The 115,343-nt window shown below is 49.8% G+C and carries 92 protein-coding genes and 1 riboswitch (2 of these 93 running past the window's edge); of the genes, 40 read left to right on the forward strand and 52 right to left on the reverse strand.

The genetic code is table 11. From position 1 onward, the window contains the following. The 3 genes from L9G74_RS07740 to L9G74_RS07750 all read left to right on the forward strand — a co-directional run. Nucleotides 1–1,272: the 3' portion of a glycoside hydrolase family 2 protein gene (locus tag L9G74_RS07740; protein ID WP_238895726.1), read on the forward strand. The gene continues 1,635 nt to the left of window position 1, outside the view; the window shows 1,272 of its 2,907 coding nt (coding positions 1,636–2,907); its start codon lies off the left edge, out of view; its stop codon occupies nt 1,270–1,272. A 371-nt stretch (nt 1,273–1,643) separates the two neighbouring features. Then, a complete protein-coding gene (locus tag L9G74_RS07745) occupies nt 1,644–3,692 on the forward strand; it encodes a TonB-dependent receptor (protein ID WP_238895727.1) in 2,049 nt (682 codons plus the stop codon). A gap of 1,333 nt (nt 3,693–5,025) precedes the next feature. Further along, nucleotides 5,026–7,776 carry a TonB-dependent receptor gene (locus tag L9G74_RS07750; RefSeq protein WP_238895728.1) on the forward strand — a complete coding sequence of 917 codons (2,751 nt, stop codon included), beginning with the start codon at nt 5,026–5,028 and terminating at the stop codon, nt 7,774–7,776. A 624-nt stretch (nt 7,777–8,400) separates the two neighbouring features. On the opposite strand, the gene L9G74_RS07755 is transcribed toward L9G74_RS07750, so the two are convergent. The 8 genes from L9G74_RS07755 to L9G74_RS07790 form a co-directional block, all read right to left on the reverse strand. Further along, a complete protein-coding gene (locus tag L9G74_RS07755) occupies nt 8,401–8,682 on the reverse strand; it encodes a hypothetical protein (RefSeq protein ID WP_238895729.1) in 282 nt (93 codons plus the stop codon). 228 nt (nt 8,683–8,910) lie between these two features. Next, on the reverse strand, nt 8,911–9,120 hold the full coding sequence (locus L9G74_RS07760) for a cold-shock protein (protein WP_238895730.1): 210 nt from the start codon (nt 9,118–9,120) through the stop codon (nt 8,911–8,913). A gap of 275 nt (nt 9,121–9,395) precedes the next feature. Continuing rightward, a complete protein-coding gene (lacZ, locus tag L9G74_RS07765; protein ID WP_238895731.1) occupies nt 9,396–12,539 on the reverse strand; it encodes a beta-galactosidase, LacZ type in 3,144 nt (1,047 codons plus the stop codon). 72 nt (nt 12,540–12,611) lie between these two features. Further along, nucleotides 12,612–14,057 carry a glucuronate isomerase gene (gene uxaC / locus L9G74_RS07770; RefSeq protein WP_238895732.1) on the reverse strand — a complete coding sequence of 482 codons (1,446 nt, stop codon included), beginning with the start codon at nt 14,055–14,057 and terminating at the stop codon, nt 12,612–12,614. Between the two features lie 182 nt (nt 14,058–14,239). Beyond that, nucleotides 14,240–14,872 carry a bifunctional 4-hydroxy-2-oxoglutarate aldolase/2-dehydro-3-deoxy-phosphogluconate aldolase gene (eda, locus tag L9G74_RS07775; RefSeq protein WP_238895733.1) on the reverse strand — a complete coding sequence of 211 codons (633 nt, stop codon included), beginning with the start codon at nt 14,870–14,872 and terminating at the stop codon, nt 14,240–14,242. Between the two features lie 89 nt (nt 14,873–14,961). Next, entirely contained in the window at nt 14,962–15,909 is a 948-nt protein-coding gene (locus L9G74_RS07780; protein WP_238895734.1) for a sugar kinase, read from the reverse strand. Continuing rightward, a complete protein-coding gene (locus tag L9G74_RS07785; RefSeq protein WP_238895735.1) occupies nt 15,906–17,396 on the reverse strand; it encodes a UxaA family hydrolase in 1,491 nt (496 codons plus the stop codon). Before L9G74_RS07785 ends, L9G74_RS07780 begins: the two co-directional genes overlap by 4 nt. A gap of 13 nt (nt 17,397–17,409) precedes the next feature. Further along, a complete protein-coding gene (locus L9G74_RS07790; RefSeq protein ID WP_238895736.1) occupies nt 17,410–18,864 on the reverse strand; it encodes a tagaturonate reductase in 1,455 nt (484 codons plus the stop codon). 564 nt (nt 18,865–19,428) lie between these two features. On the opposite strand from L9G74_RS07790, the gene L9G74_RS07795 reads away from it, so the two are divergent. After that, nucleotides 19,429–20,688 carry an MFS transporter gene (locus L9G74_RS07795; protein WP_238895737.1) on the forward strand — a complete coding sequence of 420 codons (1,260 nt, stop codon included), beginning with the start codon at nt 19,429–19,431 and terminating at the stop codon, nt 20,686–20,688. Nucleotides 20,689–20,943: 255 nt separating this feature from the next. After that, nucleotides 20,944–21,996, forward strand: a complete 1,053-nt coding sequence (locus tag L9G74_RS07800) for a LacI family DNA-binding transcriptional regulator (RefSeq protein ID WP_238895738.1) — start codon at nt 20,944–20,946, stop codon at nt 21,994–21,996. Here L9G74_RS07800 and L9G74_RS07805 read toward each other — a convergent pair. Continuing rightward, entirely contained in the window at nt 21,993–23,063 is a 1,071-nt protein-coding gene (locus tag L9G74_RS07805; RefSeq protein ID WP_238895739.1) for a GGDEF domain-containing protein, read from the reverse strand. The two genes, L9G74_RS07800 and L9G74_RS07805, sit on opposite strands and share 4 nt — an antisense overlap. Nucleotides 23,064–23,332: 269 nt before the next feature. Between L9G74_RS07805 and L9G74_RS07810 the strand changes: the two genes are divergently transcribed. Next, nucleotides 23,333–23,974, forward strand: coding sequence for a VOC family protein (locus L9G74_RS07810; RefSeq protein WP_238895740.1), 642 nt, complete (start codon nt 23,333–23,335; stop codon nt 23,972–23,974). A gap of 454 nt (nt 23,975–24,428) precedes the next feature. On the opposite strand, the gene L9G74_RS07815 is transcribed toward L9G74_RS07810, so the two are convergent. Genes L9G74_RS07815 through L9G74_RS07825 form a run of 3 tightly spaced genes read right to left on the reverse strand, consistent with a single transcriptional unit; the run spans nt 24,429 to nt 28,988 of the window. After that, nucleotides 24,429–25,826 carry an efflux transporter outer membrane subunit gene (locus tag L9G74_RS07815; RefSeq protein ID WP_238895741.1) on the reverse strand — a complete coding sequence of 466 codons (1,398 nt, stop codon included), beginning with the start codon at nt 25,824–25,826 and terminating at the stop codon, nt 24,429–24,431. A gap of 3 nt (nt 25,827–25,829) precedes the next feature. Beyond that, nucleotides 25,830–27,773 carry a MacB family efflux pump subunit gene (locus tag L9G74_RS07820; RefSeq protein WP_238895742.1) on the reverse strand — a complete coding sequence of 648 codons (1,944 nt, stop codon included), beginning with the start codon at nt 27,771–27,773 and terminating at the stop codon, nt 25,830–25,832. 3 nt (nt 27,774–27,776) lie between these two features. Beyond that, the gene (locus L9G74_RS07825; RefSeq protein WP_238895743.1) at nt 27,777–28,988 is read right to left on the reverse strand and encodes an efflux RND transporter periplasmic adaptor subunit; all 1,212 of its coding nucleotides are present in this window, start codon (nt 28,986–28,988) and stop codon (nt 27,777–27,779) included. Between the two features lie 478 nt (nt 28,989–29,466). Between L9G74_RS07825 and L9G74_RS07830 the strand changes: the two genes are divergently transcribed. Together L9G74_RS07830 and L9G74_RS07835 are read left to right on the forward strand one after the other, a co-directional pair. After that, entirely contained in the window at nt 29,467–31,368 is a 1,902-nt protein-coding gene (locus L9G74_RS07830; RefSeq protein ID WP_238895744.1) for a methyl-accepting chemotaxis protein, read from the forward strand. Nucleotides 31,369–31,564: 196 nt separating this feature from the next. After that, nucleotides 31,565–31,987, forward strand: a complete 423-nt coding sequence (locus L9G74_RS07835; protein WP_238895745.1) for a DUF6491 family protein — start codon at nt 31,565–31,567, stop codon at nt 31,985–31,987. Nucleotides 31,988–32,048: 61 nt separating this feature from the next. On the opposite strand, the gene L9G74_RS07840 is transcribed toward L9G74_RS07835, so the two are convergent. Next, nucleotides 32,049–32,804: an SDR family NAD(P)-dependent oxidoreductase gene (locus L9G74_RS07840; protein ID WP_238895746.1), complete on the reverse strand. Its 756-nt coding sequence runs from the start codon at nt 32,802–32,804 to the stop codon at nt 32,049–32,051. Nucleotides 32,805–32,979: 175 nt separating this feature from the next. On the opposite strand from L9G74_RS07840, the gene L9G74_RS07845 reads away from it, so the two are divergent. From L9G74_RS07845 to L9G74_RS07855, 3 genes are all read left to right on the forward strand, one after another. Continuing rightward, nucleotides 32,980–33,876, forward strand: coding sequence for a LysR family transcriptional regulator (locus tag L9G74_RS07845; RefSeq protein ID WP_238895747.1), 897 nt, complete (start codon nt 32,980–32,982; stop codon nt 33,874–33,876). A gap of 106 nt (nt 33,877–33,982) precedes the next feature. After that, nucleotides 33,983–34,333, forward strand: coding sequence for a DMT family protein (locus tag L9G74_RS07850; protein ID WP_238895748.1), 351 nt, complete (start codon nt 33,983–33,985; stop codon nt 34,331–34,333). A 222-nt stretch (nt 34,334–34,555) separates the two neighbouring features. Beyond that, a complete protein-coding gene (locus L9G74_RS07855; RefSeq protein WP_238895749.1) occupies nt 34,556–37,024 on the forward strand; it encodes a PepSY domain-containing protein in 2,469 nt (822 codons plus the stop codon). A 155-nt stretch (nt 37,025–37,179) separates the two neighbouring features. On the opposite strand, the gene L9G74_RS07860 is transcribed toward L9G74_RS07855, so the two are convergent. Further along, entirely contained in the window at nt 37,180–38,181 is a 1,002-nt protein-coding gene (locus L9G74_RS07860; protein ID WP_238895750.1) for an alpha/beta hydrolase, read from the reverse strand. 201 nt (nt 38,182–38,382) lie between these two features. On the opposite strand from L9G74_RS07860, the gene glyA reads away from it, so the two are divergent. The 9 genes from glyA (at nt 38,383) to L9G74_RS07905 (ending at nt 45,778) form a co-directional block, all read left to right on the forward strand. Further along, nucleotides 38,383–39,636 carry a serine hydroxymethyltransferase gene (glyA, locus tag L9G74_RS07865; protein ID WP_238895751.1) on the forward strand — a complete coding sequence of 418 codons (1,254 nt, stop codon included), beginning with the start codon at nt 38,383–38,385 and terminating at the stop codon, nt 39,634–39,636. A gap of 110 nt (nt 39,637–39,746) precedes the next feature. Beyond that, nucleotides 39,747–40,199, forward strand: a complete 453-nt coding sequence (gene nrdR, locus L9G74_RS07870) for a transcriptional regulator NrdR (protein WP_238895752.1) — start codon at nt 39,747–39,749, stop codon at nt 40,197–40,199. 1 nt (nt 40,200) lies between these two features. After that, nucleotides 40,201–41,325 (forward strand): bifunctional diaminohydroxyphosphoribosylaminopyrimidine deaminase/5-amino-6-(5-phosphoribosylamino)uracil reductase RibD, encoded by a 1,125-nt coding sequence (ribD, locus tag L9G74_RS07875; RefSeq protein ID WP_238895753.1) that lies wholly within the window; start codon nt 40,201–40,203, stop codon nt 41,323–41,325. Between the two features lie 3 nt (nt 41,326–41,328). Next, complete coding sequence (locus L9G74_RS07880) at nt 41,329–41,982, forward strand: riboflavin synthase (RefSeq protein ID WP_238895754.1); 654 nt, start codon at nt 41,329–41,331, stop codon at nt 41,980–41,982. A 95-nt stretch (nt 41,983–42,077) separates the two neighbouring features. Then, nucleotides 42,078–43,184, forward strand: coding sequence for a bifunctional 3,4-dihydroxy-2-butanone-4-phosphate synthase/GTP cyclohydrolase II (gene ribBA, locus L9G74_RS07885; protein ID WP_238895755.1), 1,107 nt, complete (start codon nt 42,078–42,080; stop codon nt 43,182–43,184). A gap of 120 nt (nt 43,185–43,304) precedes the next feature. After that, on the forward strand, nt 43,305–43,781 hold the full coding sequence (gene ribH, locus L9G74_RS07890; protein ID WP_238895756.1) for a 6,7-dimethyl-8-ribityllumazine synthase: 477 nt from the start codon (nt 43,305–43,307) through the stop codon (nt 43,779–43,781). 12 nt (nt 43,782–43,793) lie between these two features. Next, nucleotides 43,794–44,201 carry a transcription antitermination factor NusB gene (gene nusB, locus L9G74_RS07895; protein ID WP_238895757.1) on the forward strand — a complete coding sequence of 136 codons (408 nt, stop codon included), beginning with the start codon at nt 43,794–43,796 and terminating at the stop codon, nt 44,199–44,201. A 122-nt stretch (nt 44,202–44,323) separates the two neighbouring features. Next, nucleotides 44,324–45,280: a thiamine-phosphate kinase gene (gene thiL / locus L9G74_RS07900; protein WP_238895758.1), complete on the forward strand. Its 957-nt coding sequence runs from the start codon at nt 44,324–44,326 to the stop codon at nt 45,278–45,280. After that, the gene (locus tag L9G74_RS07905; protein ID WP_238895759.1) at nt 45,281–45,778 is read left to right on the forward strand and encodes a phosphatidylglycerophosphatase A family protein; all 498 of its coding nucleotides are present in this window, start codon (nt 45,281–45,283) and stop codon (nt 45,776–45,778) included. Nucleotides 45,779–45,849: 71 nt separating this feature from the next. On the opposite strand, the gene L9G74_RS07910 is transcribed toward L9G74_RS07905, so the two are convergent. The 6 genes from L9G74_RS07910 to nadK all read right to left on the reverse strand — a co-directional run bounded on the left by L9G74_RS07910 (nt 45,850) and on the right by nadK (nt 54,904). Then, nucleotides 45,850–46,419 (reverse strand): LutC/YkgG family protein, encoded by a 570-nt coding sequence (locus tag L9G74_RS07910; RefSeq protein WP_238895760.1) that lies wholly within the window; start codon nt 46,417–46,419, stop codon nt 45,850–45,852. A gap of 1 nt (nt 46,420) precedes the next feature. Next, the gene (locus L9G74_RS07915; RefSeq protein ID WP_238895761.1) at nt 46,421–47,797 is read right to left on the reverse strand and encodes a lactate utilization protein B; all 1,377 of its coding nucleotides are present in this window, start codon (nt 47,795–47,797) and stop codon (nt 46,421–46,423) included. A 10-nt stretch (nt 47,798–47,807) separates the two neighbouring features. After that, nucleotides 47,808–48,551: a (Fe-S)-binding protein gene (locus L9G74_RS07920; protein ID WP_238895762.1), complete on the reverse strand. Its 744-nt coding sequence runs from the start codon at nt 48,549–48,551 to the stop codon at nt 47,808–47,810. Nucleotides 48,552–48,838: 287 nt separating this feature from the next. Then, nucleotides 48,839–51,643, reverse strand: a complete 2,805-nt coding sequence (locus tag L9G74_RS07925; protein WP_238895763.1) for an FAD-binding and (Fe-S)-binding domain-containing protein — start codon at nt 51,641–51,643, stop codon at nt 48,839–48,841. A gap of 82 nt (nt 51,644–51,725) precedes the next feature. After that, nucleotides 51,726–53,369 (reverse strand): L-lactate permease, encoded by a 1,644-nt coding sequence (locus L9G74_RS07930; protein ID WP_238895764.1) that lies wholly within the window; start codon nt 53,367–53,369, stop codon nt 51,726–51,728. 656 nt (nt 53,370–54,025) lie between these two features. After that, nucleotides 54,026–54,904, reverse strand: a complete 879-nt coding sequence (gene nadK, locus L9G74_RS07935) for an NAD(+) kinase (RefSeq protein ID WP_238895765.1) — start codon at nt 54,902–54,904, stop codon at nt 54,026–54,028. Nucleotides 54,905–54,996: 92 nt separating this feature from the next. Between nadK and grpE the strand changes: the two genes are divergently transcribed. Then, nucleotides 54,997–55,638 carry a nucleotide exchange factor GrpE gene (gene grpE, locus L9G74_RS07940; RefSeq protein WP_238895766.1) on the forward strand — a complete coding sequence of 214 codons (642 nt, stop codon included), beginning with the start codon at nt 54,997–54,999 and terminating at the stop codon, nt 55,636–55,638. A 127-nt stretch (nt 55,639–55,765) separates the two neighbouring features. Here the strand turns inward: grpE and L9G74_RS07945 are convergent, their stop codons facing one another. The 7 genes from L9G74_RS07945 to L9G74_RS07975 form a co-directional block, all read right to left on the reverse strand. Continuing rightward, complete coding sequence (locus L9G74_RS07945) at nt 55,766–57,478, reverse strand: proline--tRNA ligase (RefSeq protein ID WP_238895767.1); 1,713 nt, start codon at nt 57,476–57,478, stop codon at nt 55,766–55,768. Nucleotides 57,479–57,606: 128 nt separating this feature from the next. Then, nucleotides 57,607–58,272, reverse strand: a complete 666-nt coding sequence (locus L9G74_RS07950) for an acyltransferase (RefSeq protein ID WP_238895768.1) — start codon at nt 58,270–58,272, stop codon at nt 57,607–57,609. Further along, nucleotides 58,272–59,024, reverse strand: a complete 753-nt coding sequence (gene tsaA / locus L9G74_RS07955; protein ID WP_238895769.1) for a tRNA (N6-threonylcarbamoyladenosine(37)-N6)-methyltransferase TrmO — start codon at nt 59,022–59,024, stop codon at nt 58,272–58,274. Before tsaA ends, L9G74_RS07950 begins: the two co-directional genes overlap by 1 nt. Nucleotides 59,025–59,039: 15 nt before the next feature. Beyond that, entirely contained in the window at nt 59,040–59,417 is a 378-nt protein-coding gene (gene rcsF / locus L9G74_RS07960; protein WP_238895770.1) for an Rcs stress response system protein RcsF, read from the reverse strand. Nucleotides 59,418–59,495: 78 nt separating this feature from the next. Further along, the gene (locus tag L9G74_RS07965) at nt 59,496–60,770 is read right to left on the reverse strand and encodes an amidohydrolase family protein (protein WP_238895771.1); all 1,275 of its coding nucleotides are present in this window, start codon (nt 60,768–60,770) and stop codon (nt 59,496–59,498) included. Next, nucleotides 60,767–63,805, reverse strand: a complete 3,039-nt coding sequence (locus L9G74_RS07970) for an amidohydrolase family protein (protein ID WP_238895772.1) — start codon at nt 63,803–63,805, stop codon at nt 60,767–60,769. Before L9G74_RS07970 ends, L9G74_RS07965 begins: the two co-directional genes overlap by 4 nt. A 158-nt stretch (nt 63,806–63,963) precedes the next feature. Next, a complete protein-coding gene (locus tag L9G74_RS07975) occupies nt 63,964–64,362 on the reverse strand; it encodes an H-NS histone family protein (protein ID WP_238895773.1) in 399 nt (132 codons plus the stop codon). Nucleotides 64,363–64,654: 292 nt separating this feature from the next. Between L9G74_RS07975 and L9G74_RS07980 the strand changes: the two genes are divergently transcribed. The 3 genes from L9G74_RS07980 to L9G74_RS07990 all read left to right on the forward strand — a co-directional run bounded on the left by L9G74_RS07980 (nt 64,655) and on the right by L9G74_RS07990 (nt 68,249). Beyond that, entirely contained in the window at nt 64,655–65,404 is a 750-nt protein-coding gene (locus L9G74_RS07980; RefSeq protein WP_238895957.1) for an electron transfer flavoprotein subunit beta/FixA family protein, read from the forward strand. 1 nt (nt 65,405) lies between these two features. After that, complete coding sequence (locus tag L9G74_RS07985; RefSeq protein ID WP_238895774.1) at nt 65,406–66,329, forward strand: electron transfer flavoprotein subunit alpha/FixB family protein; 924 nt, start codon at nt 65,406–65,408, stop codon at nt 66,327–66,329. 78 nt (nt 66,330–66,407) lie between these two features. After that, nucleotides 66,408–66,591: riboswitch (Lysine riboswitch) on the forward strand. 74 nt (nt 66,592–66,665) lie between these two features. After that, entirely contained in the window at nt 66,666–68,249 is a 1,584-nt protein-coding gene (locus tag L9G74_RS07990) for a Na+/H+ antiporter NhaC family protein (protein WP_238895775.1), read from the forward strand. 99 nt (nt 68,250–68,348) lie between these two features. Here the strand turns inward: L9G74_RS07990 and L9G74_RS07995 are convergent, their stop codons facing one another. Then, nucleotides 68,349–70,523 carry a M3 family metallopeptidase gene (locus tag L9G74_RS07995; protein ID WP_238895776.1) on the reverse strand — a complete coding sequence of 725 codons (2,175 nt, stop codon included), beginning with the start codon at nt 70,521–70,523 and terminating at the stop codon, nt 68,349–68,351. A gap of 235 nt (nt 70,524–70,758) precedes the next feature. Here L9G74_RS07995 and L9G74_RS08000 point away from each other — a divergent pair, with 235 nt between their 5' ends. After that, the gene (locus tag L9G74_RS08000; RefSeq protein WP_238895777.1) at nt 70,759–71,337 is read left to right on the forward strand and encodes a thymidine kinase; all 579 of its coding nucleotides are present in this window, start codon (nt 70,759–70,761) and stop codon (nt 71,335–71,337) included. Between the two features lie 70 nt (nt 71,338–71,407). Here the strand turns inward: L9G74_RS08000 and L9G74_RS08005 are convergent, their stop codons facing one another. Together L9G74_RS08005 and L9G74_RS08010 are read right to left on the reverse strand one after the other, a co-directional pair. Further along, entirely contained in the window at nt 71,408–72,547 is a 1,140-nt protein-coding gene (locus tag L9G74_RS08005) for an FUSC family protein (RefSeq protein WP_275297313.1), read from the reverse strand. A 210-nt stretch (nt 72,548–72,757) separates the two neighbouring features. After that, nucleotides 72,758–74,152 carry a M20/M25/M40 family metallo-hydrolase gene (locus tag L9G74_RS08010; RefSeq protein ID WP_275297314.1) on the reverse strand — a complete coding sequence of 465 codons (1,395 nt, stop codon included), beginning with the start codon at nt 74,150–74,152 and terminating at the stop codon, nt 72,758–72,760. Between the two features lie 133 nt (nt 74,153–74,285). Here L9G74_RS08010 and L9G74_RS08015 point away from each other — a divergent pair, with 133 nt between their 5' ends. Then, nucleotides 74,286–74,582 carry an ArsR/SmtB family transcription factor gene (locus L9G74_RS08015; protein ID WP_037444692.1) on the forward strand — a complete coding sequence of 99 codons (297 nt, stop codon included), beginning with the start codon at nt 74,286–74,288 and terminating at the stop codon, nt 74,580–74,582. Between the two features lie 63 nt (nt 74,583–74,645). Here L9G74_RS08015 and rpsT read toward each other — a convergent pair whose 3' ends face one another. Beyond that, a complete protein-coding gene (gene rpsT / locus L9G74_RS08020; RefSeq protein ID WP_238895779.1) occupies nt 74,646–74,912 on the reverse strand; it encodes a 30S ribosomal protein S20 in 267 nt (88 codons plus the stop codon). A 255-nt stretch (nt 74,913–75,167) separates the two neighbouring features. Here rpsT and murJ point away from each other — a divergent pair, with 255 nt between their 5' ends. The 6 genes from murJ to ispH are packed head-to-tail and all read left to right on the forward strand — an operon-like array spanning nt 75,168 to nt 82,473. After that, nucleotides 75,168–76,733 (forward strand): murein biosynthesis integral membrane protein MurJ, encoded by a 1,566-nt coding sequence (gene murJ, locus L9G74_RS08025; protein ID WP_238895780.1) that lies wholly within the window; start codon nt 75,168–75,170, stop codon nt 76,731–76,733. Between the two features lie 58 nt (nt 76,734–76,791). Continuing rightward, complete coding sequence (gene ribF, locus L9G74_RS08030) at nt 76,792–77,727, forward strand: bifunctional riboflavin kinase/FAD synthetase (protein WP_238895781.1); 936 nt, start codon at nt 76,792–76,794, stop codon at nt 77,725–77,727. A gap of 30 nt (nt 77,728–77,757) precedes the next feature. Next, entirely contained in the window at nt 77,758–80,577 is a 2,820-nt protein-coding gene (gene ileS, locus L9G74_RS08035; RefSeq protein WP_238895782.1) for an isoleucine--tRNA ligase, read from the forward strand. Nucleotides 80,578–80,587: 10 nt separating this feature from the next. Next, nucleotides 80,588–81,094, forward strand: a complete 507-nt coding sequence (lspA, locus tag L9G74_RS08040; RefSeq protein WP_238895783.1) for a signal peptidase II — start codon at nt 80,588–80,590, stop codon at nt 81,092–81,094. Further along, a complete protein-coding gene (gene fkpB, locus L9G74_RS08045; protein WP_238895784.1) occupies nt 81,087–81,512 on the forward strand; it encodes an FKBP-type peptidyl-prolyl cis-trans isomerase in 426 nt (141 codons plus the stop codon). The genes lspA and fkpB overlap by 8 nt, the downstream gene beginning before the upstream one ends. 31 nt (nt 81,513–81,543) lie before the next feature. Beyond that, a complete protein-coding gene (ispH, locus tag L9G74_RS08050; RefSeq protein WP_238895959.1) occupies nt 81,544–82,473 on the forward strand; it encodes a 4-hydroxy-3-methylbut-2-enyl diphosphate reductase in 930 nt (309 codons plus the stop codon). A 70-nt stretch (nt 82,474–82,543) separates the two neighbouring features. Here ispH and L9G74_RS08055 read toward each other — a convergent pair whose 3' ends face one another. The 5 genes from L9G74_RS08055 to L9G74_RS08075 all read right to left on the reverse strand — a co-directional run bounded on the left by L9G74_RS08055 (nt 82,544) and on the right by L9G74_RS08075 (nt 89,507). Next, the gene (locus L9G74_RS08055) at nt 82,544–82,729 is read right to left on the reverse strand and encodes a DUF3545 family protein (RefSeq protein WP_238895785.1); all 186 of its coding nucleotides are present in this window, start codon (nt 82,727–82,729) and stop codon (nt 82,544–82,546) included. A 187-nt stretch (nt 82,730–82,916) separates the two neighbouring features. Further along, nucleotides 82,917–84,554 (reverse strand): glucose-6-phosphate isomerase, encoded by a 1,638-nt coding sequence (pgi, locus tag L9G74_RS08060; RefSeq protein ID WP_238895786.1) that lies wholly within the window; start codon nt 84,552–84,554, stop codon nt 82,917–82,919. Between the two features lie 20 nt (nt 84,555–84,574). Continuing rightward, nucleotides 84,575–85,528, reverse strand: coding sequence for a transaldolase (gene tal, locus L9G74_RS08065; protein WP_238895787.1), 954 nt, complete (start codon nt 85,526–85,528; stop codon nt 84,575–84,577). A gap of 251 nt (nt 85,529–85,779) precedes the next feature. Further along, the gene (locus L9G74_RS08070) at nt 85,780–86,904 is read right to left on the reverse strand and encodes an OmpA family protein (RefSeq protein WP_326521508.1); all 1,125 of its coding nucleotides are present in this window, start codon (nt 86,902–86,904) and stop codon (nt 85,780–85,782) included. A 236-nt stretch (nt 86,905–87,140) separates the two neighbouring features. After that, the gene (locus L9G74_RS08075) at nt 87,141–89,507 is read right to left on the reverse strand and encodes a phosphoketolase family protein (RefSeq protein WP_238895788.1); all 2,367 of its coding nucleotides are present in this window, start codon (nt 89,505–89,507) and stop codon (nt 87,141–87,143) included. Nucleotides 89,508–89,891: 384 nt separating this feature from the next. On the opposite strand from L9G74_RS08075, the gene L9G74_RS08080 reads away from it, so the two are divergent. Together L9G74_RS08080 and yaaA are read left to right on the forward strand one after the other, a co-directional pair. After that, complete coding sequence (locus L9G74_RS08080) at nt 89,892–91,340, forward strand: alanine/glycine:cation symporter family protein (RefSeq protein WP_238895789.1); 1,449 nt, start codon at nt 89,892–89,894, stop codon at nt 91,338–91,340. A gap of 104 nt (nt 91,341–91,444) precedes the next feature. Continuing rightward, the gene (gene yaaA, locus L9G74_RS08085; protein WP_238895790.1) at nt 91,445–92,221 is read left to right on the forward strand and encodes a peroxide stress protein YaaA; all 777 of its coding nucleotides are present in this window, start codon (nt 91,445–91,447) and stop codon (nt 92,219–92,221) included. 62 nt (nt 92,222–92,283) lie between these two features. Here yaaA and L9G74_RS08090 read toward each other — a convergent pair whose 3' ends face one another. Next, nucleotides 92,284–92,670 carry a hypothetical protein gene (locus L9G74_RS08090; protein ID WP_238895791.1) on the reverse strand — a complete coding sequence of 129 codons (387 nt, stop codon included), beginning with the start codon at nt 92,668–92,670 and terminating at the stop codon, nt 92,284–92,286. A gap of 380 nt (nt 92,671–93,050) precedes the next feature. Between L9G74_RS08090 and L9G74_RS08095 the strand changes: the two genes are divergently transcribed. Then, nucleotides 93,051–93,764 (forward strand): DUF554 domain-containing protein, encoded by a 714-nt coding sequence (locus tag L9G74_RS08095; protein ID WP_238895792.1) that lies wholly within the window; start codon nt 93,051–93,053, stop codon nt 93,762–93,764. Here L9G74_RS08095 and L9G74_RS08100 read toward each other — a convergent pair. From L9G74_RS08100 to L9G74_RS08145, 10 genes are all read right to left on the reverse strand, one after another. Next, nucleotides 93,761–94,321 (reverse strand): GNAT family N-acetyltransferase, encoded by a 561-nt coding sequence (locus L9G74_RS08100; RefSeq protein WP_238895793.1) that lies wholly within the window; start codon nt 94,319–94,321, stop codon nt 93,761–93,763. The genes L9G74_RS08095 and L9G74_RS08100 overlap by 4 nt on opposite strands. 122 nt (nt 94,322–94,443) lie before the next feature. Next, entirely contained in the window at nt 94,444–94,704 is a 261-nt protein-coding gene (locus tag L9G74_RS08105) for a hypothetical protein (RefSeq protein ID WP_238895794.1), read from the reverse strand. 190 nt (nt 94,705–94,894) lie between these two features. Beyond that, nucleotides 94,895–95,551 carry a CoA transferase subunit B gene (locus L9G74_RS08110; RefSeq protein WP_238895795.1) on the reverse strand — a complete coding sequence of 219 codons (657 nt, stop codon included), beginning with the start codon at nt 95,549–95,551 and terminating at the stop codon, nt 94,895–94,897. A gap of 12 nt (nt 95,552–95,563) precedes the next feature. Continuing rightward, nucleotides 95,564–96,262, reverse strand: coding sequence for a CoA transferase subunit A (locus L9G74_RS08115; protein ID WP_238895796.1), 699 nt, complete (start codon nt 96,260–96,262; stop codon nt 95,564–95,566). Further along, nucleotides 96,259–97,173 carry a hydroxymethylglutaryl-CoA lyase gene (locus L9G74_RS08120; RefSeq protein ID WP_275297315.1) on the reverse strand — a complete coding sequence of 305 codons (915 nt, stop codon included), beginning with the start codon at nt 97,171–97,173 and terminating at the stop codon, nt 96,259–96,261. Before L9G74_RS08120 ends, L9G74_RS08115 begins: the two co-directional genes overlap by 4 nt. Next, nucleotides 97,173–99,176: an acetyl/propionyl/methylcrotonyl-CoA carboxylase subunit alpha gene (locus tag L9G74_RS08125; RefSeq protein ID WP_238895797.1), complete on the reverse strand. Its 2,004-nt coding sequence runs from the start codon at nt 99,174–99,176 to the stop codon at nt 97,173–97,175. The genes L9G74_RS08120 and L9G74_RS08125 overlap by 1 nt, the downstream gene beginning before the upstream one ends. Next, nucleotides 99,169–99,969 carry an enoyl-CoA hydratase-related protein gene (locus tag L9G74_RS08130; RefSeq protein ID WP_238895798.1) on the reverse strand — a complete coding sequence of 267 codons (801 nt, stop codon included), beginning with the start codon at nt 99,967–99,969 and terminating at the stop codon, nt 99,169–99,171. The genes L9G74_RS08125 and L9G74_RS08130 overlap by 8 nt, the downstream gene beginning before the upstream one ends. Nucleotides 99,970–99,977: 8 nt before the next feature. Then, on the reverse strand, nt 99,978–101,579 hold the full coding sequence (locus L9G74_RS08135) for a carboxyl transferase domain-containing protein (protein WP_238895799.1): 1,602 nt from the start codon (nt 101,577–101,579) through the stop codon (nt 99,978–99,980). A gap of 22 nt (nt 101,580–101,601) precedes the next feature. Continuing rightward, on the reverse strand, nt 101,602–102,771 hold the full coding sequence (locus L9G74_RS08140) for an isovaleryl-CoA dehydrogenase (protein ID WP_238895800.1): 1,170 nt from the start codon (nt 102,769–102,771) through the stop codon (nt 101,602–101,604). 55 nt (nt 102,772–102,826) lie between these two features. Then, on the reverse strand, nt 102,827–103,231 hold the full coding sequence (locus L9G74_RS08145; RefSeq protein ID WP_238895801.1) for a MerR family transcriptional regulator: 405 nt from the start codon (nt 103,229–103,231) through the stop codon (nt 102,827–102,829). Nucleotides 103,232–103,491: 260 nt separating this feature from the next. On the opposite strand from L9G74_RS08145, the gene L9G74_RS08150 reads away from it, so the two are divergent. Both L9G74_RS08150 and gnd read left to right on the forward strand, forming a co-directional pair. Continuing rightward, a complete protein-coding gene (locus L9G74_RS08150) occupies nt 103,492–105,408 on the forward strand; it encodes a propionyl-CoA synthetase (RefSeq protein ID WP_238895802.1) in 1,917 nt (638 codons plus the stop codon). Nucleotides 105,409–105,607: 199 nt separating this feature from the next. Next, nucleotides 105,608–107,137: an NADP-dependent phosphogluconate dehydrogenase gene (gene gnd / locus L9G74_RS08155; protein WP_238895803.1), complete on the forward strand. Its 1,530-nt coding sequence runs from the start codon at nt 105,608–105,610 to the stop codon at nt 107,135–107,137. Between the two features lie 60 nt (nt 107,138–107,197). Here the strand turns inward: gnd and L9G74_RS08160 are convergent, their stop codons facing one another. Beyond that, the gene (locus L9G74_RS08160) at nt 107,198–108,073 is read right to left on the reverse strand and encodes a 1,4-dihydroxy-2-naphthoate polyprenyltransferase (protein WP_238895804.1); all 876 of its coding nucleotides are present in this window, start codon (nt 108,071–108,073) and stop codon (nt 107,198–107,200) included. Between the two features lie 398 nt (nt 108,074–108,471). Between L9G74_RS08160 and L9G74_RS08165 the strand changes: the two genes are divergently transcribed. The 3 genes from L9G74_RS08165 to L9G74_RS08175 all read left to right on the forward strand — a co-directional run bounded on the left by L9G74_RS08165 (nt 108,472) and on the right by L9G74_RS08175 (nt 110,827). Beyond that, the gene (locus L9G74_RS08165) at nt 108,472–109,353 is read left to right on the forward strand and encodes an SDR family NAD(P)-dependent oxidoreductase (protein ID WP_238895805.1); all 882 of its coding nucleotides are present in this window, start codon (nt 108,472–108,474) and stop codon (nt 109,351–109,353) included. Nucleotides 109,354–109,538: 185 nt separating this feature from the next. Next, a complete protein-coding gene (gene tesB / locus L9G74_RS08170; protein WP_238895806.1) occupies nt 109,539–110,423 on the forward strand; it encodes an acyl-CoA thioesterase II in 885 nt (294 codons plus the stop codon). Then, nucleotides 110,423–110,827: a YbaY family lipoprotein gene (locus tag L9G74_RS08175; protein ID WP_238895807.1), complete on the forward strand. Its 405-nt coding sequence runs from the start codon at nt 110,423–110,425 to the stop codon at nt 110,825–110,827. Before tesB ends, L9G74_RS08175 begins: the two co-directional genes overlap by 1 nt. 233 nt (nt 110,828–111,060) lie before the next feature. Here the strand turns inward: L9G74_RS08175 and L9G74_RS08180 are convergent, their stop codons facing one another. From L9G74_RS08180 to L9G74_RS08195, 4 genes are all read right to left on the reverse strand, one after another. Beyond that, nucleotides 111,061–113,070, reverse strand: a complete 2,010-nt coding sequence (locus L9G74_RS08180) for a methyl-accepting chemotaxis protein (protein ID WP_238895808.1) — start codon at nt 113,068–113,070, stop codon at nt 111,061–111,063. 250 nt (nt 113,071–113,320) lie between these two features. Then, the gene (locus L9G74_RS08185; protein WP_238895962.1) at nt 113,321–113,887 is read right to left on the reverse strand and encodes a chalcone isomerase family protein; all 567 of its coding nucleotides are present in this window, start codon (nt 113,885–113,887) and stop codon (nt 113,321–113,323) included. A gap of 19 nt (nt 113,888–113,906) precedes the next feature. Continuing rightward, nucleotides 113,907–114,386 carry a DUF2947 domain-containing protein gene (locus tag L9G74_RS08190; RefSeq protein ID WP_238895809.1) on the reverse strand — a complete coding sequence of 160 codons (480 nt, stop codon included), beginning with the start codon at nt 114,384–114,386 and terminating at the stop codon, nt 113,907–113,909. Between the two features lie 102 nt (nt 114,387–114,488). Further along, nucleotides 114,489–115,343, reverse strand: the 3' end of a protein-coding gene (locus tag L9G74_RS08195; RefSeq protein ID WP_238895810.1) for a motility associated factor glycosyltransferase family protein. It continues 1,584 nt past the right edge of the window; only the last 855 of its 2,439 coding nucleotides appear in the window; its start codon lies beyond the right edge, outside the window; the stop codon is at nt 114,489–114,491.

The following is a 115,343-nucleotide window of genomic DNA, read 5'->3' on the forward strand; positions in this document are numbered from 1 at the left end:
GAGTTGGAAGGCAGTTACTTCACCATTAAAGATATTTGGGCGCCAATTAAGGTGGTCAATATCGCTAATGGCAAAACACTTTCACCTCAGTTTAACGGCGAGCTGACCATTAAAAACCTGTATGACTTTATCGACTTAAGCGGCGCTACCTTGCAGTGGCGTTTATATTCAGCGGTCACGCCATTTGCGGATGAGCCTAAGTTGGTCGCAAGCAATAACATGGCTTTGCCCGCGATTAAGCCACAGCAACAAGGCAAAGTGCAGTTGGTCTTGCCTGACAATTGGCAACAGCAAGGCCGCCTTGAGGTCACGTTTATAGATGCCAAGCAGGCTCCTATCTGGACCGACAGTTGGCCAATTCAATCCACTAAAGCGCTAGCGGAGCAAACTGCCAAAGATTTTGTTAAGCAAGCACCCTCGTCGGTTGCACCGCAGATCACTTTGCATACCAGTAAACAGCTACAAGTGACGGTGGTGGATAAGATCATCAATTTTGATGCCACCACTGGCTTGTTGCAGTCCTATCAAAAGCAGGGCCAAGTGGCATTAACCGATGGGCCGATATTGCTGCGTTCAGACGATAGCGCCTTTGATAGCCGCAAAGGCGTGTGGCCGCTGCATGATGGTACTCGGATTGATGATGCTGCCGCCGTTAAGGCCCCAACGGAGTTGCAAACAGCGACTCAACACGGTGACTTAGTGATTACCGTGATCAATCCACCAGCGGGGATCAGCAAACTGATTTGGACAGTACATGCGGCGGGTTATTTATCGTTGGATCTGGACTATCAATTGGATGGCAAATATGTGTTGCACGGCGTGAGTTTTGATTATCCAAAAACTGCGATACAGCATAAACGTTGGCTTGGCGATGGCCCATATAGAGTGTGGGCTAACCGTTTAGAGGGCGTGCAATATGGCGTGTGGCACAACGACTATAACGATGGCATCGCCGGTGAAAAATGGCAGTTGCCAGAGTTTAAGGGCTATTTCTCCGATATGCATTGGCTGACGTTAAGCGGCACCTTGAATGGACAGCCTAACAACATCAGTTTTTCCACGCCGACCAACAATCTGTTTGTGCGGGTGATGCAGCCGGATGATGGCGCGCAACCTGCCAACACGCTATCACTGCATTATCCGGGAGAGATTAGCTTTCTACACCGCATTAGCCCGATTGGTACCAAGTTTCATCCCGCCAACGAGATGGGGCCACAAGGCGAGGCGGCACGCGAGCGAGGTGTGCGTAACATTCAGCTAGATATTTTCTAGGATTTGCTGTTGAACAAAATGCCGCTAAATTTAGCGGCATTTTTTCGTTGAGGCGTATTCGTCCGGGATCTGCGGGTTTACGCCAAAGAAATGTGGTGCAGAGGGACGCGACCGGATAAATATCAATAGCGATCTAATTTGTTGACTATCTGTGTGAGTGATCACAAATGATAATTAAACTCATTTGCATGTAGGTCACGCAAAGTTAAAGTAACTTCCAATCTTAATTGGCCGTTGAATGGTATTTATCATTTAACAAATTGATTTAAATATAAATAAGTCTTTCCTTTATGGTGGTATTCAGTCCTCAATTTCTGCTGCCGTTTGGTTGGAACAGGCTTAAATAGACCCAAACAGATAGGTTGGAACTGATGAGAAAACCCCAGCAATACCCAAAACTGCCGCTTGCCATGGCGGTATCTGCCGTGTTTATGAGCCAATGGGCTTTGGCCGATGATGCAGCAATTACCGACGTAAAATCGATTGAAAAAATCGTTGTGATTGGTGAGAAAGCGCCTAAATCCCTTAAAGAAACCAGTTCATCCGTCGCCGTATTGTCCGAAGAGATTTTGAACAGTACTGAGTACAAATCGGTGACGGAAGCGGTATCAGAAATTCCGAACGTGGTGGCAGTCGCCGGTTCTCTGCCCGATATTCGCGGTGTCAGTGGTAACGGTTCAGCAGGCGGATTTAACTCCATTTCTGGCGGTGCCAAAGGGCGGGTATCGATTCTGGTTGACGGGGTGGCGCAGCCTTTTGTCGCAGACAATAGTGGTGATATGGGCTTGTGGGATATGGAGCAGATGGAGATCTACCGTGGTCCACAATCTACCAGTAACGGCCGTAACAGCATGGCTGGGGCGATCTATATCAAGACCAAAGATCCAACCGAAGATTGGCATGGCGCCGCGCGGGTCGGCTATCGCAATCAAGACAGTTACATCGATACGTCAGTCGCGCTGTCAGGCCCACTTATCACTGATACCTTGTCGTTCAGAGTCAGCGCACAACAACTCAACGGTAATACCATCACCGACGATAGCGGCTATCAAGGTAATCCACCGGATTATGATCTGGATAAAGTAAAAGCCACCCACGTGCGCACTAAGTTGAAGTGGACACCAACCGATAAGTTGTCGATGTTGCTGAGCTATTCCGATAGCGATGAAAAGGGCGATGTTGGCCGTGTGTTTTACAAGGCGGATGATCTGTCGCAGTTCAATCGCATCTACTTTCGCGACATCAAAACCCGCGTGAAAACCACCAGCCTGACAACTCATTACGCATTTAATGACGATCTGCGCTTAGAAGTGTTAACCGCCTATATGGATTATCACTGGGGCTTTGATAGCTACGATGAAACCGAAGCGGAAAAGCAGGTACTTAGCTTTGATGAAGACAACTACACCGTTGATGCCAAGTTGTCTTTCAACCAACGTGGTGATGCTGCTTTCGGTTTTGTCGGCTTAGATTATTTCAAACGTGAGCATGACATTTTGAGTATCGGATCTGGTGCTTACAACGGTGATGACTCAAGTGATTCTTTGGCAGCGTATGGCGAAGTGACCTTCACTCTTACCGATAAACTGAGTTTGTTAACTGGTGCGCGCTTGGAGCGTGAGTCGCAAACGCGCCACTTCATCTATGGCGTAATTGACGCCAATCTGGATAAAGACACCAATATTTTTCTACCAAAGTTGGAGCTGCAATATGCCATCACTGACGCCACAACCTTGGCGTTGAGCGCGCGCAAAGGCTACAACGCTGGCGGTGGCGCACTCAACTTTACCGCACAAGATTACTATTACTACGATGAAGAGGAGGTGATGACCTATGAACTCAGTAGCCGTAGTGCTTTACTGGATGGCGACCTGTTCTTAACCGCCAACTTGTTCTACAACGATTACGATGGTTTTCAATCGCTTAACTCAAGCCGTTACATTACCAACATGGATGATGTGGTGACCTATGGTGCTGAACTCGGCATTAATGCCGATGTTACCGATGCGTTGCAAGTGAACGCCGGTATTGGTGTATTGCATAGCGATATTAAAGATGCGGGTGCCGAGTACCAGTCGGCCAACGGCAATGAGCTAAATAATGCGCCAACATTCACAGGCAATCTGGGCTTCACCTATTGGCTGACCAATGAGTTTAGCGCAGGGGTATCGGCCAACTATGTCGGCGAATATTACGGTGATTTTACTAATACCGAGGGTAACAAAGCCGGTGATTATACGCTGGTACGTGTGCAAGCCAGTTATAAATCGGCCGATTGGCAAGTCACCGCATTCGTGAATAACGCCTTTGATGAATTGGCGGTAATGAGTCGCACCGCACCTGACGGCCGCTATCCTACTGGATATGCTTCTGTTGCTGATCCGCGCAATATGGGGATATCAGTGACTTATTCATTTTAGGCAAGCGGCGAATATCTCTTGTGAGTCACTTAATGAGCGTCACCTTCCCTAGAGCATTGGAATGTCAGCTAATGCACATGCATTAGCTGACAACTCCTGTTAGAGCGTGGCGTATCGCGTTATCTGCTAGCTAGCCATTTTGCCAGTAGCTCCTCGGCTTATTATTTACAGCAAACTGCACTTGCATTTGAGAATGTTATGCAGTCGCAGAGCGCTGAGATTTATTTGCGCCTCTACTAATGATGGGCAGATTATATTTAATTGGTAAAATGAATTTACCACTAAATAATAAAACCTAGTGACGCTATCTATCGTTAATAACGATTACGCAAGCAATAAAAATAGGCATCTTTAAGATGCCTATTTTTATTGCCGACAACGATTACTGTGCAAAGCGATGGAACTATCTATTAACGATTTAACTATTAACAGTTTTTGTTAATAGGAAAGAGATACTTTTGCTCCTACCAAGAGGCTATGGCCAAAAAACTCAGCGAAAGTGGGTTAACTGAGTAGTGAGGTTTATCGCGTAATAATCTGATTGTCAATTGAACTGCTTTTGTATTTAAATATTTGAAATCTAGTAATTTATTTTTTATTTTTACAGTGATTCTGTTCTTTTTTATGGGTTGTTCAGCATAGTCGAAATTTCCATACTTTAGTCTAATGTTATTTTGATTATTACCATTTTGTGAACACTTTACACTGTTAACTTATTGTTTTTAATTGGTAAAAAGTTGATATTTTGGAATTGTGATATAACAAACACTTCGCTGTTACGCTATTTGCTTATTAAATATTCATACAATACTATTTCTTCACAATATACCGTGGTAGCCATTACTGGTACTGCAGTTGAGTCATATCTTTTGATATTGGTTGGTATTCACCGGAGTGAAAGCCAACTACCTGATAACTAGGGGATGGGACCTCAATAACTATTAGGTAGTAACAAGTATCGTGAGATACAACCGCGTGGGGCAGTCATCTTCTTTAGTGATAGTGCAGCAGGGGCTGAACTGGACTGAGGTTGACCAAAGGTGTACTGCCCCAATGATGCAGTTGCAGGTTATTAAGGTATAGCTAGATAGTGACAGCGTTCACTGTATAGATTCATTTGTTTTTGCTACCGGTGGCAAAATTTTTTAGTTGAAATTGCTACCGGTGGCAAAAATAGCTTGGGGCTTAAATTCTACTGCTGTTTGTCGCGCTTTGAGTTTTGGGAAACAGCAAGTGAATTTAAGGAAACTGTGGTGCCGAAGTTGGTGAGTATCGCGCTGCAGTTGAATAACAAAAACATTGGAGATTAGTTGAGATGTTTAAGCAAACTACATTGGCCAGCACAATATTCTTGGCGCTTTTCAGTCAATCCATCTACGCAGCAGATACACCTGCCGAAGCAGATACGGCTACAGCGCAACCGGGGCAAACCGCCCAAAAATCTCAAGAGATGGAAACCATCGAAGTTGTTGGTATCCGCAGCAGTTTAAATAAAGCCGTTAATATCAAGCGTCAATCCGTTCAAGTGGTTGATGCTATCGTCGCCGAAGATATCGGTAAGTTCCCAGACAACAACTTAGTAGAAGCGTTGCAACGTGTTACCGGGGTACAGGTAACCGACCGTGCCTCTGGTGAAGTCAGTGGCGTGTCTATTCGTGGTTTAACCGACGTAACGACCACTGTGAACGGCCGTGAAATGTTCACTGCTGCTGGTCGTTCGTTGGCGGTACAAGATATTCCAGCCGCTTTATTGGAAGGCGTTGATGTGTATAAAACCCGTGATGCCAGCCAGATCGCTAGCGGCATCGCCGGACAATTGAACGTACGTACCCAACGTCCGTTCAATTTTGAAGGTTCTAAATTCATGATTAACGCCCGCGGTGTATATCAAGACCTCGCGGATAAAACAGATCCTATTGTTAGTGCATTAGCAAGTAACCGTTGGAACACCTCTATCGGTGAAGTCGGTGCCTTGTTGAACTTGTCCTATGCGCGTACACAATTCCGTAATCAGAATGCGTCGGCTGGGGCTGTTATTCCGTTTCGTGCTGATAACCTTGCACGTATTTACGACTATCCGATGGGATTGGAACATGGGATGGATCGTAATCCCGGCGCAACCTTGAATGGGGTTGAATATTATCTCGGCCGCGACGCACTAAACCAGTCGGATTCAACTGGTAAGCGTGAACGTCCAGCGGTTAACTTGTCGCTGCAATGGGCGCCAAATGATACCTCTGAGTATTTATTTGAAACCTTTTATAACGGTTATCGTAATGAAAGCCATAACCATATGATCCTCACCTACGCTGACTCTAATCGGGTCGCTACTGAAGTTCAGCCAACCTTCTTTGATGGTACTAACGTAATTAAAACGCGTGCTTGGGGGGACTCTGGTACATTCACTAGTGGTGATTATGGCGAACAACAAACTGATAGCTACATGTTTGCACTGGGCGGTAAATGGGAATTAAGTGCCGATGCTACCTTGAAGTCTGAAATTGTTTACCAAACCAGTGAATATAAAACTGATGGTGTGGCTATGCAGGCTAAAAGACGTATGCCTTACGTTTATGCTGATTTCAACCACGATGATGGCGTAATGGCATGGACCCCATATTTGTCAGAGAATGGTCCTGAGATGGATCTGACCGATCCAACTGGTTGGAATACCTCTACCTTTTTTGATAACGGCGGCAAAGACAAAGGTGATGCCATTACCTTTACTACGGATCTCGATTTTTACCTCGATTGGGGCATATTGACTAAAGCGAAAGTGGGCATTCGTTATGATAAACGTACTGCCGAAAGCTCAAGTCGAGATATCAGTCGTGACCCTGGGACACCAACCCCGCTATTGGATTTAGATCCAAGTATGCTGGAGCTGAATAGCGATTTCTTCGATGGACGCAGTGACCTACCTCGCTCATGGGTCACTATTAATGGTGAATCCCTATGGAATAATCGTGCTACGTACCGTGACCTATATGGATTTACTGCTGACGCAGATGGCCTGAGACGACTCTCACTACAGAAAAACTTTGAAATCGATCAAACCTCATGGGCTGCTTATATCCAAAGTGAATTTGACACTGAACTGTTTGGTAAACGCTTAGACGGTTCTCTTGGGGTACGTTACTCTTATGCCAGTGCGGATATGGATTTCTGGCATTGGGACAATGGGCTGCAACATAGTGATGGTACTAATACCAGTGCGAAATTCTTACCAAACCTGACATTGCGCTATCACTTGACCGAAGATTTGGTAACACGCTTAGCTTACACCGAAACGTTGCGTCGCCCAGCGTTTGGTGATTTGAACAGCTTTATTTCGCTGCACCCAGACACAACTAACGTAGGTTATGGTAATGCCAATGGCGGTAACTCATCGCTACGTCCTGTTGAATCGAAAAACTATGATTTCTCATTGGAGTACTACTTCGGTTCAGGCAGTTCTGTATATGGCACGTACTTCTACCGTGATATCCAAGGTTTCGTGTTTAGCTCGCTGCGTCGTACTCAATTCCCAAATCCAAATACTGGCGAAATTGAAGATTACATTCTGTCTCAACCAGGTAACACCTCAAATGGTGTGCTTAAAGGGGTTGAATTAGGTGCAGTTTACTTCTTAGAAAACGTACCACAATGGTTGGATGGTTTTGGTATCCAGGCCAGTGCTACCTTCTTAGATTCAGAGCAAGATATTCCGGTGTTTAGTGATACTGGTGAGTTGGAACGTTATGACCACCGTGGGGTATTTGGTGTATCTGATACGTCTTACAGTGGTGTGCTGATTTACGAAAAAGAAGACTTTAGTGCCCGTCTGTCTTACGTCTGGCGTGATAACTTCTTACTGCGTTACGGTTCCGGTCGCTTCTCTCATCCACGTGGCGTTTATCGTCAACCAGAGGAAAGTTTAGACTTCCAGCTGAACTACAACATTACTGATAACTTGTCGGTGTCGTTTGATGCGACTAACTTAACCAATCAAGTCTTTAATCAGTACTACGAAGAAGAATACTTAAACGATACAGCTTCCATCTACAGTCGTACTTTTGGTTTAGGTATCCGTTACTCAATGTAACCTTACCTGTTTTACTGGTAAACATCCCAGTTCCGGTACGCCACTTGGGTTGAGCGAGTGGCAACTTTTAGCCGTCCATCTCGTATGGACGGCATTTTTGCATTGCAAAATAGCTTTTTTGCTGCCCGTGCGATGGGTTTTCCTCGTAGGTCAAAATCATCATGCCAAGTGGCAACTCTTCCTGCTGCCAAAGCGATCAGTAAAGGTCAACAGCCTCGAGGTAAGACACATCTTGCTGGTAGCGAGTCTAGGGAAGGTGCGAACAAGTCTTCGCGACGCTCTGGATTTGTAAGCCATAGCAGTTCAAGGCAGCTAACTGCGGGCATGCTGGTGCATGGCAAAGTTGGCTAACGAAGAAATGCATGAGCTTACAAATCCCCGTAGGGCGTGGCCTACAGCTTCATCTGCTACGTTGCAGTTTTTGCAAAGGGCTCACCATTCACGGCAAACTGCGCCTTGCATCTGAAAGCTGTATGCTCACGCAGAGCACGCACGGGACTTATTCGCACCTTCCCTAGTTAAACTATGGCGCAGTCTTATGGCGTTCAATAACAAAAATGTGACGCAGTTTATTCTGTCAGCCAGCAGTGGTTAGCTAATCGCAGCGTAAGTCGTTAATGGCGCTTAAACCAGCCACGCCAGCTCTTTTTGTGGTTCCCAATAACGCATCTCTTCATTGAGTAGAAAGCGCAATTCACTGGCAGCCATCTGCTGGGTTTGTGCTGGGGTGTAATTGTGTTTAACGCATAGGTAGTAGCGTAGCGCGTCATAACCGAGCAAATTTTTGTATTTGTTGCGCTCTGCCAGATAATCACCAAACAGCTCTAAGTGGTAGTCGGCAATGGCTTGTCGTAGGTATTGCTGTTTACGTTGTTTAACGCGTAGCAGGTGGCTTTCATCCATCATAATTAACTCATTTATCCCTAAAATAGCGCTGATTTTACCTTGGTGTTTTTGTTATTTTTGCTGCTTGATGTTAGCGCTTTTTATTTACTAGTGACAACGGGATTTATCTGAGAGAGTGCGGTATTAGATGTGATACGCCGAGGAAAGTAGCAACTCGTCATCGGGCAATAGCAGCAACAAAAAAGGCATATCGTGAGATATGCCTTTTTGCTAAAACTTGCAGCCTAATTACAGGGCAACAATGTTTTCAGCTTGTGGACCTTTAGCGCCTTGAGTTACTTCGAACTCAACTTTTTGGCCTTCGTCCAAAGTTTTGAAGCCTTCACCAGTGATGGCGCGGAAATGAGCAAATACGTCAGGACCGTTTTCTTGAGCGATAAAACCGAAACCTTTGTCCGCGTTAAACCATTTTACTGTACCGATAATTTTCTTAGACATCATAAATACCTTTAATGCATTGAGTTATAAGCCGAATGTGGCTCGATAGCTTGGAAATCAGGCTTTAACTTAGAAACTGCAGGACGATGAATTATGACTAATGCGGCGTAATGTAGGTTTTAATTTGAAGCATTTCTTGAAGCTGGAGGCATAGTATGCGGGCGGCGTTGAGAAGTCCAGCATTATCGTTCTAGGAGCCCAAATTTCCTGAGTTATGGCGGGCATAATATAAAAAAGCGGCTCCTCGGAGCCGCTTGCAATATCATTCAACCAGATTATTTACTGGAGTTGACCGGTTGCAGTAACAGTTTAAGACGATAGTCTTGCTGTTGTTCTGGCAACAAGCGGTACTGATCGTACGGCGTTGCGCCCCAACTGTTGTCACCACCGGCGCCACGTTGACGTAAATCAAGGATTAACTCAGTCATTGATCGTGGCTGAATATCATTGATATGACGTTGTGCTTCTTTTGGATAGTCAAAATCTGCAATGGTGTTGTGGTGGGCAGTAAAGTCAAACTGCGGCTCACCTATCACTAACAAGCCAACACCGTCTTTGTTGGTAATGCTCAGCCAACGGGTATCACTACGGTTACCGTTTTCTTGCGGGCGAATATATGGGGTATACAGATCGCTGACTTTAGCGTGATAGATACCTAGATCCGCTGCATATTTACGGTCTTGGTAGTTTTCCCAAGGGCCGCGGCCATACCATTTAGCGTTATCAAAGCCTTCTGGTAGCTGCATTTTGAGGCCAAAACGTGGCATCTCTGGCAGGTCTTTGGCAAGCGTGGCTTGGTAATCCACTAACACTTCACCTTTGCCGCCCACTTGATAGCTGATGCTGGCATCGCTATGCAGAGCAGGGAAGTTGATAGAGAAGGTCACCGTAGCTTGGCCGCTGCTTTGTGTAACATCAACATCAGTGATTTTGGCGCTAGCGGCCGCTTCTTTAAATGCCGCGGACTTCTCACCTAAACGGTTACCATAATCTTTGTCGGTTAGTGCGCGCCAGAAGTTGGGGAATAACCCTTCGCCAGCGTTGATCAACTCGACACCATTCACTTGGTAGCTTTGCAGGCGGCCAGTTTGCTTGTTAAAGGCCACTTTCACACCATCGCTAGTCACGGTAATGTCATTAGCGGTTTGTTGCAGATCTAACTTGCCCGCTTTCGCCAGTGTAGGTGTCGCCATTGGTGTTTTCAGAATGAACTGATCGGCGGCCATCACATGACCCGCTGGGATCACCCCTTGTTTGGCTTTGCTGACAAACTTGAAGTCCACTACATACTCTTTGCCATCTTTGTATGGATAGGCGTTGAGTGCATCCAATTTCACTGTGCTGGTGGTTTGTGGTTTAGTGTTCAGCGTTGGCAGTTCACCTTGCAGTACCGCTACGCCGTTCTCTAACAAGGCCCATTTGCCGGTAACATCGCTCAAATCTTTGAAGAAGTTACGGTTAAGCACTTGGTATTCACCGTCATCTTTTGGTGTGACCACGATGTTTTGATACAGTTTTTTCAGCTCATACAAGGCAGGATGCGGCTCACGATCAGAGCCAATCAAACCGTTAGCTAAGTAGTTATTGGCGTTGCGGGTGCCTTTCGGTTCAAAGTCACCACCGTAGGCGTAGTAAACATTACCGTTGGCATCGGTTTGCTCAAGGCCTTGGTCAACCCAATCCCACACGCTACCACCTTGTACTTGCGGGTGCTCGTAGACGTAGTCCCACAGCTCTTTCAGGTTACCGCCAGCGTTGCCCATGGTGTGGGCATATTCCACCCAGATGAACGGTTGCTCAGGATATTTATCGAGGTATTTGGTGGTGATTTCGTTGCGGTCGGCGTACATCCAGCCGATCACATCAGTCATCTTCTCTTTGAACCAAGTCTCGCGGGTTTCAAACTGTACGATGCGATTGTCTTCAATCGATTTCACGTACTGATAGGCGGCAGACATGTTCGGGCCTGGGCCGATTTCATTGCCCAATGACCAAGAGATAATGGATGGATGGTTTTTATCGCGGGCAATCATGCCGTGCACACGGTCGAGAATGGCATCTTTAAACTGCGGATCATTACCAATGTTGCCCTCAGGCGAGAACCCGTAACCGTGAGACTCTACGTTGGCTTCATCCACCACATATAAACCGTATTGGTCGCATAACTGATACCAGTACGGATCGTTCGGGTAATGCGAGTTACGAACGGTGTTGACGTTAAATTGCTTCATCAATTCGATGTCGCGCAACATGCTTTCGCGGCCGATAGCTTGGCCGTTTTTGGCCTCAATCTCGTGGCGGTTAACACCCTTGATGATGATGGGCTGGCCGTTAACCAGCAGTTGGCCTTTTTCAATTTTCACATTGCGGAAGCCCAGCCCTTGACGCACAACTTGGTCTTCTTCGCCTTTACGGCTGAGGGTCAACACTAAGTCATACAGTTTAGGTGACTCGGCCGACCACGCAGCCACTTTGGCAAATTCGTGGGTTTTATCGATGGTCTCGGTTTTACCTGCAGCAATGGTGACGTCAGTTTTGTTTTGCCACAGCAACTTGTCGCCGTCATACACAGCAGCATGCAATGATACATCTTGTGCTTTTTTATCGCTGTTTTGCAGTTGTACGCTCAAATCGAGCAAACCATCTTGATAGCTGTTTTTCAGCGAGGTGTCGGCGTGGAAATCCCACAACTGCACTTTAGGCACGACTTGCAGGAAGACATTGCGCTGAATACCGCTCATACGCCACATATCTTGGTCTTCCAAGTAACTGCCGTCACTCCAACGGAATACTTGTACTGACAGGCTGTTATTGCCTTTTTTGACGAAGTCGGTGATGTCGAATTCAGCCGGTAGTTTGCCGTCTTGGCTGTAGCCCACTTTTTTGCCGTTAACCCAGACGTAGAAGGCCGACTTCACTGAACCGAAATGCAGGATGATGCGTTTATCCTGCCAATCATCGGCCACGGTGAAATCGCGACGGTACGAGCCTACAGGATCATACTCCGGCGCTAACGGTTTGTTCTTAGGAAAGCCATAACCGTGGTTAACGTAAATTGGGTAGTCATAGCCTTGCAGTTGCCAGTTAGAGGGCACTTTAATTAATGGCCATTTGGACACGTCGAAATCTTGTTTGAAGAAGTCGAGTGGACGTTCGCCCGGTGTTTTTACAAAGTTAAAATGCCATTCGCCGTTGAGGGAATGATATTGATCAGAGGCTTGTTCCTCTCCCGCCATCGCTAACGACTTGGTCGGATAGGAGATGAAATAAGCGCGATCAGGTAAGGAGTTAACGGCGAACACCGCAGGGTTTTCCCAGTCGTTAACGTCCTTGGCTTGCAATTGTTGGTACGGTACACATGACATTAAGCCGAGTACAACAGCGCACGTTTTAGTGCGCTTGAAAAGATGGCTAATCATAATTAGTCCCCAATGATTTTAGCGTTTTTTCAATTATTTAATTGCGAGGTCAGTAGTTACCAGTGCCTCTATTTATTTGAAGTTATACGCTTGTTTTACTAATCCGTAAGTTAACTGGTAAGCCAGTGTTTTGGCATCGGCTAACGTGATCTGATGATTGGCGACCAGTTCCGCTAAAAAGCGGCAATCAACGCGGCGCGCCACATCGTGCCGTGCAGGAATCGACAGGAACGCCCGAGTGTCATCATTAAAGCCTACAGTGTTATAAAAGCCTGCCGTTTCGGTCACTTGCTGACGGAACCTTAACATACCGGCGGGGCTATCATGAAACCACCATGCTGGGCCAAGCTTCAAGGTTGGATAATGGCCCGCCAACGGTGCCAGTTCGCGGCTATAAGTCGTTTCATCCAATGTGAACAGGATAATCCGCAAGTCCCTATTGTTGCCGTACTTGCTGAGTAGAGGCTTAAGTGCATTCACATATTCGGTTTGTGATGGGATATCGGCGCCTTTATCGCGGCCGTAAACATCAAAAATACGTTTGTTATGGTCACGGTGCGCACCGGGATGGATTTGCATCACTAAGCCATCGTTAATACTCATGCCGGCCAACTCGGTGAGCATTTGACCGCGGAACAGTTCCTGCTGTGCTTTGCTGGCACTGCCGTTAAGACATTGCTGGAACAGCGTTTCACATTCGCTTGGCGATAAATCAGCGGTAAGGGCGGTTGGATGGCCGTGGTCAGTCGCGGTGGCGCGGCCATGTTCAATGAAGTATTGGCGACGTACTTGAATCGCTTGCAGGTAGCCCTGCCAATTGCTGGTATCACAATGAGTCAATTCACCGAGCTTTTGCACGTTAGCGACAAAGTCTTCACGGCTGGCATCAACCACGTCGTCAGGGCGGAAGGTCGTGACCACCCGTTTGGCAAAGTCAGTGCCCGTCAGCTTTTGGTGTTGTTTTAGTTCATCTAACGCGCCTTCGGTGGTGGCAATCACTTCAATATTGAATTTGTCCATCAAGGCGCGCGGCGCAAAGGCGGGTGATTGCAGTTGGCGGTTGATTTCGTGGTAATAATCGGCGGCGTTGGCTTCACAGAGTTTTTCTGTAAAACCAAACACATTGGCAAAGGTTGAATCCAGCCAGTAACCCGATGGCGTGCCAGCAAACAGGTAATAGTGTTTGGCGAAAATTTGCCACACTTCCAGCGGATCAACCGCATTGTCTTTACTGCGATCACCTTGTAAACCACGTTGTGGAATCGCCAATGATTCGAGTGGAATGCCTTGGCTGTATAGCATGCGGAAGACGTAGTGATCGGGCTTGATCAGCAGATCAGTGGCATTTTGGAAATTTTGGTTGTCGCTGAACCAGCGTGGGTCGGTATGACCATGCGGGCTAACAATCGGTAGATCTTTAATCTCTTGATACAGCTCGCGGGCGATAGCGATAACGGTTTTGTCGCTGGAAAAGAGACGGTCAGGATGCATCTCTAACGGTGTAGGTGAAGCAGTCATGTTGTTTCCTTAATAAGCAGATCGTCAATAACGCTCTACAGCCTCGAAAAACTAATGGCTCAGCAAATGTGCGTTATTTTTACCACCTCATTGCTACCGGTGGCAATTGCAGCGCGCAGCAGTTTGTAACTTTGTGAGTTACGCGGCATTCATGCCGAAAACTTGCGCACAGCTCCTATGTGTTAATGGCATAACGCCGGAGTATTGGCTACCTTGCAGGCGGCGGTGATCTGTTGCCAACGCTGTTCTTCCACCCAATTGCTTGGCGCAATCCAAGAACCGCCGACAGCGATGCAGTTACTCAGTCGTAAAAAGTCATCTTTGTTACTGTCGTTGATGCCGCCAGTAGGGCAGAAGTTAACTTGCGGAAATACCGCGCCCATCGCTTTGATAAACGCCGCACCGCCTGACAAGGTGGCAGGGAACAGTTTTAATTCAGTAAAGCCTTGCTCAACGGCCAGCAGTACATCGGCAGCATTAGATACACCTGGCACGACCGGAACTGGACAATCACGCAACTGGCTCAGTAAGTTTGGCGTAATCGCTGGTGTCACAATAAAGTCAGCGCCGGCGGCAATCGCCGCATTTAAGGTGTCAGCATTAGTGACGGTGCCTGCGCCCACTACCATCTGTGGATAGGCGGCTTTGATGGCTTGCAGTGCCGCAATGGACGCCTCGGTGCGCAGCACCACTTCCACCAAATGAATACCGGCTTGCTGCATCGCATTGGCGATGGCAACGCCTTGCTCGGCCGTTTCTGCCTGAATGATCGGCAGCAACACTTGCTGCTTGAGTAATGCTTTAAATGACACCATGGTTGCGCTCCTAAAAATATCTCTAAGTAGAATGATGTTGCCCGCTATGGTTGTTATCTGCGCTAGGCAACACTATTCAATCAACCGTGTTAGTTATGCTCGCTAAGTGGTAGCGTTGGCACTATCGCCCCTGTTTGCTGAATCACTTGCCCAGCCAGTTGATTGCCCCAATCAGCCGCTTGGCGTAACGGAAGCCCCGCCAGCCACGCCGCTAAAAATCCTGCATTAAATGAATCACCCGCCGCGGTGGTATCCACCACATGGCTGACTTTAGTGGTCGGAATGTGTTGCCGTTGCGCAAGTGCGGGCTGGATATAACAGCCATCGCTACCGACTTTTAGCACTAAGGTATTGATATTAAATGGTGCTAACCGCGTAAAGGCGGCTTCGACATCGCTATCTCCCCACAGCGCGGCTTCATCGTCAAAGGTTAACAACGCGATATCACACAGCGCATACAACTGCTGGTAAATCGCTTGGGTTGTACTGGCGCTTTGCCATAAACGTGGGCGATAGTTGCCGTCAAAGGCGATAGTGACACCTGCCGCTTTGGCTTGGGTGAGAAAGGCGATCAGTTTGATGCGGTCGGCCTCTGGCAAAATGGCCAGACTGATGCCTGATAGATAAATCAGATCATATTGTTGCAGTGTATCGAGCACCGCGGCGATGTCGGCGTGTTGCAGCAGAAATTTCGCCGCTGCTTGGTTGCGCCAGTAATGAAAACTGCGCTCGCCGTTGGCATCGTTTTCGATAAGATACAGCCCGGCGTTGCGGCTTGGGTCGCGCAGGACAAACTGGCAATCGATGCCCGCTTGCTGCCAATGCGCGATAATCGCTTGGCTGAGACTGTCTTGCCCCATGGCGGTGACATAGGAAACTTGTGCCTGTGCGCCTGCCACCCGTTTGAGATAGACCGCCGTATTGAGCGTATCGCCACCAAAACCTTGCTGCATTTGCCCCATTAACTGGCCGGACAGTTCCACCATGCATTCGCCGATAATGGCGACTTTTTTAACTGAATGTTGCTGTGAACTCACAAGGTAACCCCTTGTTTCCAAATGGCGATTTCACGAATATCGTTCAGCTCATTTTTCACTGGCTCACCGCTACAGGCTTTGACCAATAGCGCGATAAATTCATCCAGCAGTTCCGTCATAGTGACATCGTTGATTAAGCGGCCTGCATCGAAGTCGATCCAGTGCTTTTTCTTCTGTGCCAGTTCGCTGTTGGTAGCAATTTTTAGTGTGGGTACAAAACCGCCATACGGCGTACCACGGCCGGTGGTAAACAGCACCATTTGGCAACCGCAAGCGGCGAGGGCGCTAGTGGCAATGGCATCATTACCGGGCGCATTAAGCAGGTGTAACCCCGGATTTTTGAGGCGCTGACCGTAATCCAAAATCGCTTCCACTTGGCTTTGCCCCGCTTTTTGGGTGCAGCCGAGGGATTTATCTTCCAGCGTGGTAATGCCGCCCTTTTTATTGCCGGGAGACGGATTCTCATACACCGGTTGATCATGGTCTTTGTAGTAACGTTTGAAGCCGTTGACCATCTCCACCAGTTGCTCGAAGGTGGCCTCGTCTTTACAGCGCGACATTAAGATAGTTTCGGCGCCAAACATCTCTGGCACTTCGGTCAGCACCGTGGTGCCACCGCGCGCAATCAAATAATCTGACAGTTGTCCCAGCATGGGGTTGGCAGTAATGCCTGACAGGCCATCGCTGCCGCCGCATTCAAGGCCAAAGTGGATTTCGCTGAGTTTGCCGGGCACACGTTTATCGTGGCGCATCACTTCATACAGCGCTTCTAACTGCTCAAGACCAGCTTCGACTTCATCTTCGACTTGCTGGGTGATCAAATATCTGACCCGATCATCACTGCGTTGCTCTACGCCGAGTTTGATCGCCGACACCTGGTTGTTTTCGCAGCCCAAACCGACCACTAAAACGCCGCCCGCATTCGGATGCTCGATCATATTTTGCAGCAGCTTTTTGGTCATCTGCAGATCGTCGCCCAGTTGGGAACAACCAAACTGATGCGGAAACACAAACACGCCGTCGATCTCAAGTTGTGGGTGGCGTTGCAAAAACTGCTTCACCATCTGTGCGGCCATGCCGTTGACGCAGCCAACGCTGGGGATCACCCACAGCTCGTTGCGGATGCCCACTTGACCGTCAGCGCGGCGGTAGATGGAAACTTCAGGCGTATCATCGACTTGTGGCTCAATGCTGCTATCCACCGGTTGGTAGCGGTATTCCAGTTCGTCATTCAGATTGGTTTTGATCTGCTCGGTATGAACCCAACTGCCCACGCCAATCTCTGCCAACGCGTGGCCGATCGGCGCGCCGTATTTGATCACGTCAGCGCCGACATTGATGTTTTGCAGCGCTACTTTGTGGCCTTTTTCCACATCCTGTTGCAGTGTGATGTTAAGTTCATCCACCGCTAATTGGCTGCCCGCGGTGAGCGGTGCCAGCGCAATGGCCACGTTGTCGGTGGGATGTAAACGAATAATCGATTTCATGTTGGCTACCTGCTTACACCAATAGCTCACTCAAGGTGTCGCGTACACCTTGGTGCAGAAGTTTGTCGAGGCTGCTGGTTACCGCCGCCGTCATGCCACTGACTTGGTTTAAGTCTTGGCCCCAATGCGTGCTTTCCGCTAAGACGCTTTCCACCAAGCTATGTAACGGCAATTCACCTTGCTGATACTGCTGCCACAAAGCACTGAATTTGGTCAGCCAAAAATCATCATCTTTTAATGGGATCGCTTCGTTACCGCGCAGACCACGATAGAACAGCAGTTGTCCTGCCAATGCGGCAATCATCAATGGTGGCAACTTGTCTGTTTGCGCTTGGTATTGCAGCAGTTGCGGCAAAATACGGGTGGTAAATTTGGTCATGCTGTTGAGTGCGATGGAGAGCAACAGATGGTGGATATACGGGTTTTGGAAGCGGGTGATCACCGCATTGGCAAAGTTGTTGATCTCCTCGGCTGGGAAATTCAAGGTCGGGATCACTTCATTAAACATAAACTGCTGCACAAAGCGGCTGAACAGAGGATCTTCGACCGTTTCTTTTACCGCATCTAACCCCGCCAAATAAGCGAGCGGCACCATAGCGGTGTGCGCACCGTTAAGAATGGCAACCTTACGCTGTTTGTAGGGCGCAATGTCATCCACCAGCAAAATATTGAGATCGCTTTGGTCAAACCTCAAAAATTGCTTAATGCGATCAGAGCCTTGGATTACAAACAGGTGGAAGTATTCACAAGTGACCATAAAGTTATCGGTATAACCAAACTTAGTTTGCAGTGCGGCGTGTTCATCGCGCGGAAAGCCCGTCACAATGCGGTCAACCAGGGTTGAGCAGAATTCGTTGGCCGTTTCCAGCCAGTCAACAAAGCCAGCCTCTAGCTGCCATAACTGGCAGTATTGCAGCACAATCTGTTGCAGTTTTTCGCCGTTATAATCGATGAGTTCGCACGGCAGCAAAATCACGCCGGCACTGGCGGCACCCGCAAAATGTTGGTAGCGGTGATACAGCCATTGGGTCAACTTGGCAGGGAAGGCTTTGGCAGGTTTGTCGTCAAGTTTATCGCTGTCGATGAACTCAATGCCGGCTTCAGTGGTGTTGGAGACCACTAGCTCAATGTTTGGATCTTCAGCCAGCGCTAAATAACGGTCAAATTGTTGATAGACCGGAATTTCTTCATTAATGCAGGAGATAATGCGTGTTTGCTGCACCGCTTTTCCCGCTTCATCAATACCGCGAACAACGGTGGTGTATAAACCGTCTTGGCTATTAAGTAATGGCAGCGAGTCGTAATCAATTGGGCGAATAATCGATACACCTGCATCAAGTTTACATTGCTGATTTAATAAATCGATTTGCCAATCAAAAAATGCACGAAGAAAGTTTCCTTCGCCGAATTGCATTATTTTACTGGGATGATTTGGGTATTGAAAATTACTGCGATTTAGCTGCTGCATAGCCTGCCCCACAATACATATTTTTGTGCCACCGGTAGCATTTTGAGTGCAAATGTTGCCACCTGTACTTTAGTTTGATTGACATATTGCCACCGGTAGCAAAAGATAACAACACGCAATCAAAAGATTCGTTAGCGACTTTAGTTTACTATCATTAACTTACTGTAAAACAACATATTATTTTGTGTTTTTGTTGTATTTAAAGTGTTTTTTGCATATCAAATCACGGATTTAATAGTAAAAAACGATAGGCTCACAGTTCGTTAATAAATTGAGTGATTGTTCTAATTCTGAACTGTGGGGGTTCAGTGACATTTGCGCAAAATAGGTTCGCTGTTGTGAGGGCATGAAATCGTTATTTCAAATAAAGCTCTATAGTCGTTACTTATTTATTTATGCATGAAACGCTACGTCTTATATCGACGGTATCACAGCTTGTGTGAGTGCTATCTCTGGGGATGTCGATACGCAACATAAAAAATGGTGAGAAGAATGACTACAGCAATTCATATAACAAGTAAAAATGCGATAGGTAATTATCGATACCGTATATTAGCGATGCTGATGTTTGCTACCACAATCAACTACTTTGACCGAAGTATTATTGGGGTGATGGCGCCAACATTAGAGAAGATGTTCCATTGGGATAATAGTGATTACGCCAATATTATGATCGCCTTCAAGGTGGCCTATGCGTTGGGGATGGTCACCATGGGCAGTATCATCGACAAGTTGGGGAGTAGAAAAGGTTATACCCTGTCGATTGGTATCTGGAGTATTTTCGGCATGTTGCACGCGGCGGTGACGCCAGCATTTAGTGTGATTGGCTTTGCGGCGGCGCGTTTTGGCCTCGGCTTTGGTGAGTCAGGTAACTTTCCGGCGGCGATTAAAACCGTAGGCGAGTGGTTTCCGAAAAAAGACCGCGCCTTTGCTACCGGGATTTTTAATGCTGCCTCCAGTTTCGGGGCGATTGCCGCGCCGTTTGTCGTGGGGGCGATTGTGTCGGTTAACGGCCATAACTGGCAAATTCCCTTCTTAATCACCGGTGCAATGAGCAGTATTTGGGTGTTTTTGTGGTTGCGTATTTATCACAAACCGGAAGAACACCCGCAAGTTTCTGAAGAAGAACTAGCCTATATTCATAGCGATACCGATACTCAAGCGGTGGAATCGGATGAAAAACTTCCTTGGCGTAAGGTAGTGCGTACCCGCGAAGCGTGGGCCTGCGCCATTCCGCGGTTAACCGATGCGGTGTGGTGGTTCTATCTGTTTTGGGGCGCTAAGTTTCTGGCAGACACCTTTGATGTCAACATTAAAAACATCGCTGTGCCGTTCTTTATCATCTATGCCTTTGCCGATGTTGGCAGTATTTTTGGCGGTTACCTTTCAGGCTTCTTTATGAACCGCGGCTGGAGCACCAACAAAGCGCGTAAGATGACGCTGCTGTTCTGCGCGCTGTTTATCCTGCCAACTTGCTTTGTGGCGATGACCGACAATAAGTGGATTGCCGTATGTTTGATTGCCATGGGCGCCGCTGGGCACCAAGCATGGTCAGCTAACTTGTACACGCTGGTGTCTGACGTGATGCCGAAAAAAGCTACTGCTTCGGTGGTTGGCTTGGGCGGCATGCTGGGGGCGCTGATCGGTATTGTGGCCGATAAAACCTTGGGCACGGTGCTCGATCAGTCGGGTAACTCAGGCTATTTCTACGCGTTCTTGATTGCCGGTTCTTGCTATCTCATTTTGCTCGGCATTGTGCATCTGTTGATGCCAAAAATGACGCCGCTGGATGAAAATTTGCAGCGTGTTGAGAGCACGAAATAGTTAATTAATCCAAACGCCATCAACTGAGTTTGATGGCGTTTTTGTTAGCGCTGTTTATGTCAGAGGTGTGGCGCTAGTGCTGTGCGGGATGAGGCTGCACCGTTGAGCTATTCCGTGGTTAGTTGTTGTTAGATGATTGCAAATGATGCTGGTGAAACGCGTCGATACCGTGATGATCATTCGATTTGTTTTGCTATAGCAATCAGCAAATTATGCTAGTATGGCTCGGCGTAAAATTGTCGCGGATAAGGTGATATGTCCACCAAAACTAAAAAAGTAACCATCAATGATGTCGCGCGCATGGCGGGCGTTTCTAAACGCACGGTGTCGCGGGTGATCAATGGCTCGCCTTTGGTGGGTGAAGAAACCCGTAAGCGTATTGAAAATGTGATTGAAAGCGTCAGTTTTCAGCCTGACAAACAAGCGCGCGGTCTCGCCTCAAAACGCTCTTATCTGCTTGGCTTAGTGTATGACAACCCCGATGCGCTCTATATCGACCAAGTACAGCGCGGCGCGCTATCTATCTGCAGCGAGCTAGGGTACGAGTTGGTGGTGCATCCATGTAAATGGCATGAGCCCGATTTTGTCGATAACTGCTTGAAGTTTATTGCCCGCTCTAATGTGGATGGTTTACTGATCTTGCCACCAGTGTCGGAAAGCAAACTGCTCGCCAAAGCGTTGCAAGATGCTGATCATCCCTACGTGCGTATCGCCTCGGCCGATTTGGATGATCACGACAATATCGTGATCTCCAATGAGCGTGCCGCCATGGCGGAAATTGTCGAGCATTTGGTGGAGTTAGGGCATAACAACATCGCCATGATCACTGGACCGTTGCATTATTACTCGTCGCAAGAGCGGCTCGGTGGTTTTAAAACCTCGGCGCAAAAGGCGGGGCTGACTCTGGCTGATAATCACATTGTTGAAGGCAAAAACAACTATGAAAGCGGTTTGGCATGTGCCGAGCAGTTGTTGTCACTGCCGCAGCGCCCCAGCGCGATTTTTGCCAATAACGATGAGATGGCGGCAGGAGTGCTGCGGGTAGCCCACACCTTAGGGATTAAGGTGCCTGAGCAGCTCTCGGTTATCGGCTTCGATGATAACTTGTTTGCCTCGCGGGTCATCCCATCGCTCACCACAATGAGGCGTCCAGTGGAAAAATTGGCAATGTTAGCCACACAAAAGTTGGTGGGCCATTTCCAACACGATGGCATCAGTACCAAAGTGGAAACCATAGTCGATCCCTACCTGATTAAGCGCGAATCTACTGCGAAGCCTCAAGACAAAGGCGCGGCAACCGCCACTTAGTTGCTATTGACGGCGTGGTTGATGGCGGGCATATCACTACTCAAGGTGGTGTTGCGCCCCGCGCGTTTGGCGTTATATAACGCGGCGTCGGCATTGCGATAAAGTGCATCCAAATTGTGACCATCGCTAGGCCAACTGGCAATGCCGATACTGATCGTAAAACTGATGGTGTGTGCTTGGTAACTTAGGCTATGTTGGGCTACTTGTTGGCGCAACTGCTCCGCCAATCGATAAGTATGCGCCGCATCACTTTGTGGTAACAGCATACAAAACTCCTCACCGCCTACCCGAAATAACCAGTCGTTAGCGCCAGTGTTGCGGCGCAATTGCTCAGCCAGTTGCACCAGCACGAGATCGCCCGCTTCATGGCCGTATTGGTCGTTCAGTTGTTTGAAATAATCCACATCAATCAAGATCAACGCAAACTGCTGCGATTGACGATGTTGTGCCAGTAGGCGTTTAAAAATGGTTTCCAGATGTAGCCGGTTATATAGTCCTGTAAGCGGATCGTGCGAAGCAACTTGTTGCAATTGATGGATGACGCTTAACCGGCGGGTTTCATAGACATAGCTCATGGCCCAAATGGCAATATAACTCACGATAGCGTTGACCATTAACGGGACATCAAGGGTGCCATCTTCCAACCGTTGCGTGGTGATCAGCAGCAGCACCCCAATACTGCCAAATATTAAGGTCATGATGGCCCCGGCGCGCAGTCCCAACAGTAGCAAGCTTAATGGCGGCATCATCATCAGCCAGAAGAAACCATCCACATGCATCGCCTTAGTGGCGATACCGCCAGCGATGATGGCAAACACCATCAACAGCAGTGCGCCACTCCACAAACGCAGGTATTGGATGTTAGGCAGTCGCCATAAAAACACTAGGCAATAGAGTGCAACAAATGCTTCTACAATAATAAAGGGCACACCGTTGACGGCGGCAAAATTGCTCAACGCCAAACCAAAAGCCAGCAGTGCTATCATCCACAACATGGTGCGTAATAAACTGCGGCGGTAATGATGACCGTCGTCCCATATTGCCTGCAGCATTGAAGTTTTGGGCATATCTTTTAGCCAGTTAAAGTGGGTCGGCGCCAAACCTTACGCGCATTCCGTCAAAAAATCTACGCTATAAATGTTGGTGAAATGTAGCATGCTAATCACCAAAATAGAATGGTGTTTATGTTGTCGCAGTGACGCGCTAACCCTTGTGGTTGTGGTAGATGTCAACAACGGTGCTGCTGTTCACTATTTTGCCTGACGATAACGGTTCAGCTTTATTTTTATATGTTTGTCAGTTTTTTGACGTCATTACTTTAAATAAGGTAGGGATTATGCAGATAGATCATCTAGTGATTTTTTGTAGTCCAGGCGCTCAAGAAGTTGAGCTATTAAACGCCTTTGGTTTGCATGATGGTGCGGCGCGCAGTCATACCGGGCAGGGGACCGCCAGCCGCTGTTTCTTCTTTGGCAACTGCTATCTTGAGTTATTGTTTGTCGAAGACGAGGTGGCGCTGCGCAGTGCTGCCACACGAGTCACGCGTTTGGCAGAGCGTTTTCTGCAATCAAACAGCAATACCTCGCCTTTTGGCGTGTGCTTTAAACAGCCCGATGCCGCGTTAGCGACGTTAGCTTACCATCCGGAATTTCTGCCGCAGGGCTACCGTTTAACGCTTGCTAGACATAATCCGCTTTCTGAGCCTTTATGGTTCTTTCTACAAACGCCTGACGGTGAGTTGCCGCCATTTCAACGGCAGACGTTTAATTGGCAATCAGAACTACATCAATTAACGGCGGTGAATATGACCATTGCCGAAGGGAGTAACTTATCTCCCACGGCTAAGGCGGTGATGGCGCACAGCTGTATCGAGCTGTTTGCCGATATCACGCCATTGATGGAGTTAACCTTTGACCATGGCGCACAGCGACAAAGCCACGACTTTCGACCGGCGTTGCCGCTGCTACTGCGTTGGTAATGTCATCAGCTTGGCTCATTCGTCCAACGACGTTGACCACGACGGTGCCGTCACCGCTCAATTTTAGAATTTTTTGCCAATTTTTTTCATGTTTAACCTGATGAAACCGCGAGTATTTTTCTGCAAGGGAAATAATCGTTGCGGTGATATCTGTGCAGCCTTGGCATTCTGCATCTATGCTAAATCCAGTAGGCAGATATGTGTATTATCACCGCGTGATTAATAGCGTGTGAAATTTATTTAGTTATTGAATTTATTTGATTTTTAAAATAGTACTTCGCGATATGGTGGGCTCTGCTGGCAACTCTGCTTGGTGGCTTGTTGATAGAGAAAGTCGAAGTGCTATGACTGGGGCTGTTGATCTTTGTGGTGTGATTTTTTGCCGTTTCCCGTCGGCTCACGGGAATGTGGCAGAAGCCAAACCGGCGTTCCCACGCCGGTTTTTTTCGTCAGCTTATTGGACCACTTCGGGGGCGATATCACGCCCGCCCAAGGCTTGATACAAGGTCGATTGCGCTGTGAGTTGGTTATAGCGGTTTTGCAGCAAAGACGCTTCAGCATTGCGCATGGTTTCTTGAGCGTTGAGCCAATCTTGAATACTCACCGCGCCGTTACGATATTGGCTGGCGTAGATTTTCTCTGCGGCGACGGCTGAATCATATTGCAGTTGCAGCTTATCGCCTTGATAGGCGTATTGTTGCCGCGCTGAGATGGCATTATCGACATCTTCAAAAGCTTGGTACAGCGCTTGCCGATAGTTAATCGTGGCGGTTTGATAATCGATATCGGCAATATCATTGTTGAGTGACATCTGGCGCCACTGCAAAAATGGCAGGGTAAGCCCAGCGCCTAATGTGCCGATAGGATTACGCAATAACTCTTTCAACTGGTTAGAGCTATCGCCCACCGAGCCAGTCAGCGTTAATGCTGGGAAGTACTGGGTGAAGGTGGCATCTTTGGCCGCCAACGAGGCTTTTAGCTTATACAATGCCGCTTTAATATCGGGACGACGCACCAGCAAATCGGCGGGGACACCCGCATTGATTTGGGGAACGGCGCCTTCTGGCAACTTATCAATGGCGACCGGGAACTGCTCGGGTGGACGGTCAAACAATATTGCCATGGCGTTTTGCGCGACCACTAGCTGTTGTACCAGTTCGCTGTGGCTAGCTTCTTGTCCTGCCAGGCTGCGTTGTGCTTCGAGCACGTTTAAGCGAGATACGGCCCCAGTCGAATATTGCTGTTGGGTTAATGTCAGTGTTTGTTTGGCATACTCAATACTGGTTTGGCTCAGTTGCAGCCGCTGCTTGAGGTAACCAATCTGCCAGTACAATGAGGCGGTAGTGGCGACTAAGGTTTGCGCAGTGCTTTCACGATCTTGTTGGCTCGCCATCGCCGACCAGCGCGCTTGGTCAATATTGGCGCTGACGCGGCCCCACAGGTCAACTTCATAGCTGACTGAGGCAGTGGTGCTGTAACTGGTGCTGCTGTCGCCGCCATCAAGCGGTTTACTCTTACTCACGCGAGTAGTGGATGACAGTTGCGGCCACAGTTGATCGTCGGTGATGCCCGCTTGTAAGCGCGCACGTCGCAGCGTCAAGGTTGCCAACGCTAAGTCGTTGTTGTTGACCAGCACTTGCTCAATTAATTGATTCAGCTCTGGGTTATTAAACGAGGTCCACCATGGATCCATATTCACTTGGTCAGCTACTTGAGTTTGTTGCCAACTGCTGGGAATGCTCACTTGGGGGGCGGTAAATTCGCTGCGGGTAAATACGCCACAACCCGTGAGTAGCGTGGAGCATACGGCCAGCGCCGCGATATGAATTCGAAAATTGCGTTGTTTCATCATCTATTACTCTCTGGCCAAAGCATCGACGGGGTCGAGGCGGGCGGCATTGCGTGCTGGTAAAAAGCCAAATAACACCCCGATCAAGGTGGAACAGCCAAACGCTGCCACAATCGAACTGGTGGAGTAGATCATCTGGAAGCTGCTTCCGGCGGAGGAGAAGCCAAAGCCGATTAAGAACGACAAGCTAATGCCTAGGATCCCACCGCAGAGGCAGACCAAAATGGCCTCAATCAAAAACTGTCGCAGGATGTCCCCTTGGCGTGCACCCACAGCCATGCGTACGCCGATTTCACGGGTACGTTCGGTGACCGACACCAGCATAATGTTCATCACGCCGATACCACCAACCACCAGCGAGATCACCGCGATGGCGGAGATCAGCAACGTCATGGTTGCGGTGGTTTTCTCAATATTTTGCCGAATGGTATCGGTATTGATGGTAAAGAAGTCTTCGGTGCCATGGCGCATCTTCAACAGACTGATAATCCCTTGCTCAGCCGCTGCGCTAGGGGCATCGGCACTGATCCGCACGGATATGCTGTCCAGATAATGTTGACTCTTCATGCGGCCGCCCACTGTGGTGAAGGGTAACCACACCGTGAGCGCATCATTGTTACCGAAGGCATTTTGCTTCTTCGCCGTTACGCCGATGATGCGTACTGGCAGATTGCCGAGGAAGATCACTTCGCCAATCGGGTTACTATTGGGAAATAGCTCCTGCTTGGTGTTGTCATCAATCACCGCTTCTTGCGCTAAGGTATCAACGCTGTGCTGATCCCAAAATTGTCCCGCGGTCAGCTCATAGCCGCGTACACGGAAGAAGTCGGGGCCAACACCACTCACCGAGGCGCTTTTGGCTTGGTTGCCATAACGTATGGTGACGCTGGTACTGATTGATGGCGTCACACTGTCAACAAATGGCAAATTGTTTAGCGTGTCGGCATCACTGGCGGTAAGAGTACGCACACGGCCAGAACGCCGATCACCAAAACCACTGCCGGGGCGCACATCAATGGTGTTGGTGCCCATTGAGCTGATGTTTTGCAAAATCGCTTGTTGCGAGCCTTCGCCCAGCGCCACCACCGATACCACCGAGGCGATACCGATGATGATGCCTAACATGGTCAAGAAGGTACGCAACCGATGCGATGACATCGCCAGCAACGCCATTTTCAGCGCTTCGGTAAAGTTATCCCAGTTAGCCATCCAGTTACGTGGTTTAGCTTTTTTCTCGGGAATCGCTTTGACGCTGCCCGCAGGTTTGTTGCGGCGATCAGCAAAAATCACCCCATCTTTGATTTCGATGATACGGTCGGCATATTCCGCCACCTGCATATCGTGGGTCACGATGATGATGGTGTGGCCGTCCTGATGTAGCTCTTGCAACAGCCGCATCATCTCCTCACCACTGTGGCTGTCGAGCGCTCCAGTCGGTTCGTCCGCCAGAATCACATCACCGCCATTCATCAAGGCGCGCGCCACACTGACACGTTGCTGCTGTCCACCACTGAGTTGGCTCGGTTTATGGTCCAGACGTTCACCTAAGCCTAAGCGCGACAGTAATAGTTCCGCACGTTCATGGCGCTCATGACGATCTTTACCAGCATAAATGGCGGGCACTTCAGCGTTGCCAACGGCGGTGAGATCACCCAGCAGATGGTAGCGTTGAAAGATAAAACCGAAATATTCGCGGCGTAACTCGGCCAGTTCATCGGCTTCCATTTTGGAGGTGTCTTGGCCGTTGATGAAGTATTTGCCTTGCGACGGTTTATCCAAACAGCCGAGAATGTTCATCAAGGTGGATTTGCCAGAGCCAGATTGGCCGACAATGGCGACCATTTCGCCACGCTCGATGGTGACATTAATGTCATGTAATACCGTCAGTTGTTGATCACCCGCCGGAAACGAGCGATACACACCACTGACTTCAAGTAATGGATTGCTCATAAATTACAGTCTCACAGAGCGGCCAAAGCGGCTGGAATAACTGGTGCCTGTTGGCATGCCGATCACCACTTCATCACCTTCTTGCAGGCCATCAGTAATCTGGGCATACACTTTGTTATTGATGCCCACTTTGACATCGCGGTATTGCAGCTCGCCATTAACCAACACTGGTACTTGGTATTGAACGGCACCGTTGGCGCGGCGGTTCGCTTTTGCTGGTGCACTTTTGGCCAGTTGCAATACTTGTGCTGGCACCAACAGTGCATCTTCAGCTTGTTGCAGCACAATAGACACTTGGGCAGTCATACCAATGCGCAAGGCGCGGTCAGCGTTATCGACATCAAACAAACCGTTATAGTAGATGGCTTCTGAGTCGCTGGAGGTCATGTCTTTATCGTTGCCATCCATGGAGGTTGGCCCAGGTTCAATGGCGCGCAGGGTGGCGAAGTATTTTTTATTCGGATTGCCCAAAATGGTGAAATACACCTGTTGGCCGGGCTTGACGTTGACCACGTCTGCTTCAGAAATCTGCGCTTTCACGGTCATTTTATCCAGTTGGGCCAGCTCAATAATGGTTGGCGTGGTTTGGTTGGAGTTAACTGTTTGGCCCACTTCCACCGCGCTGTATACCACCGTGCCGTCCATCGGCGCCGAAATGGTGGTGTAGCCTAAATCTACCTTGGCGTTATCTACTTGAATTTCCGCTTGGGCTTGTTGGGCAATCAACTGCTCCAACTCGGCTTTATAGACGGTGAGGTTGGCGTCGGCCGCTTCATAGTCCGCTTTTGAACTGGCGTTATCGGCCAACATCGCTTTTTGGCGAGCAAACTCCAGTTCGGCTTGATGGATTTGCGCCACCTTGGCTCGATATTGCGCCTTGATGCTGTTGAGTGACGCTTGAGTGTTTTTCAAACTGTTCTGCTGGGTCAGGCTATCAATTTGGGCGATCAGATCACCTTTATTCACCTCTTGGCCCAGCTCCACGGCCATGCTTTTAATCTGCCCCGACACCTGCGCGCCGACATTGACGAGCTTATAAGCTTGCAACATGCCGTTGGCGAGGACGGTGTTTTCAATATCACCGCGTTGGACGGTTTCGGTGGCGTACTCTGGCGCAGGTTTCGGGCGCGTGCTGTAGTAGATCACTACAGCGAGCACAATCACTGCGAGCACGGAAACGGTAGTAATGAGCTTGCGTTTAACGGATTTTTTCATTTTGCAGACGATCCCTGAATGTCCACTACAACCAATTGCAAGTGGAACCAAAGTGATAAAACTCAACCTGCGGGCAGTATATCCAGTTTCCGTTTTTCACAGCGTGTGAAAGTGTAAGGATTTAGTAAAGATAAACAAATCAACGTATAAAAAGTCAGTAAATCAGGGTGATAGACACAATTTGTTAAGAATTGATAACCTTTGCACACACTCAGGCACCGCTGAACGCAGTAGTGCAAGTGGTCAGGCTTCAGCTTGTCCGCAGTTAGCTGGCGCGAGCTTGTTTAGTTGTAAGCGTCACTGGCCGCGCCTGGTTCATAACGCTTAACTTCAACAAACATTAACGGCTAAAGGACGACGGCCCCGAATGTCATGGTTCTGTCATCGAAGCTTCTTAAACTAGCGTTATTTAGTGTCACGGCAGACACTGGTGAATCATGCCGTTGCGCCGTGGCTAATCCGTTGAAGGATGTTGTTGATGGCTGTTTGGCGTTCCACGCTTTCCCTATTTACCGCCTTGGGTCGACGCCTTCGCGTGCGACTGTCACTGACTCAAAAAGTGATTGGTGGTTTCTCGCTACTTGGTGTGTTGCTGCTGGTCAGTGCCGCCGCTAATTTACTCTACGGCCAGCAAGTGCAGCAGCAACTGCGGCTGATGACTGACAACGCTACGCCACTGGTGCTGCAAACCAATCAACTGGGCAAAGTGCTGCTCAATGCCGACCGGCAACTGAAGAGTGTGCCGAGCATTGATGATAGTCATCTTGCTATTACCGCCATCGATAACTTTGTCACTTCACAAACAGAGTTTGATGCCGCCCTGCAACAACTACAGCAACTGGCACAGCACAACGAAGAGTTACTGTCGTTGATTGCGCCATTAGCCAGTCTTGATGAAGATTACTTTGCCCAAGGCAAACAACTCGGTGAGCAACATCAGGCTATGCTTAACGCCAGTGCCGCAGTTATTGCGGCGCAGCAGCAATGGCGTCAGCTCGGTCACGATGCCACCATTGCCGAGTTGCAGCCAGCGGTGGTAGCCTTGGTGGCGGCCAGTGATGAGTTTGAATTCAGCCAAGCACAACAGACGTTGGCACCATGGTTAACCGCGACGACGCCCGCATTGACGCAACTGCTGAGCGATTTGCAACAAGCCAAAACTGAGCAGATCCAAGCAAAACAACAACGGCAACAACTCATCGACTTAACTGGTGGCACCATTGATTACGCCATCGCCGTGTTAGGCGCGGTTGACCAAGCGGCGCATCAGCTAGTGACCGACAGCGCCAGCGAAGTCACTCAAGCGTTGCATACCGGTTTTTGGCTCACGCTCGGCATGTTATTAAGCTCATTGCCGCTGGCCATGTGGGTGACGCTCAATATCTATCTGTCGATTAAGCGGCCACTTAAGGAGCTACTGCAAGTGCAACATGCTGCTGTTGCTGGCGATCTAGGTCAACAAGTCAACTACAGCAGTCATAACGAATTTGGCTTACTCGCCAACAGCACCAATGCGCTGATCAGTCATATTCGGCAGATGCTACAGCAGTTTACCGAGGGTGCCTCGCAGCTAACTCAGGTGTCTGAGCAGACTCGCAGCCGCTCACAGCAGACGCATCAGGCGTTAGATGCCCAGCGAGCGCAAACTCAGCAAGTGAATATCGCCATGGTGCAGTTGGCCGCCGCGGTCGAGGAGGTGGCCCAATCGGCCGCGTTATCCCTCGATAGCGTTATTGATATGGGCAGCGCGGTCAGCCGAGGCCGACAGCAGGTCAATATCAGTATCGACGGCACGGAAATCCTCGCAAAACATCTGCATCAAGCCAGTGATTCACTCAAAGCGGTGGACAGCTCTGCTAATGATATCGGTGGCGTGTTGGATGTGATTAAAGGTGTATCTGAGCAAACTAATCTGCTGGCGCTGAATGCTGCGATTGAAGCGGCGCGGGCCGGGGAACATGGCCGTGGTTTTGCGGTAGTTGCCAGTGAGGTGCGTACCTTGGCGCAGCAAACTGGTGAATCGGCCAACACCATCAAGCAGATTATCGAACAGTTGCAACAACGTGCCCACGCGACGGTGACCTTGATGGATAACTGTCAAACCGCCATGGCGGAGGGATTGCAGCACAGTGCCGATACCGCCAATTGTATGCAGCAAATTCAGCAACTGATTGATGCTGTCAGTCGTAACAGCGAACAGATCGCCAGTGCGGCGGTACAGCAACAGACTAGCTGTGAACATATCGCGGGTAATGTGCGTCAAATCGCCGATATTACCGAGGACAGCTACGCTGGCGTTAGCGCCTTGGCTCAGTCCAGTGAACATTTAGAGCAGCTCGTGCAAGCGCAAGAGCAACTGGTGAATCAGTTCCGTGCCTAGGCGTCTTGCCGTTAACTTAACGAAATATTTCCTTATGATTTCTCTGTTCTCCAATCCGTTAAATTGACTAAGATATCTTTTGGCAACGTTACGTCTGTTTGTCAGTCACAACGTTAGCAAGAAACAGGGATGCTGGACGGCGTGCAGAAGTTGGCTAATACATGCAGCGCTGTCTTCAATGGAGAGGAAATAAAAAATGAAAGTCTACGCAATGTTGTTGGCGGTCGCGGTAGTCGCGGGTTGCGCCAGTAGCTCCTCAGGGCTTACTGAGGAACAACGTGAACAGCTATATCAGCAATATATCGTTCAGCAACAGTTAGCGCCTGCGCGAGATATCAAAAACTTTAAGATGCGTCGTTGGGAAGCCTTGTCGGAGCAAAGCGTGTTAATTACCAGCCGCGGTGAAGATTATCTGTTTACCTTGCAAAACCGCTGTTCTGATATCGCTAACGCAAGCTCAGTGATTGTCGGCCGCAACAGCTTGATCGCACAATTCAGTGATCGTCCGGCAACGATTGGTAATCCGCAATTATTGCCGTCGCAATGTCTGATCAAAGCGATCTACCCATTAACGGTGGCGCAGGCGACCGAGCTGCGGCACTTAGGTAAAGACGAGTAAGCCGTTATCAACGGGTGATATCAAGTCGCCGATGTCGACGACTTGATGTTTCCTGTCATTACTACAAAAACATCCCACCCGACGCTTCAATCCGCTGGCCAGTGATCCAATGGCTGTTATCGCTTAACAACATGGCAATGACGGCACCAATATCGTCAGCTTCTCCAGCACGTCCTTTGGCGGTAACGCTGCTAACAAACTGGTTAGCTTGGGCGTTGTCACGTACACCACCACCATTGAAGTCAGTAGCAATCGCGCCAGGGGCCAAAGTGTTAACGCTGATGCCGCGCTCACCAAGTTCTTTGGCTAGATAACGCGACATGACTTCAACGCCGCCCTTCATCATGGCATAGGCGCTGTACCCCGGCAGTGAAAATCGGGCTAATCCTGATGACACATTGAGCACGTGGCCGCCGTTTTTCAGCAGTGGTAGCATGGCTTGGGTGAAGAAGTAGGGCGCTTTTAGGTGCAAGTTGTAGAGATCATCCACTTGCGCCATCGTGGTATCTGCAAAGGCTTGCTGTAAACCAGTACCGGCGTTATTCAGCAGGTAATCCACATCGTTACGGCCAAACTGCTGCGGCAGGCGTTGTTGTAGTTGCTCGATAAACGGGGCATAGGCGGCAAAGTCACGCATATCCAGCTTTAATGCCACCGCATTGCGCCCGAGTGCGGTTATCTCGGCGACGACCTCAGCGGCCGCTGCTTCATTGTTAAGGTAGGTCAGTACAATATCCACGCCGTTACGCGCTAGCGCTAAGGCGCCGCTACGCCCTAGACCGCGGCTACCGCCAGTAATCACTGCAAGCTTATTCATGGTTTTATCCTCATGCTAAATAACAGACCAAATGTGTAGTCAATATCAACGAGGGCTAGTCTAGCTAACCGGATTTGCTTGATAAATTGGTTAAATCAAACAAGACTATTCACTTAATCTGAACAATGGCCGTGCCTGCATGCCGCGCAACGGCAACAACGGTTTGAGGTGAACCATGGATAAACTCGAGTGCATGAAGCGCTTTGCGCTGGTGGCGCAAACTGGCAGTTTTACGCAAGCGGCAGAGCGGCTAAATGTACCTAAATCGGCAGTGTCTAGCGCGGTAACTCGTTTAGAAAGCCACCTGCAAAGCCGTTTGCTACAACGCAGCACGCGGCGGGTGACTTTGACGGAAGCGGGCGAGCGTTTTTTGCCACAATGTCTGAAGTTGCTCGATGAAATTGAGGGCTTAGAGAATCAATTCCAGCAGCAAAGTCACAGCATCAGCGGTGAAATTCGTGTCGATATGCCGGGGCGCTTTTTCTCGCAGGTGTTGGCGCCGCGTTTGTCTGAATGGTTTGCACAACATCCCGATACGCGCATTCGGCTGATTGGTGCCGACCACCGTATCGATCCAATTCAAGAGCAGCTGGATTGTGTACTGCGGGTCGGTACGCTCAGCGACAGCGAGCTGATCGCCAAAAAACTGGGTGAACTTCCGCTGGTAAACTGCGTCAGCCCCAGTTATATCGCGCGATATGGCCGTCCGCAGCAGCTAGCAGATCTCGCTCAGCACTATCTGATTGATTACTCGCCGGGGATTCGGCAGCAAGCCGATGGCTTTGAGTATTACTGTAACGGCCAACATGATAGCGTCGCCATGCGCAGTTTGCTGTCAGTCAGTACCACAGATGCTTATCTAGCGGCTTGTTTGGCGGGCATGGGCATAGCGCAGATGCCGTTGCATGGGGCGAATCAATTGATTGCGCAAGGTGAGCTAGTGACAGTATTACCGGACTATCTGCCAGCGCCAATGCCGGTAGCCATGTTGTATGAGTCGCGTCGCTATCAACCCAAGCGGCTGCGGCTATTTATCGAGTGGGTTGCCAGCTTGGTGGCCGAGTTGCAGTGAGCGGCCGCATTTCTTGATTGAATGGCGATTTACCCAAGGCGATGGCTGACGTAAAATGCGCCACCTTTCCTTGAATCCCCGCATAACGGGCGTGGTAACAGCTGCGATGAATCCTGTAGCGATAACGGTTTGTTTGCTGATCTGCAGTAATATCTTTATGACCTTTGCTTGGTACGCTCATCTTAAAGAACTCAATAACAAGTTTTGGCTGATTGCCGCACTGATCAGTTGGGGCATTGCGCTATTTGAGTATCTGCTGCAAGTGCCTGCCAACCGCATCGGCTATACCGTGCTGAGTGTCGGGCAGCTAAAAATCCTGCAAGAGGTGATCACCTTAATGGTGTTTGTACCGTTTTCACTGTTCTATTTGAAAGAACCGCTTAAGTTAGATTATCTGTGGGCTGGTCTGTGTCTGGTTGGCGCGGTGTATTTTGTGTTTCGCAGCAAGCTGAGCTAGCCCTTTGTGCTGCATGCAGCGAGTCAGCCATCACGGTGAGAATGCTTAATTTTACCTTAATTATTTCAGTTGCTTGATATTCAACGGCTAACTAACTGACCGTTGATATTACCTTGGCTGTTAACCAACGCAAAGTTCGGTAAATTTGGCTGATCAATGACTAGCTCAATCCGCTAATTGCTTATATATTGATGCAACTGAAAACAATTCTCATGTAGATTTATGTCAAAAAAGTGGGTTCAGCGGATCAGTTTTCGCGTACATCAATGGTTAGGCCTTGCCAGCGCTGCGGTACTGCTGGTGGTGGGATTAACTGGCGGCTTATTAGCCTTTGAAGATCAAATTGTTGGCGCATGGCCAACGCCAAAAGTCACGCCGCAAGCGCAGATTATGGCACCAGCACAGCTGTTGCCCGCATTAGCACTTCCGGGGAAAAAGCTTGAACGCATCTATCTCGAAGAGGCTGCGGATGAACCCGGGCGCGCCTTGTATAGCGATCCTACCTCGAAGCAGCGCGAGTGGCAGACGTTTAATCCGTATACCGGCGAGTTGCTCGGCGCCCGTCCAGCCATCACTGAGTTTTTTGGCACGGTCATGGCGTTGCACCGGTGGTTACTGATGCCCAATTCTATCGGCAGTTTGTTTACTGGCACCGCCTGTATCATGTCGATTATCTTTTTGATCGCTGGCATTATCCGTCGCGCACCAGATAACTGGCGCAACGTGAAAGACTGGCTGGTGTGGAAGAAGGGCAGTTCGGGTCGCCATCTGTTGTGGCAATGGCATGCACTGCTTGGCACTTGGCTGTTTATTCCGATTTTTATCATGGCGCTTACTGGCCCGTGGTTTGCGTTTGATTGGTATCGCGATGGTGTTCGTAGCATGCTAGAAACGTCCGCGCCTAAACCAAATCTGGCGTTGAAGAGCAGTAGTGCTGAGGTCGATCTTGATGCGGCATGGCAAACCATGCAGAGCATTATTCCTAACGGCCATTTTGCGCGTTTGTATCTGCCGCGTAAGCCGGGTGATGCGTTGAATATTCGTTACCTGGATAATGATGCGCCCCATCATCATGCGTTTTCTGCGGTGAGTCTCGATCTTTCCACCGGCAAGGTGCTGGCACAGCAACGCTACGCTGACCTCAGCGGCGGCGATTATATTCTGGCAAATATCTACGCCTTCCACACCGGGCTCTATTTCGGCTTGCCGGGGCGCATTATCTGGTCGCTCGGGGCATTGGCCTTTGGTTCTTTTGCGGTGACGGGCGTATGGCTGTTCTTTAATCGTCGTGCTCGGCCGAAGGAAGCGGTATCTGGTGCGGCGGATACGCTGATTGCTTATGCTAGCCAGAGTGGCACGGCGGCGGCCTATGGTAAACGTCTGCAAGCGTGGTTTGCCCAGCAAGAACATAACGCCCACCTGCGCTGCGTCAGCAAAATTGAGCCGGATGAGTTAGTGCAGTACCGGCAAGTGGTGCTGTTGGCATCAACGTATGGTGAAGGCCAGCCACCAGATACTGCGCTGCAATTTCAGCAACGCTTGGCGGAGGCCAATACCGTGCTGCAAAACGTACAAGTGGCCGTGCTGGCGTTTGGTGACAGTCAATATCAACAGTTCTGTGCCTTTGGTCACTGGCTGGCTGAGCGTTTTAATGCGTTGGGCGCGGCGACCTTGCTGCCGCTAACCGAAGTTGACCGTGGTGCTGAACAAACCATTCAACAATGGAATCAAGCGTTAGCGCAGCAGTTATCACTCAACGTGGCGGAACTTGATAGCGGCTTCAGTAGTGCAACTGTGGTTAGCGCCCGTTGTTTGAATGAAGACACCACCCGTGAAGTCTATGACGTGGTGCTGCATCTGGCCGATAACTGGCAGCCCGGCGATTTAGTCGAGCTGATGCCATATGCCACGGAAGCACAGTGCCGTGCTCATCTTAACCTCATTGGTTTTAGTGGCGATGAGTTGGTGACCACGTACGGTGAGCCAATGCCATTGTGGCAAGTGCAGTCACTCTATAAAGAGTTTGGTGCGGCGGTCGAGCCTCTGTCAGTTGAAGATTATCTGGCAAATACTGCGGATTTGGCGCTGCGTAGTTACTCCATTGCCAGCACGGATAACAACCAGCAACTGCGGTTAATGGTGCGTAAGGTGGTATTGGATAACGGCTTATTCGGCCGCGGTTCTGGCTTGTTAGCCTCGGTCGAGGCTGGTGATAAATTGCAGCTGCGTATCAAACCGCACAGTGCGTTCCAACTGCCTGAGGATGATGTGCCGCTGGTGTTATTGGGGGCCGGCACAGGTTTAGCACCGTACTTGAGTTTCTTGGCGGCGCGTGCTGACAAAGGGTTTAGCTCACCGGTGTGGTTACTGTTTGGGGAGCGTTACGCCGAGCTAGATAACTACTACGCGGATGAGCTGCAACGCCATCTGGCGAACGGCACGCTGACCGAGTTGGACTACGCTTGGAGTCGCAGCCATCAACCGGAGTATCAAGGCAAATACGTGCAGCAACTCTTGCATGAACATAGCGAACGGTTGCAGCAATATCTCGCCGATGGTGCCCATCTGTATGTGTGTGGAAGCATTGACGGTATTGGCGCTGGTGTCCAACTGGCATTGCAACAACTGCTGGGTGACAACGCGCTGACCGCCTTACAGCAACAACAACGTTATCACCGCGATCTCTATTAACCTTACGGTTGGTACGCCACATGTCGCTAGTAGCATATGGCGTATGCACAACGCATATCACAACTTGGCCGACATTCTGTGCTGTTAGTCGGCCCAATGTGTAACTCACCATCGGCGCCCCATTCTTTGGGGCGCTTTCTTATAGCTGATCTGAGTTATTGCGCTGCGGGTGCAAGCGGCGCTAATGGCGGCGTTGGTGGCAGCGTTAAACTGCTTAACCAATCTAACACCAACTTTTTGGCATCTGGCGACGGTTTTAAAATGCCGGCGTGGTTGCCGGTTAGTTGGTGATATTCATACGGGCGAACTTGCGCTAATGCTTTAATCCATTCGTTGCCAATCACTTCATCATCGCTGGCGTTGAGTACCATAGTGGGCTGCGCCCAATGGCTTAATACTTGCCGTAGATCGGTTTGTGCATCGTCAATCTTGAGCTGCGCCAGTGCTTGCTGGCTGCCCGCCACTAAACTGCTATTAGGTACCAAACGGCTGGCAAAGGGATGAAAAGCCTGCGCGGCACGAACCGACGCTTGGGACAGTGGGCTGCTCGGCGCAATTAATAGCAGGCCGCTGGCATCGGTGGCTTGTGCCAGATAACTCGCAACAATGGTTCCCATCGAATGGCCGACAACAATCCAAGGGCGCGGCAGAGCTAACTGTTCAAGCAGCGGTTTGAGGTAACGGGTATCGCGTACGCCAAAGCTGAAGTCATCAATGGTGGTGGCACCATGCCCCGGCAGATCGGGCATCACGGTATTAAAGCCTAAGCTTTGAAAATAGTTGCTCCAACCTATCATCCAACTCCAGTTCGCGGTGTAGCCGTGAATTAGCACCACCGTCCCTTGAAAATGCTGCTGGTCAGGGGCGAGCGTGAGCGTTTGTCCCATTGGGCTTTGGGCAAAGGTTGCTTCTAGCGGCAATAGCTCATCATCATCGGTGAGCGGCGCCCCGGTCACATAGTGCAGGCACGGCGCTTGGCAATCGCTATGATTTTGCAGCCGCAACGGCGCATAAAAGGTCTTAGGCGCGGGGATGTCAGCTAACGATTTTTCAGGGTGTACGATTTGATCGGCCACATAGCTGGCGCACCCTTGTAACATGCCAAATTGCAGCGCGATGACGAGGAGGATAAGTTGACGCAAATGCATAATGTCCATATAAAAACCAATGAGTTATATCATTACAGCTGTTCGTCCATTCAACAAGTATAGAATTGTTGCAGCATTTGTTCTCTCCTTGAAACAGTATCATTTAAAACCCGAGAGATTTTCATCATAAGCAAGGGTGGGATTGTGACGCAGCTCAGAGTAGAATACGCGCAACCCTACCTACTAGATATTGTCCAGCTGGAGTATCCGATGCTGAAGAAAAGTATGAACATTGCTGATTATGATCCTGAGCTGAAACAGGCGATTGATAACGAAACTCGCCGTCAGGAAGAACATATCGAGCTAATTGCTTCTGAAAACTACACTAGCCCACGCGTCATGGAAGCGCAGGGTTCACAGTTAACCAACAAGTATGCTGAAGGATACCCAGGCAAACGTTACTACGGTGGCTGTGAATACGTTGACGTGGTTGAAACATTAGCCATTGAACGTGCTAAAGAGCTGTTCGGCGCCACTTATGCGAACGTGCAACCGCACTCAGGTTCACAAGCCAACAGCGCGGTTTATATGGCATTGCTGCAAGCTGGCGATACCGTTTTAGGGATGAACCTTGCTCATGGCGGTCACTTGACCCACGGTTCACCAGTTAACTTTTCTGGCAAACTGTACAACATCATTCCTTACGGTGTGGATGACGCAGGTAAGATTGACTACGTGCAGCTCGAAGCGTTAGCACTGGAACACAAACCTAAGATGATCATCGGTGGTTTCTCTGCGTACTCAGGCATTGTTGACTGGGCTAAACTGCGCGAAATCGCTGACAAAATCGGCGCATACCTGTTCGTGGATATGGCGCACGTTGCGGGTCTGGTTGCTGCGGGTGTTTATCCTAACCCAGTACCACATGCGCACGTAGTGACTACCACTACGCACAAAACCTTGGCAGGCCCACGTGGCGGTTTGATCCTCTCTGCGGCTGACGATGAAGACCTGTACAAAAAACTGAACTCCGCAGTCTTCCCAGGTGGCCAAGGTGGCCCATTGATGCACGTTATCGCGGGTAAAGCGGTAGCCTTCAAAGAAGCGCTGGAACCAGAATTCAAAGCTTACCAACAACAAGTGGTATTGAACGCGAAAGCGATGGTAAAAGTGTTCTTGGAACGCGGTTACAAAATCGTGTCTGGTGGTACTGAAAACCACCTGATGCTGGTGGACTTAATCGGCCGTGAACTGACCGGTAAAGAAGCGGACGCTGCACTGGGCGCTGCTAACATCACCGTTAACAAAAACTCAGTACCTAATGACCCTCGTTCACCATTTGTGACCTCAGGTATCCGTATCGGTACGCCATCAATCACTCGCCGTGGTTTCAAAGAAGCAGAAAGCGAGCAGTTGACTCAGTGGATCTGTGACGTGCTGGATAACGCACAAGACGAAGCAGTTATCGCTGACGTGAAAGCCAAAGTGCTGGAACTGTGCGCTCGCTTCCCTGTTTATGGTTAACCTTTATAGGTGAATGCGATAAACTCCCATGGCCGCTATAGTTAGCGGCCATTTTCGTTTGTATAGGACTGCAAACGAGCGCCATTCTTTTATCTCGCAGGAGACATTCCATGTATTGCCCATTTTGCAGTGCCACCGATACTAAAGTGATCGACTCCCGTCTGGTCGCCGAAGGCCATCAAGTGCGCCGCCGCCGTGAATGTACGCAATGCCATGAGCGCTTTACCACCTTTGAAGGTGCCGAGTTGGTGATGCCACGGGTGATTAAACGTGATGGTTCACGTCAGCCGTTTGATGAAGAAAAACTCCGTGGCGGTATGTTGCGGGCGGCAGAAAAACGTCCAGTGTCTATCGACAGTATCGAAGACGCCATTAACAAGATTAAATCGGCACTGCGCGCCACAGGTGAGCGCGAAGTGACCTCAGAGATGATCGGCAACCTGATGATGGAACAGCTGATCGAACTCGATAAAGTGGCCTACATCCGTTTTGCCTCGGTGTATCGTGCCTTTGAAGATGTATCAGAGTTTGGCGAAGCCATCGCCAAATTGCAGAAGAAATAATATGTGGTCACTGCTTGATCGCGCCATGATGGCGCGCGCTATTCAACTCGCCGCCAACGGACGTTACACCACGCGGCCGAATCCTAATGTGGGCTGCGTTATCGTTGATGATAACGGCGAGATTGTCGGCGAAGGCTGGCATCAACGCGCCGGTGGCCCGCACGCCGAAGTGCATGCGCTGCGGATGGCGGGCGACAAAGCGCGCGGTGCCACTGCCTATGTCACCTTAGAGCCTTGCAGCCATTACGGCCGCACGCCGCCATGCGCGCAAGCGCTGATTGATAACGGCTTAAAACGCGTAGTGGCGGCGATGACCGACCCCAATCCACAAGTGGCTGGCCGAGGTTTGGCGATGCTCAACGCTGCGGGGATTGAAGTCGCTAGCGGCTTACTCGAAGCCGAAGCGCGCGCGCTAAATCCCGGCTTTCTCTCGCGCATGGAGCGGCAACGCCCATATGTGCGACTCAAATTGGCGGCCAGCCTCGATGGTAAAACCGGGTTAGCCAACGGCGAATCCAAGTGGATTACTGGTGCGGCGGCGCGGCGTGATGTGCAGCGCTTGCGCGCACTGAGTTGCGCGGTGATTACCGGCATCGGCTCAGTGTTGGCGGATGACCCATCAATGAACGTGCGTCATAGTGAACTCGGCACGTTGGCGGAGACATTGACCGCAGAGTCACTGATCCAACCGCTGCGTGTGGTAGTGGATTCCAACTGCCGCATGCCGCTGGATGCCAAATTACTCAGCATTGAATCGCCAGTATTGCTGGTCAGTTGCCAAGCCTATGCTGACGATGTTAAAGCCAAACTGCCGGCCCATGTGGCCTGTTTGCAGTTGCCCGCCGTCAATGGTCGCGTAGATTTAGCCGCGCTCATCAATCACCTCGGCGCTCAGCACAACCAAGTGCTGGTGGAGGCGGGCGCAACGTTATGTGGTGCCTTTATTGAGGCGGGCTTGGCCGATGAATTGGTGCTGTATCAAGCGCCCAAAATTCTCGGTGCCCATGGCCGCAATCTGCTCAATCTGCCAGACTATCAGCAGATGAGCGACATACCTCAGTTAACTGTTATCGATCAGCGTCAAGTCGGCGTTGATACGCGTATGATTTTGAAAATAGGTGCATAACCCATGTTTACCGGCATTATTGAATCGGTTGGCCGCCTTCGCGCTATTGAGCGCCGCGGTGATGATATCCGCCTGACTGTGGCGGTGGGTAAGCTCGATATGGGCGATGTAAAACTCGGCGACAGTATCGCCACCAACGGCGTGTGTCTCACCGTGGTCGCGCTCGGCGCCGACAGCTATACCGCCGATGTTTCGGCAGAGACTGTCAGCCTCACAGGTTTTGATACTTACCAAGTTGGCCACGCAGTTAACTTGGAAAAAGCGGTCACGCCATCCACCCGTCTGGGCGGTCACTTAGTCAGTGGTCACATTGATGGGCAAGCACGCGTTGTCGAAGTGCATCCTCGTGGGCAAGCCACTGAATACTGGTTAGAAGCGCCCGCCGAGTTGTCCCGTTATATCGCTCACAAAGGCTCAATCGCCATTGATGGCGTAAGCTTAACCGTGAACGAAGTACAAGGGCATCGCTTTCGCCTAACCATCGTGCCGCATACCTCGGGTGAAACCACACTGCCGCTGCTCAAAGCGGGCGATAGCGTTAACTTGGAAGTGGATCAAATTGCCCGTTATCTGGAGCGTTTGATGCAAGCGCCTGCCGCGCCAAGTGCGGGCGGTGTGACCATGGAACTATTGGCGAAATCTGGCTTTATTCGTTGATCTGTGCCGTGCTTTAGTGGCATCGGCGCTGATTGTTTACCGACAACACGTTAAAATTTACTGCTCAAAAGTGAGTGGAAATCCAAGGTCGTATTATGGCGATTCATAGCATTGAAGAGATTGTAGAAGATATCCGTCAGGGCAAAATGGTCATTCTGATGGATGATGAAGACCGTGAAAATGAAGGCGACATTATTATTGCCGCTGAAAAAATCACTCCCGAAGCGATCAACTTTATGGCGCGTTATGCGCGTGGCTTGATCTGCTTAACGCTGACCAAAGAGCGTTGTCGCCAGTTGAACTTACCGCTGATGGTACGTGACAACGGCGCGGCATTTTCTACCAACTTTACCTTGTCGATAGAAGCTGCCGAAGGCGTGACTACCGGCATTAGCGCGCATGACCGTTCGCGCACCGTTGAAGCCGCAGTGGCTAAAAATGCTAAGCCAAGCGACATCGTGCAGCCAGGGCATATCTTCCCGCTGGAAGCGCAACCCGGTGGCGTGTTGGTACGTGCGGGTCACACCGAAGCCGGTTGTGATCTGGCGCGTCTGGCAGGGCTTGAACCCGCGTCAGTGATTGTCGAAATCCTTAACGAAGATGGCACTATGGCGCGCCGTCCACAGCTGGAAGTGTTTGCCGCTGAACATGGCATTAAAATCGGCACCATTGCTGATTTGATTGAATACCGTAACAACAACGAAACCACTGTGGTATTGGAAGGCTCATGCCAACTGCCCACCCGTTTCGGTGAGTTTACTTTGCATACCTTCCGCGACACTATCGATAACCAACTGCATTACGCCATGATGCGTGGTGAGATTGGCGCTGATGTGTTAGTGCGGGTACATTTGAAAAACACCTTCAACGATTTGCTGTTCTCCGAGCGCGATGAAGTGCGCAGCTGGCCGCTAGATAAAGCGATGGCAAGAATTGGCAAAGAGGGCGGCGTGATGTTGCTGCTCGGCAACCAAGAGACTAACGACGATATCATTGCCAAAGTGAAAGCCTTTGAAGCAGAAGATAACCACGCAATCGTGCCGACGCCGAGAAAGCAAAAAACCTCGCAACGTGTGGGTGTCGGTTCGCAAATTCTGGCTTCGCTCGGAGTGAAAAAAATGCGACTGTTGAGTTCGCCGAAGCGTTATCACTCCTTGGGTGGCTTTGGTTTGGAAGTCAGCGAATACATTGCTGACGAATAACGCCAGAAAGAAAATGGCGTATTGAAACATCATTTAGGGGGCTTAGGCGCAGTTTGCGTGCTATCATAGCGCCAATTTTTGCGCCCGGGCCGGGTGCTTTAGCTTATATTGGGTAATAAGATGAACGTTGTTCAAGGTAATATCGAAGCGAAAAACGCCAAAGTGGCCATCGTCGTTTCCCGTTTCAACAGCTTTATCGTCGACAGTCTGCTGGAAGGGGCATTAGACACCCTGAAGCGTTTTGGTCAGGTAAGCGAAGACAATATCACAGTAGTGCGTGTGCCAGGTGCATACGAGCTGCCATTAACTGCTCGTCGCGTAGCGGCTAGCGGTAAATTCGACGGCATCATCGCGCTGGGCGCCGTGATCCGTGGCGGTACACCGCATTTTGACTTTGTTGCTGGTGAATGTAACAAAGGCCTCGCGCAAGTAGCGTTGGAATTCGATACTCCAGTATCTTTCGGTGTGTTGACCACAGATACTATCGAACAAGCCATCGACCGCGCTGGTGTTAAAGTTGGCAACAAAGGTGGCGAAGCTGCCCTGAGTTTGCTGGAAATGGTAAACGTGCTCAAAGCACTCGAAGAACAACTGTAAGACAGGTATTTCATGAAGCCATCTGAACGCCGCAGAGCCCGCCGCTTAGCGGTTCAAGCCATCTATTCTTGGCAAATGAGCGGCAACAATGTTGCTGATGTTGAGCACGAGTTTCTCACAGAACAAACTGTCGACGGTGTGGATATTCCCTATTTCCGCGAACTGTTCGTTGGTGCGGCGACCAAGCACGCAGAGCTTGACCAACTGGTGATCCCGTATTTGGCGCTGCGTCCATTTGAAGACGTTGACCCAATCGAGAAAGCCATTTTGCGTTTGGCCGCGTTTGAGCTGAGCTACCGTAAAGACACGCCACAAAAAGTGGTGGTGAACGAAGCGATTGAGCTGGCGAAAGCGTTTGGCGCTGACGACAGCCATAAGTTTGTTAACGGTATTCTCGACAAACTTATCAAGCAAAAATAAGCTGAGGAACGTGCGAGTGCAACTCGGTCATTTGGCGAATGTTGGTTCGCACCTTCCTTAATAAAACGGTATCTGCGGATACCGTTTTTCATTGCAGCAGACCCTAGTCGGTCAGGATTAGCATGAAAGAATTCCAACTGATAGACCACTTCTTCAATGGACGAGGACATCTGCGTAAGGATGTTAAGCTGGGCATCGGCGATGATTGCGCGTTGGTTCAACCCGCCGAGCATAAATCGATAGCGATTTCTTGTGACACCTTGGTAGAGAATGTGCATTTTCTGCCAGACATGCCCGCACAGGCGTTAGGCTACAAAGCGCTTGCGGTTAACCTGTCCGATTTAGCAGCCATGGGTGCAGAGCCAGCGTGGATGACCTTGGCGCTGACGCTGCCTGAAGCTGACGACACTTGGTTAGAGCAGTTCAGTAACGGCCTGTTTGAAGCGGCCGATTACTACATGATCTCCTTGGTCGGCGGCGATACCACTCGTGGTCCGCGGTCAATTACCATTACGGTGAATGGCCAGATCCCTGAAGGCAAAGCCTTGACCCGTGGCGGTGCGCGTCCCGGTGATTGGATCTATGTCACTGGTAGCTTAGGCGATTCAGCGTTAGGGCTGGATATTTTGCAGCACAAGCGTCAAGTACGCACTGAGCATCGCGAATATCTGGTCAACCGCCATTATCATCCAACACCTCGGGTGTTAGCTGGACAATCGCTGCGTGGCATTGCCTCTAGCGCAATCGATTTGTCTGATGGTTTATACTCCGACATCCAACATGTGATGAAAGCTTCTGGCGTCGGCGCGGTGATTGAGGTTGAGCAATTGCCATTATCGCAAGCGATGCGCGACAGCGTAGACAGCGAAGCAGCACGTAATTATGCGTTGTGCGGCGGTGAAGACTACGAACTGCTGTTCACCGTACCTGAAGCCCAGCGTGGTGCCCTTGATGTGGCACTGAGTCACGCCGGGGTGAAATTCACTAAAATTGGTCAAATCTATGCCCAACAAAAGCTGACGCTGATGTTAGCGGGCAAGGAATATGTACCGACAGCATCAGGGTTTCAACATTTTTAGATGAAGTTTTTTGCTAAAAGTCCGGCGTTAGCGCCGTTGAGTTTACGTAATCCGATCCACTTTTTAGCCTTGGGTTTTGGCAGTGGTTTAGCCAGAGTTGCGCCCGGTACTTTTGGTACGGCAGCGGCGATTCCGGTGGTGTTACTCATGTCACTGCTGCCACAATCTGGTTATGTGGTGGTGACATTTCTGGCGTGTGTGTTGGGCATCTACATCTGCCACAAGACCTCGAAGGATTTAGGCGTTCACGACCATAAAGCGATTGTTTGGGATGAAGTAGCGGGCTACATGATCACCATGTTTGCCGCCCCCATCACGTGGCAATGGCTGCTGGCGGGCTTTGTGTTATTCCGTATTTTCGACATACTAAAACCGTGGCCGATCCGCTGGTTAGATCGTAATGTTGATGGCGGTTTGGGCGTGATGGCCGACGATATTCTGGCTGGGGTATTGTCCTTCGTCTGTATGCAGGCCGCGCTGTTTTACTTCAACGTGTAACGTCTTTGCTCGCGCTAAAAAAAACACCAGCATCTCGCTGGTGTTTTTGTTGCTAATGACGGTGTGTTATCTCACAACAAATACACCGTTAGTGTGCAGGCACCGTGGGCGCCAATCACCAAGGCTTGCTCGATATCGGCGGTCTTGGATGGCCCCGAAATAAAGGTGCCGTAGCCCACGTTTTCCAAGTTCACCCGCTTTAATGCCTCATGCATATTGGCCACCAGTTGTTCGGCGCGTACCACCAATAACAAGTTTTCGCAGATAAACGGCGCTATACGAATGCCAGCGCCTTGTTCGGTCACCCATACGGCGCCATTTTCGGCAACGGCTAGCTCGCCTTGGATCACTGCATAGTTGATGTCGCGCAGCGCATGCGGATCTTCAGGTGTGGCGCGGTTGCCTCTCACATCGGCCACTTGTGATATGACTTGCTGACCATCAGCCACCAAGCTCGCCACTTGCTGCTGCAGTGCCGCTAATGCATTGTCTCTTATCAGCGTGCCGCCGACCGCTTTGACGCTGGCTTCAAACTGACCCACCAGATCGTCTAACCGCGGCGCAATCTCCACCTGCGGTAATGGATGAGGTTTGAGGGCGCCGCTGCCAAGCGCGGCCAAAATATCAGATTTGCTCGACATGCTATTTGCTCCTGTTCTGTTTATACCAAGTGTCAAAGCTGGTTTTTGGTGCTTTGGGCAGTTCACGATATTTGCCCCAAGCGCCAGAGAACGGCTTGAGCATGGCGTGTGGTAGATGGCGTAAGCTAAAGCGCGCGACGCTCATGGCGCAGTTAAACACCGTGGCGCTGCCCATCACTTTGCCAACAATCGGCATGTAGCGTTCCTTGCCGTAAGGCAATTTGCCTTGCTCGGCTTTTAGGCGGCGTTGATAAGCGATGATCTTATCGAGCGGCACTTTGGTTGGGCACACGTAGGTGCAAGAGCCGCAAAGCGTACACGCCCACGCGGTGGTGTTGGTGTCATCCTGCTGCGCGCCCACCGCGATTCCGATAGGGCCGGGAATAAAGTAGTTATAACTGTAGCCACCACTGCGGCGATACACCGGACAAGTGTTGATACAGCCGCCGCAGCGAATACATTTCAGCGACTCTGCTAACAACTCATCTTGCAGCGCTTTAGTACGGCCATTATCGACGATGATAATGTGCATTTCGCCGCCCGGTTTCGGACCATGATAGAAGCTGCTGTAGGTGGTGATAGGTTGGCCGATGGCGTTACGGGCGAGGGTGCGTAAAAGTACCGAAGCGGCCTCCATGTTGGGCACCATTTTGTCGATGCCCATCGAGTGCAGCGTCAGCCCCGGCAGGTTGCCGCCCATGTCGGCGTTACCTTCGTTGGTACAAACCACAATGGCGCCTTGGTCAGCAATCGCCATATTCACGCCAGTCATCGCCGCATCGGCACTGAGGAACTGTTCGCGCAGATGTTGCCGCGCGGCACGCGTCAAATAGGTAGGATCGCTGGCGCCCTTTTCTGTACCGATTTTTTCATGGAACAGTTCGCCTACTTCCTCTTTTTTGAGGTGAATGGCGGGCACTACGATGTGTGATGGTGGCTGCTTGTTCAACTGAATAATGCGTTCGCCAAGGTCGGTATCAATCACTTCGATGCCGTGCTGTTCCAGATAGGGATTCAGGTGGCACTCTTCGGTGAGCATCGATTTTGACTTCACCAGCTTTTTGACTTGGTGCTTGGCCAGAATCTCATGCACGATGCGGTTGTGCTCAGCACCATCTTTGGCCCAATGCACTTGAATGCCTTGTTTGAGGCAGTTGGCTTCAAACTGCTCCAGATATTGCCCCAGATGCGACAGCGTGTGCAGCTTGTACTGTGAACCTAGCTCCCGCAGTTGCTCCCATTCAGGCAGGGAACTGGCGGCGCGGTCACGCTTTTGTCTGAGTAACCACAGGGCTTTTGAATGCCAATCAACGCGGCTTTCATCGCGACAGAAAATCTCGGCTTTCTCAGCGTGGTTAGCGGTGGTAGTGGTTGCCATGCTGCCCTCCTTAGATAGCGTCGTTGAGAATTTGCGCCAGATGACGCGTTTCAATCGGCAACTTGAGGCGGCGGATCATGCCGTCTAAGTGCATCAGGCAGGACGGATCATAGCCAACAACATAGCGCGCGCCAGTGTTGGCGTGCGCCGTTGCTTTGTCCTTGCCCATTTTGGCCGATACGGCGCCCTCATCCATGGCGAAGGTGCCGCCAAAACCGCAGCATTCATCGTGCGGTTCGGGGTAAACCACTTCAATATTTGGGACTTTATTGAGCAGTGCTTCGAGCTTGTTGTACTCCGGTGTCATCGACTCAGTGGCTTTTGCCAGTGTTAACATCCGCAAGCCGTGACAGGACATCTGCATACTGACTTTGTATGCGAGCGGCCGTTTGAACTCGCCAACCGGCGCAATATCGTGCAGAAACTCGGTCAGTTCATACAGCTTGTTGAGCACCGCTTGCGCTTCGGCGGAGTTATCAAACTCGTGGAAGTTTTCTTTGGCAGCGACCAAGCAAGAGGCGGCAGGGCAGACGATGGCGTCACAGTCGACCCCTTTAAACGCGTTCAACAGTTTGAGAACGGTGCTGCGTGCTTCGTTGAAGCAACCGGAGTTGGTCATCGGTTGGCCGCAGCAGGTTTGCCCTTGTGGCAGAATCACTTGGTGCCCCAGTTTCTCGAGTAATTCTAGTGTGGCGATTGCCACTTGGGGCATTAGCTGATTCACCAAACAGGGAATAAATAATGCAATTTTCATGGTTATTTCCTTAAGTGCTTTTACACGACAAAACAACGTGGTACTGGCTGATGGCAGTTTGTGAGCTGCTCGATTTATTCAGTGTTAGCGCAATACGTTGTCGAATATATACCTTTCATTTTGTTAGCTAAAGTGCTTAATCAGTAAATGATTAAGTGGATTTTCTCATTTTTGAGAAATAACTAACCCAATGAAAATAATGACTAAATTTATATTTATTTTTGGGTGTGAATTTTTACTATTGCATAAATGAAAAGAGGAGCCGTAGCTCCTCTTGTCGCAGCAAATTAGCGGCTGCACTCTTCTAACAGATACGCCAGATGGCGATACGAGATACCGCTGTGATGGCTTAAGCCCACTTCACACATGCGGTTAGCGTAGTAGCCTTCTTGCACCTCGGTTGGCAACAGCTTCTTAATATTGCGCAGTGCCGTTTCGTTGATTTCAGGTTTGTATAACCCTTTCTCACCGGCATAACCACAGCATGTGATGCCTGCTGGGCGCACAATATTGCTAGAGCAGGCTGCCGCAATCGCTTCCATCTTCGGCTCAATATGCATCTTGCGCGCTGAGCAACCTAAGTGCAGCGCCACGGCGGATTTTTTCTTGATGGTGAGTTTTGGCATCACTTCATCATGAATAAAATCCACCAAGTCGAGGATCTTAAACTCTGGGTTGCCTGTTAGCGTGCGATAGGTACATGACAGCGCATCAATCACAATCGGGATTTCTCCGTTGTTCGAGATGTCGCGCAGTACGCCGATCAGTTCATCACGCTTGCCGTTGGCGTTTTTAAAGTCACCTTTAGACTCCCACATCTGGCCGCAGCATAAACTACGGGTTTTAGGCGGGGTGATGACGTTAAAGCCAGCGCGTTCCAACAAGGTGACGGTAACATCCGGCAGGGTGCGGTCGTCAGGATCTTGCGGTGTTTTACCAAAGGTACGGCCACCACAAGCAGCAAAGTAAACCACACTTGGCTGACCCGCGATTGGCGCTGATGGCTGTGGCAGATTGCCGCCTTTAGGGAAATCAGGATTCCAGTACGGCACTTCGCTAGAGATCATCCGGCCCGCTTTCATCAAACCGCCAGTGATGCTATCGCCAGTGACTTTATGCAGCACGTTGAGGATGTTAAAGCCGGTGGCTAATGCGGTATTTACTGCGCCCCAGTTGTTGGCTTGGAAATCGAGCACTTTTTGCTGGGTGCTAGTAATGTACGGCGTGCGCAGCTTACGCACCAAGTTGCCCATGCTGTTATCCACCGGACAGGCGATGGTACACAGCTGACAGGCGGCACAGGTATCGACCACGTCGTATTTGGCCGCTGCCCGCATTTTCTCCGCACCGTCTTTGTCGCCTTCACTCTCTAAGCGAGAGATCTCACGCAAGGTGGCAATACGTTGCCGTGGTGTCAGGTTCAACGCGGTGGTTGGACAGGTTTTTTCACAGAAACCACATTCGATACAACGGTCAACAAAATCATCGACTACCGGACAAGGTTTGATGTTTTTGATGTGCACGGTTTTATCGTCGTTGAGGATAACACCGGGGTTCAACAACCCTTGTGGATCGAAAACCTGCTTGATGTTTTTCATCAAGGTGTAGGCTTCGGTGCCCCATTCAGCTTCCACAAACGGTGCTACCGCACGACCTGTGCCGTGCTCGGCTTTCATTGAGCCATCGTACTTATTGATCACCATATCGGCGACATCATCCATAAAGTTATGGAAGCGAGTGATATCGTCTTGGGTGGCAAATGTTGGTGTAATGATGAAGTGGAAGTTACCCGCTAGCGCGTGGCCGTAGATCACCCCTTCATGATAACCGTGTTTATGGAACAGCTCGGTTAAGTCATGGGCGGCGCTGGCTAAGTGCTCAACGTCAAACGCCACGTCTTCGATAATCACCGAAGTGCCTTTTGGACGGGCACCACCAATGATGGGGAATAAGCCTGAACGCATCGCCCAGTATTTGCCATACACCGCAGGATCTTTACTGAAGGTGATAGGGCGTTCGGTTTCCAAGAAGGCCAGTTTTTCAATCACATCTTTGGTGTAGCCATCAAGCACCGCTTCGTCGTCAGAGCGTGACTCAATCAGCAGAATGGCTGAGCCTTCGGGGAGTGAAGCAATCCAATCTGGCATGCCGGGTTTACCGGTCACCGCTTTGATTGACGCCCAGTCGAGCAGCTCTGCCGCGGCAACACTGTCGCCAATAATTGGCGGAATGGCACGCGCAGCATCTTCCATATTGAAAAATACCGCCATGGCGGAGGCTTTATATTTGGCTTCAATCACTGTGTGATAAGTGACTTCGTTAACGAACGCTAACGTGCCTTCGGCGCCGACCATGATGTGCTCGATAATATCGAACGGATCTTCATAGTCGACCAGCGCATTGAGGCTGTAGCCGGTGGTGTTTTTGATGGCGTATTTCTTACGGATACGCGCCGCCAAGGTTGCGTTACCACGCGCCATTTCACCGAGGCTTTTAACTTGCTCTAGCAGGTTAGCGTGAGTTTCACGGAACACTGCTTTTGAGGCTTCGTTACCGGTATCTAACTCAGTGCCATCAGCCAGTACTAACTTGACAGATTTAACCGTTTGATAGCTGTTTTGCGCCGTACCGCAGCACATGCCAGACGCATTGTTGGAGTAGATCCCACCCACCATCGCTGATGCGAGCGTTGCCGGATCTGGCCCAATTTTTTTGTTAAACGGTTTGAGTGCAGTATTGGCATCGCTACCAATAACGGCGGCACCTAAGGTAATGGCAGACGCGTCATCGTTGATTGTTAAGGTACGGAAACCGTCAAAGCCCAACATCAACAAAATACCTTCACCAATCGCTTGGCCTGACAGGCTGGTGCCAGCGGCGCGGAAGGTAACAGGTGCTTGGTGTTTTCTTGCAACAGCAAGTGTTTGTTTTACTTGCTCAAGATTTTCTGCATGCACTACCACCTCAGGCACTATGCGAAAATAACTGGCGTCGGTTGACCAGGCAAAACGGCGCACAGGATCATCACTAACCGCGCTTTCCCCCAGAGAGTGACGCAAGTCCTGTACTACTGCTTGATAATTAATAGACATAATGCATCTCTTTATACATTGAACTCACTGAATTGGCGGAAACGACATGGGTTTCCGCTCGGCGTTATTATTCAGTTGGCTGTTAATATCCGCCCCAAATAAAGGCGATAGTCCCAGCCAGTAGTGCATAGCAAATCGCCACTGGCATTGTTTTGCGGATGATTTCAGATTCGCGCCCAGCCATACCCACCACGGTGGCTGCTGCAACGACGTTCATCACGCACAACATGTTACCGGCGTTGGCGCCCATGCCCTGAAGTGCAAGAAATAGTGTGTGATTGCCACCGATTTTATCGGCGACACTGTACTGCAAACCGGAGAACATCATGTTGGAGAAGGTGGCGCTACCAGACAAGAACGCACCAAAGATACCGACAATCGGCGATACCCACTCCCACACAGAACCCAGAGAACTTCCTAACAGGTTAGCTAGCGCCACCGGCATCGACGACAAACTCGCATCGTTAGTGCCTGAGTTGAGGAAGATTTTTACCATAGGCACTGATGCACCTAAGGAAATGATGGTTGGCACCATGGATTTACATGACACTGCCACCGAGGTTTTAATGGCATGACTGTTCATTTTGAACAGGAAGAAGCCCAAGATGCACACCACCACAAAGAAGATGCCCGGTGCGTACAAAGTGGCAAAACTTGCTTTTAAGCTAGTGCCCATAATATCGGTGACACTGATATTGAAGCTGTTCAACCATGCTTTAAATGGCGTAACCACCCGAGACAATACCAGCAGTGCCGCCATGATTAGATAAGGTGTCCACGCCGCGAATTGCGAGAAGCGGACTTCGGTTTGCTGCGCTCCGTCTTCATTGGCATCGTTTTCGGCGAAGTCATTCCACGGGGTTGCTGGCAGTAACCAGCCTTTACGTGCTACGGGAATTACAATTGCCATACCAATCAATGCACCAATCACTGACGGGAACTCAGGACCGGCGAAATAGTTAATCGTCCATGCGGGAATGGTGAAGGCAAAACCGGCGAACAGCGCAAATTTCCAAATGGCTAAACCTTCTTTGAAAGACTTGTTACGACCAAAGAAGCCAGTTAACACCGACACCATCACCAACGGGATCAACGAGCCGATGATCAAGTCCATTGAGATCATATGGTGGGCGATAAACTGCGCATAACCGGCAAAGTTGCCGCCGTGCTCTGCGAAGTAACCGCTGGCCATGCTGGTACCGTTTTGAATTAAGCCTTGCTCCATACCAAAGGTCACCGGCAGGCCAATGGCGCCAAACGACACGCACACTGAGTCACCAATCAGTGCCACGACGGCGGCGGCAACGGGCGGAATACCGAGTAACACCAACAGTGGCGCCCCAATCGCCGCTGGCGTGCCGAAACCGGCCGAACCTTCAATAAACGAACCGAACAGCCAGCAGATGATGATCACCTGCACCCGCGCATCGGCACTGATATTGGTAAAACCGGCGCGAATGGTATCCATTGCACCGGAATATTTGAGGGTGTTTAACAGGAACACTGCACCGAAGATGATGGTGAGCGGCGTGATGGCTGACAACAGCCCTTCAACCACCGATGCCGCCAACATGTTGGTGTCCATTTGCCACACAAATATAGCGGCCAAAGCGGTGATTAATGCCGAAATTGGCATAGCTTTGGAAGCAGGTAAGCGCAATATCACCAGGAACAGCATGACGCTGATCACCGGGCTTAAACTAGCGAGAAGTTGCAGAAAGCTCATTGTTGCCCCTTTATTATCATGTTGCTTTGTTATGTGTTATTTGCCCGGCTTCCCCACACGACAACTACCGGTCATTTTTTAATTCAGCATAATCTTTATCAATTCAGGCCACACCAACATGATCTGGATCATCTTGCTAGGGAGGAATTTGGACAGTTTTTATCAATGAGAACTTAAGCTAAAACTGAAACAGAGTGAATGTGACATTAGTCGCAAAATAAATTGGCGTTTAATTCTGTAAAAGAATTTACCGATGGATTTTTATTCTGATTATTAATTTACCCCCACTAATTAGCTGCTTTTTGCAATAAAGTGATCTGGTTATTTCATCCGAGGTGTAAAGCTGGCGGTTTTTTACAAAAGCGGAATGTGATCCATATCACTCGCAGTTGGCGATTGTTAAATATGTAAAAACTGAATAAGTAATATAAATAAAGTTAAAACAGCAGGTTACCGCAATAAAAAACGCCGCTTCGGTAAGATGGCGGCGTTTAAAAGGAAGGGGAAATCTCGGCGTTTAATTGCTAAATGTAATTAACTATCAAAAGTTGGTGTTATCTGTTTGAAAAAAACACGGTTGTTCACGCCACTTGGCAACATCAGCAACACGGGTAGGTCGTCTGCTCAACCGCAAGCTAACTTAAAACCTCGATGGCTTAGAATAGCTTACTGCCCCAACCGAGCTTATTACGCAGCACGTGGAAGTAATTGTGCCCTTTAGGATGGATCAACTTCAGCTGTTCACTGCTGCGCTGGATAATAATCTCATCGCCTGGCAGCACGGCTAAGGTCACATGACCATCACAGCCGACTTCTAACGGCTCGCCATTGTGCGGCGACACTACCAACTTAATGATGCTGGAGGCATCAATCACAATCGGGCGGCAGGAGAGGGTGTGCGGAAACATGGGCACTAAAATCAATGCCGCCAGATTCGGCGTCAAAATCGAGCCGCCAGCAGACAATGAATAGGCAGTTGAGCCTGTTGGCGTGGAGACAATCATGCCGTCGGCACGTTGGCTATACATGAATCTGTCGTCAATATAGACTTCAAATTCAATCATATGCGCGATTTTACCCGGGTGGAGTACCGCCTCGTTCACCGCCGTATTACAGGCTTTGACTTCACCGTGACGATACACTTTGGTTTCCAGCAAAAAGCGATGCTCAATCTCGTAGCGGCCCGCTAATACCTCGGCAAGCGGTTCTTCAAACGCATCGGGAGACAGATCGGTTAAGAAGCCAAGATTGCCGCGGTTTACACCGATGACCGCGATATCAAACCGTGCTAACACGCGAGCCGCGCCCAGCATATTACCGTCACCACCCACCACAATTGCCAGTTGGCAGCGTTCACCGATTTCAAGCAAATCGACCGCTTCGACCTTGGCACCAAGCTCTGATGCGACTCGTTCCTCCACCAGTACCTCGTACCCTTTTTGATGCAGCCAATGCAGTAAACGCGTTAACGTTTGCTGGGTGCCTTGATGGTGAGGTTTGCCGATGAGGCCAATGGTATGAAATTCCGAGGTCATAAAATTAACGAGCCTAGGGTTGAAACAGCTAAATTGATCCCCATAATATGCGCAGAGTATGCAGAAACAAAGCATTTTTAGCTGGAGTGAAAATGAGCAACGAGTCATCAAAAGCAGGACAAGAGCAGGTTGAAGAAGTGGTAGAAACTGTTCAACAAACTGAAGCAAGCGCCGCCGAAACTGTTGGTGAAAACGTCGCTGACGTGATTGACGAGCTGACCCAAGCAAACTTCCGTATTGAAGAGTTGGAACAAGCAGTCGCTGAAGCCGAAGCCAAAGTGGCCGAACAAAAAGATTCGGTACTGCGCGCCGCTGCTGAAGCAGAAAACGTGCGCCGCCGTGCGGCATTAGATGTTGAAAAAGCACACAAATTTGCTTTGGAAAAGTTTGCTAACGAGCTACTGCCGGTTATCGACAACCTAGAGCGTGCGCTGGCTGGCGCAGACAGTGCCGATGAAGCGAGCAAACCACTATTTGAAGGTGTGGAGCTGACGCTGAAAACCTTTATCAGTGCGGTTGAGAAGTTTGGTGTTAAAGCAGTTAACCCAGTGGGTGAGCCATTTAACCCTGATCAACACCAAGCGATTGGCATGCAGCCAAGCGCTGAATATCCGGCCAACACCGTAATGTTGGTGATGCAAAAAGGTTACCTGCTGAATGAGCGTCTGTTGCGCCCAGCAATGGTGATGGTGTCTCAAGGCGGCCAAAGTGCCAGCGTTGATACCCAAGCTTAAGCGTCGATATTGATGAAAAATGCAGCCAACTGGCTGCATTTTTTTATGCTGAATTTGTGAGATGGTGCAAATAAAAACGCCCCGGCAAGCGGGGCGTTTTATCAGCATTGCTTAATGCGTCAGCGAATTAGCATACTGCGTTTTTGATGAACTCAACAATTTGGTCCATCGGTACGTCTTGTTTCTCACCGGTGCGGCGGTTTTTGTATTCAAACATGCCGTTGTCGATGTTGCGGTCGCCAATCACGATGGTGTGCGGAATACCAATCAATTCCATATCGGCAAACATCACACCTGGGCGTTCTTTACGGTCATCGAACATCACTTCAATACCCGCGTCTGCAAGGTCTTGATACAGCTTCTCAGCAATATCGGTCACGCGATGTGACTTGTGCATGTTCATTGGCAGAATGCCCACTTTGAACGGTGCAATCGCATCAGGCCAAATGATACCGCGGTCGTCGTGGTTCTGTTCGATAGCGGCAGCCACGATACGGCTCACGCCCACACCGTAACAACCCATCAGCAAGGTTTGTGCTTTACCGTTTTCATCCAATACGGTGGCGTTCATCGCTTGTGAATAGCGTGTGCCCAATTGGAAGATGTGGCCCACTTCAATACCGCGCGCAAAGGCGTAAGTGCCTTTGCCATCTGGTGTTGGTTCGCCTTCAATCACGTTACGGATATCAGCCGCTTGTGGCATGGTCACATCGCGATCCCAGTTGATACCGAAGTAGTGTTTACCGTCTTGGTTAGCACCGGCGCCGAAGTCGCTCATTACCGCCACTGAGTGGTCGATAAATACTGGCATGTTCAGACCTATTGGGCCTAATGAACCAGGGCCTGCGCCAATGGCGGCACGGATCTCTTCTTCAGTGGCAAATTCCAGCGGCGACAATACGCCCGGCAGTTTGTCGGCTTTGGTTTCGTTCAGTTCGTGATCGCCACGTACCAGCAGCGCAACCAATGGCGCTTCTTCAGTGTCGCCACGGACGATCAGGGTTTTCACGGTTTTCTCAATCGTTAAACCGAACTGTTCAACCAGCTCTTCAATGGTTTTAGCGTTTGGTGTATCCACCAAGCTCATCTCTTTTGTTGCTGCAGCACGTGTGCTGGTCGGCAGTGGTGCTTCAGCTTTCTCGATGTTAGCAGCGTAATCGCTACCAGTGGAGTAAGCCAGCAAGTCTTCACCGCTTTGTGCCAATACGTGGAACTCGTGTGACATGCTGCCACCGATAGAACCGGTATCGGCCAATACTGGACGGAATTCCAGCCCTAAACGCGCCAAAATGTTGGAGTAGGCTTGGAACATTGCTTGGTAAGTGGCATCCAGAGTTTCTTTATCCAGATGGAATGAGTAACCATCTTTCATCAGGAATTCACGGGCGCGCATTACCCCAAAACGTGGACGGACTTCGTCACGGAATTTGGTTTGGATTTGATACAGGGTTAGTGGTAACTGCTTGTATGAGCTGATCTCTTTACGGACTAAGTCAGTGATCACTTCTTCGTGCGTTGGGCCGAGTACGAAGTCACGATTGTTACGGTCAACAAAACGCAGCAGCTCAGGGCCAAACTTATCCCAACGGCCTGATTCAACCCACAAGTCACCCGGTTGTACCATCGGCATCAGAATTTCAACGGCGCCAGCTTTTTCCATCTCATCGCGCACGATGGCTTCGACTTTGCGCAGTACACGCAAGCCACTCGGCAACCAGCTATAAAGACCAGCAGCGTTACGACGGATCATACCGGCGCGCAGCATAAGTTGATGACTGATAACTTCTGCGTTGGCAGGGGTTTCTTTCTGTGTTGATAGCAGGTATTGGCTAATTCGCATTTACCTAAAGTCCCATGTGATTTTGATGGGCGCCATTTTATCACCTGCTTTGAGCTTGTCACCCAACGCTGGCGGCTTAGACGCAATTTTTTCGTGTATCGGTGTTATTAATTCGCGGTCAAAGCAACTTAGTCAGTGCTGTGCTGCTGACTATCCGCTTTGGTCGCGGGTTTATCGCGGCGATCACCAATGATGTGCGCCGGGTTGCCAGCCATGATGGCGTAAGCGGGTACATCTTTAGTGACAATCGCCCCCATGCCAATCACGGCATGGTCGCCAATGGTGACGCCATCGACAATGCCAACTTGGGCGCCAATCCACACATCGCGGCCAATGACTACGCCCTGAGATTGGCTACTCTGCTGGTAAATCGGCATATCCGGTGCCATGCCGTGGTTAAAGGCGTAGATGGTGACGTTATTGGCAATACGGGTTTGGTCGCCAATGATCAGCCCTTTGCCGCCGCCATCGAGTGAGCAACCGTGGTTGATGCTGACTTCGTTACCGATAGTGATCGGCCCATGTAAAAAGCAGTTGGCGGCAATCATGCACTGATTGCCAATGCTGATGCCACGATTGGGTTCACCAAACAGTTGTGCTTCTGGCGCGATAAAGCAGTTGTCACCTATGGTGACGGTTTCCAGTTGCTGTAGCTCGGCTTGGATCTGCTGCTGCCACGGCTTAGCCCAAAGCAGATGTTTCGGCTTCAAGCGATACCACAGCCACGGCATCCAACTTAGGCGCTGTTTGTGCTGGGCAATGTAGTCGTCAGCTGTGGGCTTGGCAGCGGGCATCAGTTGGCTTCCTCTGGCGCAGCTAGGCGTTGCAGCGGCGCATCAACAATATCTACCACCTCAATGCCGTGTTCACGAGCAAACCAAAAGATGTCCAGATCATACAGTGCCACTTGGTAGCGCTTAGGATCATCTTTGGCCTTTTTGTAGGCTGGACGTGGATCTTGCGCCAATACTGCGCTGATCAACTCGGCCAGATGTGGGTACTGATTATCCAATTTAGCCAGCTTAGTTTTGGCTAACTCATTAAAACTGACTGCTACTTCTACCGGCGGCTCTTGGGCAATGCCCGCGTGCGCTGAGGTGATGGCGTCGGAAAACGGAATATAGGGTTTGATGTCGATAATCGGCGTGCCGTCGAGCAAGTCCATGCCGGAAATTTCCAGCTGCACTTTGCCTTTGTGTTGGCGCACGCCATGCAACTTCACCACCGATTGACCAATGCCGTTGGGGCGGAAAGTCGAGCGGGTGGCGAATACGCCGAGTTTTTCATTGCCGCCTAACCGTGGTGGTCGCACGGTGGTTTTCCAGCCTTGGGCCAGGTTTTCATGAAAGGAGAACAGCAACCACAAATGGCTGTACTGCTCCAAGCCGCGCACGGCGTCGAGGTGATTATAGGGCGGAACTAATTCCACATAGCCGCGGATAAAGTCGACTAAACCGGGCTGACGTGGAATACCAAACTTTTGTTTGTATGGGGTGCGACAAAACGCCACCGCTTCGATGCGGTTTTCAAAATGTTCTGTGGTCAATCAAATCACCGCTAATTATTGGCCGCTAACTTTGATGGCTTGGCCAATACACAAAGTACGGGTAAAACAGCCTTCTGCTGGCTCAGGAATAGCAGCGCATTTTTGCATGATAATGCCGTTGGCATTTTTATCGGCCGCTTTACGGCGAGCATCGGTCCGTGCGTTGGCAACGCTGGCGGGTGAGGCATTTTCATCAATTTGGCAATCGGTGCCTTCAATCATCCCCAGTGCGGTGTACGGTGCATCAGGCATGCGGTTTTCGTACAAGGTGACTTGCGATGGTTTGAAGTAGTTATTGATCTCATCTTTGTCGAGATTGGAATGAAAGGTGTAATTACTACAGCCACTGAGTAACAGCAGAGAGAGTGATACAACGGGAAAAGCGACTTTCATGGCTAGCGGCCTCTAAGTAGTTGAGTACCTTTTGAAATGCTCCCCAGTGTTCTGGGGAGCTACATAAGCCAGGGTACTCTAGCGAGTAAGGTATTTATGATAAAGCTGACGGTGGCGATTGTTCAAATCAACTTTACGCCCGTCGATATAAAGCGCTTCAATTTTGCCAAATGCAGGGTCGAGAATATCGCCACTGCTGATGACAATGGAACCGGCATAACCCACGGCTAACGCGCCTAAATCTGATGCGCCAACGATCTTGGCCGCATCTAAGGTAATCGCTTTTAGCGCTTCGTCAGTGGTTAAGCCCCACGCCACAGTTTGTGCAGCGGCCAGTGGCAGGTTGCGACTGTCCCAATCATCACTGAAACCAATGGCGAACGGAATACCCGCCGATTTCAATAATGCTGGAATTTTAAAGGCTTGGCCGATGGGCTCATCGCTACGCTCTGGCAGATCCAACATATGGGTGTAAACCACGCTGGCGTGCATTTCATTGAGCACATCCGCGGAGCGCCACGCATCATAACCGCCCACAATCACCAGCGATAGCTGATATTTTTTGGCGATAGCGGCTGCGTCTTCAATCGCTTGTTGTTTGTCGGCATGGACAAACAACTTACCACTGCCATCAAACAGCGACAGCATCGCTTGCCAACGTTCATCGGGCGTTTTTATCTGCTTCGCTTTGGCCGCTAGGGCGTAACGATAGGCGGACTGAAAGTGTTGATCGATATCTTTGATTTTTTGTTCATAAGCGGCTTTCGCTTTGGCTTTTTGCTCGTCGGTTTTGACGCCCCAACGTGGCATGGTGGGCCAGTTGAGATGCACTTGCACCGCGGCTCGATGCACTGCGTCTTCTATGGTCCAACTGTCAAGATTGACCAGCGTAGATTGTCCTGCCAGCCCATCACCGCGTGGCACCACTTGTGCGTAAGCAATGCCATTGGCGCGCACGGTGGGGATTAACTCCGAGTCGGGATTGAATGCGGCTCCCGCCTCCAGTTGTGGATTATCGGTACCGACATCTTCCGTATCATCAGTGGAGCGAACGTAAGAGATCTCCACTAAACCCAAGGTGGTGTCTAACGCGACTAATCCCGGATAGACATGTTTGCCGCTGGCATCAATGACGGTGGCATTGTCGGCACTGAGCTGTTGGCCAATGGCGGCAATTTTACCGTCTTTTAGTAGCAAGTCGGTTTGCGGTTGCACGCCATTGAGCACGGTATGCAGTGTGGCATTTTTCACCAGTATCGGTTGGCTTTGTGGCGCGGCTGGCACCATGTCGTGCGCCTGTGCACTACATACTGCGCCCATAATAAAGGCAATGGTTATGGATAAGCGCATCATAGAGCCTCCTGCTGCTGGTTCCATGCGTGGAAATCGGTATCACAATGCCAGATTGGCTCGGGTGGTTTGCGGCTGGTTTCGCCCTGTTTGCGCGCATCATCGCTGCTGAGCACTTTTTGGATCAGCGCGGCTTTTTCTACGGCGATAGCTTGTGTGCGTTGCTCATCGGCGGCGCGGTCAAAATAGCGTTTACCGTCAATCCATACCGCTTGCGTTTTGGCGTAAGCAGACAGCGGATTATGATCCCACAGCACTAAGTCAGCTTGTTTGCCTTCTTCGATGGAGCCGGTCAGTTGGTCAACGCCAAGCTGCTTGGCCGGATTAATGGTAACCATCTTCCATGCTTCTTCCGGTGGCATATCGCAATACATGATCGACTTGGCGGCCTCTTGGTTGAGGCGCCGCTGCATCTCGTTGTCATCGGAGTTGATCGAGGTAACCACGCCTTTGCGGGCCATTAAACAGGCGTTTTGTGGAATCGCGTCATACACTTCGAACTTATAAGCCCACCAATCGGCAAAGGTTGAGGCCATGGCACCATGGGCTGCTAATTCTGGCGCGACTTTGTAGCCTTCAAGCACGTGGGTGAAGGTTTTGACGCGAAAATCGAACTGCTCGGCTAAACGCAGGAACATCAAAATTTCTGACTGCACATAAGAGTGAATATGTACATCGCGCTGACTATTGAGCACCTGTTCAACTGCTTCTAAACGCAGGTTAGGGCGAGGCTCTAGCGTTTTACGTTTGTCGCGTGAGCGCAGCTCTGCATAATCATCGCGTTGCTCATGGTATTCACGGGCGGCGTTAAAGGCATCGGTAAACAGGGCTTTCACGCCCATGCGGGTTTGTGGAAAACGCTTGGTAAAGCGTTCGCCCCAGTTACTCTGCTTAACGTTTTCACCCAGCGCAAATTTGATACCGGGGCGCGCCTGTTCAAATTTGAGCCCTTCGGCGGTTTCGCCCCAACGTAATTGAATCACTTGTGACTGGCCGCCAATCGGGTTGGCACTGCCGTGCAGCAGGTTAGCGGTGGTCACCCCGCCTGCCAGTGAACGATAAATCGCTACGGCATTCGGGTCGACCACATCACCGATGCGCACTTCTGCGGTAACCGCATCGGTGCCTTCGTTCACGCCGCCATTGATAGCAATGTGCGAGTGTTCGTCAATAATCCCTGCCGTCAGGTGCAAACCGGTGGCATCAATCACTTGGTAGCCTGATGGTGCATCGAGATCTTTGCCGATACGGCGGATTTTACCTTTGGTGACCAGTACGTCCGTGTCTGGCAAAACGCCTTGTGCAGCCGAGGTCCACACGGTGGCATGTTTGAACAGCAGATTTTCCTGTTGCGGCAGTTGTTCCACGCCAAATGCTTGCAGCGGATGTACCAGCTTGCTGGCGTAGCTTGGCGCTGGTGGAGTGTTACTGGTTGTGTCGTTGGCTGTTGTTGCTTGAACTTGGCCATTAATCGGTTCGACACTACCATCAGCAGTAATCAAGCGGCCTTGAATGCCTTGTTGATCACGCCACAGGCTCATTCTGCTGACGCCAGTTAATCCAGCTTGGCTTAACTCGGCACTAAATGACACCCGTTGTTCATCGGCTTGCAGGTGCTGTAGCTGAACGTCTTCATCTCCAGCGGTGAGGGTGCCGGTAACACTGCCTTTTGCTGGCACGTTGAGGTTGAGTGTTAGTTCCAGTTCACCAACCCTGAGTTGGTATTCGCCTTGCCAAACATGGCCTGATGGCAGCAGCTTGTGCTCTTCACCTTGAGTCCATACGCTGACAATATGACCGTCTGTAAACAAATTGCCTTTGGCGATGACGAGGTCTGCCATGTAGCCGGGGGCGATTTTACCCACCATATTGTCGATACCTGCCGCTGCGGCCGCATCGGTGGTCAGTGCTGCGAGGGCTTGTTGTTCGGATAATCCAGCCGCGACCGCCATTTTTAAGCGAGGCCAAAAGGCATCGGCATCAATGCCATATTGCGTGAAGGCGAACGGAATTTTATGAGCGGCAATGGTGGCAGCGTTGCTTGGGGCGCGCTCCCAGTGACGTAGACTTGCTAAGCTAGTGTTGTTAGCACTTTCTTCGGCGGTAACATCCGGTGCTGCTGGGTAGTTTAGCGGTACAATCAATTGCGGCCGATACTGCTGTAACTCATCAATACGCGCATATTCCTGACCATTACCTAATAAGTGCACCGGTAAATTTTCTTCATTCAATAATTTGGCGGCACGTAGTTCACTATTCAGGTCATCGGCGGCAAATATGGCACCGGTTTGTTTAACATTCGCCAACGCCTCAAGGGCAATATTAAACTCGGGGGCGGCAATCTCAGGGTAAGATTTTGCTTTAGCCACACTTTCGTTATACCAGCGCGCATCACTAAATGTTTGTCTTATTAACGCCATGCTGCCCATTAATGAGTCGGGATAATCCTGTGGCGAGCTACCTTTATCAAAAGAGATAAAGTGATGAGTGCGTGCTTTATAAATCACTTGATTGGCGGTTTTATTGGCCAATGAAACACTCACACCAGTGCCGCGAAATATGCCATCCATAACGGCACTTTGCACACTGGTAAAACCGTTGCAGCGCCATTTTTGTGCATCTTTATCGTTAGGATAGATATAACTAAACCACTCTTTTTCTGCATGAATTGCGCCGTTAGCCGCATTACCGCCAATACGTTTTATCTCATATATCGGTGGCTCATAGGTTTGTTTTTCTGGCGTATATTCAATACCGTAATTGGTATAGGGATCAATAAAACCCGGATAAACCGTGTAACCATTTAGATTAATGGTGAAGGCACCGGCTGGAACATCATTGTCTTTAACAATGGCTTTAATTCGATTGTTTTCGATCAACACGGTTGCGTTGCTGAGTTGTTTTCCCGGTGCCAGCACCACGGTGGCGTGGGTCAACGCGGTGAGCTTGGGCGTATTGTCGTTCTGTTGCCCGTCTCCAGCGTAGGCAATCGAGCTTGCCGCTGATAGCAGCGCGATTGGAAGTAGTGATATTTTCATCTAAGCATAGACCCCTAAAATATGTAGCATGAAACTGCATACAAGGTACCTTAGCCAAAATGTAAAAGCTATGCGATAAATGTAAGGAAAATGGTTATGGTTGGTTTTGGTAATGCATAAAAAAAGCCCCAAATTGGGGCTTTTTATTTATCGAATAATTAAGCTTTTTCGATAAGGAATTCGTCCATTGAATGACCGTTGTCCACTTGAGTTTTGAACACGGTTGGCATACGGCCTTGGCCTGTCCAAGTAACCATCTCACCATCAACTTCAATTTGATATTTTGGTGGACGTGGAGCGCGTTTTTTAGTTGGTTTAGCCACTGTAGCGCCTAAATCTTCTACAGACAGACCAACAGATTCCATTTGCTGACGAATCTCTTCAATCTTAGCGATACGCGCTGCTTGCAGTTTCTCTTCTTCTTTAGCTTCTTCTGCACGTTCTTCGATAACTTTTTCAAGTTTTTCTGCAACAGATTTCAGCTCTTCTACGCTCAAATCTTTAACAGCAGCTTTAAAGCGGCGACCATGGGTCAAAATATCTAGAAATTCGCTCATTAAATTTTCTTCCCTTAATTAAGGTTGGCAAGGACATATGGGTAAATAATAGAAATAAGATGTGCTGGAATCAAATAAAATTATCTTCATAAAGTGATCTTTTTATTTTTTTAGGAATAATTCGCTTAATTGAGAATTAAAAGTGCTAGAACTATTTAACCGCGCGGATAAAGTATTAGCATATTAAAGTTAAACAATTGTTTGATTTCTTGTTGACGTGAACGTAAACGTGACATAAAGTCAGCGATAATGTGTAACCGTCAACAGCACTGGTGACTTGAAGGACTGAATGATGAAAGTATTAGTGGCAGTGAAGCGGGTTGTCGATGCCAATGTGAAGGTGCGAGTGAGCGCTGATCATAGCGGTGTTGAGCTTGCCAACGTCAAAATGGCGTTGAATCCCTTTTGTGAAATTGCGGTAGAGGAGGCGATTCGCTTAAAAGAAGCGGGTAAAGCCTCTGAAGTGGTCGTCGTAACCATTGGCACCAGTGCGGCGCAAGAGCAACTGCGTACGGCATTAGCCTTAGGCGCAGACCGTGCCATTCATGTCACCACCGATGCAGAGTTGGTGCCGCTGTCAGTCGCTAAATTGTTGTTAGCGGTACAGCAGCAAGAGCAAGCGCAGCTGATTATCCTCGGCAAACAATCGATTGACGGTGACAACAACCAAACTGGGCAGATGTTGGCGGCATTAGGAAAATTGCCGCAAGCGACTTTTATCTCTGAAGTTGAAATGATTGATGGCGGCGTTGCGGTCACCCGAGAAGTGGACGGTGGCGTACAAGTGGTTAAATTGCCACTGCCTGCGGTATTAACTACCGATTTGCGCTTAAACGAGCCGCGTTACGCGACCTTGCCCAATATTATGAAGGCCAAGAAAAAGCCGCTCGATACCGTCACAGCCGAGTCACTGGGCGTAACCTTGAAAACGCATCAGCAAATATTGAGTGTGACGCCACCAAAAGCGCGACAAGCTGGGGTCATGGTCGATTCTGTCGCGGCGTTAGTCGATAAATTGAAAAATGAAGCGAAGGTGATTTGATATGGCAGTGTTAGTAATTGCAGAGCATGACAATCATCAACTGAAAGCAGATACCTTGAAAGCGGTGAGTGCCGCTAGCCAACTCGATGGTGATATTCATCTGTTAGTCGCCGGTAGCGATTGTGCCGACGTCGTCAGCGCCGCCAGCCAACTCGCGGGCGTCAGTAAAGTTTTCGTGGCTGAACATGCTGTTTATCAACACCAACAAGCGGAAAATATTGCGGAGCTTATTGCCGCGAATGCCGCCAGCTACAGCCATATTTTGGCGGCGGCGACCTCGTTTGGTAAGGATGTGCTGCCACGTGCCGCTGCTTTGCTGGACGTGGCGATGGTGTCCGATATTGTCGAAATCGTTGATGGTGAAACCTTCGTGCGACCGATTTATGCGGGCAGCGCACTGGCAACTGTAAAAAGTTTAGATGCCGTCAAAGTGGTCTCTATTCGCAGTTCGGCATTCGATGCGGTAGCGCAAGGCGGTAATGCGGTCACCGAAACGCTGCCACAGGTATTTGAGCCACTGAGCGAATTTGTTAGTAAAACAGCCATCGCCTCTGAGCGTCCAGAGCTAAGCAGTGCCAATGTGGTGGTCTCCGGCGGACGCGCACTCGGCAGCGCAGCCAACTTTGCCTTGATTGAACAGCTGGCCGATAAACTCGGCGGTGCCGTAGGGGCGTCACGCGCGGCGGTAGATGCGGGTTATGTCGCTAACGATCTGCAAGTGGGGCAAACCGGTAAGATTGTGGCGCCATCGCTGTATATCGCGGTGGGGATTTCTGGTGCAATTCAACATCTTGCGGGTATGAAAGACTCAAAAGTGATTGTTGCTATCAACAAAGATCCACAAGCGCCGATTTTCCAAGTGGCTGACTATGGATTAGAAGCGGATCTATTTGAAGCCTTGCCGAGTTTGATAGAAATGATTTAATCTGTGCGCTAAATGCAGAGGCGGTTCAGGATTGTCCTTAACCGCCTTTTCTTTTGCGTCAGCGTCTACAACCTGGATGCTGACAGTAGAGGTGCGCTTACTAAGAGTAATGGCAAGCAGGTGATTCCGTTTGATGTGCCATGAAAGGAGTAAGCGCCGAAGCAGCTAGACGTGTCAAATCTACTGCTGGGGCTGTCGTCGAATAGGGGCAGCCTTGTCATGGTTGGTTGAGCATTCAACCCCGTGGAGCGCTACTGTATCAGGTTTGGCTGTTTTGCCTCGATATGCCGTTGCTCTCCATTCTGCAAATACTGTTAACAAAAAGAATAACGACATATGACCATTACCAGTTATGCCGACTCGGCATTATCTATTCTTCCCCCCACTATCGCGATTGTTCTCGCTATTGTTACCCGCAAGGTTTTAGTTTCTTTAGGTGTTGGCATCTTGGCTGGCATTTTATTGCTAAACCAATGGTCGATAATCGACAGCGGCAGTTACTTGGCGACAAAGGTCTCTGGACTATTTTGGACAGCTGGCCCTGAGCATTTTTTGCAAGGTGGTCAAGCCAATAGTTGGAACCTGTACGTGCTGGGCTTTTTGATTTTACTTGGCATGATCACCGCCTTGATCACCACCAGTGGTGCGGCGCGCGCTTTTGCCGAATGGGGCAAACAGCATATCCGTAAACGCCGCGATGCCAAGATGCTCACCATGTTTTTAGGCGTGGTGATCTTTATTGACGACTATTTTAATAGTTTGGTGGTGGGCAGCATCTCGCGGCCGTTAACCGACCGTTATTACATCTCACGCGCCAAGTTAGCTTACCTGCTGGATTCTACCGCGGCACCGGTTTGTGTGATTTCCCCAGTATCTAGCTGGGGCGCGTACATCATCGCCTTAATCGGCGGCATTTTAGCAACACACGGTATTGACGATATCGGTCATCTGGCTGCCTTTGTGGAGATGGTGCCGATGAACTTCTACGCCATCTTTGCACTGCTACTGCTGTTTATGGTGGCTTATTTTGAACTAGATATTGGCCCGATGAAACGGCATGAGCAGGCGGCTCGTCGCGGTCAGCTCTTTGATGAAACCAAAGGTAATCCACCCGGAGCGGCGGTGGAACTGAGCGAGGCTGATGGTGGCAAAGTACGTGGCTTGTTTTTACCAATCGGTGTGTTGGTCGGTGCGACCATCTACTTTATGTTGTCATCAGGTGCCAATGCGTTAGCTGACAAGGGACTAACGTTTAGCTGGATCGGCGCATTTGAACAAACTGATGTGGCATCATCACTGTTTTACGGCGCCTGTGCTGGGTTATTGATGACGTTGGTATTGGCAATTGCACAACGTTTGCCATTGGCGAGTATCGCTAACGCCCTGTGGGTTGGGGCGAAATCTATGTTGCCTGCAATCTATATTCTGCTATTTGCATGGACTATCTCAGGCGTTATTGGCGCCTTAGAAACCGGTAAATATATGGCGAGTCTTGCCTCGGGCAATATTCCTTTCGCCTTGCTACCGGCGGCGTTATTTATTCTGGCCGGGCTCACCGCGTTTGCGACTGGAACGAGCTGGGGTACCTTCGGCATTATGCTGCCGATTGCGGCGGATATGGCGATGGGCAGTCACGCATCAATGTTATTGCCGATGATGGCGGCGGTATTATCTGGTTCAGTATTTGGTGACCATTGCTCGCCGATTTCAGATACCACGATTTTGTCGTCCACTGGGGCGAGCTGCCATCATATTGATCACGTAACCACGCAATTGCCATATGCGCTGCTGGTCGCTGTGTTATCTGTGGGTGGCTATCTGGTGATGGGCTTTACTGATTCGGTTGCCGCCGGTTTAGCGACCTGTAGTGTGTTGTTTATTGTGGCGTTGTTTTGGTTGAAAGCCCGCAGCAGCCGATAAATTAGCGCCATCTTGCGGATAAAGAGAAGCGCAGCATTTTGCTGCGCTTCTTTTTGTCTCAAGCACCACTGCTGACAGAAGTGCTTGTTAGCCCAGTGATTACAGCAGGCCGCGACGTTTTAGCAGACCGTCAGTGGTGGGTTGCTGACCACGGAAGTTTTCATAAGCTTCCATCGGCGGCACGCTGTTGCCCACTTCACGAATCGTTTTGCGGAACTTCATGCCGATGTCGCGGTTAAGTCCGCCTTGAGTTTGCACGTAAGCAAAGGCATCCGCCGCCAAAATCTCACTCCACATGTAGGCGTAGTAGCTGGCGCTGTAGCCCCCGGGGAAGGCGTGGGCAAAGTAGCTTGAACGATAACGTGGTGGCACCGCAGCGAGGTTTACGCCATGTTTAGCCAGTGCTGCTGCTTCAAACTCTGCCACATTTTGCAGTGGTGTATCGGCTTTCAAGCTGTGCCATTCCAGATCCAGCAAGGCCGCTGACATATATTCCAGCGTGTCAAAGCCCATGTTAAAGCTACGAGAGCGCAACAGTTTATCGAGCATGTCAGCCGGTAATGGCTCGCCAGTTTGGTAGTGTTTTGCGTAGTTGGCTAGCACGGTTGGGTGACCGGCCCAGTCCTCTTCAAAGGTGGATGGAAACTCAACAAAGTCACGTGATACTGCCGTGCCAGACAAGCTTGGGTATTTCACTTTTGAGAACATGCCATGAGTGCCGTGGCCAAGTTCGTGGTACATGGTGGTCACTTGGTCGTAGCTAACAAAGGTTGGTTCGCCGTCTGGCGCCTTTTGAATGTTCATCACGTTGACGACTACTGGCTTTTGGTTCAGCAGTTCGCTTTGACGCACAAACGAACTCATCCACGCGCCACCACGTTTGCCTTCACGCGCAAAGTAGTCGCCGTAGAAAATCGCCATGCTGCTGCCATCGGCATCAAACATCTCCCATGCTTTCACATCTGGGTGATACACCGGCAGGTCCGGTCTTGGTTTAAAGGTGACGCCGTACAGCTGATTCAGGGTGAAGAACACGCCATCTTCCAGTACGCGGTTGAATTCGAAGTAAGGTTTGAGACTGTTTTCATCGAGATCAAACTGCGCTTTACGCACTTTCTCGGCGTAGTAGGCCCAATCCCACGGCTGCAATTCAAAGTCGGCACCAGTTTCAGTGATCATCGCTTGAATCGCGGCAGCTTCTTTCTCGGTGTTTTTCACTACCGCTGGCACCATTGAGCCAAACATATCAAACACGGCTGTTGGTGTTTTGGCCATTTGTGGCGCTAGGCGATAAGTGGCCCAGTTGTCATAGCCTAGCAAGGTAGCTTTTTGCGCGCGCAGTTGTGCTAAACGTGCTACCAATGAGGTGGTTTCGTTGTCGCCGCTGAGACCGCGAGTCGACGACGCTAGCCAAATCTGCTCGCGCAATTCACGATTGTTCAACTCAGCCAATATTGGTTGACGCGTGGTGTTGGTCAGGTTCAGCAGATATTGTCCGTCATGACCGGCGTCTTTGGCATCTTTGGCGGCATTGCGAATGGCTGCTTCTGACAGCCCGTCGAGCTGGGCAACATCCGCCACCAATACGGCGTTTTCTTTAGTCAGCTTCAACAGACGTTGTTGAAACTCGTTAGTCAGTGTCGATTCTTCTTCGTTCAGCGCGCGGATTTGCACTTTCTGTTCGTCAGTCAGTTGCGCGCCTGCTAGTACGAAGCGTTGATGGTAAACCTCAATCAAACGCACTTGTTCTTTGGTTAATTCTAGCTGTTCGCGTTGCTGATACAGGCTGTCGATACGGCTGAACAGTTTAGCGTTCAGATGAATATTGTCCGTGTGTGCCGCCATTTTTGGCGCCATGTCGCGCTGAATGCGGCGGATCTCTTCATTGCTGTTTGAACCACTGAGATTGTAGAACACGGCCGAGGCACGGCTGAGCAGGGCGCCTGAGCGTTCTAGTGCGTCGATGGTATTATCAAAAGTTGGCGCGTCAGTTTGCTCGGCAATCGCCAGCACTTCTTCCATCTGCGCGGCAATACCAGCTTCTAATGCCGGTTGGAAATGTTCAGTTTTTATCGCGCTAAAATCTGGCGCTTCATATTGCAGTTGGCTGGCAGTGAACAGCGGATTTTGTTGAGCATTTGGTGCTGTATCTGGCGAGGTTGCTGGAGCTTCAGCGGCAGTATTCGTGGTGGTTTGTTGAGACTCATCAGATTGAGAACATCCAGTAACGAGCAACAGTTGCCCGAGCATCACGGCAATTAGCGTCTTGCGCATTTTATTATTTTCCTTTGGTTAACGGCGGATCAGTAGCGCAAGCTAACAATTAGGCGTTAAGCCAATCTTAATCAACCGTTTGAGCTGACGATGCTCGTCACATTACATGTATTAAAAATGTAACAAATTGCTTTAAAACGCGTGGCACTGGGCGTTTATCGTGATTCGTCGCCACTGATTTTTTAGCGAAAACAGGGTAAGATGGCCGCCATTGCGAATTACAGGAGCGCCAGTTTTGGCTCAGCTTTATTTTTACTATTCGGCGATGAATGCCGGTAAATCCACCTCATTGTTGCAGTCATCTTATAACTACCGTGAACGCGGCATGCACACCTTAGTGCTGACCCCCGCCATTGACGACCGTTTTGGTATGGGCAAAGTTGCCTCAAGAATTGGTATTCAATGCGAAGCCACTATCTTTTCGGCGGCGGATGATTTGGCCGAGCGGATTGCCGCTGAACATGAACGGGAGTTTTTACACTGTGTGCTGGTGGATGAGTCGCAGTTTTTGAGTAAAGATCAAGTGAAACAGCTGGCTTATGTGGTGGACTGCCTCGATATTCCGGTGTTGTGTTACGGTTTACGCACCGACTTTCAAGGCGAGTTGTTTTCTGGCAGTCAGTATTTGTTGGCGTGGGCCGATAAACTGGTGGAGCTAAAAACTATCTGCTTTTGCGGCCGCAAAGCCAACATGGTGGTGCGTCGCGATAGTCAAGGCAACGCCATTAAAGAGGGCGCTCAGGTGGCGATTGGCGGCAATGAAAGTTATGAGTCTGTTTGCCGTAAACACTTCCGCGAACTGGTGTGGGAGTAGCCGTTAGGCTGCGTTAGACCTTTCTGTATCAAGCTCTACAGGTTAACGCCGGTAGAGCTTTACCTCGCTATCATTCCTGTTGTTTCGATTTCGGCGATGGCTTGGGTTTGAGCCCGACACTGGCGAGTAGCCGAGCCTTGTGGCGATAGGCGGCAACTAACTTATCCAATTGGGTATTAATGCCGGTTAACGCCAAGGCCAATTGGAAAATCAACCAGCTGTAGCCGTTGAGGATAAATGCTGATTGTGCCGCATCACTGCTGTTCATTGGTGCTTGCTGTTGCAAGATCATCAACTGTTGCTCCAGTTGGTAACTAAACCCCGCAGGCAGAGCTGGCTGTTCAGCTTGCTTGCCCAACATGTAGTCGGTGAGCTGCAACAAGTGTTGTTGCATGGTTTGGGCAAACTGCTGGATTTGTTGCAGTGCGGCTTGATCGGTGTGGGTGAGTTCGGCTTGCAGTAGCAGTTCCAATAGGGTGATAACCCGTATTTGCTCATCGGCCAATTCTGTGACGGTTTCCGCGTGTTTTTTGAGTGTTTGGCTTTCCCATTCGAGCGAGAAACGCAATTTCTTCTGCGCTAATACCGCCTTCATGGTGTTTTCTAACTGAGTGCGTGCGGCTTTGTTATCGGTATGCTCGCTCAAGTGCGCTTCGAGTACTTTTGCCATTAACGAAAACGACTTTGCTAGCTGAGCACGCCAGTCTTGTTTGGCTTTAATCGGCAGCACAAATAGCGATACTGATACGGCGACCACACAGCCGATGAGAATATTGGCCGTGCGCCACAAGGCTTCCGAAGTGTCGTGGTTGGCATCACCAATCACCATGATCATGGTAAAGCCCGTCACAAGATAAGCGTAGCTGTAGCGACCGGCGTTAAGAAAACACACCACCGCCACACCGAAGATCAGTAATCCCATCATGTGCCAATACTGCTCAATGAAGATCACCAGCAACACGCCGTAGCTAGCGCCAATCAGAGTACCAATCGCGCGTTGTAGTGATTTTTCAATAGCACCGCCTACCTGAGGCAAACCCATCATGATGATGACAATCGTCACCATCGCCCAGATAAAGTGCGGCACCGGCCAGAAGCCATTAATGACGGCCACAATCGACAATGCCAAGGCGATTTTGAAGGTATGAACGATTCTAGCGTAACGGTAAATAAAGGCTGACAGTCGCGAAGCTTGTTCAAACACGGTCAATATTCCGTTGTTTTGATACTTTTGAAAGATAAGTAATTATTGCAGATTGTTGCGTTTAAAGCGCCGTCTATTGCCGTGAAAGCTAATCTGACGGCGGCGCTTTTGGAGGCAAAATGAGTAGAATGTGAATCGTATCACGTCACTACCGCTATTCGAATGAACTAGCGGTAGTGCGTATCACTTTGGAAACAAACTACCTTGCCAAGATGATTACTTGATAGGACGCAGTTCTAGGGACGACTGCGCCATCAGGTAGGCAAACTGTGCATAAACTGCCACGTTTTGCGCCAAGGCTGCGGGATCGATTTTATCCAACGTATCATTCGGCGTGTGGTGGTAATCAAAATAATCACGCCCATCTTGTCGCAGTGACGCTACTGGCACGCCGTGCGCGGGCAGCAATGAGACTTCTGAACCGCCGCGGGCGTTGTTATCCCCTTGCTCTACATCGGCATGTGCCAGTGGTGCTAGCAGTTGCTGTGCTTGGCTGAATACAGCGGGGGCTACACGCAAATCGGCGCGATAGATAGGGCCTGCTCCAAAGTCAGATTCAGCGGCGATGTAGTGTTTGCTCAGTTCAGCTTTATGTTGCTCCACATAAGCTTTACCGCCGATCATGCCGATCTCTTCTGCGGCAAACAGCACCACACGAATTGTCCGCGCTGGACGTTCTGGCAGTTCACCAATCAACTTGGCTGCAGCGGTAACAATCGCCACGCCTGAGGCATCATCAATGGCACCGGTGCCTTCATCCCATGAGTCGAGATGTGCCCCAAGCAGTACGATTTCGTCAGGCTTAGTGGCACCGGTAAATTCACCAATGACGTTGTAGGTGGTCATGGTACCGAGGTCTTTAGGGGTCAACGTCAGTTGAATGCTGACATCTTGGCTGCGGGCCAACATCGCCGTCAACTGGTCAGCATCTGGCGCACTCAGTGCCGCAGCTGGAATTTTAGTGACATCATCGTCATAGCGCATCATGCCGGTGTGTGGCATACGATCACTGTCGGTGCCGATAGAGCGGATCACAATGGCGACGGCGCCGAGCTTGGCAGCTTCTACAGCACCATTTACCCGTGCGCCCACGGTTTTACCGTAACCTGCACCAGTCTTGAAACGTTCGGTCTTTTGGTCGATAAAGACGATCTTGCCTTCAACATTCTTCTTATTTGCATGTTTTAGCGCGTTAAGATTGTCGAAACGAACAATATTGGCAGTTAATCCCTTTTCCGGTGTGGCAACACTGCCACCTAAAGCGGTCAGAACTAAGGGCTGAGGGTAGGGGGCCACAACACGGGCGCTAGCGCTTCCTCGCTGCCAAACAGGCACTACAACGGGTTCTTTGTATACTTTATCAAACCCGAGTGATTGTAATTTGGCGGTGGCCCAGTCAACCGCGAGCAAATCTTCGGCACTGCCAGCCAGTCTTGGACCTATCTCGACTGTCAAAGATTCAGCAATTTTGTAGGCTAGGTCAGATTGTTGCGCTTTTGAATTGAGAGATTCTGCAACCTTTTGATTTGCTTCGTAAGTTGTTGCATAGGATCCATTGGAAAACCAACCCAATAACAAGCTTGCGGCAAAAATAGTTAGGGTGTTTCTCATATAATTCCTTATTTTTTATATGTGTGTCCCATTTTTAGAAATAATGTACCAAAAAATGTGCTTTACGTCCCGTCTCTCTGTGTAAGCCAACGCTATATTAGGGGTGGAATTTATTTTAGGAGAGAAGGCTCGTATGAATATTGAGTTAATGCAACAGCGAGCGGACCACGCAGTGGTTTTGCTGAAAGCGCTGGCCAATGAGAGACGGTTATTTATTTTGTGCTATCTGCTGAATGAAGGCGAGATGTGCGTTGGTGAAATGAATAAGAAGCTCGGGTTGAGTCAGTCAGCGTTATCGCAACATCTGGCGTGGCTGCGCAAGGATAATCTGGTCACAACGCGCAAAGAGGCCCAAACGGTATACTATTCACTGAAAAGTGAAGAGGTCCGTGAGATCATTCGTCTGCTCGATAATATGTATTGCCACTAATTATCAAATAGCAGACATAAAAAAACCGGCTTACGCCGGTTTTTTTAATGACATTCGAATCAATTAAGCAGCCAGTGCTTTGATACGAGTGTTCAAACGTGACTTATGACGAGCAGCCTTGTTCTTGTGGATCAGGCCTTTGGTTGCCATACGGTCAAGAATAGGTTGTGCAGCGTTGAAAGCTTCAACAGCAGCAGCGTGGTTACCAGCTCTGATAGCAGCGATAACTTTCTTAACGTAAGTACGCATCATTGAGCGGCGGCTCGCATTATGTTGACGACGCTTTTCAGATTGAATTGCGCGTTTCTTTGCAGTCTTGCTATTAGCCAAGGTGCAACTCCTAAAAACTGGAATGATAACTTTTAAAGGCCGAGTAGAATGCACGTTTTTCGCTACGTTGTCAATGACACCGGTGGAAAATCCGCCATAAAAGCAAATTATTCCGCAGCGATTTGGTGTTCCTCAACCCAACTCGTGTAAGATGGGGCGCATTCTAACAGCAAAAACTAGCGTGTGACAGCCCAAAAAGGAAATTTTGAGATTTTGCGCTGTATTGGCTGGACTTCCAAATTCAGGGTGAGTTGATTGAGTAGAAAACTGGTTCGTTCTGGACTCATTGTGAGTGCAATGACGTTGATTTCCAGAGTGTTGGGTTTAGTGCGTGACGTAGTGGTCGCTAACCTGATGGGCGCAGGTGTCAGTGCTGATGTGTTCTTCTTTGCTAATAAAATCCCTAACTTTCTCCGACGACTGTTTGCTGAAGGAGCATTTGCCCAAGCGTTTGTGCCAGTGCTGACGGAATATCAAGAAACCAAAAATAAAGATGAGGTGCGTGAGCTACTCGCTAAAGTCGCCGGTACCTTAGGTTTTTTGGTGACCATCGTGACTGTCATTGGTGTCGTGGCCTCGCCAGCACTAACAGCATTATTCGGCGCCGGTTGGTTTGTGGCGTGGCTGCATGGTGAGGCTGACGGCGCCAAATTTGAGCTAGCGTCGCTCATGCTCAAAATCACTTTCCCTTACTTATGGTTTATCACCTTTACGGCACTGGCGGGGGCGATTCTCAATACTCGTGGCCGTTTTGCGGTGTCAGCATTTACCCCGGTATTTTTGAACGTAGCGATTATTGCCGCAGCTATTTATCTCAGTCCACAACTTGATCATCCTGAGATTGGCCTAGCTTGGGGGGTATTTGCTGGCGGTGTGATTCAGTTTCTGTTCCAAATCCCTTTTTTGTGGCGCGAGCGTGCCTTGGTGCGGCCGCAATGGGGCTGGCACCATGAAGGTGTGGTCAAAATTCGCAAGTTGATGCTGCCAGCGTTGTTCGGTGTCAGCGTATCGCAAATTAACCTGTTGCTAGACACCTTTATTGCCAGCTTCTTGGTGACAGGCTCGATCAGTTGGTTGTATTACTCCGACCGCTTATTGGAGTTTCCGCTCGGTCTTTTTGGTATCGCCATTGCCACAGTGATTCTGCCAGCCTTATCTAAGCGCTTTGTAACGGCAGATAAGCAAGATTTTAATGACACCATGGATTGGGGCATTCGCGCAGTGATTCTGCTTGGTTTGCCTGCCATGGCGGGGCTCATCGTGTTAGCGCAGCCGATGCTGATGGTGCTGTTCATGCGTGGCGAATTTGGTGTTAGTGATGTGGCCCATGCTGGCGCATCGTTAGTGGCTTATGGCTCCGGTCTACTGAGTTTTATGCTGATCAAGGTGCTCGCGCCGGGATATTACGCGCGCCAAGATACCAAAACTCCGGTGAAATACGGCATTATCGCTATGGTTAGCAATATGGTATTCAACATTATTCTAGCGATTCCGTTTGGTTATGTCGGTTTGGCCATCGCCACCTCGATGTCGGCGGCCCTGAATGCTGGCATGTTGTACCATGGCTTGCACCAACGCGAGGTGTATCGCTTAAGTGGCAAAACCTTAGTGTTTATCGCCAAAGTGTTACTGGCGGCATTCGCCATGGTGTCGTTGTTGATCTATTTGACGCCGGATGTTCATCAGTGGGCGCAGTGGCATTTTGCCGAGCGTGCCATTCATCTATTGAGCTTAATTGGTGCTGGGGCGGCGATGTATGCGGTGGTGTTACTGATCACTGGTATTCGACCATGGCAGGCAAAACCTGTGTCCAAGGGCTGATTATCATCATGAGCTGGTATATAATCCGCCAATTTACGCCGAAGCGGTCATTTTTGGTATGGAATTGATTCGCGGAATTCACAATATTCTGCCCAAACATCATGGGTGTGTATTAACCATTGGTAATTTCGATGGGGTACACCGCGGCCATGCGGAAGTGGTTGGTAACTTAGTTAAACGCGCGCACCATTTGGGATTGCCCGCCGTAGCTATGACCTTTGAGCCACAGCCGCAAGAGCTATTTTGTGGGGATAATGCACCAGCAAGATTAAGCTTGCTGGCCGACAAGCTGCGTTTGCTGGAAGAGTTAGGCATAGAACGCGTATTGTGCGTTAACTTCAATCAACGTTTTGCCAGCATGCAACCAGAAGAGTTTATTGCCGAATTGCTTGTTAAGCAGCTCGGCGTTAAGTATCTGGTGGTTGGTGACGATTTTCGTTTTGGTCAGCAGCGGCGAGGCACCTTTGAGATGCTATGCAAAGCTGGCGAACAGTTTGGTTTTGCCGTGGTCAGCACTCAGAGCTTTCTGGTGGGCGATCAACGTGTCAGCTCGACCATGGTACGAGAAGCGCTCGCCAAAGGTAATTTAGAGCTGGCGCGACGGTTATTAGGGCATGCGTATGTGATGTCTGGTCGCGTTGCTCATGGAGAAAAAATTGGCCGAACCATTGGCTTTCCTACCGCTAATATCGCGTTGAAACGTAAAGTCGTCCCGATCAAAGGGGTGTTTGCGGTGCGATTATGGTGGGATGGCAGTGACGTTTATGATGGGGTAGCCAATATCGGTTATCGCCCCACGGTACAAGGACAAAACTGCCAGTTGGAAGTGAACTTGTTCGACTTCAACGACGATTTGTACGGTAAAAAAGTCGCCGTAGAACTGGTGGCTAAGATTCGTGATGAAAAGCCGTTCCAGTCTTTGGACGCGCTAAAACAACAGATTAATTATGATGTTGACAAGGCTAAGGCCTTACTCAGCAAAGATGCAGGCTGATTTTTCAGTCAACAAAATGGTAAAGGATCGATGAGCGACTATAAATCAACTCTGAATTTGCCGGAAACTGAGTTTCCGATGCGTGGCAACCTGGCAAACCGGGAACCCGAAATGCTTGATCGCTGGAACAACGACAATCTGTACCAGCAGATCCGCAACAGCCGTGCTGGCCGTGATTTATTTATTTTGCATGATGGCCCTCCATATGCGAACGGCGACATTCATATTGGTCACTCAGTTAATAAGATCCTTAAAGACATTATTATCAAGTCAAAAACCTTGTCAGGTTTTGACGCGCCATACGTGCCGGGTTGGGATTGCCACGGCTTGCCAATCGAGCTGAAAGTTGAGCAAAAAGTGGGAAAACCAGGGCAGAAGATCTCTGCTGCTGAATTCCGTGCAGAGTGCCGCCAATACGCCGCTAAACAAGTTGACGGTCAACGTAACGACTTTATCCGTCTGGGTGTGTTGGGCGATTGGAGCAATCCATACCTGACCATGAACTTCGACACTGAAGCCAATATCATCCGTTCATTGGCAAAAGTGATTGATAACGGCCACCTGCAAAAAGGTGTTAAGCCAGTGCACTGGTGTACTGACTGTGGTTCTGCGTTGGCTGAAGCCGAAGTGGAATACGAAGATAAAACGTCACCCGCCATTGATGTGGCATTCACCGCGGTAGATAGCGCCAAAGTGGCGGCAGCATTTGGTGCTGCGGCTAGCAACGATATCGCCATGGTGATCTGGACCACTACGCCGTGGACGTTACCAGCGAACCGCGCTTTGTGCGTGAGTGCTGATTTGGACTACGTGCTGGTTGAACTGCAACTGGAAAGCGGCGTTAAGCACTTGGTGCTGGCAGAAGCGCTGTGGGAAGAATGTGCTAAGCGCTATGGCGCAACTGACACTAAAGTGTTGGGCCGCACTAAAGGTGATACTTTGGAGCTGATGCAGTTCCAACACCCATTCTATGACTTTTCTGTGCCAGTGATTTTGGGCGACCATGTGACTACCGATTCAGGTACCGGCGTAGTTCACACCGCGCCCGGTCACGGTCAAGACGACTTCGTGGTAGGTAACAAGTACGGCCTAGAAGTGGCTAACCCGGTAAACGATGAAGGGGTTTATAAAGATGACACCCCACTGTTTGCTGGTCAGTTTGTTTTTAAAGCCAATGATGCCATTGTGGAGTTGCTCAAAGAGCGCCATGCGTTAATGCACTTTGAAAAATATAACCACAGTTATCCGCATTGCTGGCGCCATAAAAAACCGATTATCTTCCGTGCCACGCCGCAGTGGTTTATCTCTATGGATAAAAACGGCCTGCGTAGCCAAGCGCTGACAGAAATTGCTGAAACTCAGTGGATCCCTGAATGGGGTGAAGCACGTATCGAGAAGATGGTTGCCAACCGCCCAGACTGGTGTATCTCGCGTCAACGTACTTGGGGTGTACCCATCACCTTGTTTGTGAACAAGGAAACCGAAGAGTTGCACCCAGACAGCGTGGCCCTGATGGAGCGCATTGCGCATCGTATCGAACAGCAGGGCATTCAAGCGTGGTGGGATTTAGATGCGGCAGAAATCTTAGGTGATGATGCTGACAAATATCGCAAAGTGACTGACACCTTAGACGTGTGGTACGACTCAGGTTCAACCTTCTCTACCGTGGTAGGTACTCGCCCTGAATTCCAAGGCAAACGTGCTGACCTGTACTTAGAAGGTTCAGACCAACACCGCGGTTGGTTTATGTCATCACTGATGCTGTCGACTGCCATGCATAACGAAGCACCTTATAGCCAAGTGCTGACTCACGGTTTCACCGTGGATGCCAAAGGCCGCAAGATGTCAAAATCACTCGGTAACGTGATTGCACCGCAGAAAGTCACCAACAGCTTAGGCGCCGATATTCTGCGTCTGTGGGTCGCTTCTACCGACTACAGTGGTGAGATGACTGTTTCTGACGAGATCCTCAAACGCAGTGCTGATGCGTATCGTCGTATCCGTAACACAGCGCGTTTCTTGTTAGCTAACTTGAGCGGCTTTAATCCAGCAACTGATATGGTCGCCATTGAAGATATGGTAGCGCTGGATCGTTGGGTGGTACGCCGCGCGCATGCTGTACAGCAAGAGTTACTGCAAGCTTATAACGAATATAACTTCCACGTAGTGACTCAAAAATTGATGCAGTTCTGCTCGGTTGAATTGGGTAGTTTCTATCTGGATATCATCAAAGATCGCCAATACACCGCGAAAGCTGATGGCAACGCTCGTCGTAGCTGTCAATCGGCGCTGTTCCTGATCTCTGAAGCCTTGGTACGTTGGATTGCGCCAATCCTCAGCTTTACTGCTGATGAAATCTGGCAACTGCTGCCGGGTGAACGTGAACAGTACGTATTTACCCAAGAATGGTATGACGGCCTGCGCAGCGTCACTTTGGATAACGACTTGAGCGATGACTACTGGCAGCAACTGCTGACGGTGCGTGACGAAGTCAATAAAGCGTTGGAACAAGGCCGTCGTGACAAAGTGATTGGTGGTGCATTGGAAGCGGAAGTGACCTTGTTTGCTGATGCTGAGCTGGCTGCCGCATTGGCTAAGTTGGATGATGAGCTGCGTTTTGTGCTGTTGACCTCCAAAGCGACCGTAGCACCGTTAGCTGATGCTGTGGCTGAAGCAAACGACACTGAACTGAAAGGTCTGAAGTTGCTGGTCGCTGCCACCTCGGCTGAGAAATGTGAACGCTGCTGGCACCATCGCGAAGATGTTGGTGTGAACAGTGCGCATCCGCATCTGTGTGGTCGCTGTGTGACTAACATTGAAGGTGATGGCGAACATCGCCACTTTGCATAAGGTGACCCGCATGCCCGCTGATTGGAAACAAAGTGGCCTGCGCTGGTATTGGATAGTTGGTTTGGTGATTCTGGCCGACCAACTATCTAAACAGATCATTCTGGCTACCTTTAAGCTTAACGAGTCGCTCAACCTGCTACCGTTTTTCTCGCTGACCTATCGGCAAAATACTGGCGCTGCTTTTAGCTTCCTGCATGATGCAGGCGGCTGGCAGCGCTGGCTGTTCGCCTTGGTCGCTATCGGTTTTAGTGTGGTGCTAACGGTATGGTTACGTCGCCAGCATTGGACCGAAAAACTCACTGGTGTGGCGTTTACCTTAGTGATTGGTGGTGCTATCGGTAACTTGATAGACCGCTTAATGCATGGTTTTGTGGTGGATTTTCTGCACTTCTTTTACCAAGACTACCACTATCCGGCCTTTAATATTGCTGACTCGGCGATCTGCGTTGGTGCGGTGCTGATTATCTTTGAAGGTTTCTTCGTTAAAAAGCCGCACGAGGATAAAAGCAATGGCTGATGTTACCCGTTCACTACTGTGCCATATGGTGATCAAGCTTGACGATGGTTCAACCGCTGAGAACACGCGCAATAGCAATCAACCCGCGTTGTTGAATATTGGCGACGACAGCCTCAGCCCGGCATTTGAGCAAGCGTTGGTCGGCCTGCAAGTTGGCGATAAAACCGAGTTTACTCTAGCGCCTAAAGACGCGTTTGGTGAGCCGAATCCGGACGCTATCTACTATCTTGACCGCAGCAAATTTCCGGCAGATATGCAGCTTGAAGCTGGGGTTATCGTTGGTTTTGCTGGCCCTGGTGGCAGTGAAATCCCGGGGATTGTACGCGAGGTTGCGGGCGATTCTGTTACCGTGGATATGAATCATCCATTAGCTGGACAGACATTAACGTTTCAACTTGAAGTGATTGAGGAGCGCTAATATGACCGCATTAAAACCTGCTGCTGGCGGGCTGAATATTTTACTGGCCAATCCTCGTGGTTTTTGTGCTGGGGTTGACCGCGCTATCAGCATCGTTGAGCGTGCACTTGAGCTGTTTTCTCCACCTATCTACGTGCGCCATGAAGTGGTACACAATCGTTACGTTGTGCAAAACCTCAAAGATCGTGGTGCGGTATTTGTCGACGAACTCGATCAAGTGCCTGATAACAGCATAGTGATCTTCAGTGCTCACGGTGTATCACAAGCGGTGCGTCTAGAAGCCAAGTCTCGCGGTCTTAAAGTGTTTGATGCAACTTGTCCGCTGGTCACCAAAGTGCATCTGCAAGTGACCCGTGCTAGCCGTAAAGGTATCGAGTGCATTCTGATTGGTCACGAAGGCCACCCAGAAGTGGAAGGCACCATGGGGCAGTATGACAACCCAGAAGGCGGCGTGTATCTGGTCGAGTCGGTTGAAGACGTGGCCAAGATGCAGGTGAAGAATCCGGATAACTTGTGCTTCGTTACCCAAACCACCTTGTCAGTAGATGATACTCAAGACATCATTGCCGCGCTGCAAGCGCGTTTCCCTAGCGTCGAAGGACCACGCAAAGATGATATCTGTTATGCCACGCAAAACCGCCAAGACGCGGTGAGAAAGCTGGCCTCTGACGTAGATATGTTGATTGTGGTGGGTTCTAAGAACAGCTCTAACTCTAATCGTCTGCGGGAACTGGCGGAAAAGTCGGGCACCCGTGCTTATCTGGTCGATACTGCCGAAGATATCAACTGCGATTGGTTTGAAGGTGTGACTAAAGTGGCCGTGACTGCGGGCGCATCGGCACCTGAGGTGTTAGTGCAGCAAGTGGTAGAAGCGGTTGCCGCTGCGGCACCGAGTGTGGTGACGGAAGTTGAAGGGCGTGAAGAAGATACCGTATTTGCGGTACCGGCTGAATTGCGTTGAACCTTGAGTTATTAATCAATAAAAAGCCCCGTCAATCGGGGCTTTTTTACAGGAAATTCTACTTGTGAAGTTAAATTAGCAAACTGTCCAAATCATCTTCAAAGCTGCTGTCGATATCGCGTAATTCTTTCAGCAAACGATGTTTTTCTTTTAGCGCTTCAATCTCGCGCCACTTCCGTTTTTTATTTGAACCGCGAGAGCGACTTGATGTCTCACTCACTTCTTCCAGCGCACTACCGTAGCCTAAACGATCCATGGCAACCTCCTGTTGTAGTTTTTCTCAGCACTTAAATAGCACAGATATTAAACAGAGTGCAAGAGGAATGTTTCGTAGCTGTTACGGAAAGGCGACAGTTAAATGAAAATAAGTTTACGGTAATTAGAACAAAAAAAGCCGACGTAAACCGTCGGCTTTTTTTAATAACAATATTATCAACTTAGCGTTAGATGTTGCCTTTTTTAAACGCGTTGATAAGACCGTTGCTAGAGGCATCTAGCGCATCGCAATCGCCGTCAGCGGCGAGACGAGCTAACACATCGTTACCCAAGGTTTTACCCAGTTCCACACCCCATTGGTCAAATGAGTTGATGTCCCAGATTGTGCCTTGCACTAACGTGCGGTGCTCATACAGTGCAATCAATGCACCCAAGGTTTGCGGTGTCAGCTTATCCATCAAGATGGTATTGCTTGGCTTATTGCCAGCCATCTCTTTGTGTTTAGCAATCACGGTTTTCTCCGCGTCAGACAGCTTGCTGTTTTTCAACTCTGCCATCGCTTCATCGAAGGTGCGACCTTGCATCAGTGCCTGAGTTTGACCAAAGCAGTTAGAAGCTAACTGAATATGGTGCTCGCCCAGCGGATTGTGACTCTGCAGCGGCAGAATGAAATCCGCAGGGATCAGCGCGGTACCTTGGTGCAACAACTGATGGTAAGCATGCTGGCCGTTAGTGCCTTCACCGCCCCAAATTACTGGGCCAGTGCTGTAGTCCACTTGTGAACCGTCCATCTTGGCTGACTTGCCGTTACTTTCCATATCCAGTTGTTGGAAGTAAGCAGGTAAACCACGCAGATAATGGTCATAAGTCAGCACCACGTGCGATTGCGCGTTAAAGAAGTTGTTGTACCACAGCGATAACATCCCCATCAGTACTGGCATGTTTTCACTAAATGGTGCTGAGGCAAAGTGCGCGTCCATCTCACGTGCGCCAGCGAGCAATGCACGGAAGTTATCCATGCCCACCAGCAGTGCAATCGGCAAACCAATGGCTGACCACAGTGAATAACGACCGCCCACCCAATCCCACATTGGGAAAATGTTGGTTTCGTCGATACCAAAATCGGTCGCTTTAGCTACGTTTGAGGTGATGGCAGCAAAGTGTTTGGCAACATCTTGCTGGGTACCACCGTTGGCAAGGAACCAAGCTTTGGCGCTCAGCGTATTGGTCAGCGTTTCTTGCGTACCAAATGACTTAGACGATGTCAGGAACAGGGTGGTTTCTGGATCGACTAATTTCAGCTTTTCGGCAATAGAAGTCGCATCAACGTTAGCAACGTAATGACATTTCACCGCGCCAGTCCAGTAAGGACGTAGTGCTTCTGAGGCAATTTTGGGCCCCAAGAATGAGCCGCCGATACCGATAGATACCACGTCAGTGATTGTTTTGCCGGTGTAGCCTTTCCAGTTGCCTTGATGAATGTCAGCGACGAACTGTTCCATCTTGTCCAGCGTGGCTTGCACTTCTGGCACAACGTTTACACCATCAACGCGAATATCGGCGTCGGCTGGCGCACGCAGGGCGGTGTGCAGCACGGCGCGTTGTTCGGTGGTGTTGATGATTTCACCGCTGAACATCGCGGCAATTTTTTGCTCTAGACCCGCTTCCTCAGCCAGTGCCAGCAGTTGTTGCAGCACGGCGTCTGTCACGCGGTTTTTAGAGTAATCAAGAAAAAGGCCACACTGCTTCAGCGACATCTGTTCAAAGCGCTGTGGATTGTCAGCAAACAGTTTACGCATGTGCGGCAGGTTGCCACTTAACTGTGACAACGCCTGCCATGCAGGAGATTGTGTCAGTTGAGTCATGATGTCTGTCCTGCGGTTAATTAAGCGAGTTTCGCGGTCAGCATGGTTTCCAGTTTGCCTTGGTCGATAGCAAAGTTACGGATACCTTCAGCCAGTTTTTCTACTGCCATTGCGTCTTCGTTAAATTCCCAACGGAATTGCGCTTCGGTCAGCGGTGCTGGTGCTGCTTCAACATCTGTAGTCGCAATCAGTTTAGTTTCGATAACGGTATCGGCGTTTGCCAACTCTTCGAGCAGGTTCGGGCCAATCGTCAGACGGTCACAACCGGCCAGTTCGATGATTTCGCCAGTGTTACGGAAACTGGCACCCATCACTACGGTTTTGTAGCCATGTTTCTTGTAGTAGTTGTAGATGCTAGTCACTGATACTACGCCTGGGTCTTCGCTTGCAGTGTAATCTTTACCGGTGCTTTTTTTGTACCAGTCCAGAATACGGCCCACGAATGGAGAGATCAGGAATACGCCAGCTTCGGCACATGCACGGGCTTGGGCAAAGCTAAACAGCAGCGTCAGGTTACAGTTGATGCCTTCTGCTTCCAGCTCTTTGGCGGCACAGATGCCTTCCCAAGTTGAAGCCAGTTTGATCAGGATGCGAGATTTATCGATACCCGCGTCGCTATAGAGTTTGATCAGTTTTTTGGCTTTTGCGATGGATGCTTCTTTGTCAAAAGACAAACGCGCATCCACTTCAGTAGAGATGCGGCCAGGAACGATTTTCAGAATTTCCAAACCGATGTTGACTGCCAGTTTATCGCCAGCATCTTCCAGTTGTTGAGCGGCATCGCTGCTTTGAGCTTTCGCCCAAGTAACGGCTTCATCAATCAGTGCGGCATATTCAGGGATTTGTGATGCTTTCAGAATCAACGATGGGTTGGTTGTAGCATCTTCAGGTTGGTAACGCTTGATTGCTTCGATATCACCGGTGTCGGCAACAATAGTCGTAACTGATTTTAATTGCGCTAAGGTATTGGCCATGGATAACTTCCTTTAGATAAGCTGTCATTAATGCTGCTTTTCAGACTGGCTATTAGACGCTAAATTGTATTACTTTTTCAATTCGTCAATGAAAAAAAATTACAATTGTGGCTGAAATCAACCAACAAAAAGCAGGTTACTGCGGCAAATTTGATGTGATCAGTGTACTGATTTTGCCTGCTGAATACTAATCGCGTATGACAAAAAGAAAAAAGCCGCTGGAAGCAGCGGCTTTGGTAAACAAGTAACAATTATTTCAGCAGTGGCTGTTTTTCTTTGAACACTGCTTTCGCCACGATACGACGGTTGGCGGCGTTGGCTTCAGCAGATGAACCTTGGATCACTGGTTCAGTTTCGCCATAACCTTTAGAGGTGATGCGGTTAGCATCGATGCCATATTTTTCAACCAGCATTTTCGCTACGACATCAGCACGTTTTTGTGAAATCCACATGTTGTAATCTTCTTTACCTGGTAGAGAAGCATGACCAGCGATTTCTACTTGTGCTTTTGGATATTTGCTGAGGAATTTAGCGGCTTTTTCGATTTCACCCAAAGTGTCAGGTTTGAGCACTGTAGAGTTATTATCGAATTGCACTTCAATCTTCAGGTCATCCAGTTTATCGATGTAGATAGTACAACCCTGAGCATCGACTTTGTGATCGATAGGGGTATTTGGACATTGGTCGATATCATCCGTTACACCATCGTTATCTGAATCCACCGGTGCCGCTGCAACAACAGCAGGGGCTGCCGCTGCTACTGGTGCCGCTGGGCCATTAAAGCGATAGCTCAGGGTCAAGCCCCAGTAGTTGCTGTCCATATCAAGATTAGCGAAACGCGTTTCATCAATATCTTCATAACGGCGGTATTTAGCCGACAGCTGCAGATTCTTGGTGATGTCGTAACCGATACCAACACCATAGTATGGTGATACACTCTGGTGATAGAAGTCTGACTCACCATGGTTTACGTTGTTATGGTTGGTGAATACATAGCCACCAACTTCGGCATTTAAGCTCCAGTTATAACGTAGCGGCCATGTGCCCACAACGCCAAGCGTACCGCCTTTGACGTCGATATCATTGTGGTTGTTGTTGTAGTCAACCCAATCGGCATTACCTAAATCACGATAACCGATTTCGACTGCGATATATTCGTTAAACGAGTAGCCGGAAAAGAATTCCCATGCGAATGGATCGTCACTGCCACAGGTCATCATGACACTGCTTTCGCAGTTAGGTCCGTAGTTGTTTTGACCGGCACCGATACCTACATACCACGGGCTCAGCGGTTGGTCATCAGCAGCAGAAGCAGCAAAGGCAGCAGGCAGTGCTGCAAGAACTAACAGGTGGGTTAATTTCAATTTCATCATCATTCTCCAAATCCTTGAAAAATATATTGCTTGGTTGTTTTGCGTAGCGCACGCCCCAACAGAGTTTTTATATATTGGCATTACAACGGCCTTATTATTGGCGGTCCAAGCTGAATTACCGTTGAACCACACTTATATTTTAATATGTTAGGACGATTTAGATTTTTTTCCTGTTTTTGCATAAAAAAAGAGCCACTTTTTAGTGGCTCTTTGGTTTGGATCGGATATTTAACTAGAAATTAACGTTTCCATTCCCAGTTTTCGATATATTCTGGGTCGACACCGTTGGCTTTGATGTAGTTCTTATGGTCAACCAAACGTTGCAACATATCGGTGGTAATGCGTGAGTGTGTAGTCTCATCAATCACACCTTGTTGGAACAGTTTGTAGGCCATGTCGATAACCAAGTGGTAGCGAGAAGTGCCGTTACGTACACCCATATCGAATGGAGTGGTGGTTGAACCTTCCTCTTCGTAACCTTTAATGCGGAAACGATGTGCGCCTTTATAATCAAACACCAGTTTTTTGATGGTGTTTGGATACCCGTGATAGTTAAATACCACACCTTTATCGGCAGTGAAGATATCGTCCAGCAACCAAGGTTTAGACGAGAACTCTAAGCTACCTAAGCCGTTAGCGTTCAATTCAGTAACGCTGACAAAACGTACTTTCACGCGTGGCAACTGCTCACGAATTAAAGTCAGTGCTGCCATGGCTTCTTGTGTGGCGTAGTCACCACAACCCGCCAGTACTACATCTGGGTTTTCATCGGAAGCAAAGTCCCAAATCATCACGCCGTCTTCAGCTTGTTTGCGTGCTTCTTCCAAGCTTAACCATTGTGGCAACTCTTTCTTACCAGCGACCAGAATGTTCAACTTGTCACGACCAGCGAACGCTTTTTCGGTGTACACCAGTGTCGAGTTAGCATCTGCTGGCAGATAAGCCGATACGATCTCTGCATGTTTCTCAAGCATCGCACCCAAGAATGAAGGGTTTTGGTGTGAGTAACCGTTGTGGTCTTGGCGTTCCAACAGTGAAGACAATACCACGTTGCAAGCTGGCACTGGCTTACGGAAGTGAATGCCTTGGCTTGCATGCACATATTTACAGTATTGGTCAGCCATTGATGCGATAACTTGTGAGAATGACTCATAAGTTGGGAACATGGCATGACGACCTGTCACTGTGTAGCCGTGCATCATACCGAACAGCAGGTTTTCAGACAGCAGTTCCAGTACGCGACCGTCACGGCTCATGTCTTCATCCCAGCTTTCGATTGGCCATTGCCATGCACGATCAGTGGCTTCAAATACGGCTTGCAGCTGGTTAGAGTAAGTTTCATCAGGGCTGAAGATACGGATATTGCGTTCTTTCTCGTTCAGTTTGAACGCATCGCGCATCCATTGACCCATTTTCAGCATAGAGTAGCCGCGAGTACCACGTACCACATCTGGACCATAAGCGAGTTTGGTCAGATCAGGGTTTTTCACCGCTTGTACCACTTCGCCACCGTAGCTTAGGCGTTGCTGGCCGCAGCACAGTTCACTTGGTGGAATTAAGCTTTGGATCTCTGCATCAAAGATTAACTCACCGCTGTCGCTAACAGAGTACAGTTCATGGAATTTGTAGCTATCTAACCAGTCGTTCAATGCTTTCAGATGACGTTCATCAGTGGCGCATTTGTTGACGATAACTTGGTGCGAGTCGCAGTTGCCTTCCAGTTTTTTGCCATCAAATTCAGGCACACCGGTCCAGCCTTTGGCGGTTCTCATCAGGATCACTGGCCAACGTGGTTTACATACGTCATCGCCACTACGAGCAATACGTTGGATTTCGTTGATCATGTCGTACGCTTTGTCCATGGCGTTGGTCATTTGTACGTACACGTCTTCAGGCAGGTTGCTATCAACATAGATAGGGTAGTAACCCAAACCGGTGAATTCCGCTTCCAGCTCTTCACGGTCCATACGACCCATGCGAGTTGGGCCAGAAATCTTGTAACCGTTAATATGAACGATTGGCAGAATGGCACCGTTGTTTTTTGGTGATACCAGACGGTTAGCATACCAAGAGGCGGCTAAAGGACCGGTTTCTGATTCGCCGTCACCGACTAATACGGTGGCAATCAAATCAGGATTATCCAACACCGCACCCCAAGCGACGGATAATGAGTAACCCAATTCACCACCTTCCAAAATCTGTCCAGGAGCTTCTGGGTTGGCGTGTGATGGGTAACCATAAGCGGCAGAGAATTTACGGCAGATATCTGAAATACCGTCTTCGTTATATGGAATGATTTCTGGGTAGTAATGGCTCAGAGAACCTTCCATAAACAGGTTAGCTTGTACTGCAGGGAAGCCGTGGCCTGGACCTACAAGATACAAGAATTGACGGTTGTGCTTGGTAATCAAACGGTTTACGTTGGCATAAACAAAGTTAATGCCCGGGCAAGTACCCCAGTGACCCAGCAAACGTGGCTTGATGTCGCCGTGCTGTAGGGGACGTTTGAAAAGCACATTGTTTTTCAGGTAGATTTGTGAAGTCGCCAAAAAGTTTGTGGCCCGTACATACTTTTTCAGCGCAGCGATTTCTTGCTGTTGGGTCATAAGATGCCTCACTTGAGCAAATACCAGTTAATTTGTATGACATAACTATATTTGTAGTTAAATTACAAAAATGTGGTCGAAATCAGGTTTCTGGAAGTTAGTTTGGTTTGTGGGCAGCTAGTTTGGCGATGAGGTTGAATAAAAATAGTTTTTAATCAATTAGTTAATAATTAATAAAAACATAAAATCATTTGTAGTATAAATGCATGTTATGTGAGATTGATCTCATAGAATAAAGTATTGATAACAATTGACGCTGGACAAAATTTGTTCCAATGTCGTGAAAACGTAACATACTTTCAGAATTTACTGCTACGCAAACTTACTTTATCACTAGGATAAGATGTCGAATGGTCGATTCGCGGACATCTTTTTGGGTCGTTTATGGTTGAAACCGTTGTTAAATTTCTCAACTCTCTCTTATGGGACCAGTTACTTATTTACGCATTAGTCGGCGTAGGGGCCTACTTCACTATCAGTCTGTTGTTCATTCAAGTGACGCATTTTAAGCACTCAGCCAAAGTGATGCTGACTAGTCGGCAGGCGGATGATGCCGGGTTATCTTCATTTCAAGTATTTTGTACCAGCATGGCGGCGCGGGTCGGTGCGGGTAATATGGCTGGGGTTGCTGTAGCGATTGGTGCGGGTGGACCCGGCGCAATCTTCTGGATGTGGTTGATTGCCATGGTCGGTATGGCAACTGCGATGGTGGAATCAACGTTAGCCCAAGTTTATAAGGTAAAAGACAGTGCTGGCCAATATCGTGGCGGCCCTGCCTATTATATGGAAAAAGGCCTTGGTCAGCGCTGGATGGGCGTGTTGTTTTCGGTATTCCTCATCATCTCTTTTGGACTGGTGTTCAATGCAGTGCAAGCCAATACCATTGCAGGCGCGGTTAATCAGGTGTTTGAAGTTTCACCTACCGCAATCGGTATCGGCATGGTGTTGCTGAGTGCGCTGGTGATCAGCGGTGGATTGCGCAAAGTGGCGCGGGTTTCTGAGTTTGTGGTGCCGATAATGGCGCTGTTTTACATTGCGATGGCGTTAATCATCGCGGTGATGAATTTTGATAAATTACCTGCGGTGTTTGCCCTCGTGATTAATAGCGCATTTGGTTGGCAAGAGGCCGTTGCCGGTGGTGTGGGTTATACCGTTGCGCAAGCCATGCAGTCCGGTGTCGCGCGTGGCTTGTTTTCCAACGAGGCCGGTATGGGCAGTGCCGCTAACGTCGCGGCCAGCGCGGCTCCGACGCCACCACACCCAGCTTCGCAAGGTTTTGTACAGATGGCCGGGGTGTTTATCGATACCTTGGTGATCTGTACTGCCACTGCGGCAATTATTCTATTATCCCATGACTGGCAAGCCAGCGACGATGGCATTGCCATGACCATCACCGCGCTGCAATTCCATGTCGGCGCTTGGGGCGGTTGGTTTGTTGCTGGTGCGATTTTGTTGTTTTGTTTTACTTCTATCATTGCCAATTACTCCTATGCCGAAAGCAATGTAATTTTCTTAATTGGCAATCGTCGCCCGGTTATTTGGGGTTTGCGGGTCTGTGTCCTCGCGATGGTGATGTTTGGTGCGTTAGCTAAAATCTCGCTCGTTTGGGATTTAGCTAATCTATCGATGGGATTGATGGCGTTGGTAAACATTCTGGCGCTGGTGTTGCTCTCAGGCGTGGCGTTTCGGGTGATTACCGATTACCGCGATCAGTTATCGGCGGGCAAGGTGCCAGAGTTTGATAAAACGCAGTTCCCCGATATCGCTAAGCAGATCGATGACCAAGTCTGGAACCTTGCTAACGAAGAAAGCCGTGCGGTGACTGAGCGTTAGCGAGTTAGTCGGTCAGCCTTATCGGAAAAACCACGTGCGCAATACGTGGTTTTTTTATATCAATCCCTTATCATTGCCGCAAAGTTATCGTGAAGGAATTGAATATGTTAATCCTGATTTCCCCCGCAAAGACCTTAGATTTTGAAACCCCAGCGCCTGTGGCGGAATATAGCCTTCCGATGTTTTTAGATGATAGCCAAGTGCTTATCGATGTCTGTCGCCAACTGACGCCAGTGCAAATCGCTAAGTTGATGAGTGTTAGCGATAAGATTGCGGGCTTAAATGCGGCGCGTTTTGCCTCGTGGCAACAACCATTCACGTTAGGGAATGCTAAACAGGCTTTGTTTGCCTTCAAAGGCGATGTTTATACCGGCTTGGATGCAGAGTCGCTCCCAGCAGCGCTGGTGCTACGTGCACAAAAACGGCTGCGCATGCTCTCCGGTTTGTATGGCTTATTGAAACCACTGGATTTGATGCAGCCTTACCGCTTGGAAATGGGCACGCAGCTAGAAAACCCACGCGGCAAAAACCTGTATGAGTTTTGGGGCAGTGAGATCACTAATGCCATCAACCATGCTTTGCCGAAGGACGAGCCAGAGTTGATCGTCAACCTAGCATCGAATGAGTATTTTAAAGCGGTGAAACCTAAACTGCTCAATGGCAACTTGGTGGCGCCAGTGTTTAAAGACTGTAAAAACGGTCAGTACAAAATCATCAGCTTCTACGCCAAAAAAGCGCGCGGCATGATGGCGCGTTGGATCTTAGAGCATGACATCACCGATGCTGAACAGCTGAAACAGTTTGATGTGGCGGGTTATTACTATTCGGCGGAACAATCGACCCCGCAAGCGCCAGTGTTCCTGCGTGAAGAGCAAGTTTAAGTGCCTCTGAGTCTGAAGCTAGCGCGAATCTACATTCTGTGTAAGGTTCGCGCATCGTTTAGCTAAGACACTATAGTAATTTGATCGGCACTTTGAATTGGCAACATCGCTTGCCCTTGAATGCGCATCACCGCGCCGGCAATGTGCAGATGCTTACCTAATAAGCTGTTGGCTGGATTGATAATGCCACGCTCTTGCAATTGGGCGATGGCATTGGCGGATAAACATAAGCGCAAGTTATCTTGGTGCTGCGCGTCTGACTGACTATCCAAATACACCACGCCATTGCTGTCGTGTTGGTCGCTACTGCTGCTGACCACAAAATCGATATCCAAATTAGCCACGCCGACTTTGTTACTGGCGTCTTTGGCCGAGAGCCGTTGCCATGCACTGACGTCAATACAGCAACTTGCTAGAAATAATGCCGCAATGATTAATTGAACCAACATATCCACTCCTTGTTACTGTTTCGTTTTTTTAATTGCCGCATTATTTTTGAACGATTTTACCGCTGACGTCTATGAGTTTATGGTATGGCGTACTAAAAAGGCGTGGTAATGCTGTTGGTAGCAAGCGGTTACGCTGAGCATCAGGCGAATTTGTGTTAATCATGCCATTTATACTTATGGTCGCTTCAGTTACGCTAAGCTCGCTCGTTAGGTTAGTACACGCTAAAGAATTCGCATAACTATCATATGTATGATGGTGTTATTATGGCGTCATAATATTAGCAACGGATGGCTTTTAGCGGCGTAGCATCACGTTCGCAGCCCCAGATAATTACAGCATCGCTCGGCCCTACACCGACGCGATGGCGGAGAATTCCCCCATGATTGGTCCTATCGTTAATAGCGTGGCTATTATTGCTGGCGCATTTTGCGGCGCGGCATTAGCCCGATATATTCCTAAACGGCTACAAACTGGCTTACCACCGACGTTCGCACTCGCATCTATCGCCATTGGCGTCAACATGTTGGTAAAAGGGCACACTGTGCCAGTGGTGGTGTTATCGTTGATTTTCGGCACCGCCATTGGTGAACTGTGTTATTTCGAACGTTCTGTGTCTAACGGCGCCACCTTTATTCAACGTAAACTCGATCGCTTTATTCCCTTACCTCGTGGCTTAACTCAAGAGGAGTTCGCTAAGCAATTTACTGCGTTAATCGTAGTATTTGGCGCCAGCGGTTTAGGGGTTATCGGGGCAATGACTGAAGGCATGAACGGCGACTATCAGTTGCTGTTAGTGAAGGCGGTGATGGATTTTCTTACTGCGAGTATTTTTGCTATCGGCCTTGGTGCAGGTATCGGTTTAACAGCGGTGGTGCAATTTTCAGTACAAGCGGCACTGTTTTTCCTCGCTAAACCAATCATGCCATTGATGGACGATATCGTGTTCGGCGACTTTTCTGCGGTAGGCGGCATTATCATGGTGGCGGTCGGACTGCGTATTGCCAAGATCATGAACTTCTCGGTAGTTAACTTCCTACCCGCGCTGTTTTTGGTACTGCCAATCTCCTACCTATGGCGTCATTTCTTCGGCTAACTGGCGTCGGCTTGCTGCCATTCTTGTCGCAGTAAGCCGTAGCTGCACATGTTGCGCCTTACACCGTTTACTACAAAGTGTTGTCGTAAGGTGCCTTCTAACGTAAATCCTAGCCGCTTAGCCACGGCGATACTGCTGTGGTTATCATCGTTGCAGCAGATGACGATTTTATCCATCTCAAGTTGTTGGAATAGCTGTTCGATCAACCACTGGCATGCTTGGGTGATAATGCCTTTGCCGTGCCATTCACGCGCTAACATGTAACCGATTTCTGCCCAGCGCGCTTGCGGTTCAATCTCGCGTACCAACAAGTAACCCGCCATCTGTTGTCCGTGCCACAGGGTATAAAATAACGCTTCACCACGCTGTTGTTTGGCAAGGCTGGTTTGCAGTAATTCAGTTAGCTGTCCTAGCGTGTGAGTGCGACTGACGAACGGGATAGTATCTTCATAGAGCGCGCGTTGTTGCTCAATATGGGCAAAAAAGGCGGGCGCTTGGGCGAGAGCTAATGGTTTAAGTCGCAGTGGGCCAATAGCCATTTCGTGCTTTAGCAGCATAACGGTTAACCTCAGCGCTTTGATTCAAAGTGAATTGATTGACTGAAATTTATACGTGAAAAGCGAACTAGCGCCAAGTGGTGATGGTGACGAACCTTGTACCACTTGGCGAAATGGGGGGATTACACGCTTGCTGCGCTGAAAAGGTTCCAACCACCAAAAGCAATAAGGCTCAAACTGATGACACAACCGAGTGGCAGGATCAGCTTTTTGGCAATGCTGAAGCTGCGGTCAAAGCCAAAGTAGTTCACCCATCTACGTGCCCGTGGGCTACGTTGCAAGTAACAGTGCAGTTGGCTGTTATCCAGTAGGTGACTGATATTACGCATCAATAATAGGCCGCCGGTTGTTAGACAAAGCAGCGAAGTGAGATAAGTATCCATAATCTACTAGTGACAATCTGAGTGGATGAGATATCGCCGAAATTGCTTGAATAAACAGCAGCGGCAAAAAAGAAGCGCACACCTTAGGCTAATTCAGTAGCGCGACAAAGGTTTACCGCTGTTTAATGTGATCTATATCACAAAATATCATTTTGTTTACATTGCAGTAATTGTTTGTTTTTAAAGATGATTAAACGTTCATTTCTGGTACTTGGCTAGGGCAGATTAGCTTACCTGCTGTTTTGCTTTGAATTTCTTCAATGGTCACGCCGGGGGCGCGTTCTAAAAGATGAAAAGCACCATGTTCTATTTTCAGCAGCGCTAAATCGGTCAGCACCCGTTGAATACATCGGTAGCCGGTTAACGGCAATTGGCATTGCGTTAGCAGTTTGGAGTTACCGTCTTTATCGGCGTGCATCATGGTGACAATAATATTGCGTGCGCCTGCCACTAAATCCATGGCGCCGCCCATCCCTTTGACCAACTTGCCAGGGATCATCCACGAGGCGATAGAACCAGCCACATCGACTTCAAAGGCGCCTAACACGGTGAGATCGACATGGCCGCCACGGATCATGGCAAAACTGTCCGCACTAGAGAAAAACGCCGCGCCAGCAACGGCGGTGACCGTTTGTTTGCCTGCGTTGATGAGATCGGCATCGACGTCATCCTCACTTGGGAATGCACCCATGCCCAGCAGACCGTTTTCGGACTGCAACATCACTTGGATATTTGGCGGAATATAATTGGCGACCAAGGTGGGAATACCAATGCCGAGATTGACGTAATCACCATCTTTCAGTTCTTGTGCCACGCGTTTGGCCATCTGTTCACGAGTGAGTGCCATGATGTGTAATCCTTAAGGCTGTACGGTACGTTTTTCGATGCGTTTTTCAAATTGACCAACGATGACGCGGTCAACGTAGATGCCGGGCGTATGCACATGATTGGCATCCAACTCACCGGCTGGGACGAGCTGTTCGACTTCTGCCACGGTGATCTTGCCCGCGGTCGCCATCACCGGGTTAAAGTTAGCGGCGGTATTGCGGTAGATAAGATTGCCCATGGTGTCGGCCTTCCACGCCTTAATCAGTGCAAAATCGGCGTGCAATGCGGGTTCTAATACATAATGGCGCCCATTAAATTCTCGCGTTTCTTTGCCGTGAGCCACTGGTGTGCCGTAACCAGTTGCGGTGTAAAACGCAGGAATGCCCGCACCCGCGGCGCGGATCTTCTCGGCCAAGGTGCCTTGTGGTGTGAGGATAACTTCCAACTCGCCGCTGAGCATTTGCTGCTCAAAGAGTGCGTTTTCACCCACGTAAGAGGCAATCATGGTGCGGATCTGCCGCTGTTGCAGCAATAAGCCAAGGCCAAAGTCATCTACACCAGCATTGTTAGAGATCGCCGTTAAGCCGCGTACCTGCAAACGTACCATTTCAGCAATCAGCCCTTCGGGAATGCCGCATAAGCCAAAGCCGCCGACCATGATGGTCATGTTATCGGTTAGCCCTGCCAGCGCTTGCTGATAGCTACTGACAACCTTATTCAATCCGCTCATATCTGCTCCGTTGTGTTAGCGCGTGCGAGTAACGCTTGGGCGACTTTACTGTGGTTGGCTTTGCCGAGCTGCTGACACACTTGCTGGCCTGCAAGCGCCAACTGCAGCAGGTCGATGCTGGTATCGATGCCGAGCCCGTGCAGCAGGTACACCAGATCCTCGGTGGCAAGATTACCGGACGCGCCCTTGGCATACGGGCAACCGCCCAAGCCCGCAACTGCGCTATCGATAGTGCTGATGCCGCTGTCTAAACAAGCCAGCACATTGGCCAGTGCTTGGCCGTAAGTATCGTGAAAATGCAGCGCCAATTGCGCTATCGGCACTTGGTTATTCACTGCCGCCAACATGCGCTGCGCTTTGAGTGGTGTGCCTACGCCAATGGTATCGCCGAGCGAAACTTGATAAGCGCCCATATCGATGAGCGTCTTACTGACAGCGGCAACTTGCAGGGCGGCAATCTCGCCTTCGTAAGGGCAGCCCAACACACAAGAAACATAAGCGCGTACGGGAATTCGCTGTTGCTTGGCAGCGGCAAAAATCGGCTCGAAGCGGTTTAACGATTCGGTAATCGAGCAGTGAATATTCCGCTGGCAAAAGCTTTCCGATGCGGCAGTAAACACCGCGACTTCATCGATTCCGACCGCGACGGCTTGCTCAAAGCCGCGTAGATTAGGGGTAAGCGCCGAATAACGTACGTGAGACGCGCGATGGATTTGCTGGTACACCGCGGCCGAGTCGGCCATTTGTGGCACCCACTTGGGCGAGACAAAGCTGCCTGCCTCGATGCGGCGCACGCCTGCAGCAGCCAAGGCATCGATCAACGCGACTTTGGCGCTGGTGGCAAGTAGCGTTTCGTTTTGTAGGCCATCGCGTGGCCCAACTTCATAGATGCTGACTTGAGTGGGATACATCAGCCACCTCCAGTGTTGGCAGTATCCGCCGTATCATCCGCGACAAAGTGCAACAGCTGCGCGCCTTCTTGCACCAAATCCCCCGCAGCAAAACAGAACTCGCTGACCACACCCGCGCTCGGCGCGTTGATCTGATATTCCATCTTCATCGCTTCCATCACAATCAAGCCTTGCCCTTGCTTGACCGGCTGATTCGGCGGCACCAACTGGGTGACGATGGTGCCGTTCATCGGGGCGCAAAAGCTATGGGTGCTGGCCGATTGCTGTGGCTGATGTGTCGGCACTAATTGGTAATCAAAACTGTGGCCTTGGTAGAGCAGGGTGAGGCGCTCGCCGTGGCGCATAAATTGTAGTTGTTCACTGCGGCCATTAACGCTGAGTTGCAACTGCTCTGGCGCAAACAAATGGGCATTAAACTGATGCTGCTGTCTGTCGATGCTGAGCAAATATCCCGCCTCAGTGCGCTGTACTTGCAACCAAAACCCCTGCGGCTGAGCGGTTACCGGTTCAAGGTAGATATGCCAACTGGCAGCACCGTTGAGGCGAAAGGCGGTGAGCGGCGAGTTGGCGTTTGGCTGGCTCAAGATGACGGCCATCGCGGCAGCGCAATGGCGCCAAAGCTCATTCGGTTGCTGTAATAACGCTTCGAGATGTTCGCCGATAAAGTGGGTAGTAAAGTGAGTGGCCACAAACTCGCTATGGCTTGCCAATGCAGCAAGAAAGGCCAGATTGTGTTTCACACCGACAATGGCACTGTGCTCGAGTGCCCGTTTTAGCTGCGCCAACGCCAGCTTGCGGCTAGGTTGATGCACGATCATTTTGGCGATCATCGGATCGTAATACGCGCTGATCTGTTCCTCGAGCTGAGCACCTGTGCGCACGCCACTATCTATGCGCAGTTGCGCGCTGGTGGCGGGAAACGTGAGTCGCTGCAAAACGCCCGATGCTGGTAAAAACTGTTGCTGTGGGTCTTCGGCATAAATGCGTGCTTCAATTGCGTGACCGGTTAACTGCACCTCGGCTTGGCTGAGCGGTAGGCTAGCGCCGCTGGCGACTCGGAGTTGCCATTCCACCAAATCGACGCCGGTGATCATCTCGGTGATCGGGTGCTCTACCTGTAGCCGCGTATTCATCTCCATAAAGTAAAACTGTTGCGCAGCATCCATAAGAAACTCAATGGTGCCCGCACCGACATAATTAATTGCTCGCGCGGCCGCTACCGCCGCTTGCCCCATGGCGCGCCGCGTGGCATCGCTCAGCCCGGGGGCCGGCGCTTCTTCAATCACTTTTTGGTGACGGCGTTGTAGCGAGCAATCGCGATCACCTAGGTAAATACAGTTGCCATGCTGGTCGGCAAAGATTTGTACCTCAATGTGGCGCGGGCCAGTAAAGTATTTCTCTAACAACATCTGTTCATCAGCAAAACTGGCTTTGGCTTCGCGTTTCGCGGCGTTGAGTTGCGCTGCAAATTCCTCCGCGTGATTGACTACGCGCATGCCTTTACCACCACCACCAAGCGCTGCTTTTATTAGCAGCGGATAGCCAATGTTGGCGGCTGCCTTGCTCAAGGCGGTAAGTGTTTGCTCACTGCCGTGATAGCCGGGGATCAGCGGCACACCGGCTTTTTGCATAATGTTTTTGGCAGCACTTTTACTGCCCATGGCGGCAATGGCGCTGGCGGGTGGGCCAACAAAGATGATGCCTGCCGCATCGCAGGCGGCGGAGAAATCGGTATTCTCCGATAAAAAACCATAGCCGGGATGGATGGCATCTGCGCCGGATTGTTTAGCAATGGCGATGATTGCGGCAATGTTGAGATAGGCACTGACCGGCGTGTCACCGCTAACTTGGTAGGCGACATCGGCCAGTTCCACGTGTTTAGCGTGGCGATCAATCTCAGCATAAATCGCAACGGTGTTGATGCCCAAACAACGGCAAGTGGCGATGATGCGACAAGCGATTTCACCACGATTGGCAATCAACAAGGTACCAATGTTAACCATGGTTGCCCTCCGTCTTATGGCTGAGCCAATGGGGGGCGCGTTTGTCAAAAAAGGCGTGAATGCCTTCCTGCGCTTCGGCTTTGGCGCGAACCTCCGCAATGGCTTGCGCGGTCACTTGGCTTAACTCGGCATTGAGCGGCTGCGCGGCAATCTGCGCCAGTAACTGCTTGCAGTATTTTTGTGCTTGCGGCGCGCCGTTGAGTAGCGCGTTGACCAGTTGCTCACAGGTCGGTGCTAGCTCGTCAGACAATTGATGCACTAACCCGAGCGCCAGTGCTTCGTGGGCGTTGATCACTTCGGCGGTCAGCGCATAGCGGCGCAGCTGGCGCATCCCGATTGCGCGGCTGACATAAGGGGAAATGACGGCGGGGATCAGCCCCAGTTTGACTTCGCTCAGGCAAAAACGCGCAGAGTGATGGGCAATGGCAATATCGCAGCAGCACAGTAACCCCAGCGCGCCGCCGTAAGCCGCGCCTTGCACTAATGCGATAGTTGGATGGGGAAACTCATCCAGCGTGCGCATCAGTAAGGCAAGGCTACTGGCATCGTCGACATTGGCGGCAAAATCCATTTGCGCTTGGCGTTGCATCCAGTGGAGATCGGCGCCGGCGCTAAAGTGTTTGCCATTGCCTTGCAACACCAACGCGCGGCAATCTTGCCAGGTGGCGAGGTGTTGCAGCGCATCGGTGAGTTCGGCAATCAGTTGTTCATCAAAGGCATTGGCGCTATCGGGGCGGTTAAGGGTGAGGCGACAGACGCCACGATGATCACTTTCAAGCAGGACAGATTGCATGTGGGCTCCTAAATCCTAAAGACACCAAATTGGGTTGGCTCAATCGGCGCATTGGCGGCAGCAGTTAGCGCTAACCCTAGTACATCGCGCGTTTGCGCTGGGTCGATAATACCGTCGTCCCATAAGCGGGCGCTGGCGTAGTAGGGATGACCTTCGTGTTCGTAGGTGGCCTGAATTGGTGCTTTAAATTCGGCTTCTGCTGCGGCGCTCCACTGCTGGCCTTGGCGGGCGAGACTGTCGCGTTTAACGGTCGCCAGTACGTTGGCCGCTTGTTCTCCGCCCATCACAGAAATGCGCGCATTGGGCCAACTCCACATCATGGTCGGCTCGTAGGCACGGCCACACATGCCATAGTTGCCAGCGCCGTAACTGCCTCCAATAATCACGGTGAATTTGGGCACTTTGGCGCAGGCCACTGCCATCACCATTTTGGCGCCATGTTTGGCAATGCCTTGCTGCTCGTACTTTTGGCCGACCATAAAGCCGGTGATGTTTTGCAGGAAAATTAGCGGAATGTTGCGTTGGCAACACAGCTCAATAAAGTGGGTGCCTTTCTGCGCCGACTCGGAAAACAGAATGCCGTTGTTGGCGACAATGCCTACGGCGTGACCGTGCACACTGGCAAAACCACACACCAATGTGGCGCCATAGTTGGTTTTAAACTCGGCAAAGTCGGAGTCATCCACCAAGCGAGCGATCACTTCGCGGACTTCAAACGGCTTTTTCAAATCGGTGCCGACAATGCCGTACAGTTCATCACTGGCATAACGGGGCGGTGCATATTGCGTGGCATTTGCGGGTGCGTGGCGGTTGAGATGATGTACCGCTTGCCGTGCCAGTTGTAGCGCGTGGTCATCGTTTTGCGCCAGATGGTCGGCCACACCGGAGAGGCGCGTATGCACATCGCCACCGCCCAAGGCTTCGGCAGAAACCTTTTCACCAGTCGCGGCTTTGACTAACGGTGGCCCGGCTAAAAAGATGGTGCCTTGGTTGGCAACAATAATCGATTCATCGGCCATCGCAGGCACATAAGCGCCGCCCGCGGTGCACAATCCCATGACCACGGCAATCTGGGCGATGCCTTTGGCAGACATCTGCGCTTGGTTGTAAAAAATGCGGCCAAAATGGTCGCGGTCGGGAAACACGTCGGCTTGCATTGGCAGGTACGCGCCACCGGAATCGACCAGATAGAGGCAGGGCAGTTGGCAACGTTCGGCAATTGCTTGGGCGCGCAGGTGTTTTTTCACTGTGAGCGGAAAATAGCTGCCGCCTTTGACGGTGGGATCATTCACCACAATCATGCAGTTAATGCCATGAATACGACCAATACCGGCGATGACGCCCGCGGCGGGCACATATTCCTCATATACTTGATGGGCGGCAAACAGGCCGATCTCTAAAAACGGGCTGTCAGTATCTAATAACTGCGCTAACCGTTGGCGTGGTGCCAACTTGCCTTTGCTGCAATGGCGCGCCAACGCGGCTTCTCCGCCACCTTGGCTTATCTGTTCGCTGTCGTGCCTCAGTTGCTCAACCAAAGCCTGCATCGCGCGGTAACGCGCTTGAAACTCTGGGGCATGACGGTTGATCTGGCTGCTTATCACACTCATCTCAATCGCTCCTTGGTTGGCGTTACTTTTGCTCGTTAAATAGCTCGCGGCCAATCAACATGCGGCGGATCTCTGAGGTGCCCGCTCCGATTTCATACAGCTTGGCATCACGTAGTAAACGCCCTGCGGTATAGTCATTGATGTAGCCATTACCGCCAAGCAGTTGGATGGTATCGAGCGCCGCTTTGGTGGCAGCTTCGGCGCTGTAGAGGATAGCGCCAGCGGCATCTTTGCGACTGCCATGGCCGCTATCGCAAGCCCGCGCAACGGCATAAACGTAAGCTTTGGCGCTATTCATGGCGGTGTACATATCGGCCAGTTTGGCCTGCACGAGTTGGAACTCGCCAATGGCTTTACCAAACTGTACCCGTTCAGCGGTGTAGGGCAGGGCGACATCAAGGCAGGCTGACAAAATCCCCAGTGGCCCACCGGCGAGCACCACTCGTTCGTAATCGAGGCCGCTCATCAACACTTTGACGCCTTGGTTGAGGCCACCAAGTAGGTTTGCCGCTGGTACTTCGCAGTTGTTGAACACTAACTCGCAGGTACTCGAGCCGCGCATGCCGAGTTTGTCGAGCTTCTGCGCGGTGCTAAAGCCGCTAAACTCTCGCTCAATAATAAAGGCGCTGATGCCGTGGGCACCTTGCTCTGGCGCGGTTTTGGCGTAGACCACCAACACATCAGCATCGGGGCCGTTGGTGATCCACATCTTGTTGCCATTAAGAATAAAATGGTCGCCTTGCGCTTTAGCCTGTAGGCTCATCGATACCACATCGGAGCCTGCATTGGGCTCGCTCATCGCTAGTGCGCCGATATGTTCGCCGCTGATGAGCTTAGGAAGATATTGCGCTTTTTGCGCATCGCTGCCGTTACGGTAGATTTGGTTAACGCAAAGATTGGAATGGGCGCCGTAGGAGAGACCTACCGAGGCGCTGGCGCGGGAGATCTCCTCCATGGCAATGACGTGGGCCAGATAACCCATATCTGCGCCGCCATATTGCTCGCTGACGGTGATGCCAAGCAGGCCAAGTTCGCCGAGTTTCGGCCAAAGTTCTTTAGGAAAACGATTGTCGGCATCAATGGCCGCTGCGATAGGTGCGATTTCGGTAGCACAAAAGCTGGCCACCGCATCGCGTAATAGGTTTAGCTCTTCAGGTAGGCCAAAATTCAGTGGTGTGTAGCTGCTCGCCATGCATGGTCTCCGTCACTGTGAACCCCAGTAACAACAGTACAGAGACCAGCACTGATTAACCTTTATCGGCAATCTCTGCTAACGACTGGCGACATTGGCTTTCGGCGGAGGAGAGTTCCATCAGCACGATTTTGATGTCGTCCATCTGCTGCTGTAGGGCGTGTTTTTTTTCCTCTATCAGCGTGAGCATGGTATTGAGTTGTGATGTACTGCTTTTGTCGGCATCATAGAGCTCAAATAGTCTGCGTGTTTCTGCTAGAGAAAACCCCAGTCTTTTACCCCGTAAAATCAACTTCAAACGCACACGGTCTTTCATACTGTAGATGCGCGTTTGGCCGCGGCGCTTGGGCTTAAGCAGTCCCTGATCCTCATAAAAGCGAATGCTACGTGTCGTGATATCAAACTCTTTCGACAGTTCGCTAATGGAATAAGAGGTTTGTGGGCTTGACTTAATACTCATGTGCTACGGCTTCCTGCATAAAATACAACAACCTAGTCAAGATATATGAAGTTTACGTAAAGGTAAATAAAACGTTGTTTAATTTTAGCCAAGTTCCAACCCCTCGCTGAATTTTTTGCAGCACTTTTTTCATTAATCCCCGTTGTAACTAGGGTCATAGGCTAACGTCTAATAGGGAGTGCTTAAAAAATCAACCCATAATGAAGTTGGAAGGAAGGGGTGTTTTTGCCGTAAAGGTAGTCCTTGGGGAGGACAATTGAATGACAGAACCAGGTTTAGCCCTGTACAGAATGTCACTCGATGACAAAAACGCATTTTGGGGCGAGTGTGCCAAATTAATTGATTGGTATCAGCCCTGGGAAAAGGTACTTGATGACAGTGAAGCGCCGTTCTATCACTGGTTTAGTCAAGGCCAACTCAATACCTGTTTTAACGCTGTTGACCGACACGTTAACCGTGGGGCGGGAGAGCAGGTTGCCATTCGCTATTTTAGTCCTGTCACGCAAACCGAATATGCGGTGACCTATGCTGAATTACAGGCGCAGGTGAGTCGCTTGGCGGGCTATATTGCATCGCTGGGGCTAGTGAAAGGTGATCGGGTGGTGATCTACATGCCGATGATCCCGGAAACCGTCTATGCCATGCTGGCTTGTGCGCGCTTGGGTGTCATTCATTCGGTGGTGTTTGGCGGCTTTGCGGCCAACGAGCTGGCCACCCGAATTAATGACGCCAAACCTAAGTTAGTGCTCAGTGCTTCCTGTGGTGTCGAACCCTCAGGTGTGGTGCCATACAAGCCATTATTAGATAAAGCGCTAGAGCAGGCGACGCATAAGGTTGACCACTGCCTGATTTTGCAGCGCAGCCAATATCAAGCGGAGTTGCTGGAAGCACGTGATGCTGACTGGCAGCCCGCTGTTTGCCAAGCGCAAGCGGTTGACTGTGTGCCCGTAGCGGCCACAGATCCACTTTATATCCTGTATACCTCAGGCACTACCGGGCAGCCAAAAGGAGTGGTGCGCGATAATGGCGGCCATGCCGTTGCCTTGGCGTGGTCGATGAAGCATGTGTATGACATTGATGCTGGTGATACCTTTTGGGCGGCGTCTGACGTTGGCTGGGTGGTAGGTCACTCTTACATTGTGTACGCACCGCTGCTGGTGGGCGCGACCACGGTGTTATATGAGGGCAAACCGGTAGGCACGCCAGATCCGGGGATTTTTTGGCGCACTATCGAAAAGTATCAAGTGAAGTCATTCTTTACCGCGCCAACCGCTATTCGCGCCATCAAACGGGAAGACCCCAACGCGGAATATGCCGCTAAAGCTAACTTGAGTTGCCTTAAAAATGTGTTTCTAGCGGGTGAGCGCTGTGATCCTGAAACACTCAATTGGGCGGCGAGTAAGTTAGGTAAACCGGTGATCGACCATTGGTGGCAAACGGAAACCGGTTGGCCGGTGGCGGCAAACCTGATGGGTATCGATCCTATCCCAATCAAAGCAGGCTCACCGGCGCGTGCCGTACCGGGATATCAGGTAGAAGTGCTCGATGAATTTGGTGAAAAAGTCGCCGCAGGCAAGTCTGGAAATGTAGTAATAAAACTACCTTTACCGCCGGGAACGCTGACCACTCTGTGGCAAAATAACCAACGTTTTGCCGATAGCTATTTAAGTATGTATCCGGGCTACTACCTCACGGGAGATGCGGGTTACATGGATGACGATGGCTATCTCTACATTATGAGTCGTATCGACGACATTATTAATGTGGCGGGGCATAGGTTGTCTACTGGTCGCTTTGAAGAGGTATTGTGTCAACATCCTGCGGTCGCTGAGGCGGCGGTGATTGGTGTCGACGATAAGCTCAAAGGCCAAGTGCCGTTGGGGCTGGTGGTGCTCAAGAACGGCGTCGACATCAGCGACGAGCAGTTACACAAAGAGCTGGTAGCGTTGGTGCGGCAGGAGATCGGCCCGGTTGCCGCATTTAAGCTGGTCAGCGCAGTGCAAAAATTGCCGAAAACTCGCTCTGGTAAAATTCTACGTGGCACGATGCGCAATATTGCTGATAACAAGAGCTTTACCCCGCCTGCAACCATTGAAGATCCGCAGACGCTCGATATCGTGCGAACAGCATTGACTCGCATGGGCTATGCGGATTCATTGTTGCAGACACACACTTAATCGCCGCAAATTGGTCAAGACCCGCCGCTCGGCGGGTCTTTTTGTGATCTTGATTCGGAACAATCGATTTTTTCGTAAGTTTTCATCAGTACTATCTGTTTGCATCGGTAATAGTTCATTCAGTAATATACGAACTAATTATTGGATGTATCGCACATTTTTGTCTTTTGTGTGAACACAAGTTTGGTGGGAAAACATTATGGAACCCGAGTTAAAAGCTGCAGATATTGGTGTTATTGGTCTGGGCGTGATGGGTAAAAACCTCGCACTCAATATTGTTGATAATGGTTTTTCTGTTGCAGCGTTTGATCTGGACGAGCAAAAAGTCCAGGCGGCAGAGCAACAAGCGGCCTCTGAGGTCACAGGACGTGAACAGCGTTTGTTCGGGGTAAACTCTCTCGCGAAGATATTGGCTAGTGTTAAGGCTCCACGAGTATTTTTGCTGTCTGTGCCGGCGGGTAAAGCGGTCGATAGTATTTGTGATGCCTTAATTGAAGCCGGTGCCATTGCTGAAGATATCGTTATCGATACCGGTAACAGCCTGTGGACTGACACCGTTGCTCGTGAAAAGCACTACCAAGGCAAGCTGACATTCTTTAGCTCTGCGGTATCTGGTGGTGAAGTGGGTGCCCGTTTTGGACCTTCGCTGATGCCTAGCGGTGATCGCGCTGCGTGGGATCGTATTGCCCCAATTTTCACTGCGATTGCTGCAAAAGTTGACGGCGCCACAGGGCAACCGCTGGAACGTCACCAACCGGGTGAAGTGATTGAACAAGGTGAACCTTGTACCGCTTATATCGGTCCTGCAGGCTCTGGTCACTACGTTAAAATGGTGCACAACGGTATTGAATATGCCGATATGCAACTGATTTGCGAAACGTTCCACTTTATGCAAATCGGCCTCGGCATGAGCACCGTCCAAATCGCCGAAGTGTTTGAGCGTTGGAATAAAGGCGTATTGAACAGCTACCTGATTGAAATCAGCGCTGAAGTACTGCGCCAAGTTGATCCCCAAACCAACAAACCTTTGGTTGATATCATCCTTGATAAAGCCGGCCAAAAAGGCACCGGCTTGTGGACTGCGGTAAGCAGTTTGCAACTGGGCTGCCCAGCGTCAACCATCGCTGAAGCCGTTTACGCGCGTTCAATGAGCACGCAAAAAACCTTGCGTCAGCAATTGGCAACGTCACTGCAAGGCCCAAGCATTGCACCAGTGAGCGCTGACGAACAACAGCAAACCATCGATGCATTGGAAGCGGCATTGTACTGCGCTAAAGTGACGGCCTATGCGCAAGGTTTCCAAATGATTGCTATGCAAGCTAAAGAGCAACATTGGGAATTGGATTACGCTGCTATCGCGCGTATCTGGCGTGCGGGTTGTATCATTCGTGCTGGTTTCCTCAGCACCATTAGCGATGCGTTTGAAGCGAATGACCATCTGAGCAACTTACTGTTGGCCGATGGTTTTGCTTCTAAGTTGAACGAGTTGCAAGGCCAATGGCGTCAAGTGGTTGCCAAAGCGGTCGTGAATGGTATTCCTGTGCCGTGTATCAGCTCTGCGTTAGCTTACTTTGACTCGCTGCGTTGTGAAGTATTGCCAGCGAATCTACTGCAAGGTCAACGTGATTACTTTGGTTCGCACACCTTTGAAAGAACCGATGCACCAGCGGGTGAGTTCTACCACATCACGTGGAGTGAATCGCCACGTAAGTTGGTGAAAATTGGCTAACATTTCCAGTTAGCAAAAAGGCTTCCCGCGGGAAGCCTTTTTTTGTAGTAAAAAAAGCGTTTACACGCCAACCACTAAGCCCACGCTAAACAGTGCGCTGAACATCATTGTTAGTTTGGCGGTACGGCCCAATAATGGATTCAGCGATGCGCCAGAGTGTTGCGCAAAATCTGACGACAGCTTGCGTGCCATAATCAGCGACAAACCGGCCAATAGCACGGGGAAACCGGGTAGTTGCCCCAGCAAAAAGCCCGCAATAATCAAACCAAATGGCAGATACACCAGCGCTTGATACATCACTTTGGCTTGCGCTTCACCGATGCGTACCGCCAGTGTTTTTTTACCTGCTTGGGTGTCGGTCCGAATATCACGGGTGTTATTCACCAGCATAATTGCCGCATTGAGCAGACCAACGGCGCTACCTAATAACCATGATGCGGTAGTAGTAGTGCCAGCTTGTAGGTAATAACTGCCAACAACAGCGACTAAACCAAAAAATACGAAGGCAGCCAGTTCGCCTAGACCATGTGATGCTAGCGGGTAAGGGCCACCACTGTAACCTAAGGCGCCCAGCATGGATGCCGCTGCCAGAATGGCAATTGGCCAACCACCGTGCCAAATCAAAAACGAGCCGACAACTAATGACAGCAGCAAGCAAAATGTCATGGCATTGCGCACGTTTTCCGGTTTAATCATACCGCTTTGGGTGACGCGAGTTGGGCCAACACGTTCAGCGGTATCGATGCCGTTGCGATAGTCGAAATAATCGTTAGCTAAGTTAACAGCAATTTGCAGCAACAAGGCACACACCATCGAGGCAATCGCCACTGGCATGCTAAATCTGTCGAGCGGAAGAGCAAGAAAATTACCAATCAGCAGCGGACCTGCAGCAGCAGGTAAGGTACGCGGCCGGATGGCGAGGATCCAAGGGTTCATTCTGTACCAGCGAGTTAGACCAAATACTAAGGTTATAGGATAACAATTTCTGTTGGGAAAGTTAGTACAACAGGAAGAATGCATGTAAAAGAGTTTGAAACAGCGCACATTTGTTGTCCTTCCTTAACTAAAAAATGGCCCCATACTCAATAGAACACGACACATTTGTCATGAGTTTGGCGTTGGCGCTGACAAGTTTTGCTCGCGCCGCTGTCGACCTTAAACATCTGTGTTGCAGTTTATCGAATGCAGGCACGGGACAAGGAGCCGTCCCGCCAGCGACAATGCCACAGTGTGGGGTTACGCCGTGCGTATTACCTGCACCAAACGGTGGGTTGAGCAACCTGCTGGCTAAATAGACAGATTGAAACATTGGTCAGCCAATAGGAGTGGCAAACATGCGCTTTAACGACAGAACTATGGTGGTGACGGGCGCGGCATCCGGATTAGGTAGGGCGTTTGCCATCGCTTTAGCGCAGCGTGGTGCCAGCCTAGCGCTGATTGATAACCAATCCTTAATGGAGGTGAAATGTGCCGTTGAAGCGGTTGGCGCTGAGGCGGTTTGCTGGCAATGTGATGTCGCGGATGAGGTCAGCATTAGCAATGTTTGCCAACAGATATTAGCGACCTTTGCCCAAGTCGATGGCCTAGTGCTTGCGGCTGGCGTCCATCACAGCCAAGCGTTAGAACATATGCCAAGACAGGAGTGGCGCCGGCAAATTGATGTCGATTTTGATGGTGCCTTTATGCTTTGCCGCGCGTTTTGGCCGCACATGAAAGCACAGGGATACGGCCGTATTCTCTTGTTAACAGGTGCCAGCGGTTTATTTGGTGATTATTTTGAGTCGGCCTATGCCACCGCTAAGATGGGATTGATTGGCCTGGCTAACTGTTTGAGTCAAGAAGGGCTTAACTACAATATTCACGTCAATACATTGTGCGCGCATGCACTTACCCCGATGACATCGCAACATCTGGCGGCGGACGTTGCGCCGATGTTTTCTATGGAAACCCCGGTGGCAGCGGCTATCTATCTAATGAGCGACGATGCGCCATCGGGGCAACATCTCTTGGCGGCCGCAGGCAGCATCAGCCGCGCCTATATTGCTCAGTCCAAACCTTTGTATTTGCCCGCTGCGCGTTGCACGCCGGAAATGTTGCAAAAATCATGGAGCAGGTTAAACGCGCATCCCCACCCGTCGGTGAGCCGCAGCGGAGAAGAGCAGATAGTGAAATGGGCCGCATTAGCGTCGAAAGAACATGGGGTATTGCTCAAATAGCAACATGGTGGAATACCGTCATTATCAGCGTGAGCACAGGGCAAGATAACTGCCTAAAACTGCTATGGATCTCAATTCTTGCGCATGGTGACGGCTAGTTCGCCGCTTCCTAATGTTAACGCTGGTATTCCGTTATGGGTCTGCGGTAATCTTTGGCGAAGAGAATATCAGATGCAGGATTGTTCATGAGTCACGTGCTAGATGAGTTAATGTCGCTTTTGGCGTTAGAACGTATTGAAACGGGTTGGTATCGTGGCCAGAGCCAAGATTTGGGCTTTGGCCATGTTTTTGGTGGTCAAGTCATGGGGCAGGCGTTGAGTGCCGCGCGGCAAACTGTACCGGCAGATCGTCATATCCACTCGTTGCACTCTTACTTTTTACGCGCGGGTGATGAAAAACTCCCGATTATTTATGACGTGGAAACCATGCGCGATGGCGGCAGTTTTAGCGCCCGCCGCGTGAAAGCGGTGCAGAAAGGTCGGCCGATTTTTTACATGACTTGTTCTTTCCAAGTGGAAGAAAAAGGCTTTGATCATCAAAGCACCATGCCTGATGTGCAAGGGCCTGAAGGTTTGCTGAACCAACAAGAGTTAGCCATGACATTGCGAGACAAAGTCCCGCCGAAAATGTTAGAAAAATTCATGGCTGATGCGCCGATTGAGATGCGACTGGTTAATCCGCTCAATCCGGTGACACCAAATGAGACTGAACCGCGTCGTTATGTGTGGATCCGTGCCAATGGTCATGTACCACCAGATCATGATATGCACGATTATTTGCTGGCATATGCGTCCGATTTCAATTTTCTTGTTACCGCCGCCCAGCCACATGGTGTATCGTTTTTGACACCGGGTATGCGCATGGCAACCATCGATCATTCCATCTGGTTCCATCGCCCTGTTAACTTAAGTGATTGGTTGTTATTTGCCATTGAAAGCCCAAATGCTTGCGGTGGCCGAGGTTATGTTCGCGGTCAGTTCTTCGACCAACAAGGTCGATTAATTGCTTCATGTACGCAGGAAGGACTCATGCGAATGACTGACTCACTTCAAACAAAAAAGGATGACTAATGAAGCTGCTTAAAGGTGTGTTTGCGCTGGTGATGCTACTGTCGGTAGCGGGATGCGTTACGGTTGAACCAGATCCACCTGTAGTGATTAATGGCGCCGCGGGTTACCGTGAAAAACTGGCATTACCTCCGGGTTGTACCATCACCATTGCGGTGATCGATTTAGATACGCCGGGCGTCATTATTGCGCAAAAGTCCTTTAATGTAGCTCGTGCGCCTGTGCCGTTTAAATTTATTCTGCCGGCCGATACTATCAGCTCGAAAATTAACTACGGGGTTGTGTCGTTAATCCAATACAACAACAAAGTGATTTTCCAAACCTACGATAAGTATCCTGTTATCAACAACGGCAAATACACCGTCGAAGTGATGATGAAAGCGGTACCGCTGGAAAACCTGCAATAGTTTGCCATCGGCAAGCGTCATGTCCGTCCTAAGATATGTGCGCGGTGTCACCAAGGCCTCGCATGTTAGGACGGTGCATAAAGGCCAGCGTGTAATCACATTGCCTGCGTTGACGGTTTGAAAATGAGTGTTGTCGTAAAGATGTCCGCTTGATGTAAACCTATTTCAGGACGGAACACCGCAATAAAAAAGGTGCTGATATCAGCACCTTTTTTGTCTTTGAATATTTAGCTTTACACTTTGAAAACGCTAATTTGGCGCTTCAAGGTGGTGGCCAACTCTGCCAATTGATCGGCAGACTGCACTGTATCGTTGGCGCGGGAATCGCCTTCTTTTGCCAAGTCGGTGATTTCGTGCAGACTACGAGTCACGTCCGCCGCAACCGAACTTTGTTGTTCCGTCGCGCTAGCAATGCTGCTTACTGAGATGGCTAAGTCAGCGATGCGTTGCGCAATCTGCATAAGTTGCTGATTAGCCGCAGAGCCTTGCTGCGATGATTTTTGCCCCAGCAAGTGGCTCTCATCCATGCGAGACGCAGTATCTCGTACCTTAGATTGCAGTTGCAGAATCGTCTGGCTGATCTCAGAAATAGATGCCTGAGTACGGCTCGCCAAGGTGCGAACTTCATCGGCCACCACCGCAAAGCCGCGACCTTGCTCACCGGCGCGGGCAGCTTCAATGGCAGCATTAAGTGCTAGCAAGTTAGTTTGCTCGGCGATGCCATTAATAACTTCAGTGATCTTGTTGATGGCTTCACTTTCTTTGGCAACACCTTCAACCGCTTGGTGACTTTGGGTCAACTGCTCTGACAAGGTTTCCAGCGCATGCACAACTTGCAACAAAGCTTGTTGGCCTTCTTGTGCGGCACTATCCACTTGTCGACTCTGGTCCGCACTTTGGTTGGCATGATTAGCGACATCTCTAATTGAAGTAGACATCTCTTCAATTGCCGTGGCGATTTGATCGGTTTGCGACATCAGTGCCTTGGCTTCTTCGCCGTTTAAGCGGGCGGTGTTTTGCGCGGTGCTCGCTTGTGCTTCCAGCGTTTGTACTGAATCCAATAACGAGCGGATCAGCTTACGCAAGTTTTGCGTCATCAAGCTGGCGCTATAGCTAATGCGGTCAACTTCGTTTTCACTAGCACTGCTGATGTTGGGTAGGTCAATACTGAGATTACCTTTACCCAGTTGCTCCATATGCTCTTGCAAGCGGCGTAACGGATTTACTGTTTTCACCAACACCATCGACAGCAACGCAGTGATTGCCAGAATACCTACCAGCGAAATCAACATGCTGACGTACAGCAAAAATTGGCTTTCTTCGTTCAACTCAGCCGATTTAGCTTGGCCGATAATAAGCCAATCCCAGCCGGGGATCGCTGCACTGAGGCTCACCATTTCGTCGCCACTATGATTGGTAAAGCTAAACATCTGGTCTTGCTGTGCTAGCAGTTGTTGCAGCGGCAAACCATCCAACTGACTCGCTTCTACTGGGTTACCGATGGGCAACGATGGATGAGCAATCAACGAATTATCGGCTTGACGCAGTACCATGTAGTAACCGGACTCCTCAATGCGTAGCTGCTTCATCGATTGCTGCAGTTGTAGCAGTGAGTCGGTAATATCAAAACCGATATAGAGAATCGCGACCACTTGGCCTTGGGGATCCTTCATCGGTTGGTAGATGGTCATATAATCTTTGCCAAAGAGTTTGGCATAACCTTCGTAGGTCTCACCATTGATTAATTTGCTATAACCCGGGTGTTTTTGACCGAGATACGTGCCTAAGGCGCGCGTGCCATCAGCCTTGGTTAACGAGGTCGAGATTCGCAGAAAGTCATCACCATCACGCACAAAAATGGTTGCGTTACCGCCTGTGAGTTTGGCGTAACGGTCAACTTTGCTTTTAGATGAGTTGATCAGTTCACGGTCTTGCATCAACGCTGGGGTGTCTTTGCCCAGAATGTTAATGGTTTTACCCTCGGGCTTGTAGAATTGTCCCGGATACATTTCGCGAAACACTTGACTATTGCGGCGAGCGAGAATGAGTAAGGTGTCGTACTGAAGCTTCAGTAGGTCCTCAACTGAATGCATTTGAGCTTGCACACCTGTCAGCGCCTTGTCACGCAGTGCATTGGCTGCGGACTTATAAGAAATGGCGCCTATCAGGCCAAACACGACGATAGTAAGTATAAATGACAGCGTCCCTATCTGTTTGGCTATGGGCCAGTTGCGGTAGTTCATTGTCTAATCTCTTATTAAAATTATTGATTGTTCAAGCTCAGAGCCATAGTTGAGTACAGGCTAGACGCTTGTGGCTATATCAGGATGCGTTCGATGTTGAGTATAGCTGTTATCGGCCATCCACAAGATTTTGTTAGTTTAATCTACTAAATAATCTAAAAAGTGAATCCGTTAACAGGGACCAAATTTAGTCCCAATTGTGCATAAGAAAAAGCAGCTAACTTTGCGGTTAACTGCTTCTTTTATTGCCTTACTTGGCGGCAAGCATCGCTTTTTTAAGACTATTCTGTGCTGGTTCATCACCGAGCCAGATATTCATTAGTGCAATACGGAAGGTATCATTACCCACAGTGGCTTGTCGTTGTTGGTTTTTAAAGGCAGAAACGCCATCTTTTTTGCTGAACAGCAACAAAAACTGGTCGCCAACCTTAATTTCATCTTTAAACAAGCTAATAAACTGTTCGATCTCTGCGGCAATCGGTTCAGTATTGCCGTGAGTGGCATCATTAAAACCTTCACGAATCGCATCTTCCATTTTTTCGGAAGTGATTAATCCCGATAAAATGGTGAGATTAATAGCGGCATAATCCGCCTCCAGTACTTCGGTGACCGACTTGGTTTTGCTTGGCAAATAAAGGCCGCCGACATACAAATCCATAAAGAATTTAGTACGTACTCCCGCACCGTTAAGCACTAATTCGGGCGTGCCATCAAGCTGTAAACTCTCGGCAACTTGAGTATCTGCCACTTCGCGGGCAGCGGTGGTAAATGACGCGACAGACAGCCAAGCAAGGCAAAAAACAAACAGTTTTTTCATCATAAGTTTCTCGTATTGATTAACCGCGTAAGCCAATATCACACATACCATCTTGGTGGAACCAAACTGCCTGACGGTTTTGACTGCTGATTAACAGCGGTTCATTGTCATTAAACAGGAAACACTTCCAATGGCGCTTGAAGCATCCCCAAGTGGTTTCTATTACGTCATATTTCTCATAGCAGAAAAACACCGTGGCATCGTCAGCCCAATCGATGAATCCATTAACGACCTCTGGCAGGGCGTTATCATCACTATCCCATGCCGCTTGCCACTCGTCTGCTTGATGCCAAGTACTGCTGCGAGTTGCCCAATCACCTTTAGAAAACTCATCCGGCGCGACGTTTTTATTGCTTACCCAACGATTCCACACATCCATGGCCGATTTTGGCGTCAATGGTTTAATGAGTGGTTGATCTGGCGCAGGTACAGGCAACTCATGGTGATTAAACATCCAACGACGACGGTATTGGTCTAACGGTTGATAACTAAGGGACAAGCTCACACTCCTGATATGACGTAATCGCGCGATTATATCTGGTTATACAGATCAACCCAAGAACCGCTATTAGTGTTAGCCATTGCTCATATAGGCCATTGGCTAGTTACCTACGCTGTTGAGCATTCGTTGTGCCACCGGGTTACGCGGATCTAACTCAAGCACCTGCTCAAAAATAGTCTTGGCTGCGGTGAGTTGATTCACACTGATTAAAAATTCTGCAAAATTGAGCAATATCGGAATATTCTGCGGATATTTATCTAAGAAGTTCAGATAGCTATTGAGTGCATCCTGAGATTTATTGTTTAAATGCAACACGCGAGCATAGATCGGCTTAAAATCATCGAAGTTCTGTTGCAGCTCACTCAAGGCTTTTTCAGCCACATCGAGTCGCTGCAATTTTAGCGAAAGTGCGGCGATGTCGCGGCGTTGAATATGATCTATCTTGTCCTCAGGAATATTGAGTAGGGACATTAATGCGTCAGCGTCGTTACCTGTCATCATGCTGTAGTAAGCACTGGCAAGGTTAAATTCGACTGCATATTCATCGCTGCTCTGCTGCCTTCTCGCCAGTTCATCAACCATTCGCTTAAGGCCAATATGATTATTCTGGCTTTTTAAATGGAAAATCTTTTTGGTGATTAAATCGTGATTCTTTCGCACCGAAGCTAAAAGGTTACTAAAACACTCTGCTGACTGCTCAACTGTATCATGATAACTTTTTTTAAGGTTTACGCTAATAGCATCTGACAAAATGGTGTTTGCCGCTTTTTCACGGCAGTATATCCTTCCTAGGGTATTGTCTTTTTGCCATATGGTAGCAAGCTGTTCTATAGGATATGTCAGGTCTAGCTCGTCTATTCTGGCTTGAGTGCGTTTAATCGCTTGTTCCAGCAACGTTATCAGTTCTGCTGTTGCTGAAAACATCGCTTGATAATAGTTGGCGTTCATCTCTTT

The organism is Shewanella electrica (genome assembly GCF_022321485.1).
In the GTDB taxonomy this organism is placed as follows: domain Bacteria; phylum Pseudomonadota; class Gammaproteobacteria; order Enterobacterales; family Shewanellaceae; genus Shewanella; species Shewanella electrica.

Excerpts from the sequence above, each read along its gene's own strand:
- L9G74_RS07820 (WP_238895742.1), bottom strand. The coding sequence starts at position 27,773 with ATGAGCAATCCATTACTTGAAGTCAGTGGTGTGTATCGCTCGTTTCCG.
- L9G74_RS07980 (WP_238895957.1), top strand. The coding sequence starts at position 64,655 with ATGAAAGTATTAGTGGCAGTGAAGCGGGTTGTCGATGCCAATGTGAAG.
- rcsF (WP_238895770.1), bottom strand. The coding sequence starts at position 59,417 with ATGAAAGTCGCTTTTCCCGTTGTATCACTCTCTCTGCTGTTACTCAGT.
- yaaA (WP_238895790.1), top strand. The coding sequence starts at position 91,445 with ATGTTAATCCTGATTTCCCCCGCAAAGACCTTAGATTTTGAAACCCCA.
- L9G74_RS08145 (WP_238895801.1), bottom strand. The coding sequence starts at position 103,231 with ATGAGTATTAAGTCAAGCCCACAAACCTCTTATTCCATTAGCGAACTG.
- gnd (WP_238895803.1), top strand. The coding sequence starts at position 105,608 with ATGGAACCCGAGTTAAAAGCTGCAGATATTGGTGTTATTGGTCTGGGC.
- L9G74_RS08140 (WP_238895800.1), bottom strand. The coding sequence starts at position 102,771 with ATGGCGAGCAGCTACACACCACTGAATTTTGGCCTACCTGAAGAGCTA.
- fkpB (WP_238895784.1), top strand. The coding sequence starts at position 81,087 with ATGGCTGATGTTACCCGTTCACTACTGTGCCATATGGTGATCAAGCTT.
- L9G74_RS07920 (WP_238895762.1), bottom strand. The coding sequence starts at position 48,551 with ATGAAAATTGCATTATTTATTCCCTGTTTGGTGAATCAGCTAATGCCC.
- L9G74_RS07880 (WP_238895754.1), top strand. The coding sequence starts at position 41,329 with ATGTTTACCGGCATTATTGAATCGGTTGGCCGCCTTCGCGCTATTGAG.
- ribBA (WP_238895755.1), top strand. The coding sequence starts at position 42,078 with ATGGCGATTCATAGCATTGAAGAGATTGTAGAAGATATCCGTCAGGGC.
- L9G74_RS07805 (WP_238895739.1), bottom strand. The coding sequence starts at position 23,063 with ATGCCCAAAACTTCAATGCTGCAGGCAATATGGGACGACGGTCATCAT.
- L9G74_RS08105 (WP_238895794.1), bottom strand. The coding sequence starts at position 94,704 with ATGGATACTTATCTCACTTCGCTGCTTTGTCTAACAACCGGCGGCCTA.
- L9G74_RS07915 (WP_238895761.1), bottom strand. The coding sequence starts at position 47,797 with ATGGCAACCACTACCACCGCTAACCACGCTGAGAAAGCCGAGATTTTC.
- L9G74_RS07945 (WP_238895767.1), bottom strand. The coding sequence starts at position 57,478 with ATGCGAATTAGCCAATACCTGCTATCAACACAGAAAGAAACCCCTGCC.
- nusB (WP_238895757.1), top strand. The coding sequence starts at position 43,794 with ATGAAGCCATCTGAACGCCGCAGAGCCCGCCGCTTAGCGGTTCAAGCC.
- L9G74_RS07970 (WP_238895772.1), bottom strand. The coding sequence starts at position 63,805 with ATGAAAATATCACTACTTCCAATCGCGCTGCTATCAGCGGCAAGCTCG.
- nrdR (WP_238895752.1), top strand. The coding sequence starts at position 39,747 with ATGTATTGCCCATTTTGCAGTGCCACCGATACTAAAGTGATCGACTCC.
- grpE (WP_238895766.1), top strand. The coding sequence starts at position 54,997 with ATGAGCAACGAGTCATCAAAAGCAGGACAAGAGCAGGTTGAAGAAGTG.
- L9G74_RS08180 (WP_238895808.1), bottom strand. The coding sequence starts at position 113,070 with ATGAACTACCGCAACTGGCCCATAGCCAAACAGATAGGGACGCTGTCA.
- L9G74_RS08130 (WP_238895798.1), bottom strand. The coding sequence starts at position 99,969 with ATGCAATCTGTCCTGCTTGAAAGTGATCATCGTGGCGTCTGTCGCCTC.
- L9G74_RS08070 (WP_326521508.1), bottom strand. The coding sequence starts at position 86,904 with ATGATGATGAAATTGAAATTAACCCACCTGTTAGTTCTTGCAGCACTG.
- glyA (WP_238895751.1), top strand. The coding sequence starts at position 38,383 with ATGCTGAAGAAAAGTATGAACATTGCTGATTATGATCCTGAGCTGAAA.
- L9G74_RS07810 (WP_238895740.1), top strand. The coding sequence starts at position 23,333 with ATGCAGATAGATCATCTAGTGATTTTTTGTAGTCCAGGCGCTCAAGAA.
- L9G74_RS08125 (WP_238895797.1), bottom strand. The coding sequence starts at position 99,176 with ATGGTTAACATTGGTACCTTGTTGATTGCCAATCGTGGTGAAATCGCT.
- L9G74_RS07795 (WP_238895737.1), top strand. The coding sequence starts at position 19,429 with ATGTTTGCTACCACAATCAACTACTTTGACCGAAGTATTATTGGGGTG.
- eda (WP_238895733.1), bottom strand. The coding sequence starts at position 14,872 with ATGGTGTCATTTAAAGCATTACTCAAGCAGCAAGTGTTGCTGCCGATC.
- L9G74_RS08015 (WP_037444692.1), top strand. The coding sequence starts at position 74,286 with ATGAATATTGAGTTAATGCAACAGCGAGCGGACCACGCAGTGGTTTTG.
- L9G74_RS07975 (WP_238895773.1), bottom strand. The coding sequence starts at position 64,362 with ATGAGCGAATTTCTAGATATTTTGACCCATGGTCGCCGCTTTAAAGCT.
- uxaC (WP_238895732.1), bottom strand. The coding sequence starts at position 14,057 with ATGACTGCTTCACCTACACCGTTAGAGATGCATCCTGACCGTCTCTTT.
- L9G74_RS07850 (WP_238895748.1), top strand. The coding sequence starts at position 33,983 with ATGAATCCTGTAGCGATAACGGTTTGTTTGCTGATCTGCAGTAATATC.
- L9G74_RS07830 (WP_238895744.1), top strand. The coding sequence starts at position 29,467 with ATGGCTGTTTGGCGTTCCACGCTTTCCCTATTTACCGCCTTGGGTCGA.
- L9G74_RS07930 (WP_238895764.1), bottom strand. The coding sequence starts at position 53,369 with ATGAGCTTTCTGCAACTTCTCGCTAGTTTAAGCCCGGTGATCAGCGTC.
- L9G74_RS08175 (WP_238895807.1), top strand. The coding sequence starts at position 110,423 with ATGAAGCTGCTTAAAGGTGTGTTTGCGCTGGTGATGCTACTGTCGGTA.
- L9G74_RS07845 (WP_238895747.1), top strand. The coding sequence starts at position 32,980 with ATGGATAAACTCGAGTGCATGAAGCGCTTTGCGCTGGTGGCGCAAACT.
- L9G74_RS08185 (WP_238895962.1), bottom strand. The coding sequence starts at position 113,887 with ATGAAAAAACTGTTTGTTTTTTGCCTTGCTTGGCTGTCTGTCGCGTCA.
- L9G74_RS07840 (WP_238895746.1), bottom strand. The coding sequence starts at position 32,804 with ATGAATAAGCTTGCAGTGATTACTGGCGGTAGCCGCGGTCTAGGGCGT.
- L9G74_RS08055 (WP_238895785.1), bottom strand. The coding sequence starts at position 82,729 with ATGGATCGTTTAGGCTACGGTAGTGCGCTGGAAGAAGTGAGTGAGACA.
- L9G74_RS08090 (WP_238895791.1), bottom strand. The coding sequence starts at position 92,670 with ATGTTGGTTCAATTAATCATTGCGGCATTATTTCTAGCAAGTTGCTGT.
- L9G74_RS07800 (WP_238895738.1), top strand. The coding sequence starts at position 20,944 with ATGTCCACCAAAACTAAAAAAGTAACCATCAATGATGTCGCGCGCATG.
- L9G74_RS07910 (WP_238895760.1), bottom strand. The coding sequence starts at position 46,419 with ATGTCGAGCAAATCTGATATTTTGGCCGCGCTTGGCAGCGGCGCCCTC.
- ileS (WP_238895782.1), top strand. The coding sequence starts at position 77,758 with ATGAGCGACTATAAATCAACTCTGAATTTGCCGGAAACTGAGTTTCCG.
- L9G74_RS07755 (WP_238895729.1), bottom strand. The coding sequence starts at position 8,682 with ATGATGGATGAAAGCCACCTGCTACGCGTTAAACAACGTAAACAGCAA.
- L9G74_RS07745 (WP_238895727.1), top strand. The coding sequence starts at position 1,644 with ATGAGAAAACCCCAGCAATACCCAAAACTGCCGCTTGCCATGGCGGTA.
- L9G74_RS08095 (WP_238895792.1), top strand. The coding sequence starts at position 93,051 with ATGATTGGTCCTATCGTTAATAGCGTGGCTATTATTGCTGGCGCATTT.
- L9G74_RS07815 (WP_238895741.1), bottom strand. The coding sequence starts at position 25,826 with ATGATGAAACAACGCAATTTTCGAATTCATATCGCGGCGCTGGCCGTA.
- L9G74_RS07860 (WP_238895750.1), bottom strand. The coding sequence starts at position 38,181 with ATGGACATTATGCATTTGCGTCAACTTATCCTCCTCGTCATCGCGCTG.
- lspA (WP_238895783.1), top strand. The coding sequence starts at position 80,588 with ATGCCCGCTGATTGGAAACAAAGTGGCCTGCGCTGGTATTGGATAGTT.
- L9G74_RS07905 (WP_238895759.1), top strand. The coding sequence starts at position 45,281 with ATGAAGTTTTTTGCTAAAAGTCCGGCGTTAGCGCCGTTGAGTTTACGT.
- L9G74_RS08165 (WP_238895805.1), top strand. The coding sequence starts at position 108,472 with ATGCGCTTTAACGACAGAACTATGGTGGTGACGGGCGCGGCATCCGGA.
- lacZ (WP_238895731.1), bottom strand. The coding sequence starts at position 12,539 with ATGATTAGCCATCTTTTCAAGCGCACTAAAACGTGCGCTGTTGTACTC.
- L9G74_RS08115 (WP_238895796.1), bottom strand. The coding sequence starts at position 96,262 with ATGAGCGGATTGAATAAGGTTGTCAGTAGCTATCAGCAAGCGCTGGCA.
- L9G74_RS07760 (WP_238895730.1), bottom strand. The coding sequence starts at position 9,120 with ATGTCTAAGAAAATTATCGGTACAGTAAAATGGTTTAACGCGGACAAA.
- L9G74_RS07925 (WP_238895763.1), bottom strand. The coding sequence starts at position 51,643 with ATGTCTATTAATTATCAAGCAGTAGTACAGGACTTGCGTCACTCTCTG.
- L9G74_RS07990 (WP_238895775.1), top strand. The coding sequence starts at position 66,666 with ATGACCATTACCAGTTATGCCGACTCGGCATTATCTATTCTTCCCCCC.
- L9G74_RS08100 (WP_238895793.1), bottom strand. The coding sequence starts at position 94,321 with ATGCTGCTAAAGCACGAAATGGCTATTGGCCCACTGCGACTTAAACCA.
- L9G74_RS07855 (WP_238895749.1), top strand. The coding sequence starts at position 34,556 with ATGTCAAAAAAGTGGGTTCAGCGGATCAGTTTTCGCGTACATCAATGG.
- thiL (WP_238895758.1), top strand. The coding sequence starts at position 44,324 with ATGAAAGAATTCCAACTGATAGACCACTTCTTCAATGGACGAGGACAT.
- L9G74_RS07995 (WP_238895776.1), bottom strand. The coding sequence starts at position 70,523 with ATGCGCAAGACGCTAATTGCCGTGATGCTCGGGCAACTGTTGCTCGTT.
- tesB (WP_238895806.1), top strand. The coding sequence starts at position 109,539 with ATGAGTCACGTGCTAGATGAGTTAATGTCGCTTTTGGCGTTAGAACGT.
- L9G74_RS08150 (WP_238895802.1), top strand. The coding sequence starts at position 103,492 with ATGACAGAACCAGGTTTAGCCCTGTACAGAATGTCACTCGATGACAAA.
- tal (WP_238895787.1), bottom strand. The coding sequence starts at position 85,528 with ATGGCCAATACCTTAGCGCAATTAAAATCAGTTACGACTATTGTTGCC.
- L9G74_RS07985 (WP_238895774.1), top strand. The coding sequence starts at position 65,406 with ATGGCAGTGTTAGTAATTGCAGAGCATGACAATCATCAACTGAAAGCA.
- ribH (WP_238895756.1), top strand. The coding sequence starts at position 43,305 with ATGAACGTTGTTCAAGGTAATATCGAAGCGAAAAACGCCAAAGTGGCC.
- ribD (WP_238895753.1), top strand. The coding sequence starts at position 40,201 with ATGTGGTCACTGCTTGATCGCGCCATGATGGCGCGCGCTATTCAACTC.
- L9G74_RS07835 (WP_238895745.1), top strand. The coding sequence starts at position 31,565 with ATGAAAGTCTACGCAATGTTGTTGGCGGTCGCGGTAGTCGCGGGTTGC.
- L9G74_RS07825 (WP_238895743.1), bottom strand. The coding sequence starts at position 28,988 with ATGAAAAAATCCGTTAAACGCAAGCTCATTACTACCGTTTCCGTGCTC.
- L9G74_RS08120 (WP_275297315.1), bottom strand. The coding sequence starts at position 97,173 with ATGTATCCCACTCAAGTCAGCATCTATGAAGTTGGGCCACGCGATGGC.
- L9G74_RS07785 (WP_238895735.1), bottom strand. The coding sequence starts at position 17,396 with ATGAAATCGATTATTCGTTTACATCCCACCGACAACGTGGCCATTGCG.
- L9G74_RS07790 (WP_238895736.1), bottom strand. The coding sequence starts at position 18,864 with ATGCAGCAGCTAAATCGCAGTAATTTTCAATACCCAAATCATCCCAGT.
- ribF (WP_238895781.1), top strand. The coding sequence starts at position 76,792 with ATGGAATTGATTCGCGGAATTCACAATATTCTGCCCAAACATCATGGG.
- pgi (WP_238895786.1), bottom strand. The coding sequence starts at position 84,554 with ATGACTCAACTGACACAATCTCCTGCATGGCAGGCGTTGTCACAGTTA.
- L9G74_RS08160 (WP_238895804.1), bottom strand. The coding sequence starts at position 108,073 with ATGAACCCTTGGATCCTCGCCATCCGGCCGCGTACCTTACCTGCTGCT.
- L9G74_RS08010 (WP_275297314.1), bottom strand. The coding sequence starts at position 74,152 with ATGAGAAACACCCTAACTATTTTTGCCGCAAGCTTGTTATTGGGTTGG.
- L9G74_RS08075 (WP_238895788.1), bottom strand. The coding sequence starts at position 89,507 with ATGACCCAACAGCAAGAAATCGCTGCGCTGAAAAAGTATGTACGGGCC.
- nadK (WP_238895765.1), bottom strand. The coding sequence starts at position 54,904 with ATGACCTCGGAATTTCATACCATTGGCCTCATCGGCAAACCTCACCAT.
- L9G74_RS07950 (WP_238895768.1), bottom strand. The coding sequence starts at position 58,272 with ATGCCCGCTGCCAAGCCCACAGCTGACGACTACATTGCCCAGCACAAA.
- L9G74_RS08080 (WP_238895789.1), top strand. The coding sequence starts at position 89,892 with ATGGTTGAAACCGTTGTTAAATTTCTCAACTCTCTCTTATGGGACCAG.
- L9G74_RS07965 (WP_238895771.1), bottom strand. The coding sequence starts at position 60,770 with ATGATGCGCTTATCCATAACCATTGCCTTTATTATGGGCGCAGTATGT.
- L9G74_RS08135 (WP_238895799.1), bottom strand. The coding sequence starts at position 101,579 with ATGAGTGTGATAAGCAGCCAGATCAACCGTCATGCCCCAGAGTTTCAA.
- L9G74_RS08110 (WP_238895795.1), bottom strand. The coding sequence starts at position 95,551 with ATGGCACTCACTCGTGAACAGATGGCCAAACGCGTGGCACAAGAACTG.